The sequence below is a fragment of the Bradyrhizobium sp. BR14999 genome, assembly GCF_056106085.1.
Map to the genome: position 1 here is coordinate 112,670 of NZ_CM148536.1, position 114,061 is coordinate 226,730.

At 64.2% G+C, this 114,061-nt stretch carries 105 protein-coding genes (1 of these 105 only partly in view); 45 read left to right on the forward strand and 60 right to left on the reverse strand.

What is annotated here, in order from left to right:
• From ACR9YP_RS00515 to cysG, 10 genes are all read right to left on the reverse strand, one after another.
• Positions 1-91 carry the 5' end (the start) of a CAP domain-containing protein gene (locus ACR9YP_RS00515; RefSeq protein ID WP_128936603.1) on the reverse strand. It extends 413 nt beyond the left edge of the window, so the window shows 91 of its 504 coding nt (coding positions 1-91); its start codon is at positions 89-91; its stop codon lies off the left edge, out of view.
• A 126-nt stretch (positions 92-217) separates the two neighbouring features.
• Positions 218-1,252, reverse strand: coding sequence for a sulfate/molybdate ABC transporter ATP-binding protein (locus tag ACR9YP_RS00520; RefSeq protein ID WP_438104654.1), 1,035 nt, complete (start codon positions 1,250-1,252; stop codon positions 218-220).
• Entirely contained in the window at positions 1,242-2,153 is a 912-nt protein-coding gene (gene cysW, locus ACR9YP_RS00525) for a sulfate ABC transporter permease subunit CysW (RefSeq protein ID WP_438104652.1), read from the reverse strand. Before cysW ends, ACR9YP_RS00520 begins: the two co-directional genes overlap by 11 nt.
• Before the next feature lie 10 nt (positions 2,154-2,163).
• Entirely contained in the window at positions 2,164-3,000 is an 837-nt protein-coding gene (gene cysT, locus ACR9YP_RS00530; RefSeq protein ID WP_438104650.1) for a sulfate ABC transporter permease subunit CysT, read from the reverse strand.
• A 39-nt stretch (positions 3,001-3,039) separates the two neighbouring features.
• Positions 3,040-4,041: a sulfate ABC transporter substrate-binding protein gene (locus tag ACR9YP_RS00535; protein WP_438104648.1), complete on the reverse strand. Its 1,002-nt coding sequence runs from the start codon at positions 4,039-4,041 to the stop codon at positions 3,040-3,042.
• Between the two features lie 112 nt (positions 4,042-4,153).
• Positions 4,154-4,879 (reverse strand): phosphoadenylyl-sulfate reductase, encoded by a 726-nt coding sequence (locus ACR9YP_RS00540; RefSeq protein WP_474218802.1) that lies wholly within the window; start codon positions 4,877-4,879, stop codon positions 4,154-4,156.
• The gene (locus ACR9YP_RS00545; protein WP_438104645.1) at positions 4,876-5,391 is read right to left on the reverse strand and encodes a DUF934 domain-containing protein; all 516 of its coding nucleotides are present in this window, start codon (positions 5,389-5,391) and stop codon (positions 4,876-4,878) included. The genes ACR9YP_RS00540 and ACR9YP_RS00545 overlap by 4 nt, the downstream gene beginning before the upstream one ends.
• Complete coding sequence (locus ACR9YP_RS00550) at positions 5,378-7,033, reverse strand: nitrite/sulfite reductase (protein ID WP_438104643.1); 1,656 nt, start codon at positions 7,031-7,033, stop codon at positions 5,378-5,380. Before ACR9YP_RS00550 ends, ACR9YP_RS00545 begins: the two co-directional genes overlap by 14 nt.
• A gap of 11 nt (positions 7,034-7,044) precedes the next feature.
• On the reverse strand, positions 7,045-7,362 hold the full coding sequence (locus tag ACR9YP_RS00555) for a DUF2849 domain-containing protein (protein WP_438104641.1): 318 nt from the start codon (positions 7,360-7,362) through the stop codon (positions 7,045-7,047).
• A complete protein-coding gene (cysG, locus tag ACR9YP_RS00560) occupies positions 7,359-8,783 on the reverse strand; it encodes a siroheme synthase CysG (RefSeq protein WP_438104639.1) in 1,425 nt (474 codons plus the stop codon). The genes ACR9YP_RS00555 and cysG overlap by 4 nt, the downstream gene beginning before the upstream one ends.
• 244 nt (positions 8,784-9,027) lie before the next feature.
• Between cysG and cysD the strand changes: the two genes are divergently transcribed.
• From cysD to ACR9YP_RS00580, 4 genes are all read left to right on the forward strand, one after another.
• A complete protein-coding gene (cysD, locus tag ACR9YP_RS00565; protein WP_091882044.1) occupies positions 9,028-9,822 on the forward strand; it encodes a sulfate adenylyltransferase subunit CysD in 795 nt (264 codons plus the stop codon).
• A gap of 22 nt (positions 9,823-9,844) precedes the next feature.
• Positions 9,845-11,761, forward strand: coding sequence for an adenylyl-sulfate kinase (cysC, locus tag ACR9YP_RS00570; protein ID WP_438104637.1), 1,917 nt, complete (start codon positions 9,845-9,847; stop codon positions 11,759-11,761).
• A 415-nt stretch (positions 11,762-12,176) separates the two neighbouring features.
• The gene (locus ACR9YP_RS00575; protein ID WP_474218803.1) at positions 12,177-14,342 is read left to right on the forward strand and encodes a malate synthase G; all 2,166 of its coding nucleotides are present in this window, start codon (positions 12,177-12,179) and stop codon (positions 14,340-14,342) included.
• Between the two features lie 93 nt (positions 14,343-14,435).
• Positions 14,436-14,636, forward strand: coding sequence for a CsbD family protein (locus ACR9YP_RS00580; protein WP_474218804.1), 201 nt, complete (start codon positions 14,436-14,438; stop codon positions 14,634-14,636).
• Positions 14,637-14,698: 62 nt separating this feature from the next.
• Here the strand turns inward: ACR9YP_RS00580 and ACR9YP_RS00585 are convergent, their stop codons facing one another.
• Positions 14,699-14,854, reverse strand: coding sequence for a Thivi_2564 family membrane protein (locus ACR9YP_RS00585; protein ID WP_008546817.1), 156 nt, complete (start codon positions 14,852-14,854; stop codon positions 14,699-14,701).
• A gap of 291 nt (positions 14,855-15,145) precedes the next feature.
• Between ACR9YP_RS00585 and ACR9YP_RS00590 the strand changes: the two genes are divergently transcribed.
• A complete protein-coding gene (locus ACR9YP_RS00590) occupies positions 15,146-17,239 on the forward strand; it encodes a methyl-accepting chemotaxis protein (protein WP_474218805.1) in 2,094 nt (697 codons plus the stop codon).
• A gap of 165 nt (positions 17,240-17,404) precedes the next feature.
• On the opposite strand, the gene ACR9YP_RS00595 is transcribed toward ACR9YP_RS00590, so the two are convergent.
• A complete protein-coding gene (locus ACR9YP_RS00595) occupies positions 17,405-18,046 on the reverse strand; it encodes a DUF2865 domain-containing protein (RefSeq protein ID WP_438104633.1) in 642 nt (213 codons plus the stop codon).
• 17 nt (positions 18,047-18,063) lie between these two features.
• Complete coding sequence (locus tag ACR9YP_RS00600; protein ID WP_438104632.1) at positions 18,064-18,846, reverse strand: L,D-transpeptidase; 783 nt, start codon at positions 18,844-18,846, stop codon at positions 18,064-18,066.
• 211 nt (positions 18,847-19,057) lie between these two features.
• On the opposite strand from ACR9YP_RS00600, the gene ACR9YP_RS00605 reads away from it, so the two are divergent.
• The 5 genes from ACR9YP_RS00605 (at position 19,058) to ACR9YP_RS00625 (ending at position 23,284) form a co-directional block, all read left to right on the forward strand.
• Positions 19,058-20,170 carry an AI-2E family transporter gene (locus ACR9YP_RS00605; protein WP_474218806.1) on the forward strand — a complete coding sequence of 371 codons (1,113 nt, stop codon included), beginning with the start codon at positions 19,058-19,060 and terminating at the stop codon, positions 20,168-20,170.
• A 78-nt stretch (positions 20,171-20,248) separates the two neighbouring features.
• Positions 20,249-20,620 carry an ElaB/YgaM/YqjD family protein gene (locus ACR9YP_RS00610; protein WP_091882036.1) on the forward strand — a complete coding sequence of 124 codons (372 nt, stop codon included), beginning with the start codon at positions 20,249-20,251 and terminating at the stop codon, positions 20,618-20,620.
• Between the two features lie 83 nt (positions 20,621-20,703).
• Positions 20,704-21,159 carry a hypothetical protein gene (locus ACR9YP_RS00615; RefSeq protein WP_438104630.1) on the forward strand — a complete coding sequence of 152 codons (456 nt, stop codon included), beginning with the start codon at positions 20,704-20,706 and terminating at the stop codon, positions 21,157-21,159.
• A 187-nt stretch (positions 21,160-21,346) separates the two neighbouring features.
• Positions 21,347-22,489, forward strand: coding sequence for an OpgC domain-containing protein (locus ACR9YP_RS00620; protein ID WP_438104629.1), 1,143 nt, complete (start codon positions 21,347-21,349; stop codon positions 22,487-22,489).
• A 180-nt stretch (positions 22,490-22,669) separates the two neighbouring features.
• On the forward strand, positions 22,670-23,284 hold the full coding sequence (locus ACR9YP_RS00625) for a TetR/AcrR family transcriptional regulator (RefSeq protein WP_438104627.1): 615 nt from the start codon (positions 22,670-22,672) through the stop codon (positions 23,282-23,284).
• 7 nt (positions 23,285-23,291) lie between these two features.
• Here the strand turns inward: ACR9YP_RS00625 and ACR9YP_RS00630 are convergent, their stop codons facing one another.
• The 15 genes from ACR9YP_RS00630 to urtA form a co-directional block, all read right to left on the reverse strand.
• Positions 23,292-24,950, reverse strand: a complete 1,659-nt coding sequence (locus tag ACR9YP_RS00630) for a CHASE domain-containing protein (RefSeq protein WP_438104626.1) — start codon at positions 24,948-24,950, stop codon at positions 23,292-23,294.
• A gap of 315 nt (positions 24,951-25,265) precedes the next feature.
• Positions 25,266-25,889 carry an urease accessory protein UreG gene (gene ureG, locus ACR9YP_RS00635; RefSeq protein ID WP_091881274.1) on the reverse strand — a complete coding sequence of 208 codons (624 nt, stop codon included), beginning with the start codon at positions 25,887-25,889 and terminating at the stop codon, positions 25,266-25,268.
• A gap of 163 nt (positions 25,890-26,052) precedes the next feature.
• The gene (locus ACR9YP_RS00640; RefSeq protein WP_438110522.1) at positions 26,053-26,781 is read right to left on the reverse strand and encodes an urease accessory protein UreF; all 729 of its coding nucleotides are present in this window, start codon (positions 26,779-26,781) and stop codon (positions 26,053-26,055) included.
• On the reverse strand, positions 26,762-27,391 hold the full coding sequence (locus ACR9YP_RS00645) for an urease accessory protein UreE (RefSeq protein ID WP_438104624.1): 630 nt from the start codon (positions 27,389-27,391) through the stop codon (positions 26,762-26,764). The genes ACR9YP_RS00640 and ACR9YP_RS00645 overlap by 20 nt, the downstream gene beginning before the upstream one ends.
• Before the next feature lie 12 nt (positions 27,392-27,403).
• Complete coding sequence (locus tag ACR9YP_RS00650) at positions 27,404-27,703, reverse strand: putative quinol monooxygenase (RefSeq protein ID WP_027553941.1); 300 nt, start codon at positions 27,701-27,703, stop codon at positions 27,404-27,406.
• Positions 27,704-27,831: 128 nt separating this feature from the next.
• Positions 27,832-29,547: an urease subunit alpha gene (ureC, locus tag ACR9YP_RS00655; protein ID WP_438104622.1), complete on the reverse strand. Its 1,716-nt coding sequence runs from the start codon at positions 29,545-29,547 to the stop codon at positions 27,832-27,834.
• Between the two features lie 34 nt (positions 29,548-29,581).
• Entirely contained in the window at positions 29,582-30,121 is a 540-nt protein-coding gene (locus ACR9YP_RS00660) for an HD domain-containing protein (protein WP_438104620.1), read from the reverse strand.
• Positions 30,122-30,178: 57 nt separating this feature from the next.
• A complete protein-coding gene (locus ACR9YP_RS00665) occupies positions 30,179-30,484 on the reverse strand; it encodes an urease subunit beta (RefSeq protein WP_035708642.1) in 306 nt (101 codons plus the stop codon).
• An 11-nt stretch (positions 30,485-30,495) separates the two neighbouring features.
• Positions 30,496-30,798, reverse strand: coding sequence for an urease subunit gamma (locus tag ACR9YP_RS00670; protein ID WP_027553946.1), 303 nt, complete (start codon positions 30,796-30,798; stop codon positions 30,496-30,498).
• 24 nt (positions 30,799-30,822) lie between these two features.
• Positions 30,823-31,653: an urease accessory protein UreD gene (locus ACR9YP_RS00675; protein WP_474218807.1), complete on the reverse strand. Its 831-nt coding sequence runs from the start codon at positions 31,651-31,653 to the stop codon at positions 30,823-30,825.
• A 31-nt stretch (positions 31,654-31,684) separates the two neighbouring features.
• Positions 31,685-32,380, reverse strand: a complete 696-nt coding sequence (gene urtE, locus ACR9YP_RS00680) for an urea ABC transporter ATP-binding subunit UrtE (protein ID WP_128936628.1) — start codon at positions 32,378-32,380, stop codon at positions 31,685-31,687.
• Positions 32,381-32,383: 3 nt separating this feature from the next.
• Complete coding sequence (gene urtD / locus ACR9YP_RS00685) at positions 32,384-33,145, reverse strand: urea ABC transporter ATP-binding protein UrtD (protein ID WP_438104616.1); 762 nt, start codon at positions 33,143-33,145, stop codon at positions 32,384-32,386.
• A gap of 4 nt (positions 33,146-33,149) precedes the next feature.
• The gene (urtC, locus tag ACR9YP_RS00690; RefSeq protein ID WP_438104614.1) at positions 33,150-34,319 is read right to left on the reverse strand and encodes an urea ABC transporter permease subunit UrtC; all 1,170 of its coding nucleotides are present in this window, start codon (positions 34,317-34,319) and stop codon (positions 33,150-33,152) included.
• Entirely contained in the window at positions 34,316-35,923 is a 1,608-nt protein-coding gene (gene urtB, locus ACR9YP_RS00695; protein WP_438104613.1) for an urea ABC transporter permease subunit UrtB, read from the reverse strand. The genes urtC and urtB overlap by 4 nt, the downstream gene beginning before the upstream one ends.
• 84 nt (positions 35,924-36,007) lie before the next feature.
• Positions 36,008-37,336: an urea ABC transporter substrate-binding protein gene (urtA, locus tag ACR9YP_RS00700; RefSeq protein WP_438104611.1), complete on the reverse strand. Its 1,329-nt coding sequence runs from the start codon at positions 37,334-37,336 to the stop codon at positions 36,008-36,010.
• Positions 37,337-37,815: 479 nt separating this feature from the next.
• Between urtA and ACR9YP_RS00705 the strand changes: the two genes are divergently transcribed.
• The 3 genes from ACR9YP_RS00705 (at position 37,816) to ACR9YP_RS00715 (ending at position 40,188) form a co-directional block, all read left to right on the forward strand.
• Positions 37,816-39,399: a DEAD/DEAH box helicase gene (locus ACR9YP_RS00705; protein WP_438104610.1), complete on the forward strand. Its 1,584-nt coding sequence runs from the start codon at positions 37,816-37,818 to the stop codon at positions 39,397-39,399.
• 23 nt (positions 39,400-39,422) lie between these two features.
• On the forward strand, positions 39,423-39,710 hold the full coding sequence (gene infA, locus ACR9YP_RS00710) for a translation initiation factor IF-1 (protein WP_092292310.1): 288 nt from the start codon (positions 39,423-39,425) through the stop codon (positions 39,708-39,710).
• Between the two features lie 265 nt (positions 39,711-39,975).
• Positions 39,976-40,188: a cold-shock protein gene (locus ACR9YP_RS00715; protein ID WP_370987979.1), complete on the forward strand. Its 213-nt coding sequence runs from the start codon at positions 39,976-39,978 to the stop codon at positions 40,186-40,188.
• A 239-nt stretch (positions 40,189-40,427) separates the two neighbouring features.
• Here the strand turns inward: ACR9YP_RS00715 and ACR9YP_RS00720 are convergent, their stop codons facing one another.
• Both ACR9YP_RS00720 and ACR9YP_RS00725 read right to left on the reverse strand, forming a co-directional pair.
• Complete coding sequence (locus ACR9YP_RS00720; RefSeq protein ID WP_128936635.1) at positions 40,428-40,925, reverse strand: pilus assembly protein N-terminal domain-containing protein; 498 nt, start codon at positions 40,923-40,925, stop codon at positions 40,428-40,430.
• A 258-nt stretch (positions 40,926-41,183) separates the two neighbouring features.
• Entirely contained in the window at positions 41,184-42,011 is an 828-nt protein-coding gene (locus ACR9YP_RS00725) for a sterol desaturase family protein (RefSeq protein WP_438104607.1), read from the reverse strand.
• 267 nt (positions 42,012-42,278) lie between these two features.
• On the opposite strand from ACR9YP_RS00725, the gene ACR9YP_RS00730 reads away from it, so the two are divergent.
• From ACR9YP_RS00730 to ACR9YP_RS00775, 10 genes are all read left to right on the forward strand, one after another.
• Positions 42,279-42,443, forward strand: a complete 165-nt coding sequence (locus tag ACR9YP_RS00730; RefSeq protein ID WP_014498224.1) for a Flp family type IVb pilin — start codon at positions 42,279-42,281, stop codon at positions 42,441-42,443.
• Between the two features lie 77 nt (positions 42,444-42,520).
• Positions 42,521-42,661 carry a hypothetical protein gene (locus ACR9YP_RS00735; protein ID WP_164934713.1) on the forward strand — a complete coding sequence of 47 codons (141 nt, stop codon included), beginning with the start codon at positions 42,521-42,523 and terminating at the stop codon, positions 42,659-42,661.
• Positions 42,662-42,780: 119 nt separating this feature from the next.
• The gene (locus ACR9YP_RS00740) at positions 42,781-43,305 is read left to right on the forward strand and encodes an A24 family peptidase (RefSeq protein WP_128940034.1); all 525 of its coding nucleotides are present in this window, start codon (positions 42,781-42,783) and stop codon (positions 43,303-43,305) included.
• Between the two features lie 128 nt (positions 43,306-43,433).
• Positions 43,434-44,231: a Flp pilus assembly protein CpaB gene (gene cpaB / locus ACR9YP_RS00745; protein WP_438104604.1), complete on the forward strand. Its 798-nt coding sequence runs from the start codon at positions 43,434-43,436 to the stop codon at positions 44,229-44,231.
• 11 nt (positions 44,232-44,242) lie between these two features.
• Positions 44,243-45,718, forward strand: a complete 1,476-nt coding sequence (locus ACR9YP_RS00750; RefSeq protein WP_438110520.1) for a type II and III secretion system protein family protein — start codon at positions 44,243-44,245, stop codon at positions 45,716-45,718.
• A 20-nt stretch (positions 45,719-45,738) separates the two neighbouring features.
• The gene (locus tag ACR9YP_RS00755; protein WP_438104602.1) at positions 45,739-46,473 is read left to right on the forward strand and encodes a CpaD family pilus assembly protein; all 735 of its coding nucleotides are present in this window, start codon (positions 45,739-45,741) and stop codon (positions 46,471-46,473) included.
• Positions 46,470-47,738, forward strand: coding sequence for a CpaE/TadZ family protein (locus ACR9YP_RS00760; RefSeq protein WP_091881234.1), 1,269 nt, complete (start codon positions 46,470-46,472; stop codon positions 47,736-47,738). The genes ACR9YP_RS00755 and ACR9YP_RS00760 overlap by 4 nt, the downstream gene beginning before the upstream one ends.
• Positions 47,739-47,759: 21 nt before the next feature.
• Complete coding sequence (locus tag ACR9YP_RS00765; RefSeq protein WP_091881232.1) at positions 47,760-49,229, forward strand: TadA family conjugal transfer-associated ATPase; 1,470 nt, start codon at positions 47,760-47,762, stop codon at positions 49,227-49,229.
• Between the two features lie 13 nt (positions 49,230-49,242).
• Positions 49,243-50,220, forward strand: a complete 978-nt coding sequence (locus tag ACR9YP_RS00770; RefSeq protein WP_370987974.1) for a type II secretion system F family protein — start codon at positions 49,243-49,245, stop codon at positions 50,218-50,220.
• 9 nt (positions 50,221-50,229) lie between these two features.
• Positions 50,230-51,204 carry a type II secretion system F family protein gene (locus ACR9YP_RS00775; RefSeq protein ID WP_091881228.1) on the forward strand — a complete coding sequence of 325 codons (975 nt, stop codon included), beginning with the start codon at positions 50,230-50,232 and terminating at the stop codon, positions 51,202-51,204.
• Positions 51,205-51,252: 48 nt separating this feature from the next.
• Here ACR9YP_RS00775 and ACR9YP_RS00780 read toward each other — a convergent pair whose 3' ends face one another.
• Together ACR9YP_RS00780 and ACR9YP_RS00785 are read right to left on the reverse strand one after the other, a co-directional pair.
• Positions 51,253-52,065, reverse strand: coding sequence for a tetratricopeptide repeat protein (locus ACR9YP_RS00780; protein ID WP_091881226.1), 813 nt, complete (start codon positions 52,063-52,065; stop codon positions 51,253-51,255).
• Between the two features lie 245 nt (positions 52,066-52,310).
• Positions 52,311-52,514, reverse strand: a complete 204-nt coding sequence (locus ACR9YP_RS00785; protein ID WP_438104600.1) for a hypothetical protein — start codon at positions 52,512-52,514, stop codon at positions 52,311-52,313.
• A 195-nt stretch (positions 52,515-52,709) separates the two neighbouring features.
• Between ACR9YP_RS00785 and ACR9YP_RS00790 the strand changes: the two genes are divergently transcribed.
• Both ACR9YP_RS00790 and ACR9YP_RS00795 read left to right on the forward strand, forming a co-directional pair.
• Complete coding sequence (locus tag ACR9YP_RS00790) at positions 52,710-54,083, forward strand: leucyl aminopeptidase family protein (RefSeq protein ID WP_438104599.1); 1,374 nt, start codon at positions 52,710-52,712, stop codon at positions 54,081-54,083.
• Positions 54,076-54,918 (forward strand): C40 family peptidase, encoded by an 843-nt coding sequence (locus ACR9YP_RS00795; RefSeq protein ID WP_438104597.1) that lies wholly within the window; start codon positions 54,076-54,078, stop codon positions 54,916-54,918. Before ACR9YP_RS00790 ends, ACR9YP_RS00795 begins: the two co-directional genes overlap by 8 nt.
• Before the next feature lie 6 nt (positions 54,919-54,924).
• Here the strand turns inward: ACR9YP_RS00795 and ACR9YP_RS00800 are convergent, their stop codons facing one another.
• From ACR9YP_RS00800 to ACR9YP_RS00825, 6 genes are all read right to left on the reverse strand, one after another.
• The gene (locus ACR9YP_RS00800) at positions 54,925-56,562 is read right to left on the reverse strand and encodes an ABC transporter ATP-binding protein (RefSeq protein WP_438104595.1); all 1,638 of its coding nucleotides are present in this window, start codon (positions 56,560-56,562) and stop codon (positions 54,925-54,927) included.
• Positions 56,563-56,566: 4 nt separating this feature from the next.
• A complete protein-coding gene (locus tag ACR9YP_RS00805) occupies positions 56,567-57,745 on the reverse strand; it encodes an ABC transporter permease (RefSeq protein WP_370987967.1) in 1,179 nt (392 codons plus the stop codon).
• On the reverse strand, positions 57,745-58,854 hold the full coding sequence (locus tag ACR9YP_RS00810) for a microcin C ABC transporter permease YejB (RefSeq protein ID WP_128940026.1): 1,110 nt from the start codon (positions 58,852-58,854) through the stop codon (positions 57,745-57,747). The genes ACR9YP_RS00805 and ACR9YP_RS00810 overlap by 1 nt, the downstream gene beginning before the upstream one ends.
• 2 nt (positions 58,855-58,856) lie before the next feature.
• Positions 58,857-60,731 (reverse strand): extracellular solute-binding protein, encoded by a 1,875-nt coding sequence (locus ACR9YP_RS00815; protein WP_438104593.1) that lies wholly within the window; start codon positions 60,729-60,731, stop codon positions 58,857-58,859.
• A gap of 14 nt (positions 60,732-60,745) precedes the next feature.
• On the reverse strand, positions 60,746-62,647 hold the full coding sequence (locus ACR9YP_RS00820) for an extracellular solute-binding protein (protein ID WP_438104592.1): 1,902 nt from the start codon (positions 62,645-62,647) through the stop codon (positions 60,746-60,748).
• Positions 62,648-62,858: 211 nt separating this feature from the next.
• A complete protein-coding gene (locus ACR9YP_RS00825; protein ID WP_370987964.1) occupies positions 62,859-63,413 on the reverse strand; it encodes a c-type cytochrome in 555 nt (184 codons plus the stop codon).
• Positions 63,414-63,632: 219 nt separating this feature from the next.
• Here ACR9YP_RS00825 and ACR9YP_RS00830 point away from each other — a divergent pair, with 219 nt between their 5' ends.
• Together ACR9YP_RS00830 and ACR9YP_RS00835 are read left to right on the forward strand one after the other, a co-directional pair.
• Positions 63,633-64,373, forward strand: coding sequence for a 3-deoxy-manno-octulosonate cytidylyltransferase (locus ACR9YP_RS00830; RefSeq protein WP_438104590.1), 741 nt, complete (start codon positions 63,633-63,635; stop codon positions 64,371-64,373).
• Positions 64,374-64,394: 21 nt separating this feature from the next.
• Positions 64,395-65,252: a prephenate dehydratase gene (locus ACR9YP_RS00835; protein ID WP_474218808.1), complete on the forward strand. Its 858-nt coding sequence runs from the start codon at positions 64,395-64,397 to the stop codon at positions 65,250-65,252.
• A 143-nt stretch (positions 65,253-65,395) separates the two neighbouring features.
• Here ACR9YP_RS00835 and ACR9YP_RS00840 read toward each other — a convergent pair whose 3' ends face one another.
• The gene (locus tag ACR9YP_RS00840; RefSeq protein WP_438104588.1) at positions 65,396-66,412 is read right to left on the reverse strand and encodes an LLM class flavin-dependent oxidoreductase; all 1,017 of its coding nucleotides are present in this window, start codon (positions 66,410-66,412) and stop codon (positions 65,396-65,398) included.
• A 371-nt stretch (positions 66,413-66,783) separates the two neighbouring features.
• On the opposite strand from ACR9YP_RS00840, the gene metF reads away from it, so the two are divergent.
• The 3 genes from metF (at position 66,784) to ACR9YP_RS00855 (ending at position 73,094) form a co-directional block, all read left to right on the forward strand.
• A complete protein-coding gene (metF, locus tag ACR9YP_RS00845; RefSeq protein ID WP_438104586.1) occupies positions 66,784-67,704 on the forward strand; it encodes a methylenetetrahydrofolate reductase [NAD(P)H] in 921 nt (306 codons plus the stop codon).
• 6 nt (positions 67,705-67,710) lie between these two features.
• Positions 67,711-71,568 carry a methionine synthase gene (gene metH / locus ACR9YP_RS00850; protein WP_474218809.1) on the forward strand — a complete coding sequence of 1,286 codons (3,858 nt, stop codon included), beginning with the start codon at positions 67,711-67,713 and terminating at the stop codon, positions 71,566-71,568.
• An 833-nt stretch (positions 71,569-72,401) separates the two neighbouring features.
• Positions 72,402-73,094, forward strand: coding sequence for a hypothetical protein (locus tag ACR9YP_RS00855; protein ID WP_474218810.1), 693 nt, complete (start codon positions 72,402-72,404; stop codon positions 73,092-73,094).
• 16 nt (positions 73,095-73,110) lie between these two features.
• Here ACR9YP_RS00855 and ACR9YP_RS00860 read toward each other — a convergent pair whose 3' ends face one another.
• Together ACR9YP_RS00860 and ACR9YP_RS00865 are read right to left on the reverse strand one after the other, a co-directional pair.
• Positions 73,111-73,740 (reverse strand): glutathione S-transferase family protein, encoded by a 630-nt coding sequence (locus ACR9YP_RS00860; RefSeq protein ID WP_370987958.1) that lies wholly within the window; start codon positions 73,738-73,740, stop codon positions 73,111-73,113.
• A gap of 153 nt (positions 73,741-73,893) precedes the next feature.
• Positions 73,894-74,196 (reverse strand): ArsR/SmtB family transcription factor, encoded by a 303-nt coding sequence (locus ACR9YP_RS00865; protein ID WP_018318809.1) that lies wholly within the window; start codon positions 74,194-74,196, stop codon positions 73,894-73,896.
• Positions 74,197-74,258: 62 nt separating this feature from the next.
• On the opposite strand from ACR9YP_RS00865, the gene ACR9YP_RS00870 reads away from it, so the two are divergent.
• Positions 74,259-75,206 carry a threonine/serine dehydratase gene (locus tag ACR9YP_RS00870; protein WP_474218811.1) on the forward strand — a complete coding sequence of 316 codons (948 nt, stop codon included), beginning with the start codon at positions 74,259-74,261 and terminating at the stop codon, positions 75,204-75,206.
• A 318-nt stretch (positions 75,207-75,524) separates the two neighbouring features.
• Here ACR9YP_RS00870 and glpK read toward each other — a convergent pair whose 3' ends face one another.
• The 8 genes from glpK to ACR9YP_RS00910 form a co-directional block, all read right to left on the reverse strand.
• The gene (gene glpK / locus ACR9YP_RS00875) at positions 75,525-77,030 is read right to left on the reverse strand and encodes a glycerol kinase GlpK (RefSeq protein ID WP_474218812.1); all 1,506 of its coding nucleotides are present in this window, start codon (positions 77,028-77,030) and stop codon (positions 75,525-75,527) included.
• 314 nt (positions 77,031-77,344) lie between these two features.
• Positions 77,345-77,737, reverse strand: a complete 393-nt coding sequence (locus tag ACR9YP_RS00880) for an endonuclease domain-containing protein (protein WP_438104580.1) — start codon at positions 77,735-77,737, stop codon at positions 77,345-77,347.
• 106 nt (positions 77,738-77,843) lie between these two features.
• The gene (locus ACR9YP_RS00885; protein WP_438104578.1) at positions 77,844-78,617 is read right to left on the reverse strand and encodes an SDR family NAD(P)-dependent oxidoreductase; all 774 of its coding nucleotides are present in this window, start codon (positions 78,615-78,617) and stop codon (positions 77,844-77,846) included.
• 160 nt (positions 78,618-78,777) lie between these two features.
• On the reverse strand, positions 78,778-79,920 hold the full coding sequence (gene pimD, locus ACR9YP_RS00890) for a pimeloyl-CoA dehydrogenase small subunit (RefSeq protein ID WP_474218813.1): 1,143 nt from the start codon (positions 79,918-79,920) through the stop codon (positions 78,778-78,780).
• Positions 79,921-80,135: 215 nt separating this feature from the next.
• Positions 80,136-81,326 (reverse strand): pimeloyl-CoA dehydrogenase large subunit, encoded by a 1,191-nt coding sequence (gene pimC, locus ACR9YP_RS00895; RefSeq protein WP_370987952.1) that lies wholly within the window; start codon positions 81,324-81,326, stop codon positions 80,136-80,138.
• A 142-nt stretch (positions 81,327-81,468) separates the two neighbouring features.
• Positions 81,469-82,653, reverse strand: a complete 1,185-nt coding sequence (locus ACR9YP_RS00900) for an acetyl-CoA C-acyltransferase (RefSeq protein WP_438104576.1) — start codon at positions 82,651-82,653, stop codon at positions 81,469-81,471.
• Positions 82,650-84,332 carry a dicarboxylate--CoA ligase PimA gene (gene pimA, locus ACR9YP_RS00905; RefSeq protein ID WP_474218814.1) on the reverse strand — a complete coding sequence of 561 codons (1,683 nt, stop codon included), beginning with the start codon at positions 84,330-84,332 and terminating at the stop codon, positions 82,650-82,652. Before pimA ends, ACR9YP_RS00900 begins: the two co-directional genes overlap by 4 nt.
• Before the next feature lie 188 nt (positions 84,333-84,520).
• Positions 84,521-86,617, reverse strand: a complete 2,097-nt coding sequence (locus tag ACR9YP_RS00910; RefSeq protein WP_438104575.1) for a 3-hydroxyacyl-CoA dehydrogenase NAD-binding domain-containing protein — start codon at positions 86,615-86,617, stop codon at positions 84,521-84,523.
• Positions 86,618-86,747: 130 nt separating this feature from the next.
• On the opposite strand from ACR9YP_RS00910, the gene ACR9YP_RS00915 reads away from it, so the two are divergent.
• The 10 genes from ACR9YP_RS00915 (at position 86,748) to ACR9YP_RS00960 (ending at position 98,091) form a co-directional block, all read left to right on the forward strand.
• On the forward strand, positions 86,748-87,614 hold the full coding sequence (locus tag ACR9YP_RS00915) for an IclR family transcriptional regulator (protein ID WP_370987948.1): 867 nt from the start codon (positions 86,748-86,750) through the stop codon (positions 87,612-87,614).
• A 66-nt stretch (positions 87,615-87,680) separates the two neighbouring features.
• Entirely contained in the window at positions 87,681-88,478 is a 798-nt protein-coding gene (locus tag ACR9YP_RS00920; protein WP_091890387.1) for an ABC transporter ATP-binding protein, read from the forward strand.
• On the forward strand, positions 88,475-89,188 hold the full coding sequence (locus tag ACR9YP_RS00925) for an ABC transporter ATP-binding protein (RefSeq protein ID WP_370987947.1): 714 nt from the start codon (positions 88,475-88,477) through the stop codon (positions 89,186-89,188). Before ACR9YP_RS00920 ends, ACR9YP_RS00925 begins: the two co-directional genes overlap by 4 nt.
• A 13-nt stretch (positions 89,189-89,201) precedes the next feature.
• A complete protein-coding gene (locus ACR9YP_RS00930) occupies positions 89,202-90,080 on the forward strand; it encodes a branched-chain amino acid ABC transporter permease (RefSeq protein WP_091890393.1) in 879 nt (292 codons plus the stop codon).
• Positions 90,081-90,082: 2 nt separating this feature from the next.
• Positions 90,083-91,102, forward strand: a complete 1,020-nt coding sequence (locus ACR9YP_RS00935) for a branched-chain amino acid ABC transporter permease (protein WP_091890396.1) — start codon at positions 90,083-90,085, stop codon at positions 91,100-91,102.
• A 41-nt stretch (positions 91,103-91,143) separates the two neighbouring features.
• Positions 91,144-92,379 carry an ABC transporter substrate-binding protein gene (locus tag ACR9YP_RS00940; RefSeq protein ID WP_438104572.1) on the forward strand — a complete coding sequence of 412 codons (1,236 nt, stop codon included), beginning with the start codon at positions 91,144-91,146 and terminating at the stop codon, positions 92,377-92,379.
• Between the two features lie 119 nt (positions 92,380-92,498).
• Entirely contained in the window at positions 92,499-93,725 is a 1,227-nt protein-coding gene (locus ACR9YP_RS00945; RefSeq protein ID WP_438104570.1) for an ABC transporter substrate-binding protein, read from the forward strand.
• A gap of 256 nt (positions 93,726-93,981) precedes the next feature.
• A complete protein-coding gene (locus ACR9YP_RS00950; RefSeq protein WP_474218815.1) occupies positions 93,982-95,208 on the forward strand; it encodes an ABC transporter substrate-binding protein in 1,227 nt (408 codons plus the stop codon).
• Positions 95,209-95,386: 178 nt separating this feature from the next.
• Positions 95,387-96,616, forward strand: coding sequence for an ABC transporter substrate-binding protein (locus ACR9YP_RS00955; protein WP_438104568.1), 1,230 nt, complete (start codon positions 95,387-95,389; stop codon positions 96,614-96,616).
• Between the two features lie 191 nt (positions 96,617-96,807).
• On the forward strand, positions 96,808-98,091 hold the full coding sequence (locus ACR9YP_RS00960) for a glycerate kinase type-2 family protein (RefSeq protein ID WP_438110519.1): 1,284 nt from the start codon (positions 96,808-96,810) through the stop codon (positions 98,089-98,091).
• A gap of 70 nt (positions 98,092-98,161) precedes the next feature.
• Here the strand turns inward: ACR9YP_RS00960 and ACR9YP_RS00965 are convergent, their stop codons facing one another.
• The 8 genes from ACR9YP_RS00965 to ACR9YP_RS01000 form a co-directional block, all read right to left on the reverse strand.
• Complete coding sequence (locus tag ACR9YP_RS00965) at positions 98,162-98,686, reverse strand: NADH-quinone oxidoreductase subunit B family protein (RefSeq protein WP_438104566.1); 525 nt, start codon at positions 98,684-98,686, stop codon at positions 98,162-98,164.
• A 3-nt stretch (positions 98,687-98,689) separates the two neighbouring features.
• Positions 98,690-100,204: a hydrogenase large subunit gene (locus tag ACR9YP_RS00970; RefSeq protein ID WP_474218816.1), complete on the reverse strand. Its 1,515-nt coding sequence runs from the start codon at positions 100,202-100,204 to the stop codon at positions 98,690-98,692.
• Positions 100,205-100,207: 3 nt separating this feature from the next.
• Positions 100,208-101,647, reverse strand: coding sequence for a hydrogenase 4 subunit F (locus tag ACR9YP_RS00975; protein WP_091890421.1), 1,440 nt, complete (start codon positions 101,645-101,647; stop codon positions 100,208-100,210).
• Positions 101,644-102,306, reverse strand: a complete 663-nt coding sequence (locus ACR9YP_RS00980) for a hydrogenase-4 component E (RefSeq protein ID WP_091890424.1) — start codon at positions 102,304-102,306, stop codon at positions 101,644-101,646. Before ACR9YP_RS00980 ends, ACR9YP_RS00975 begins: the two co-directional genes overlap by 4 nt.
• A 3-nt stretch (positions 102,307-102,309) precedes the next feature.
• Complete coding sequence (locus tag ACR9YP_RS00985) at positions 102,310-103,266, reverse strand: respiratory chain complex I subunit 1 family protein (protein WP_474218817.1); 957 nt, start codon at positions 103,264-103,266, stop codon at positions 102,310-102,312.
• A complete protein-coding gene (gene hyfB / locus ACR9YP_RS00990; protein WP_474218818.1) occupies positions 103,263-105,263 on the reverse strand; it encodes a hydrogenase 4 subunit B in 2,001 nt (666 codons plus the stop codon). Before hyfB ends, ACR9YP_RS00985 begins: the two co-directional genes overlap by 4 nt.
• 40 nt (positions 105,264-105,303) lie before the next feature.
• On the reverse strand, positions 105,304-105,573 hold the full coding sequence (locus ACR9YP_RS00995; protein ID WP_091890433.1) for a helix-turn-helix domain-containing protein: 270 nt from the start codon (positions 105,571-105,573) through the stop codon (positions 105,304-105,306).
• Positions 105,574-105,890: 317 nt separating this feature from the next.
• Complete coding sequence (locus tag ACR9YP_RS01000) at positions 105,891-106,412, reverse strand: MarR family winged helix-turn-helix transcriptional regulator (RefSeq protein ID WP_091890436.1); 522 nt, start codon at positions 106,410-106,412, stop codon at positions 105,891-105,893.
• Positions 106,413-106,588: 176 nt separating this feature from the next.
• On the opposite strand from ACR9YP_RS01000, the gene ACR9YP_RS01005 reads away from it, so the two are divergent.
• Genes ACR9YP_RS01005 through ACR9YP_RS01015 form a run of 3 tightly spaced genes read left to right on the forward strand, consistent with a single transcriptional unit; the run spans position 106,589 to position 110,133 of the window.
• Complete coding sequence (locus tag ACR9YP_RS01005; protein ID WP_474218819.1) at positions 106,589-107,629, forward strand: branched-chain amino acid ABC transporter permease; 1,041 nt, start codon at positions 106,589-106,591, stop codon at positions 107,627-107,629.
• A 6-nt stretch (positions 107,630-107,635) separates the two neighbouring features.
• Entirely contained in the window at positions 107,636-109,405 is a 1,770-nt protein-coding gene (locus ACR9YP_RS01010) for a branched-chain amino acid ABC transporter ATP-binding protein/permease (protein WP_091890439.1), read from the forward strand.
• The gene (locus tag ACR9YP_RS01015) at positions 109,402-110,133 is read left to right on the forward strand and encodes an ABC transporter ATP-binding protein (protein ID WP_091890442.1); all 732 of its coding nucleotides are present in this window, start codon (positions 109,402-109,404) and stop codon (positions 110,131-110,133) included. The genes ACR9YP_RS01010 and ACR9YP_RS01015 overlap by 4 nt, the downstream gene beginning before the upstream one ends.
• 205 nt (positions 110,134-110,338) lie before the next feature.
• Here the strand turns inward: ACR9YP_RS01015 and ACR9YP_RS01020 are convergent, their stop codons facing one another.
• Positions 110,339-110,959: a pyridoxamine 5'-phosphate oxidase family protein gene (locus ACR9YP_RS01020; RefSeq protein ID WP_474218820.1), complete on the reverse strand. Its 621-nt coding sequence runs from the start codon at positions 110,957-110,959 to the stop codon at positions 110,339-110,341.
• 121 nt (positions 110,960-111,080) lie between these two features.
• Between ACR9YP_RS01020 and ACR9YP_RS01025 the strand changes: the two genes are divergently transcribed.
• Complete coding sequence (locus ACR9YP_RS01025; protein ID WP_438104558.1) at positions 111,081-111,965, forward strand: LysR family transcriptional regulator; 885 nt, start codon at positions 111,081-111,083, stop codon at positions 111,963-111,965.
• 127 nt (positions 111,966-112,092) lie between these two features.
• On the opposite strand, the gene ACR9YP_RS01030 is transcribed toward ACR9YP_RS01025, so the two are convergent.
• Together ACR9YP_RS01030 and pobA are read right to left on the reverse strand one after the other, a co-directional pair.
• Positions 112,093-112,509 (reverse strand): PaaI family thioesterase, encoded by a 417-nt coding sequence (locus ACR9YP_RS01030; RefSeq protein WP_091890450.1) that lies wholly within the window; start codon positions 112,507-112,509, stop codon positions 112,093-112,095.
• Positions 112,510-112,756: 247 nt separating this feature from the next.
• Positions 112,757-113,926, reverse strand: coding sequence for a 4-hydroxybenzoate 3-monooxygenase (gene pobA, locus ACR9YP_RS01035; RefSeq protein WP_438104556.1), 1,170 nt, complete (start codon positions 113,924-113,926; stop codon positions 112,757-112,759).
• Between the last annotated feature and the right edge of the window lie 135 nt (positions 113,927-114,061).

Sequence of the window (114,061 nt, forward strand, 5' to 3'; positions counted from 1 at the left end):
CGGTATACATGGACGGCTGCTGGACCGGGGCTTCGTTGCCGGCGCAGCCGGCCAAAAGCAAAGTGATTGATATTGCGGCCGCAGCGCGCATGAATCAGGCCCCCAAATGAGGGGCCGTTGTTGCATACCAACCGTGGCTGAAAGGTGAATTTTGAGGAAAATCTGCTCGGTGTCATTCCGGGTCTGGTCCTTCGGGCCATCCCGGAATGACGGGGATCTAGCCCGCAAATATCCGGTAGCGGCGCGGTTCGAGCCCGATCGTGTCGCCGGCGCGCAGTTCCCTGTCGCGGGGTGCGTCGATCTCGATGGTCTCGCCGCCTGACAGCGCGACCTCGGCGCGCTGCACGGGGCCGAAATTGCGGACATGCTGAACCGCGCCCTCGAAGGCGCCGGAGCCGGGCGGGCCGACCAGCATGTCATGTCGCCGCACGAACAGTTTTGACGCGCCAGGCGCAAGCCCATCCGCAGCAAGCCGCAGCGGCCGGTCGCCAAGCCTGATCACGCCGCCGCCCACTTCGACCGGGAGCTCGATGCATTCGCCGATGAAGCCGTGGACGAAGGCGGTCGCCGGGCTTTCATAGACGTCGTCGGGCGAGCCGATCTGCTCGATCCGGCCCTTGTCCATCACCACGACGCGATTGGCGACCTCAAGCGCCTCCTCTTGGTCGTGGGTGACGAAGATCGAGGTGACGTTGATCTCGTGGTGCAGCGAGCGCAGCCATCGGCGCAGCTCTTTGCGCACCTTGGCATCGAGCGCACCGAAGGGCTCATCGAGCAAGAGGATGCGCGGCTCGATCGCGAGGGCGCGGGCGAGCGCGATGCGCTGGCGCTGACCGCCGGAAAGCTGGCTCGGATAGCGGTCGGCGAGCCAGTCGAGCTGCACGAGATCGAGCAGCTCCTTCACCCGCGCACGGATCGTGGCCTCGTCTTTCCGGACAGCGCGTGGCTGCACGCGCAGGCCGAAGGCGACGTTCTCGAACACGGTCATGTGGCGGAATAGCGCGTAGTGCTGGAACACGAAGCCCACATGCCGTTCGCGCGCGCCCTGCGCCAGCGCGTCCTCGCCGTTGAAGGAGACGTCGCCAGCGTCGGGCCAGTCGAGGCCGGCGATGATCCGCAGCAGCGTGGTCTTGCCGGAGCCTGATGGCCCGAGCAGCGCGACCAGCTCGCCATTGTCGACCTTGAGATCGACGCCGTCGAGGGCTTTGAAGCTGCCGAACTTCTTGACGAGATTCCTGACTTCAATGGTCACGGGCGTCTTGTCCTTCGTCCAGATGACGTTCGAGAACAGTTTTTGCGATCAGCGTGATCAGCGCCAGCATCGCCAGCAGCGAGGCGATCGCGAAGGCGGCGACGAACTGGTACTCGTTGTAGAGGATCTCGACCAGGAGCGGCATGGTGTTGGTCTCGCCGCGGATGTGACCGGAAACGACCGAGACCGCGCCGAACTCACCCATCGCGCGCGCGTTACAGAGCAGCACGCCATAGAGCACGCCCCATTTGATGTTCGGCAGCGTGACGCGGAAGAAGGTTTGCAGGCCCGAGGCGCCGAGCGAGATCGCCGCTTCCTCCTCCTGCGTGCCCTGCTCCTGCATCAGCGGGATCAGCGCGCGCGCCACGAAGGGGAAGGTCACGAAGGTGGTGGCGAGCGCAATGCCGGGCACCGCGAACAGGATCTGGATGTCGTGCTCGCGCAGCCAGGTACCGAAATAGCCCTGCGCGCCGAACAGCAGCACGAAGACTAGGCCCGAGATCACCGGGCTCACCGAGAACGGCAGGTCGATCAGCGTGATCAGGAAGGTCTTGCCCTTGAAGTCGAACTTGGCGATGGCCCAGGCCGCGATGAGACCAAAGACAAGATTGAGGCCGACCGAGATCGCGGCGACCAGCAGCGTCAGCCTGATCGCAGCCAGCGCCTCCGGCTCGGCCAGCGCGGCGAGATAGGCGAGGATTCCTTTCGAGAACGCCTGGGCGAACACCACGACGAGCGGCAGCACGACGAAGACGGTGAGGAAGATCATCGCCAGCGCGATGATGGTGATGCGCACCGCCCTGGGTTCGGTACGCAGGCTGTCGCGCGCCGCGGCCGCATGCGCGCGTGCGCGCGCATCGGGCGAGACCAGCGAAGCGGATTCTGCGATCTGCAACGTCATCGCATCCCCCTCAACGCTCCGGGATCCGGCTCCGCGCCCAGCGCTGGAGCCGGTTGACGGCAAAGATGATGACGAAGGAGACGACGAGCATGACCACCGCGATCGCGGTCGCGTCGGCGTAGCGGAATTCGGACAGCCGGATCACAATCAGCAGCGGCGCGATCTCGGAGACATTGGGCAGATTGCCGGCGATGAAGATCACCGAGCCATATTCACCGACCGCACGCGCGAAGGCGAGCGCAAGGCCGGTGAGCAGCGCCGGTGCGAGCGACGGCAGGATCACGCGGATAATGGTCTGCCAGCGGTTGGCGCCCAGGCTGCCCGCGGCCTCCTCGATCTCGGGGTCGAGATCCTGGAGCACCGGCTGCACCGTGCGCACCACGAAGGGAATGCCGATGAAGATCATGGCGACGAAGATGCCGACCGGCGTGAACGCGACCTTGATGCCGAGCGCCGCGAGTGGCGCCCCTAACCAGCCCTTCTCGGCGAACAGCGCGGTCAACGCGACGCCGGCGACCGCGGTGGGGAGCGCGAAGGGCACGTCGACGATGGCATCGAACAGCCGCCGGCCGGGAAAGCGATAGCGCACCAGCGCCCAGACGATGATGCTGCCCATCACCAGATTGACGCAGGCCGCGGCGAAGGCGAGGCCAAAGGAGACGCGGAGCGCGTTCAGCGTGCGGCGGCTGGAAACGATGTTCCAGAACTGTTCCGGGCTCAGCTCGAGCGATCTCAGGAACAGACCGGCGAGCGGAATCAGGATGATGACGGACAGCCAGGAAAGCGTCAGTCCCATGGTGAGACCGAAGCCCGGCAATGTCCGGCGTCGTACTGCGAGTGCGCTCACCAGGCCCCCTGCTAAAAGCCCCCTAAAGACAACGCCCGATCAGTTCTTGTAGATCTGATCAAAGACGCCGCCGTCTGCAAAATGTTCCCGCTGCGCCTTGGTCCAGCCGCCAAAGACGTCGTCGATCGTGAACAGCTCGACCTTGGCGAAGGCGCTTTCGTGCTTCTTGGCGATTTCGGGATCGCGCGGGCGGTAGAAATTGCGCGCGGCGATCTCCTGCCCCTCTTTGGTGTACCAATATTGGAGATAGGCATCGGCGGCGTTGCGGGTGCCTTTTTTGTCGGCAACCTTGTCGACGATGGCGACCGGGGGTTCGGCGAGAATAGATTGCGGCGGCGCCACGATCTCGAACTTGTTCGCGCCGAACTCCTTCAGCGCGAGGAACGCCTCGTTCTCCCAGGCGAGCAACACGTCGCCGACGCCGCGCTCGACGAAGGTCACGGTGGCGCCACGTGCGCCGGTATCGAGCACCGGCACCTGCTGATAAAGCCTTCCGATGAAGTCCTTGGCCTTGTCGGCCGAGCCGAACTTCTTCTGCGCAAAACCCCACGCCGCGAGATAATTCCAGCGCGCGCCACCTGATGTCTTCGGGTTCGGCGTGATCACGGCGACGCCCGGCTTGATCAAATCGTCCCAGTCCTTGATGGCCTTGGGGTTGCCCTTGCGCACCAGGAAGACGATGGTCGAGGTATAGGGTGATGAATTCTGCGGCAGCCGCTTCTGCCAATCGGCTGTGGTGAGGCCCTTGGCGGCGATGGCGTCGATGTCATAGGCGAGCGCGAGCGTCACCACATCGGCCTGCAATCCGTCGATCACCGCGCGCGCCTGCGAACCACTGCCGCCATGCGACTGCTTGATCTCGACGCTCTTGCCGGTTTCCTTCTGATAGGCGTTCGCGAACGCCTTATTGAATTCGGCATAGAGCTCGCGCGTCGGATCGTACGACACGTTCAGCAGATTGATGTCAGCGGCGAGAGCCGAGCTTGCCCAGAGAAGTCCTGCAGCGAGCGGAACGATACGGCGCATCATGTCCATCTCCATTCACTTCGGTGACGTCGGTGTCAGCGAAGGCGTGCAGGCATAACTCGGGTCGAAACGCTCTTAAGTCAACGGAACCGGATTTTCTTGTTCGCAGCGTGGCAGCGTAACCGTGCTACGAAGCCTTCATCGTGTGAATGCCGCATTCTGTCTTGGCCCGGCCGCGCCAGCGACCGGCGCGAGAGTCCTCGCCTTCGGCCGTTCTGCTCGTGCAAGGCATACACCCAACCGACAGGAAACCGGAGGCGACAAGAGGGTGACGCGGCAATTTGGCGCGGACGAACATTGCCTCGAGTTCCTCGCGCGAGACATTGGCGAAGGGATTGAACTTCAACCGTGCGCCGTCGTCCTCGACGACCGGAATGTCGGCGCGTGCGTTGCCCTGGAAACGCTTGCGGCCGTTGAGCCAGGCAGAGAACGGCTTGAGCGCACGCGCCAGCGGCTCCACCTTGCGGATGCGGCAGCAGGCGTCGGGATCGGAGAACCAGAGGTCGCGGTCGGGATCGTCGCGCGATAGTGTTTCCTCGGCCGGCTTGATCGAACGGACGTCCTTCAGGCCCAGCGTCGCGATCAAAGTGTCGCGATAGGCGAGCGTCTCTTCGAACAACCAGCCAGTGTCGAGAAAGATCACCGGGATCGCCGGGTCGACGTCCGCCATCACCTTGAGCAGCGTCGCCGATTCCGTACCGAAGGACGACACCAGCGCGAGCTTGTCGCGGCCGACCGTCCTCAGCGCCGCGGCGATGACCTCCGCGGGCGAGGCATCGCGTAAGCTCCGATCGAGCTCGTCCGCCGGGGGCAGCGCAGAGATGGACGAAACCTGAGGCGCGATCGCGTTCACGTGCCGACACCTTCGGAATGGCGCAACTGCATGCGCCGGTGCAGCGCCGTGATGCGGCCGTCGCCGGTCGGCTGGTAGAACACCGAATAGCGCTTGGCGGTCTGCATGAAGGCTTCCGCGTCGGCCTGCTTTTTGACCTCGAAGGCATCGAAGCCGGCGCGCAGCATGAATACGAACTGGTCGCGCAGCACCTGGCCGGTGGCACGCAATTCGCCGCGGTAATTGTAGCGCTCGCGCAGCAGCCGGGCCTGGCTGTAGGCACGGCCGTCGCGGAAAGTCGGAAACACCAGCGCGACCGTGGCGACCTTGCCGAGATAGGGCACGAGCTCGGCGATGTCGCGATTGTTGGGCCAGATCACGCCGACCTTGCCGGCGCGCTTGAGCAGGCCTTCCGCCTCACCGAGGAAACGTTCGGCCGGCACCAGGATGTCGCCGCTCTCGGGCAGCGGCGTATCGACGGCAAGCTTGACGAAGCTGTCGTCGACGATCTTTCCGCCGTTAACGAGTGGCATAGACGCGCTCCTTGAAGGGTTCGACGCCGAGGCGTTTCACCGTGTCCATGAACAGCTCTTCGGGCCGCTCGCGCAGCGCCAGATAAGCTTCCACGATGTCCTCGACGACGTCGGCGACCTCGTCGAACTTCACGCCCGGGCCGATCAGGGTGCCGAGCGCTGCGTTCTCGTCGGCGCGGCCGCCGATGGTGATCTGGTAGACCTCCTCGCCATTCTTCTCGACGCCGAGAATGCCGATGTGGCCGACATGGTGATGGCCACAGGCATTGATGCAGCCGGAGATGTTGATGTGAAGACGGCCGATCAGGTTGGCGAGCTCGTGATTGGCGAACCGCCGCGTCAGCTCCTGCGCAATCGGGATCGAGCGCGCATTCGCCAGCGAGCAATAGTCGAGACCCGGGCAGGCGATGATGTCGGTGATCAGATTGACGTTGGGCGTCGCCAGCCCAAGCTTGTCGAGCGCTTTCCAGAGCGCCGGCAGGTCGCGCTTGGCAACGTGCGGCAGCGCCAGGTTCTGCTCGTGGCCGACGCGAATCTCGCCGAAGGAATATTTGTCGGCGAGGTCGGCCAGCGCGTCCATCTGCTCAGCGGTAGCATCACCCGGAGGCCCACCGGTCGGCTTCAGCGAGATCGTGACGATCGAATAGCCCTGCACCTTGTGCGGGGCCACCGAGTTCTTGCGCCACGCCTCGAAATCCGGATCGGCCGCGGCCTGCCGCAGCTCGTCCGGCATGTGCGGCAGCTTCTCGTAGGCGGGATAGGTGAAGCGCGAACGGATGTCCTCGATCACCTCGTCGTCGATCTGGAGCGAGGAACTGCGGATGTGCTGCCACTCGTCCTCGACCTCGCGGGAGAATTTTTCGATGCCGAGCTCGTGCACCAGGATTTTGATGCGCGCCTTGTAGATGTTGTCGCGGCGGCCGTACTGATTGTAGACGCGCAGGATCGCCTCGATATAGCTGAGGATGTCGCGGCCATGCACGAAGTGCTTGATGGTCTTGGCGATGAACGGCGTGCGGCCGAGGCCACCTCCGACCAGCACTTCGAAGCCGGTCTCGCCCTTCTCATTCTTGATCAGCCGGAGGCCGATGTCGTGGATCTTGATCGCGGCGCGGTCGTGATCGGACGCGGTGATCGCGATCTTGAACTTGCGCGGCAGGAACGAGAATTCCGGATGCAGCGTGGTGTGCTGGCGGATCAGCTCCGACCAGATGCGGGGATCCTCGATCTCACCGGGCGCGACGCCGGCCCACTGGTCCGAGGTGACGTTGCGCATGTTGTTGCCGGAGGTCTGCATCGCGTGGATGCCGACCTTGGCGAGATCGGCCAGCGCATCCGGCAGCTCGGCGAGCTTGATCCAGTTGAACTGGATGTTCTGCCGCGTGGTGAAATGGCCATAGCCGCGGTCATATTTGCGCGCGACATGAGCGAGCGCCCGCAGCTGGTTGGTCGCCAACGTGCCGTAGGGGATCGCGACCCGGAACATGTAGGCGTGCAGCTGCAGATAGACGCCGTTCTGGAGCCGCAGGATCTTGAACTCGTCCTCGGTGAGCTCGCCGGAGAGGCGCCGCTTCACCTGGTCGCGGAACTCCGAGACGCGCTCGTTGACGAGCGTGCGGTCGATTTCGTCGTAAGCATACATAAGAAAGCGCCTTAAACCTGGGCCGGCTGTCCGATGGTGACGCCGGTGCGGCGGATCTGTTCGCGCAGATTGCCGGGCTGGACCTTGCCGTCCGCACCGATCTGCACCGGCGCGATATAGGGACCGATCGCGCCGACGTCATCGGCGACGGACTCAGCAAGCAACGCCTTCGCCTCGTCGGAGTTGCGCACGATCGCGGCTTCCGACAGGTCCGCGGACCAGCCCTTGACGGCGGTGCGATAGACCACGATGCCGTCCCAGGTGCGGTTGGCGGTCACGACCGAGGGGCCGGCGATTTTGATCTTCTTCTGTTCAAGCGGGGAGGTCATTCGGCTGCATCCAGGAGGTCAGAGATGATTAGGTTGGGAGTTTGGCGGCGAAGCGAGCCGGCATGCCGGACCACCTCGCCGATGATGAGAATGGCAGGACCGCCATTGGTCCGCCGCACGAGCTCGGGCAGGTCGCGGAGCGTGCCGATCGCGCCTTGCGCATCGGGGCGCGTGACGCGGGCGAACACCCCGACCGGGGTTTCCGGCGAACGGCCGGCAGCGAAGAGGCCGGCGCGTATGGCGGGCGCGGCGGTCGTGCCCATGTAGACGACGACGGTCATCTTGGTGTCGGTCAGCGTCGACCAGTCCACGACTTCCGCATCGCGCGCCTTGTGCGCAGTGAGGAAGGTGATGCGGGTTGCTTCATGACGGTAGGTGAGCGGCACTTCGAAATCGGCGGCACCGCCGATACCTGCCGTGATACCGGGAATGATCGAATAGGCGATGCCGGCGGCACGCAAGGCTTCCATCTCTTCGCCGCCGCGGCCGAACACGAAGGGATCGCCGCCTTTCAGCCGCACCACGCGCTGGCCGGATTGCGCGGCCTCGATCATGCGCTTGTTGATGGCATCCTGGCCGATGCCGGGCTTGCCGACACGGCGGCCGACGGCAACGCGCGTGGTATCGCGGCGGATGCGGTCGAGAATTTCAGGCGAGACCAACTCGTCATGAAAGACGATATCGGCATCCTGCAGCGCGCGCAGCGCCTTGATGGTGAGGAGATCGGGATCGCCGGGCCCGGCGCCGACCAGCGCGACCGAGCCTTCCGGCTTGTCGGCGCGCGCGAAGGCGGAGGGATCAGCAATAGCCTTGAGCGCCGCATCCGCTTCGCTCTTGCGATCGGCGAGCACGGCAGCGCCGATCGGCCCGTCGATGACGCGCTCCCAGAAGCGGCGACGCAGCGGAAATTCGGCGATGCGCTCGTTGATGGATTTGCGGAAGCCGCCGATGAATTCGGCGAGCTCGCCGATGCGGGCCGGCAGCAGCGCCTCGATCTTCTCGCGCACGCGCCGCGCCACCACCGGCGAGGTGCCGCCGGTGCCGACCGCAACCACGACATCGCCGCGATCGACGATCGCCGGGAAGATGAAGCTGGAATGTTCGAGATCGTCCATCACGTTGACGGGCAGGCCCAACGCCTTGGCGCGAACCGACATCGCGACACCGACATCACCCGCACCCGCGCAGACGACAGCGATGACGCCGGAGAGATCGGCTGCCAGCGGATCATCAGATGCGAATTCAACGCGTGCGGCGTCCTCGGAGCTGAGGCTCAGATCATGATCGCCATCGATCGCATGCACGCGGATGCGCGCGCCGGCAGCAGCGAGCACGCGCAGCTTGGCGCGCAAAAGCTCACCCGCGCCGATGAGGACCACCGGACCGGTCTTGATATCGAGAAACACCGGCAAGAACCGCATGTGATACCCGCTTCCCCACAAACGGGGTTGACTGGAATTATTTTCTATATATGTCTCGTTTCGAGCGCGCAAAGAGAAAATTTTTTCTTCTCTTCCGCACTGCAACTATAGAATTTTCGCCTCCAAACGCAAAGTGGCAGAGATGCATCTTCTCAAGGACGATTCCGCTGCTGATCGACTGAGCAATCCGGCACTGGCTGAACGCGTGCGCGCGCAAGAATTTTCTGCCGAGCTTGCCCCAAGCATGGATCATCTCGACCAGCTCGAGGCGCAGAGCATCTACATCTTCCGCGAGGCCTTCGCACGGCTGAAGAAGATCGCCCTGCTGTGGTCGCTCGGCAAGGACTCCAACGTGATGATCTGGCTGGCGCGGAAAGCCTTCTTCGGCAAGATGCCGTTCCCGGCCCTTCATGTCGACACCGGCAAGAAGTTTTCGGAGATGTATCGCTTCCGCGATCATTACGGCAAAGAGTGGGACCTCGATTTGCGCGTCGAGCCCTGCCCGCCGATCGATGCCGTCGATCCGACATTGCCGCCGGCCGCGCGTTCCGCCGCGCGCAAGACCGAAGGTCTCAAGATGGCGCTCGCCAAGTATGGCTTTGACGGCCTGATCGCCGGCATTCGCCGCGATGAGGAGGCGACGCGCGCCAAGGAGCGCGTGTTCTCGCCGCGCGGACTGGAAGGCAATTGGGACGTGCGCGATCAGCCGCCGGAGTTCTGGGATCATTTCAATGCCTCGCCGCCGCAAGGCGCGCATTTGCGCATCCACCCGATCCTGCATTGGACCGAGGCCGACATCTGGGCCTACACCAAGCGCGAGAACATCCCGATCATTCCGCTGTACCTCGCCAAGGACGGCAAGCGCTATCGCTCGCTGGGCGATCAGGACATCACCAATCCGGTCGCTTCGACCGCCGTCAGCATCGACGAAATCCTGATCGAGCTCGAACAGACCAAAGTGCCGGAGCGCGCCGGGCGCGCGCTCGACCACGAGACCGAGGACGCTTTCGAGCGCCTGCGCGTCGCCGGCTATCTCTGACTCCCAAGGACGCGAGCGTCGCATGAACATGATCGTCACCACGGCTTCGCCGGCCACTCCGAATGGCACCACGCGTCCGCAAGTGCGCATCGTCATCGTCGGCCATGTCGACCACGGCAAGTCGACGCTGGTCGGCCGCCTCCTGCACGAGACCGGCAGCCTGCCCGACGGCAAGCTCGAAATGCTCAAGGCCGTCAGCGCACGGCGCGGCATGCCGTTCGAATGGTCGTTCCTGCTCGACGCACTCCAGACCGAGCGCGACCAGGGCATCACCATCGACACCACGCAGATCCGCTTCCGCACCAATTCGCGCGACATCGTGCTGATCGATGCACCCGGCCATGCGGAATTCCTGCGCAACATGATCACCGGCGCCTCGCAGGCCGACGGCGCGGTGCTGATCATCGACGCGCTCGAAGGCGTGCGCGACCAGACGAGGCGGCACGGCTATCTGCTGCATCTCTTGGGCGTGAAGCAGGTTGCGGTCGTCGTCAACAAGATGGACCGCGTCGATTTCTCCGCTGAGCGCTTCAAGGACATCAGCGACGAGATCTCGGCGCATCTCAACGGCCTCGGCGTGAGGCCCACGGCCGTGATCCCGATTTCCGCGCGCGACGGCGACGGCGTCGCGCAGCGCACCGACCGGATCGGCTGGTACAAGGGCCCGACGGTGGTCGAAGCGCTCGACGCCCTCGAGCCGGCGCGGCCGCTGGAGACGCTGGCGCTGCGGCTGCCGGTGCAGGCGATCTACAAGTTCGACGACCGCCGCATCGTCGCGGGCCGCATCGAATCCGGCAGCCTGATTGCGGGCGACGAGATCGTGATCATGCCGGCCGGCAAGATCGCCAAGATCAAGACGGTCGAGAGCTGGCCGGTGACACCGGTCGCGGGCCGGCAGGGCGCCGGCCGCTCGGTCGGCATCACGCTCGACCGCGAATTGTTCATCGAGCGCGGCGACATCATCGCGCATGCCGGCACCGCACCGCGCGAGACGCGCCGTCTGCGCGCGCGCATCTTCTGGCTGCACGACAAGCCGCTCGCCAAGGGCGATCAGCTCCTGGTCCGCTGCGGGCCGAAGGAAAGCCGCGCCACCGTGGTGGCGATCGAGAAGGCGGTCGATCCCGGCGAGCTCGAAAGCAGCGAGAACAAGGCGATCGGCCGCAACCATGTCGGCGAGATCGACATTTCGCTTTCGAATCCGATCGCAACGGATCCCTACACCGAGAACCCGCGCACCGGACGTCTCGTGATCGAGGTGTCCGGGCGCATCGCCGGCGGCGGCCTCGTGCTGTCGGTTGATGCCGGTCAGCGCGCCGTGCCGGTCGACATCGTGCCGGTGGAATCGGCGCTGCGCTCTGACGAGCGCTCCGCGCGCTACCGCCACAACGGTGCCGTGGTCTGGCTCACGGGTCTGCCCGCCTCCGGCAAGTCGACCTTGGCCAAGGCGCTGGAGCGACGGCTGTTCACCAATGGCGGCTCGCCGATCCTGCTCGACGGCGACACGCTGCGCGCCGGGCTCAACAGCGATCTCGGCTTCACCGCCAGTGATCGCAGCGAGAACATCCGCCGCCTTGCGGAAGTCGCGACGCACCTCGCCCGCAACGGCCACATCGCCATCGTCGCCGCGGTCTCGCCGGCGCGCGAGGACCGCGCCACTGCGCGCCGGATCGCCGACACTGCGTTCCGCGAAATCCATGTCGCGACGCCTGCGGGCGTGTGCGAGGAGCGCGACCCCAAGGGCCACTACAAGAAGGCCCGCGCCGGCGCACTCACCTCGTTCACCGGCATCGGCAACGACTACGAGGCGCCGCAGGCGGCCGAGCTCGTGATCGATACGTCGGCACGGACCGTCGCCGATGCCGCCGACGAGATCGAGCGCATGCTGAAGACCACCGGCGTGCTGTTCGACGAAGTCGTGGACCTCGCCGCGAATATTTGAGTCGCCGACCATCGCGCCACATCATCGGTGTCGTCCCGGCCTAGCGCGCAATTGCGCGCGGGGGGCCGGGACCCATACCGCGTGATCTTTCGGTGGGATGAGGTGCGAGTCCCGAACTACTAATCTTCGCCAAATTTCTCGCTGTGGTTATGGGTCCCGGCCCCCGCGCGCAATTGCGCGCTAGGCCGGGACGACGCCGGGGAGAGATCGCGCCCATTGCTTGGCATTTGACGTCTAGGTGCGGCCCCCGCCCGCCCGCCGGCCTATCTTGACATTTTGACAACCCCCTAGGGGTCTTCTCACGGCCTTGATTTTGGGGCTAATAGGCCCCCGAAAGCCGCCTCCTATGGGCGCATTTTGCTGCTGTCGGGTCAAAAGCAGCCAAAAACAGCCATTTCCAACAAGAAAGCCCATCATGAAACGCGTCGATGCCCACGGATTGAAGATCGCTCCCGTCCTGTTCGATTTCATCGCCAAGGAAGCGGCCCCGAAAACAGGGATCGCGCCGGATGCGTTCTGGGCCGGGCTTGCCGGCATCATCAAGGAGCTGGGGCCGAAGAACCGGTCGTTGCTCGCATTCCGCGACACGCTGCAGGCCAAGATCGACGATTGGCACCGCGCCAACAAGGGCAAGGCGTTCGACCTCAACGCCTATACCGCCTTCCTGAAGGAGATCGGCTATCTCGTCCCGGAGCCGGCGACGCAGAAGGTCGAGACGGCCAATGTCGACGAGGAGATCGGCAAGATCTGCGGCCCGCAGCTCGTCGTGCCGCTCACCAATGCGCGCTATGCGCTGAATGCGGCGAATGCGCGCTGGGGCTCGCTCTACGACGCCTTCTACGGCACCGACGCCATTCCGCATGATCCTTCCGAGAGCGGCAAGGGCTACAACAAGGCGCGCGGCGACAAGGTGATCGCCAAGGCCAAGGCATTCCTCGATACCGCCGTGCCGCTGGCGACCGGCAGCCACACCGACGTCACCGCCTATAGCGTCGTCGCGGGCCAGCTCGCGGTGAAGCTGAAGAGCGGCAATGCCACCGCGCTGAAGAACGCGGCGCAGTTCGCGGGCTTCCAGGGCGATGCGGCCGCTCCGTCCGCCGTGCTGCTCGTCAACAACGGCCTACATGTCGAGGTCAAGATCGACCGCAGCAGCGCGATCGGGAAGGACGATCCGGCCGGCGTCGCCGACATGATCATGGAGGCCGCGGTCTCCACCATCCTCGACATGGAGGACTCCGTCGCCGCAGTCGATGCCGAGGACAAGGTGCTGGTCTACCGCAACACGCTCGGCCTGATGAACGGCACGCTGTCGGCCGATTTCGAGAAGGGCGGCAAGACGCTGACGCGCTCGCTGAACGCCGACCGCAGCTACAAGACGCCGGATGGCAAAAGCGAGCTCAAGCTGCACGGCCGCAGCCTGCTCCTGATGCGCAATTGCGGTCACCACATGTTCACCGACGCGGTGCTGGACGAGAAGGGCGAGGAGATTCCCGAGGGCCTGTTAGACGCCGCCGTGTCGGGCCTGCTCGCCATTCACGACCTCAAGGGCAATTCCAAGGTCAAGAATAGCCGCACGGGATCTGCCTATATCGTCAAGCCGAAGATGCACGGCCCCGACGAGGTGTCGCTGACCTGCGAGATCTTCGACCGCGTGGAGAAGTTGCTGGGCTTGCCCGAGAACACGCTCAAGGTCGGTATCATGGACGAGGAGCGGCGCACCACCGTCAACCTCAAGGCCTGCATCCAGCGCGCCTCCAAGCGCATCATGTTCATCAACACCGGCTTCCTCGACCGCACCGGCGACGAGATCCACACCTCGATGGAAGCGGGCCCGATGATCCGCAAGAACGAGATGAAGGCGCAGGCCTGGATCAAGGCCTATGAGGACTGGAACGTCGACATGGGCCTGATCGACGGCCTTCCCGGGCACGCCCAGATCGGCAAGGGCATGTGGGCCGCGCCTGACAAGATGGCGGACATGCTGGCGCAGAAGCTTAGCCATCCGCAGGCCGGCGCCACCACCGCCTGGGTGCCCTCGCCGACCGCCGCGACGCTGCACGCGCTGCACTACCACCAGGTCAACGTCATCGCGCGCCAAGAGGAACTGACCAAGGGCGGACCGCGCGCAAAGCTCTCGGACATCCTCACCATCCCGGTGTCGAAGTCGAACTGGGCGCCTGACGACGTCAGGCAGGAGATCGACAACAACTGCCAGGGCATCCTCGGCTATGTCGTGCGCTGGATCGATCAGGGCGTCGGCTGCTCGAAGGTGCCCGACATCCACGATGTCGGCCTGATGGAAGACCGCGCTACTTTACGCATCTCCAGCCAGCATCTCGCCAACTGGCTGCACCAGGGCGTCATCACCGAAGCGCAGGTGATGGAGTCCCTGAAGCGCATGGCCGCCGTCGTCGACAAGCAGAACGCGGGCGATCCAATCTACAAGCCGATGGCGCCCGCCTTCGACGGCGTCGCCTTCAAGGCGGCCTGCGACCTCATCTTCAAGGGCCGCGAGCAGCCGAACGGCTACACCGAGTACATCCTCACCGCCCGCCGCCGCGAGGCGAAGGCAGCGGGTTAAATAGCCTCAGTTCGAACGGCGAAACGTCGCGGCGCGCAGCGGAACGGCTGCGCGCCGCTTGCGTTGTAGGCCATCAACGCGATGGAGATGGTCATGGACTGGAATCGCATCGAAGGAAACTGGAAGCAGTTCAAGGGCTCGGCCAAGGAGAAATGGGGCAAGCTCACTGACGACGACCTCCGATTGATCGAGGGGCGTCGCGAGCAGCTCGAGGGCCAACTCCAGGAACGTTACGGCAAGGCCAAGGACCAGGTTCGTCAGGACGTCGACGACTGGCTCAAGTCGCTGCATTGAGGCAACACGAAACAAGCCCCGGCCCAGGCCGGGGCTTGTTTGTTGGAATGGCCGTAGATCCGCTAAAACACCGCAAGATATTTCAGGAGCGACACGATGCCGATGATGATGACGATCACGCGCGCGATCTGCTTGGCGCGGCCGTCCATCGGCAACATGTTGATGAGATAAAGTACGAGAATAACGACGAGAAAGGTGACGAGTACGCCGACCAGCATCGCTAGGACCCCCCTTCAGGCAAATTGCTGCCTTGTCCCTAACGCCCGTAAGGCGCGCGGGTTCCGCCCCTGCAACCCCTTGCAATTTCTCGTATTTGCTCGAAGCAGCAAAGACCTCCGTAATTTTACGGCAGCATCACTGTCTAAGTTTTTACCCTTTTGAGGCCAAATGCGCTTCAGGCGCGTGCCACCGGCCGGCGCCTTTGCTGCGCGCATCCCTTTGGTCGTTCGAAGTTCGTAGGGGGCTGCCGTTGGGGGCCACGAACTTCGAAACGCGTACCGGGGGATCCGATGCTCAACCGCCTGACCGTATCCACGTTGCTGAAAGCGGTGATCCTGTCCACCGCACTCGTCGTCGTGATCGGCTTCTCGATCAGCGCATGGAATTCGTGGATCCGGCTTCAGCAGGCCAACCGGATCGTCGCGGTAGCAGCGGCCTGCGCCGATGTGTTCAAGGCGATGGCGAACCTCCGCTCCGACCGCTCGACCAGCAGTCGTCAGCTGACCTCCGACATCCAGATGGACAAGGAAATCGAGACATACATCCGCGGCATCCGCGGCGAGCTGATGCCCGCCCTGGCACGTGCGATCGAGATTTTACCCTTGATCGACTTGCCTCAGGGTAGGACGGTGGTTGCCGATCTCGACCGGCTGAACAAGGCGCTGCTGGCGCAGCAGGCTGAGTTCTGGACTGAGGTCGCCAAGCCCAGGGCATCGCGTCGCGCGGCGCTTGTCAAAGAGTATCTCGAGAGCGAGGACGGGCTGATGGCCATCCTCGAAAAGCTGTCGCCCGTGCTGGCCGCGAGCGTCAATCATCAGGACGCAATGATCGATCAACTGCTGATGATCAAGCAGATGGCCTGGCTGTTGCGCGTCAACGCGGGTGAATCCTCGCTGATCGTCGGCAACGCGCTCAACAGCGGCAAGATCTCGCCCGAGGTCCAGCTCGCTTTCACCAAATGGATCGGCGGCACCGAGACGGCCTGGAGCGCGACCGAGCTCGCCGCATCGGGCATGCAATTGCCGCCGGCGCTGGCTGCGGCCGTGGCGGAAACCAAATCGTTCTATTTCGACCCGCAATATCTCACCACGCGCGACGGCATCATCGCCGCAATCGCCAAGGGCGAGAAGGCGTCGATGACTGCCAATCAGTGGAGCCCCTACTCGGTCGGCCGGATGGCGAGCGCGATCAAGCTCGCCGATACCGCGCTTGGCGTCGCCAGGGACCATTCCACCAGCCAGCGCGCGCAGGCGCTGCAATCGCTGCTGACCCAGCTTGTGCTGCTGATTGCCGCGATTCTGTTCACGGGCGCGGCCATGCTGGCGGTCAGCCGCCGCGTGATCACGCCGCTGCACAGGATCCGCGACGCCATGCTCAAAGTCGCTGGCGGCGACCTCACCGTCGATCCCGGCTATCTCGACCGCCAGGACGAGATCGGCTCGCTTGCCGGCGCGCTCGAAACCTTCAAGCAGCAGGCGATCGACAAGCTCAAGATCGAGGCGCAGGAGCGCGAACGTAACGCCGGCGCCGCCGCACGTCAGCGTGCGATGGAGGCCTATGTCGGCGAGTTCGAGGGCGTGGTGCGCAAATCGCTGGGCGAGTTGAGCGAGGCGTCCGGCGAGATGCGCAAGACCTCGGGCGATCTGTCGGCGGTATCGCGCCAGACCAATGAACGCGTCGAGGTCGCCGGCAAGGCCTCGAACGATGCCTCTACGAGTGTGGAGAGCGTCGCGGCAGCGGCCGAGGAGCTCTCCGCTTCAATCAATGACATCAGCCAGCAGGCCGCGCATGCCGCAGGCATCGCCAGTCGCGCCGTCAACCAAGCGCGCGAAACCGACAGCACGGTGCAAGGGCTGGCGCAGTCGGCGGGGCGCATCGGCGAGGTGGTCGGGCTGATCAACACCATCGCGGCGCAGACCAATTTGCTCGCGCTCAATGCCACGATCGAGGCCGCCCGTGCCGGCGAAGCGGGGCGCGGATTTGCCGTGGTGGCATCGGAGGTGAAGTCACTGGCGAGCCAGACCGCGAAGGCGACCGATGAAATCTCCGAGCAGATCGCCGACATCCAGAAGGTCGCGGGCGACGCCATCAACGCGATCCAGGCCATCGGCGGCATCATCGGCGAAGTGAACGAGGTCGCCACCGCCATCGCTGCCGCCGTGCAGGAACAGGGTGCGGCGACCCAGGAGATCACCCGCAGCACGCAATATGCGGCGCAGGGCACCAAGAACGTCTCGGACAACATCACCGGCGTGAAGGCCGATGCCGACACCGCGGCCGGTGCCGCCGAAAACGTCAAGCAGGCCTCGGAGACGCTCGAGACGCAGAGCCGTCAGCTTGGTCAGCAGGTCAGCGATTTCCTGGGCAAGATCCGGGCGGCGTAGGGCACGCGGGCGCCACACATTCGGTGTCGTCCTGGCGAAGGCCAGGACCCATAAGCACCGGCCTCTGAAATGGGCAGGCTGATGGTTATCAGCGTGCCGCCCGGGCTACATTAGGGGTAATGGGTCCTGGCTTTCGCCAGGACGACGTTGGGGGAGCGCTACGCCCTACTCCTTCGCCACCACCGGCACCTGACGGAATCTGGCGCGGACGGATTCCGGCAGCGGCGAGAAATTCATCGCGACGCCGCGGCGGTCGTTGGCGTTGCGGGTGGCGACCACCAGGCCGCCCGCGCCGGCGACGATGTCACCCTTGCGCAAGGTGGGGTCGTCCTCGACCTTGACCTGGGCGAGCCCGACCGGATCCTTGCCGTTGCAGGTGCAGCCCGCGACGATCTCGTTGCGATAGCGGAACGCGTTCGGCAGATCGGAATAGGACTTTCCGTTCTCCGTCGTGGCATCGTCGATATTGCTGCCATAGACCAGCGAGGTTTCGGACGCCGGGCAGAAGCTCTTGCAGGACTGCGCCTTGCTTTCGGCATCCGTTCCTTGCGCCGGAAAATAGCGGCCGTCGCATCCGCGCACGCAATAGGCGGCGCCGCCACCATAGGCGGCTCGCTGGCGCGGCATGTCGTAGCGCGGCATGTCATCGTTCGGGAACGGCATCCGGATCTGGGGAGGCCGCACGCCGAACGCGCCGAACAGCGCCGAGAAAAAGTCCTCCGCATACGCCGAGGGCGTCAGCGCAAGGCCGAGAGAGATGATGGTGAACACGGCCGCCGCACCGCCAGCTATCGAACGTCTCTTCATGTAGCCTCACTCAACTCTCAGTTCACCGACGACGCCGAGATGTTCAGCGCCTGGTGGCCCGAGGGCAGCGTCGTCATGGCCGGGTGCTTGCGCACGGAATCGCCTGCCTTGTCGCTTCCCTTGGCCATCAGCGGCGCGTTCTTTGGCAGCACCACGACCTTCGTCCCGACATTGACGCGGCCGAACAGGTCGATGACGTCCTCATTGGTCAAGCGGATGCAGCCGGACGAGACGAACTTGCCGATGGTGCTGGGATCGTTGGTGCCGTGGATGCGGTATTCGCTCGAGCCGAGATACATCGCACGGGCACCGAGCGGGTTACCCGGACCGCCCGCCACGAAGCGCGGCAGATAGGGTTGGCGCGCGATCATTTTGGCCGGCGGATGCCAGTCCGGCCACTCGGCCTTGCGGCTGATGCTCTGAACGCCCGCCCAGGTGAAGCCCTCGCGGCCGACACCAACGCCATAGCGGATCGCGCGTCCCTGGCCGAGCACGTAGTAGAGATAGGTGTTGTTGGTATCGATGACGATGGTGCCGGCCGGCTCGCTCCTGTCGAAGCTGACGATCTGCCTGCGCAGCCGATCGGGCAGCCGGGCGTCCTCGTCTGCGGCTTGCGGTGCCTCGCTTCCATAAGCCTGTGAATAGCCCTGGTCCTGTGGATACGACTGCGACTGCATCGGCACGAAGCCGAGGGTTTGCGCACGCGCGCCGCCAAAGGGCATGATGAGCAGTGCGCTTGCGAAGGCAAACGCAGTGACGGCGCGCGGTGAGAAGCGGCGGACGAGAGAGAACCTTGTCATGAGCTGCCCCGTTGGATGTGTGCATCTGGGTGATGCTGTCGCCAACAAACGCGACCGGGCCGACTCAGGTTCCGCCGAACTCTGCGGCAGCGACGTCACAGTCAAGCGAGCGCGTCTTCACGAAGCCGCGACGGAACCCTTGCTCAGCCAGCACGTTGTCGGATCGTCGATGGGCGCGCGGATCGCGAGTTGCGCGTGCGGGAGAGATATTGTGCGCGTCCTTCCCAGCGAACGTCTGATTCCCGGCAACAGCGAAGGTGAACCGCTTCCCGACAGCCATAGTGAGCTGCCACCGGTCATCCGCCGCACCGAGTTCGTCGCTTTCGCACTCGCAGGCCTCCTGCTGATTGCAGTCGTCACCGTGCTCTATGTCGGAAAAGCGTTCTTCCTGCCCGTGGTGATGGCCTTCGTCATCGGCACCATGCTGTCGCCGGCGGCGAGCTTCCTCGAGCGATGCAAGGTGCCCCGCGCGCTCGGTGCCGTCCTGATCGTGATCGCCGGGACGGCAGTAGTCGCGTTCGCGGTCGCGCTGATAGCCTCGCCTGTGATGGAATGGAGCACGCACCTGCCGGAGCTCGGCGCGCAACTGAAGGACAAGCTGCACGTGTTCGACCGGCCACTGGCGCTGTGGCGCGAGCTGCAAGCCATGGTCGGCGGCTCGGAGGAATTCCCCAGCTTCCAGTTGCCGAAGATCGAGTGGGTGCAGCCGACGCTGGAATTCTTGTCGCCGACCTTTACTGAATTTCTGCTGTTCTTCGTCACCCTCATTCTGTTCATCGCAAGCTGGCGCGACCTGCGGCGGGCGATGATCATGAACTTCAGCAATCACGACGCGCGGCTGCGCACACTGCGTATTCTCAACGAGATCGAGGTCCATCTCGGCAGTTACCTCCTGACCGTCACCATCATCAATGTCGGTGTCGGTGTCGCCACCGGCCTCATCTGCGCGCTCACTGGCATGCCCAATCCGGCCGGCCTGGGCGCACTTGCGGCAACGCTCAACTTCATTCCGATCATCGGGCCGATCGCGATGTTCGCCGTACTGGTCATGGTGGGGCTGGTCGCCTTCCCGACCATCAGCGGCGCGCTGATGGCGGCGCTCGCCTTCGGCGGCCTCACCTTCCTGGAAGGGCACTTCATCACCCCGACCATCATCGGCCGGCGGCTGGCGCTGAATGCGCTTGCGGTCCTGCTCGCGCTGGCATTCTGGACCTGGATGTGGGGCCCGATGGGCGCGTTCCTGTCGTCGCCGCTCCTGATCGTCGGCCTGATCCTCAAGGAGCATCTGTTGCCGGCGGATTCGCCGCAGTTGCCGCAGGCCTGAGCGGTTTCCGTGAACGGAACTTCCCCGACCACGAAACGTTCTCCGGCTATCTCAGCCGTCAACAGTTTGGAGCTCCCGATGTCCACGACCAATGCCGAAGCCGGGATGAAGGACTGGACCGACAAAGCCACCAGGGAACGCCTCGAGAAGGATGTAGCAGCCGTGAAAAGCGATATCGCCGCCCTCACCGAACAGATCACCGACGCGCTCAATACCTTCGCCAATTCCACCAGCAGGCAGGCTCGCCGCGGCTATCGCCAGGCGCGCGAGAACATGGATTCCGCGATGGACGACATGTCCGACCGCGGCAGCGCGATGATGGAGGCTGCGCAAGACGCCTACGGTTCGATCGAGGAGACGCTGGAAGAGGCCATCACGCAGCGGCCGCTCGCGACCGTCGGGCTCGCCCTCGGCATCGGCTTCCTGATCGGCGCCGCCTGGCGGCGGTAGGTTTGCGGAACGGATCTCGAGACGGCGGCGCTGCCGCGCCCGATGCCGGCGTGTGGCGGTTCGGCTTGTTGAGGAGCAAGGCCATGTTTCAGCGCATCATCGACGGGATCAGTGCATCCACCGGCACCACTGTGCGACTGACCTCGCTGGCCGCAGGCACGGCATTCGCGCTCTTCATCACCACGTGCTTCCTCTGCGCCGCGGCGTTCATTTCGGTCCTGGAGAAATATGGTCCGGTTCAGGCCTGCCTCGCCGGCGCCGGCATCTTCTTCCTGCTGACGCTCACCGCTGCCGGCACCTATTGGGGCTACAAGCGCGAGGTGCAGAAGCGCGCCCAGATCGCGGCCGAGCGCGCCGCGAAGTCGATGGCACAGAGCATGCTTACGGACCCCATGCTGCTCGCTACGGGACTTCAGATCGTGCGGGCCATCGGCGTCAGGCGGCTGTTGCCGATCCTCGCGATCGGTGGGGTCGCACTCGGAATCATGGCGAGCCGGGCTGGCGTAGCAGACGAGACGTCGGCCGAACCTGCAGAATAATGGTCAGAGCGGGTTAGAAAATTTCGTCGTAAGTGCTCCGAATCCATCGATCGCAAATCGGTCCGGGCGGTCCCGCGTAATTTTGCGCCATCCGGCACGAATGCCCCCGCCATCACGCAAACGCTACTCGGATGGGCAGGCGGTTGCCGCTAAAAGCGTCGCCCCTGATTCCAAAAGTTTTTTCGTGATGAAACCGTCCGTCAAGGCGAACCTCGCCGCATTTCAACCCGACGCCAGACTGTATTTGACACTCGGCATCGCCAACTGGTCGGTTTTCGTCGATCACATCCCGAACAACGTCGTCAACCTGCTGACGCTGCGAAACTTCGGCTTCAGCGGCGCCGCGGATTTGTTCGTGTTCGTGGCCGGTTATGGCGTCGCCATCATCCACGGCCGGATGGCGCTGGAGCGCGGCTACGTCGTCGCGGCGACGCGCATCTTTCGACGCGTCTGGCGGCTCTACGCCGCCTACGTCGTCCTGTTCGTCATCTATATCGACGCCATCGCCTATGTCGCCTCGCAATCGATGGCACCGGAAATCATCCACGAATACAACATCTCTGGGATTCTCGAGCATCCGCTGCGCATCCTGATCCGCGGTCTCGTGCTCCAGGAGGAGCCGCTGAACCTCGACCTGCTGCAATTGATGGTCCCGCTGATGGCCTTCTTTCCGCTTGTGCTGTGGGGCCTGTTGCGGCGGCCGAACGTGACGCTGGCGGCATCGGTCGCGCTGTACCTTGCCGCACGCTGGTTCGACTGGAATTTCCGGGTCTATCCGGACCAGGAGTGGACCTTCAATCCGCTCTGCTGGCAGATGCTGATGGTGCTGGGCGGCTGGTTCGCCGTGACGGGCGCGCCCGGGCGGGCGCTGCGCGGCATGTCCTGGCTGCGGATCCTCGCCGGGACCTATCTCATCTTCGCGATGGCCGTCACCCTGATGCGCCATTCACCGGCGCTCTCCGCTTATCTGCCGGACGTCCTCCTCAACGGCATCGCGCCGACCGACAAGGAAAACCTCGCGCCTTATCGCGTGCTTCACTTCCTCGCGCTCGCCTTCCTCGCGACCCATCTCATTCCGGCCGATCATCCCGGCCTGCAATTGAAGCCGCTACAGGCGGTCATCAGATGCGGCGAGGAATGGCTCGCTGTGTTCTGCGTCGGCGTATTCCTGTCCTTTGCAGGTCATCTCATCCTGATCACCGGGCCCAATATGATGGTGATGCAGGTCGTGGTGAGCCTCGCCGGCTTCGCCGCGATGACCGCGGTCGCCTATTACATCGCCTGGTCGAAGTGGCAGGACCTGCCCGCCGCCTTGCGGCAGCAGGCCTAGCCGGTGCGCATCCGATTCCCCTAAAGCGCGTGAGATCAGGATGAATCGTCATCGCACTTTGGATTATTGTTTGAGCATGATCTTTTCGGAAAACCGCTACACACTTTTCCGGATCATGCTCTAGGCCGGCGGCCGCGGCTGCGCTATGCGGAGCAGAAGCGGGTTGCGAGGAGACCGGACGTGGTGACGGCGAATAGCGAGGGTGATGGGGACGACGGCGCGCCCCGGCGCGGCCGGCCGCGTTCGATCGAGACCACCAACGCCATTCTCGAAAGCGCCTATGCGCTGATGGCCACCACCGGCCTTGCCGCCACCACCATCGACGCGGTCGCGCGGCACTCCAGCGTCTCCAAGATGACGATCTACAAATGGTGGCCGTCCCGCGAGGCGCTTCTGATCGACGCCTTTCTCCACCACGCCGCGCAGATGCTGCCGCTGCCGCCGGTGAGCTCCGGAACGCCCGCGGCGCGTGCACGCCGCCATGCCGCGGCCTATGCCGAGGCGCTCCGGGGCGAGTTCGGCAAGGTGCAGCTCGCCGTGATCTCCGAATGCATTTCGAAGACCGGCTCCGCCGAGCTGTTCTACGCCCGCTATCTGCAGTTCCGCCGCGACGCGCTGGTCGAGATGATCGCGGCGGGCCAGAAGGACGGCAGCATCCTGGCCGCGGGACTGCCCGAGGATCTCTACGACGCGATCTATGGCGGCCTGTTCTACCGCTATGTCTTCGGCATCGCACCGATCACGCCGGCTTACGCGCGCAATCTGGTCGATTTGGTGCTGCGGCCGAAGGGCTGACCTCGCATCACCGCACAGGCCTGACCGGGGCCGAAATCTTGTCGGTCCGATCGCGCTCGGTCATGTCGACCACCGTCTCCATCGGCGCGATCAGCTCGTAGACATAGGAGACGTCGGTGAAGTAGCGCTTGGCGGTGCCGCCGAGCGCCTCGGGCGCGACGCGGTCGAGCAGGATCAGGCCGAAATCGGAATCGGGGCGGCGCGTCGCCTCGCTGGTGTTGAACTCCTCCCAGCGAAAACTGAAAATCTCGTCGGGCTCCTCGCCCGTCACCGTCCAATTGGCGGTGATGTGCGGATGCTTGCCGACCAGCGACAGGCCTTCGTCGGAATGCGAGGCGAGCTCGAAGAACAGCAGCGACAGGCTCTGCGCCGCGCGCGCGCTGACCGCGATGTCGGGACCGGTGACGGCGATGCGATCGGCATGCGGGATGGCGCGCGCTTCGAACAGGCCCTTCAGCTTGACACCCTGCCACTGGCTCTCGCTGAGCAGCGAGACCACGTTCGACATGGCGTGGATGCGGCCGATCAGCAGCTCGCGCGCGACGTCGATGTCCGAGCCGTGGCGCAGCGTGCGTGTCACGATCGACTGGATCACCGCCAAGATGTTCTTGACCCGGTGGTTGAGCTCGTCGATGACAGCGGTGAGCCGGCGCTCGAAGCCGATCCGCACCTGGATTTCCCGGCTGAGGCGCAGATTGTTGTAGGCGACATAGCCGAACAGGCCGCACACCATCGCGGTGATGGCGAGGCCGATCGCCGCGACGATGATGGCGGTCTGCTCGGCACGACGCGCCGAATTGGTCTTCGCGTAATAGGCGAGCTGCCAGTCACGGCCACCGAAGCTCACCGTGCGCATGGCCGACGGCGCCAGTCCGTCCGCCGCCGTCATACGCGTGGAGACCACGCCCTGGTCGTTGGCAACGAGCTCGCCGCCGTCCCTGCGCGGATCCCTGAGCGCGACCGAGAACAACGACATGTCGTCATTGGTCAGCATCAGCGAAGCAAGCTCGTAGGAAAATGTGACGAACCCGGCCGGCTCCGTTGCACCTTCGGGAATGACGGGCGCGGCCACGATGACGCCGATCGGGCCGTTGCCGCGGAGCAGCGGAATCGGGTCTGAGGCGATCGACCGCTTCTCGACCCGGGCACGCGTCAGCATGGCGCTGCGAACCGGATCCTGATCGTAGCTGCGGCCAGGCAGCGCCTTGGTCTCGTTGCTGCGCGGCTCAAGGTCCATCAGCACGTCGATCGGCTGGGTGACATCGGCGGAATTGATCGGCTTGTCGTCAAACATGCGGATCCGCGGATTGGGGAAGCCGGCGCCGGCAATGGCAGCCTGCGCCGCCGTAAGCTCGTTCGGCTTCAGCCGGGCGATCCAGCCGGCCACCACGAAGTCGGTCTTGAAGGCGTAGATGGCCGAGCGCAGCGGCTCCAGCATGTTCGGCTTGATCACGGATGGCGCACGGAACAAGCCGGAGGCGACACGCGCGAGCAGCTCCCGCTCGGTGAGGCGGTCCTGGACCAGGCTTGCGTGAACGTCGATCGCACGCGCGAGCGCGATTCGGTCCAGCGCCAGCTCCTGATCGTGAACGCGATAGGCCGCAAGCCCGGAGAGCAGGGCTCCGAGCAGAGCGATGAAGCCAATGATGAAACCCAGCCGGACCACGCGACTACTCAGGCGAAAGCAGGAGGTCGGCAATAAACATGGAGCATATGAACGCCGCTCGAACGGCCATGTGCCGAAACAGGGTGAACCCCCAGTGGCGGAGATAATGGAGGAGGAGGCATCAGTACGCAACGTAGGTCGGCTGAAAAGCTTAATCCGTCCGGCCGATGGTCCGGCCGCACGGATTTGCCCCTTGGGGGCCAAGAGGTAGTTAATCGCCCTGTCCGAAATTTGTTCCGCGGTTGCGGCCCTGCCCCGGGGTGTTAGGGCAAAAACGCCTGCGCTAAGTCGTCGCGTCCGTCGGGCCCCGCGGTTTTAAGCGTCCCGTTTTAAGCCACCCTTGGTCTCGATGAAGCCGACGATGCGATCGAGACCCTGGCTCTTCTTCAGGTTGGTCATGACGAAGGGGCGCTGGCCGCGCATGCGCTTGGCATCCGTCTCCATCTTTTCCAGGGAGGCTCCGACATGGGGTGCCAGGTCGATCTTGTTGATGACAAGAAGGTCTGACCGGGTGATGCCCGGGCCGCCCTTGGATGGGATCTTGTCGCCGGCGGCAACGTCGATGACGTAGATGGTGAGGTCGGCCAGCTCCGGGGAAAAAGTGGCAGCCAGATTGTCGCCGCCGGACTCGATCAGCACGAGATCGAGGTCCGGGAATTTCGCGCGCATGTCCGCCACCGCGGCGAGATTCATCGAGGCGTCCTCGCGAATTGCGGTGTGCGGGCAGCCGCCGGTCTCGACCCCCGCGATGCGGTCCGGCGTCAGCGAGCCCGAACGCACGAGGTATTCCGCATCCCATTTGGTGTAGATGTCGTTGGTGATCGCGGCGATGTCATAGCGCGCGCGCATGGTCTTGCAGAGCAGGTCCATCAGCGCGGTCTTGCCCGATCCGACCGGGCCGCCGACACCGACACGCAAGGGGCCGTGAGTTTTCGACATGTCGCTCGCTCTTCCTAACGTCGTCCCGGCGAAGGCCGGGACCCATAGCCACCGAACCCGGTTGATAGGACGGGCTGTGGCCGCATCCTTCCATCTCCACGAAGATTCGTGGTTATGGGTCCCGGCCTGCGCCGGGACGACGGCGGAGTGTGACGCAACGTGCTCACGACCGGAACAGCCGCGTATATTGTGTCTCGTGCCTTAGGCTGGCGAGATCGGCGCGGAAAGTCGCGCTGCCGAGATCGTCCAGTGTCGCATTCAGCGCACGATTGGCGGTCGCGGCGGCGGCGGCTTCCAGCCTCACCAGCACACGCTGGCTGTCGGTCTGGCCGAGCGGAATGAGACGGCTGGCCGCGGAAATCCAGTTCGAGACCAGCGCATGCAAGAAGGCGTGGAGTGTCGAAGCCAACGGCACGCCATGCATCGCGGCGACCACGCCGACCGCGACGGGATAGACCAGCGGCGTGCGGCATGCCGCAACCATGGCATCCAGGCCATCGGCATCCCACGCGGCGCGGGCGATGTCGATGAAGGCGCGGCCCTGCGAGGTCGTCTCCAGCTGTCGTTCGCGCGACGGCACGAAGGCGGCGGCGAGCTCGGCGATATCGTTCAAAGCGGTGGTCTCGCCCGCTTCCGCGGCGCGATAGGCATGGACCAGGAACGTCGCATCGCAAAAGCCCGAGCCGTCGCCGAGCATCGCGTCGAGCCAGTCGGCCAGCGTCGCGGTGTCGGTGATATCGCCGGCCTCGACCGCCCATTCGATGCCGCTGGAATAGGAGAACCCGCCGACAGGGAATGCCGGCGACAGCCAGGTCATCAACCGGTACAGCGCCGCCGCCTCGCGCCCGGCGAGGTCAGCGGGGCTGACCGGCTCATTTGTGGTCATGAGCATGCTTGTGGCCGTGGTGATGGTCGGAATGGTCGCAATGCTCGTCGTGGTGATGGTGATGATCGTGACCATGGTCATGCGCGGCATGGCCATGATGGTGGTGATCATGACCGTGATGATCATGGTGATCGTGATGGCCGTGATCGTGATGCGCGTGGTCGTCGTGCCCATGCGCGTGGCCGGCATCGGCATAGGCGCCGCCCTCGGGATCGAACGGCGCCTCGATCTCGATCACGCGGGCGCCGAGACCCTTCACCATGGCTTCGATGACGTGGTCGCGGCGGATGCGCAAGGCTTTGGCCATGATCTGCGTCGGCAGATGGCGGTTGCCGAGATGCCAGCCAACGCGGATGAGATGGTGCGGATCGCGACCGCGGATCTCCAGCAGCGGCTCGGGTGCCGCCACCACCTCGACCAGCCGGCCGTCCTCCAGCACCAGGGCATCGCCGCCGCGCAGCGCGACGGCATGCTCCAGGTCGAGCAGGAATTCGAGCCCCCGCGTCCCCGTCATTGCCATGCGACGGCGGTGCCGATCGTCGAAATCGAGCACGACCGTATCCACGGGTGCTTCCGTGAAGCGGTGCTGCCCCTTGACCTGCGTCGCCCGGATCATGCGTCTACTCCGTTACCGTGTCTCGACCTTCTCGGGCGTGATCACCTCGATCTTCGGCGGCGCCGTGAAGCATTTCACCGCGACGCGGCCGAACGTCTTCATGTGTTCCATGGCGCGGTGCGGCACCAGCGCCTCGGCATTCTCCCACTGCTCGACGAATACCATCTTGCTGGGATCGGTGACGCTCTCGTGCAAATCGTAGGCGATATTGCCGGGCTCCTTCCGCGTCTCCTTGATGCAGGCGGTTGCAGCTGCAATGAATTCGGCGCGCGTTTCGGGCTTGATGGTCAAGGTAGCAACGACATAGATCACGAGAAATCCTCCCGGCTTTTCTTCTAAGGGTACGATACCGGGCCGGACATTAGACCAGGCCGGATCGAACGCAACACCGGAAAAGCTGTCTCCGGACTTGATGCGGGGACATGCGTTGAGGCGCTATTTTAGTACATGAAATATCGCTGCGCCATGGGCAGCACCTCGGCGGGCGCGCAGGTCAGCAGCTCGCCGTCGGCGCGGACCTCATAGGTCTCCGGATCGACCTCGATATCGGGCGTGGCGTCGTTGTGGATCATGCTCTTCTTGGAGATCTTGCCGCGGGTGTTCTGGACCGCATAGAGCTTCTTGTCGATGCCGAGTTTTCGCGCAAGACCGCCCGCGACCGCCGCCTTCGAGGTGAACAGCACCGAGGACGCCGTCCGCGCCTTGCCGAAGGCGCCGAACATCGGCTGGTAGTGCACCGGCTGCGGCGTCGGGATCGAGGCGTTGGGATCGCCCATGGGCGCGGCGACGATGCTGCCGCCCTTGACGATGCAGTCCGGCTTGACGCCGAAGAAGGCCGGCGACCACAGCACGAGGTCGGCGAGCTTGCCCTTCTCGACCGAGCCGATCAGTTTCGACACGCCGTGGGCGATCGCGGGATTGATGGTGTATTTGGCGATGTAGCGCTTGACGCGGAAATTGTCGTTGTCCTTGCCTCTGTCCTGCGGCAGGGAACCGCGCTGCTTCTTCATCTTGTCAGCGGTCTGCCAGGTCCGGATGATGACCTCGCCGAGGCGGCCCATGGCCTGCGAGTCCGAGGACATCATCGAGAGCGCGCCGAGATCGTGCAGGATGTCCTCGGCGGCGATGGTCTCTTTGCGGATGCGACTTTCCGCGAAGGCCAGGTCTTCGGCGATCGAGGGATCGAGGTGGTGGCACACCATCAGCATGTCCAAATGCTCGTCGATGGTGTTGCGCGTGAACGGCCGCGTCGGATTGGTCGAGGACGGCAGCACGTTCTTCAGGCCCGCGACCTTGATGATGTCAGGCGCGTGACCACCGCCGGCGCCTTCGGTATGGAAGGCATGGATGGTGCGGCCCTTGAACGCCTTGATCGTGTCCTCGACGAAGCCGGATTCGTTCAGCGTGTCGGTATGGATCATCACCTGGATATCGTGATCGTCGGCGACCGACAGGCAGTTGTCGATCGCCGCCGGCGTCGTGCCCCAATCCTCGTGCAGCTTCAGTGCGCAGGCGCCGGCTCTGATCATCTCGACCAGTGCGGCCGGCCGCGAGGCATTACCCTTGCCGGAGATACCGAGATTGACCGGGAAGGCGTCGAACGACTGGATCATCCGCGCGATGTGCCACGGCCCCGGCGTGCAGGTGGTGGCGAAGGTGCCGTGCGAGGGGCCGGTGCCGCCCCCGAGCATCGAGGTGACGCCGCTCATCAGCGCGTGCTCGATCTGCTGCGGGCAGATGAAGTGGATGTGGCTGTCGAAGCCGCCGGCGGTGAGGATCTTGCCTTCGCCTGCGATAACATCTGTGCCTGGGCCGATGACGATGGTGACGCCGGGCTGGATATCGGGATTGCCGGCCTTGCCAATCGCAGAGATCATGCCGTCCTTGATGGCGACGTCGGCTTTCACGATGCCCCAATGGTCGACGATCAGCGCATTGGTGATGACGGTGTCGGCCGCGCCCTGCCGGTTGGTGACCTGCGACTGGCCCATACCGTCGCGGATCACCTTGCCGCCGCCGAACTTCACCTCCTCGCCGTACGTGGTAAAATCCTTCTCGACCTCGATGATGAGGTCGGTGTCGGCCAGCCGCACCTTGTCGCCGGTGGTCGGGCCGAACATGTCGGCATAGACGGAACGTTTGATCTTGACGGACATCACAAGCCCCGATTGCGTTTGAACATCTGGTCAGTCACAGCAAGGATCTCGCTGCTTTCACGGCATCATCGAATTTCTCGTCGAGCCACGCATTGCCGCCGCGGCAGCCTGCAACGACCTGCGTGGCCCATCCGATGTAATCGGCGAGATCGTCCCGCTCCTCGGCGCTCGGGTCGGTTTGAATGCGCGCCTCTGTATTGCTGATCTTGTCGGCGATCTTGATCAGTTTTGCGCCGGGGGATTTCTTCGGCGCTTCGAGCACCTGAAGCCGCCGCCGTTCGGCCCTTGGCAGGCTCATGTCGTCGGTGCATTCCACGATGAGGGCGGCGACACGCGCCGAAAATCTCTGCGCCAGCTCCTCGCGCGTGGTGTCGGTGTCCTCGATCATATCATGCAGCCAGCCGGCCGCGACCAGCTCGGCGTCGGCGCCGTCGGTCGCGGTCGCCAGCAGGTTCGCGACCTCGGCGAGATGATTGATATAAGGCTCGTTGCCGCGCCCCTTGCGCGCCATGCCGTTGTGGCGGTGCGCAGCGAGCTCGGCAGCTTCGGAGACAAGGCGGATCGGTGTCAGCATGGCAAAGACCTCCGTTTTCGCCTCAACCGTGCCGCACCAGGCTCGTTCCTTCGGAGATCACAGCTTCCCCATGACGTCGCCGCGGAAGCCATAAATGGTCTTCTTCCCGGCCATGGCGACGAGCTGGACGTCACGGGTCTGGCCGGGCTCGAAGCGGACGGCGGTGCCGGCGGCGATGTCGAGGCGCATGCCGCGGGACTTCTTGCGATCGAACTTCAGCGCCGGGTTGGTCTCGAAGAAATGGTAGTGCGAGCCGACCTGGATCGGGCGGTCGCCGGTGTTGGCGACCGTCAGCGTCACGGTCTTGCGGCCGGCATTGAGCTCGATCTCGCCGTCCTGAATGAAGAGTTCGCCGGGGATCATGCTTCTCGCTCCTACCTGATCGGCTCGTGCACGGTGACGAGCTTGGTGCCGTCCGGAAAGGTCGCCTCGACCTGGATGTCGTGGATCATCTCGGGGATGCCGGGCATCACCTGGTCGCGGGTCAGCACCTGCGCGCCGGATTGCATCAGCTCGGCGACGGTGCGGCCGTCGCGCGCGCCTTCGAGGATGAAGTCGGAGATGATCGCAACCGCCTCGGGATGGTTGAGCTTGACGCCGCGGTCCAGCCGACGGCGGGCCACGATCGCCGCCATCGAGATTAGAAGCTTGTCCTTTTCGCGGGGAGACAGATTCATGCGACATCTCTTCCGTTCAACCAGTCAGTTCAGCCAGAGCCGCGGCAGGGCCGCGCCGGTGCGCGCCAGCACCGCCATCATGTCGGCGCGCAAGCGCGCCGCATCTTGGGCACAGAACCGCGCCATTGCAAAGCCATTCCAGGCGGATATCCCGACCTCGCCGGCGAACGAATCCGATGCCTCGCGGATGCGCTCGACCAACGCCTCGTCGCCGGGCACGATCAGGGCCGTGCCGATCGCGGCGCCACTCTTGGCCACGGCGGATCGCGCCAATTTTTCACCGATATGACCATGTAGCCTGACAGCCTCTGCGAACACCAGCCTGCCGCCGCGAGAGAGCCGCCAGCGATCGACGAACTCGCCCTGCTCCATCCGCTCGCCCATGGCGGTGCGACCGAACACCACGATCTCGCAGAGCAGGAGCGAAGCCGCCTCATCGAGCGCGATGTCGAAGCGGCGATGGACACGGGCGCGATCAAATAGGATTGTTTCCTGCGGCAGCCAGGACAGATGCGCCCCTGCGCCGACCTTCAGCGCGATATTGAGCTCGGCCGCCTGCCCCGGCGCACGATAGACCTTTTCTGCGGCCGCCGTCGTCAGCGTCAGCCGCGCAGCATCAGCGGCTGTGATCTCAATGTCGAAGCGATCGCCGCCGGCGACACCTCCGGCCGTGTTGACGAACACGCCGGAGAGCCCCTCGCTTTCCGGCGAGGGAAAGCGCACGCGCAGCGAGCCGGACTCATGCAAGGTCCCGCGCCGCGTCACACCATCGCGCGCATGGACGTCGAAGCGCACCGCGCCGCGGGCGCGGTTGGCCTCGAAAACCGTCGATGTGACCGAAACGTCGCTGCGCATCCGCCTCCCCAGCCGGTCGCGGCAGAATGGCCTACAGCGCCATCTGGCGGCTGATTTCGCTCGCGTCGAGATTGGAGCGGTCGCAGGTGAACTTCACCGCGCCGCGATCCATCACCGCGAAACTGTCGCCGAGTTCGCAGGCAAAGTCGAGATATTGTTCGACCAGGACGATCGCGATGTTGCCGAGGTTGCGCAAGTAAGAGATGGCGCGGCCGATGTCCTTGATGATCGAGGGCTGGATGCCCTCGGTCGGCTCGTCGAGCAGCAGCAGCTTTGGTCGCATTACCAGCGCGCGCCCGATCGCGAGCTGCTGCTGCTGGCCGCCGGAGAGGTCGCCACCGCGCCGGCCGAGCATGGATTGCAGCACCGGGAAGAGCGAGAATACGTCGTCCGGAATGTGCTTGTCCTCGCGCCTGAGCGGGCCGAAGCCGGTCTTGAGGTTCTCCTCGACCGTCAGCAGCGGAAAGATCTCGCGGCCCTGCGGCACGAAGCCGATGCCTTTGCGCGCCCGCTCATAGGGCTTCAGGCCCGTGATGTCGCTGCCGTCGAGCACGATCGCGCCCGAGGAGATCGGATATTGCCCGACCATGGCGCGGAGCAGCGAGGTCTTGCCGACGCCGTTGCGCCCGAGCACGCAGGTGACCTTGCCCGGCTCGGCCGAGATCGAGACGCCGCGCAGCGCTTGAGCCGCGCCGTAGAACAAATTGATGTCCTTGACCTCAAGCATCGCTCAGCGTCCCAGATAGACTTCGATGACCCGCTCGTTGGACGAGACCTGGTCGATGGTGCCTTCCGCCAGCACGGTGCCTTCATGCAGACAGGTGACCTTGACCCCGAGCTCGCGCACGAAGGTCATGTCGTGCTCGACCACCATCACAGTGTGGGTCTTGTTGATCTCTTTCAGCAGTTCGGCGGTGAGATGCGTCTCGACGTCGGTCATCCCTGCGACCGGCTCGTCGACGAGGAGCAGCTTCGGATCCTGCGCCAGCAGCATGCCGATCTCGAGCCACTGCTTCTGGCCGTGGCTGAGGCTGCCGGCGAGGCGGTTGCGGGCATCGGTGAGGCGGATCGTCTCCAGCACCTTGTCGATGCGCTCGGACTCCGCCTTGCTGCCGCGCCAGAACAGCGTGCCGCGAACCGAATGATCGACATTCAGCGCAAGCAGGAGATTGTCCTGCACGGTCTGGCTCTCGAACACGGTCGGCTTCTGGAATTTGCGGCCGATGCCGAGCTCGGCGATGCGGGTCTCGTCGAGCCGCGTCAGATCGGTGACACCGTCGAACAGCACGGTGCCCTCGTCCGGCTTGGTCTTGCCGGTGATGATGTCCATCATCGTGGTCTTGCCGGCGCCGTTCGGGCCGATGATGGCGCGCATCTCGCCGGGCTCAAGTGTCAGCGACAGATTGTTGATGGCGTGGAAGCCGTCGAAAGAGACGTGCACGCCGTCGAGATAGAGCATCGCGGAGGTCGCGCGGCTGTCCATGACGTTCATCGCGCTACTCCGCCATCTTGGGTTCGGTGACGCCGTCTTCGGCCGCAGCGCTCGCAATGGCTGCAGCGGTGCGCTTTTCCCTCGAGGAGTCCCACCAGGCGTTGAAGGTGCCGACGATCCCCTTGGGCAGCAGCAGCGTCACCAGGATGAACAGCGCGCCCAGCATGAACAGCCAGTACGGCGCCAGCACACCGGAGGTGAAGAACGTCTTGGCGTAGTTGACGACGACGGCGCCGAGCGCAGCACCGACCAGCGTGCCGCGGCCGCCGACTGCAACCCAGATCACCGCCTCGATCGAATTGCCGGGGGCGAATTCGGATGGATTGATGATGCCGACCTGAGGCACGTAGAGCGCGCCGGCGACGCCGGCCATGCAGGCCGACACCGTGAACACGAACAGCTTGTAGGATTCGACGCGGTAGCCGAGGAAGCGCGTCCGCGATTCCGCATCGCGCACCGCGATCAGCACCTTGCCGAGCTTGGACGAGACAATGGCGCGGCAGATCAGGAAACCTGCAATCAGCGCCAGACAACTCAGCGCGAACAGCGCCGCACGCGTACCCTCCGCCTGGACGTTGAAGCCCAGGATGTCCTTGAAGTCGGTCAGGCCATTGTTGCCGCCAAAGCCAAAATCGTTGCGGAAGAACGCGAGCAGCAGTGCATAGGTCATCGCCTGCGTGATGATCGACAGGTACACGCCGGTGACGCGGGAGCGGAAGGCGAGCCAGCCGAAGCAGAAGGCGAGCAGGCCCGGCACGACCAGCACCATCAGGGCCGCAAACCAGAACATGTCGAAGCCGTACCAGTACCAGGGCAGCTTCTGCCAGTTCAGGAACACCATGAAGTCGGGCAGGATCGGGTTGCCGTAGACGCCGCGGGTGCCGATCTGCCGCATCAGATACATGCCCATGGCGTAGCCGCCGAGCGCGAAGAACGCACCGTGGCCGAGCGAGAGGATGCCGCAATAGCCCCAGATCAGATCGATCGCGAGCGCGAGGATGGCGTAGCAGACATATTTACCCCAGAGCGCGACCAGATAGGTCGGCACCTGCAGGAACGAGCCCGCGGGCAGTAGCAGGTTCGAGAGCGGGATGAGGATGCCGCAGGCTGCGACGACGGCAAGGAAGATCGTCGCGCTGCGGTCCAGCGATCGCGTCAGCATGTGAGGAGTCATGCTTCCACCGCACGGCCCTTGAGCGCGAACAGGCCGCGCGGCCGCTTTTGAATGAACAGGATGATGAGAACCAGGATGGCGATCTTGCCGAGCACGGCGCCGGCGACCGGCTCCAGGAACTTGTTGGCGATGCCGAGCGTGAAGGCGCCGACCAGGGTGCCCCAGAGATTGCCGACGCCGCCGAACACCACGACCATGAAGCTGTCGATGATGTAGCTCTGGCCGAGATTGGGGCTGACATTGTCGATCTGCGACAGCGCCACGCCGGCGATGCCGGCGATGCCCGAGCCGAGCCCGAAAGTCAGCGCATCGACGCGCGAGGTCGCGATGCCCATCGAGGCCGCCATGCGGCGGTTCTGCGTCACTGCGCGCATCTCGAGGCCGAGCGCGGTATAGCGCAGCATCGCGAGCAGGATCGCGAACACCGCCAGCGTGAAGCAGAGGATCCAGAGCCGGTTATAGGTGATGGTGATCTGGCCGAGCTCGAAGGCGCCGCTCATCCAGGAGGGGTTGCCGACCTCGCGGTTGGTCGGGCCGAACATGGTGCGCACCGCCTGTTGCAACACCAGCGACAGGCCCCAGGTCGCCAGCAGCGTCTCCAGCGGACGGCCGTAGAGGAAGCGGATGATGCTGCGCTCGATCAGGACGCCGATGGCACCGGCGACGAGGAAGGCGAGCGGCACCGCGATCAGGAGCGAATAGTCGAACAGGCCGGGATAGCGGGTGCGGATCACCTCCTGCACCACGAAGGTGGTGTAGGCCCCGATCATCACCATCTCGCCATGGGCCATGTTGATCACGCCCATCACGCCGAAGGTGATGGCGAGCCCGATCGCGGCGAGCAGCAGCACCGAGCCGAGCGAGAGGCCATACCAGGCGTTCTGCACCATGGACCAGACCGCAAGCGAGTTCTGGATCGAGCCGATCGCGCTCGCAGCAGCCTTGCTCACCGAGGCCGGCTGGTCGCCCATGCCGGTGAGCAGCGCCAGCGCCTCCTGGTCGCCGCGCGCCTTGAGGGTGGCGACGGCCTCCAGCTTCTCGACCTCGGTGGCGTCCGACTTGAACAGCAGGATGGCCGCGCGGGCTTCGCCGAGCGCGGTCTTGACGGATCTGTTGCCTTCCTTGGCCAGCGCGGCCTCGACCGCCTCGAGCGCGGCCTCCTCATGCGACTTGAACACCGACTGCGCGGCCTGGAGGCGCGTCGACAGATCCGGCGACTGAAGCGTCAGGCTGCCGAGCGCGGCGTCCACGCTGCGGCGCAGGCGGTTGTTGAGGCGGACCGCGCTCGCGCTGTCGGGAACGCTGGCCACGGGCTGGCCGGTTGCGGCGTCGATCGACTTGCCGTCGGCGCCGGTGACATAAACCTTCTTGCTATCCGGATCGGCCATGAGGCGGCCGTCCTGCAGCGCGCTGATGATCGGGAATGCCAGCGCGTTGCCGCTGCTCGCGACCGCGCCGATCGCCTCCTCCGTGTCGGAAAAATCGTCATTGGCGAACTTGGCGACCGCATCTTCGAACGGACCGGCGAAGGCCGGCAGCGCGAACGCGATCAGAAACAGCGAGAGCGCAAGCGAGCAGAGACGGGCAGACAAATGGGCTGGCACTGTGAATGACCCCGGCAGAAATGGTTGGAGAAGGCGGCGGGATCGCCGCCCTCTCCGATCGTGTCATGGAGCGTCAGGTCGGGATCAGGAGCCCGAACCGAGGCACTTGTTGGTCTTGGTGTTGAAGTTGCCGCACTTCTTGCCGACCCAGTCGCCGATCAGGTCCTTGGAGCCGTCCAGCTCCTTCGACCAGGCATCGCCAGCAACGAGGCCCGGGGTCTTCCAGACCACGTCGAACTGGCCGTTGCCTTTGATCTCGCCGATGAACACCGGCTTGGTGATGTGGTGGTTCGGCAGCATCTTCGACACGCCGCCGGTCAGGTTCGGCGCCTCGATGCCGGGAAGCGCGTCGATCACCTTGTCCGGATCGGTCGACTTCACCTTCTCCACGGCCTTCACCCACATGTTGAAGCCGATCACGTGCGCTTCCATCGGATCGTTGGTCACGCGCTTCGGATTCTTGGTGTAGGCCTGCCAGTCCTTGATGAACTTCTCGTTCGATCCGTCCTTGGTCTTGATCGATTCGAAGTAGTTCCAGGCGGCGAGATGGCCGACCAGCGGCTTGGTGTCGATGCCGGCGAGCTCTTCCTCACCCACCGAGAACGCGACCACCGGGATGTCCTTGGCCTTGACGCCCTGGTTGCCGAGCTCCTTGTAGAAGGGAACGTTGGCGTCGCCGTTGATGGTCGAGACCACTGCGGTCTTCTTGCCGGCCGAGCCGAACTTCTTGATGTCGGCCACGATCGTCTGCCAGTCGGAGTGACCGAACGGCGTGTAGTTGATCATGATGTCTTCCTGGGCGACACCCTTGGACTTCAGATAGGCTTCCAGGATCTTGTTGGTGGTGCGCGGATAGACGTAGTCGGTGCCCGCGAGCACCCAGCGCTTCACCTTCTCTTCCTTCATCAGATAGTCGACGGCGGGAATCGCCTGCTGGTTCGGCGCAGCACCCGTGTAGAACACGTTGCGCTCGCTCTCCTCGCCCTCGTACTGCACGGGGTAGAACAGGATGTTGTTCAGCTCCTTGAAGACCGGGAGCACCGACTTGCGCGACACCGAGGTCCAGCAGCCGAACACGACCGAGACCTTGTCCTTGGTGATCAGCTCGCGCGCCTTCTCGGCGAACAGCGGCCAGTTGGAAGCGGGGTCGACGACGACGGCTTCGAGCTTCTTGCCGAGCACGCCGCCCTTCTTGTTCTGCTCGTCGATCAGGAAGAGGATGGTGTCCTTCAGCGTGGTCTCGCTGATGGCCATGGTGCCGGAAAGGGAGTGAAGCACGCCGACCTTGATGGTGTCGTCCGCGGCCTTGGCGCCAGTCAATGAAGCCAGACCGAGCATCAGTCCGGCGGTCGCGGCGAGGATGCCGCGGCGGCTAAATGACGCCGCTATATCGTGAGTGGATTTGCTAAACATGAGTGTATCATCTCCCTGACGCAGACGTGAAAACGCTGCGAAACGGCCCCACGGCCGCCTGCGATTAACGGATTCGCAAGAACCATGCCATGGACTGAGCACCTCTCAAACCATTGGATCTACTTATAAAATGACCTGAATTCCAAGTTTAGCCGCAGTCTTTCCGCCTAAACCCTGGGCAACTGAAATGTATGCGAAAGCGGCAGGCAGTCTATTTTTTATGCAAATTGCCAATTCTGGCTAAATTTCCGGCATAACTATTTCTGCACCGCAACCGCCGTTTGAGGCGAGCTTGCCTTGAAAGCGCCCCTGCGATGTTCCATATGAAGGATCGAGACTGCTTGCGAATCAAGCCGTCGTTGCGAGCTGCGTGTTCTTAAGGCCCTACCGGCCTCTGGCTTGCCCCATATCTCCCAAGCCCATCCGACACCCCAAACACGCAGGTGTCTTCTCGACACCCTATGCGCGCGCCGCGCCGAATGCGCCGGGCGCCCGCTATTGACATGGAAAGTACCCCTCTTTTGACTTCGTTTCAGGATTTCGGCCTCGCCGAACCCATCGCGCGCGCTCTTCGTGAAGAGAGTTACGTCACCCCCACCCCGATCCAGGCCCAGACCATCCCGCTGGCGCTGACCGGCCGCGACGTCGTCGGCATCGCCCAGACTGGCACCGGCAAGACCGCGTCCTTCGCGCTGCCGATCCTGCATCGCCTGCTTGAGAACCGCATCAAGCCGCAGCCCAAGACGGCCCGCGTGCTGGTGCTGTCGCCCACCCGCGAACTGTCCGGCCAGATCCTCGACAGCTTCAACGCCTATGGCCGCCACATCCGCCTGTCCTCGACGCTCGCCATCGGCGGCGTGCCGATGGGCCGCCAGGTCCGCGCCCTGATGCAGGGCGTCGACGTGCTCGTCGCCACCCCCGGCCGCCTGCTCGACCTCGTGCAGAGCAACGGATTGAAGCTTTCAAGCGTTGAATACCTCGTGCTCGACGAGGCCGACCGCATGCTCGACATGGGTTTCATCAACGACATCCGCAAAATCGTCGCGAAACTCCCGATCAAGCGCCAGACGCTGTTCTTCTCGGCCACCATGCCGAAGGACATCGCCGAGCTCGCGGACGCCATGCTGCGTGATCCCGCCCGCGTCGCGGTGACCCCGGTCTCCTCCACCGCCGAGCGGATCAACCAGCGCATCCTCCAGGTCGATTTCTCGGCCAAGCCCGCCTTCCTCACCAAGCTGCTGAAGGACGAGCCGATCAACCGCGCGCTGGTCTTCACCCGCACCAAGCACGGCGCCGACAAGGTGGTGAAGACGCTGGCCAAGGCCGGCATCGCCGCCAATGCCATCCACGGCAACAAGTCGCAGAACCATCGCGAGCGCACGCTCGCCCAGTTCCGCTCGGGCGAGATCCGCACCCTGGTCGCCACCGACATCGCCGCCCGCGGCATCGACGTCGACGGCATCAGCCACGTCATCAATTTCGATCTGCCCAACGTGCCCGAGACCTATGTCCACCGCATCGGCCGCACCGCGCGCGCCGGCGCCGACGGCACCGCGATCTCGCTCGTCGCCGGCGGCGAAGAGCTCAGCTATCTCCGCGATATCGAGCGCCTGATCCGCGTGGCGCTGCCGCGGGAAGATCTCCGCACCGATGCCGGCCGCCGCGATGCGGGCCCTCCCCCATCGCAGCAACGACAGGGCCGGCCGGGCGGCCGCCCGGGCCAGCGTCCGCAAGGCGCACGGCACGGTGACGGGCGGCGTGCCGACGAAAGGCATGCCGACGGGCGCCACCATAGCGGCGGCAAGCCGAGCGACGGCCGGCCCGGCGAGGGACGGCATGGCGAGGCCAGGCATGCTGACGGACGGCCCGGCAATGGCCCGAAGGCCTCAAAGGGTTCACGTCGCCGCCGCACCGGCACTCAGATGCATTCCTCGCCTGCAGACCGCCCGGAACAGCGTTCCGCGCATAGCGCCGGGACCTCCGATGGGATACAAGGCGTTGCCTTTTTGCGCCGGGAGAGTCGGCCGAACGGCCAACCGAACCGCAAACCCTATTCGCACTAGCTGTCCACGACCTGGAGAAATTCATGGCTAAGGAAGAGCTGATCCAGTTCGAAGGACTGGTCACCGAAATCCTCCCCGACGCCCGCTACCGCGTGCAGCTCGACGCCGGACACGAGATCGTTGCCTATACCGCCGGCAAGATGAAGAAGAACCGCATCAAGACGCTCGCGGGCGACCGCGTGACGGTGGAAATGTCGCCCTATGACCTCGAGAAGGGGCGGCTGATTTTCCGCCACAAGGACGAACGTCCCAGCGCGGCGGGTGGACCGCCGCGTCCCGGCCAGCGCGGCGGCCAGTTCCGCCGCCGCTAATCGGTTCTCGCGCGCGAGCGCGGCAGTAAAATTCCGATCCGTATGCTGATCCGCCGTGACATCACGGCGGATCAAAAAATCGTGCGCGTCAGGATTGTTTTGAGGCTTTAATTCCGATAAAATGAATTAATCGATTTTCGGCCGGACGACATTAGCATCCACCGGTACAGCCGGTTCAGACACGCTGACGACCCTTCCAAAATTCGATCTAACCTGCCTGCGCGAGCGGGCTCTTACATTGTGTTATCTAGAAGGGACTACCCCAGTGAGCATGGGAACCGTGAAGTGGTTTAACGCGACCAAGGGCTTTGGCTTCATCCAGCCCGACGATGGCGGCAAGGACGTGTTCGTTCACATCAGCGCCGTCGAGCGCGCGGGCCTCGGCTCGCTGCACGAAGGTCAGAAGGTCTCCTATGAGATCGTGGCCGACCGCCGCTCCGGCAAGTCGGCAGCGGACAACCTCCGCGCCGCGGGCTGAGCCTGCCGGGCCTCTCGCCCGGATATTGACTCGGGCCGGCTCAGGCGAGCCAAGGAATAAGGCCGTGCGCAACGCACGGCCTTTTTCATGTCGGAAGGAAGTGGCTGCGCTCAGTAGCGTCGTGCAGGCCGTAGAGGTGCGTTAACCACGGACGACCCGCGGCACAGAGAAGTATTCTTGCTCGCGCGAGCTTTCCGGGTGGACCGAGATCCTCCCGGGCAAAGCGCCAATCGGTCCTGCTAGTTGGTCTTGGCGGCCCCGCCAGCAGCCCCGCTGGCATTGTTGCTCAGCGAACCTGCCTGGGTCATCGTGTGGTTGAAGTAGGCGTCGCTGTCGCCGAGCGTCAAGCGACGCTGGCAAAGCGGCATGCAGCTGTAGGACTCGCGCTCGATCCCGCGATAGACGGTGACGAGCCGGTCGCTCGGACCTTCGACCTGGATCTGGCGGTCGACCAGGATCTCGCCGCCCCGGTCGAGCGCGATGAAATTGGTGGCACCATAACCCTTCCCGGTCACGACGATCATGCCGCCGGGCTGCAGCGTGACGTCGGCGATCAGGGGATTGCCGACCACGATGGTCGCGACCTTGCCGGGGAGCCGGACCAGCTTGGCCTGGTCGACATTGACGGCAATGGTGTCGGCGGTGGGCTCGGCAAGGCCGGCACCAGGCGATGCCAGCATCGCAGCCGCGACCAGAAGGCAGACGCGCGCCTGACGGCGCAGCAACTCTTTACGCATACACTTACCCCCGGGACGTCACAAACCGGCAGAAACGATCAGATACAGCGGAGCCGGTGCCCGACCCGGCTAACCTGCCCTTAATTCGTGAACGTTCCGCAAACTCGCCGACTATTGTTTGAAGGGACCGGCGCTTTGTGGCTCTCGGAGGCGTTGACGCCGCCCTAAAGCTCGATGAGACGAATCGTCATCGCGCTTTAGGTTATTGTTTGAGCATGATCTTTTCGGAAAACCGCTGCACGCTTTTCCGGATCATGCCTAGCGGCGGAACGGATAGGCGAGCTGGCCGCCGATTTCCTTCGGTATGGTCGCTTCGTCCTTGCCGTAATCCTGCGGCAGCCTGCCCTCCGGCATACGGAAGGTGCCGAACAGCACGTCCCAGATCGGGAATGTCCCGGCAAAATTGGTGTCGCCGCCCTCTGCGAGCGAAGTGTGGTGCCAGCGGTGGAACACCGGCGTCGCCAGCACGTATCTGAACGGTCCGAAGGTCCAGTTCAAGTTGGCGTGCACGAAGGCAGAATGGAAGGTGGTGAACGGGCCGACCCAGATCATGACGTTCGGGGAGATACCGCCCATCAGCAGCACGACGTCGACGCTGATCGTCCCGAGCATGAGATTGACGGGATGGAAGCGCGCCGCAGAAATCCAGCCGATCTCCTCCGAGGAATGATGGATTGCATGGTACTTCCAGAACCCGCCGTCGTGGAAAAGCCGGTGCAGCCAGTACAGCATGAAATCGGACAGCACCAGGAACAGCACGGCCTGCACCCACAGCGGCAGCTGTGACAGCGGGCCATGGCCATTGTCGTAGAAGGCGATGAGTTCGTCGGCATCATGGATGTTGAAGACGACGCCGGCGCCGACGATCAGCAATCCGATCCGCATGGTACGGGCGAACACCGGAACGAAGAACCAGTAGCAGATGTCGGTGATGATCTCCCGCTTGCGCCACCACGGCGCGCCGGGATTGCAGGCCCAGAAATGCTCGAGCACGGTGAAGACTGCCGCGAGCACCAGGGTGACGGGGAGCACCTTCGCGATGGTCTCGCCGAGCATCAGGGCGACTTGCATGGGCAGGCTCGACATCGTCGCCTCACTTCCGAATTGCTGGTCCCGCCTAGGCCTACTCCGCTAGATTTAAGGGAGGGTGAAGCCGGCCGGCGCGTGCGCTGCATTCGAAACCGGGCCTAATTCAACGCCCGCCTTAAGACGAAATTCACTCTGGCCAAAAGCATCGCGCGACAAGCGGATTTGCGCGATTGAATTAACGCTACCGAAAGAGCTCGGCTCTCATCTTCGTCGCGTCAAAGACGGCGCCGAACGAGGCGATCCCACCCAGAAGGAGTTTTGTTCATGAAGAACCTGATTGCGCGTTTCGCGAAGGACGAATCCGGCGCCACCGCCATCGAATACGGTCTGATCGCCGCCGGCATCGCGCTGGCCATCATCACGGTCGTCAACAATCTCGGCAGCTCGCTGAACACCAAGTTCGGCTCGATCAGCTCGTCGCTGAAGTAAGTACCCGACGAGCAATTCGCAAAAGCCCCGGATCTCCGGGGCCTTTGTTTTTCTGAAGACGGCGAGTTCCAGTGGCGTTGCGCGAGTACAGAACCGATGCCGCGGTCGCGGCGAACGAGGCGGAGGCGGCGCAGACCGGCTCGCCGGCCTATTGGGTCTGCCTTGCGCTGCTGCTTGCGACGGTCGCGCTCGCCGTGCGCATTGCCAGCCTCTGGTGAGCACGCTCGCGGCGGAGCCAGCCTCGCCACCCGGCTGCCGTTGTCGGTTTGTTTAGCACTGCCGGCTAGCATCCGCGCCGCCAGCTTCGGCGACACAACCAGGCCTCAAGACGCAGCCCATGATCCTCGACCTTGCGCGCCTTCTGCTCTTCCCGGCTCTCATGGCATTCGCCGCCGCGAGCGACCTCTTCACGATGACGATCTCGAACCGCGTGTCGCTGGCATTGGTCGCCGGCTTCTTCGCCCTCGCTCTCGCCGGTGGCATGGCACCTTATGAGATGCTGAGCCATGTCGGTGCCGGCGCACTTCTGCTCGTCGTGGCCTTCACCTGCTTTGCGATGGGCTGGGTCGGCGGCGGCGATGCCAAGGTCGCGGCCTCCGTCGCACTCTGGTTCGGCTTTGCGCATCTGATGAACTTTCTGCTCTACGCCTCGCTGTTCGGCGGGGCGCTGACGCTGCTCCTGCTTCAGTTCCGGCAATGGCCGCTACCCTACGGACTGGCGGGCCAAGCCTGGCTCGCACGGCTGCACGCCAAGGAGAGCGGCATTCCCTACGGCATCGCGCTCGCACTGAGCGCGCTGATGGTTTACCCGGAGACCGAATGGGTGAAGGCGATCGATCTCGCTCACCTCGCGCTGCGCTGAACGCACCGGGTAAACCCGGCGTTAAGGCGATTTAGATACGCCTCATTAACCATGCTTTGACGAATAGCTGGTCAACTGCCGATCACGGCGGCGGCAGCGTCGCGGCGTTTTGTTGGAAAGTGAAGCGTATGAATAGGGCACGCATTGTCGTCCTGACCGTCGCCATCTGCGCCGGCGGCGTCGCCGCGTACCTGGCGAGCGGCACGGACAATTCTGCGCCGCCTCCGGCTCCGGTCGCACAGCTTCCGACCGTCGACGTCCTGGTCGCCAAGAACGACATCGGTCTCGGCCAGACCGTGAAGCCGGAAGACGTGCAATGGCAGACCTGGCCGACCGCGACCGCCAGCGCCACTTTCATCCGCCGCAACGAGCGTCCCGAGGGCGTGACCCAGGTGACCGGCTCGATCGCGCGCGCTCCCTTCATCCAGGGTGAGCCGATCCGCGACCAGAAGCTGGTCAAGGCCGAGGGCTCCGGCTTCATGGCGGCCATCCTGCCGAGCGGCATGCGGGCGATCTCGACCGAGATCTCGCCGGAGACCGGCGCAGGCGGCTTCATCCTGCCCAACGACCGCGTCGATGTGATCCTCACGCGCCGCCTCAAGAATCCGGACCAGAGCAACGGTGCTCCGGACATCGTCACCTCCGAGATCATCCTGACCAACATCCGCGTCCTGGCCATCGACCAGGCGCCGAAGGAGAAGGACGGCCAGAACACGGTGGTCGGCAAGACCGTGACCTTGGAGCTCAATCCCGCGCAGACCCAGGCGCTTTCGTCGGCCCGCCAGGCCGGAACGCTGTCGCTGGCGTTGCGCAGCATAGCCGACGTCAAGATGAGCGAGATCACGCTCGACGAATCCGCACAGAAGCGCGACGGCGTTTCGATCATTCGCTACGGCATTCCAAGTCAGACGGCGAAAGCAAGATGAAGGCAGTCGATATGAAATGCAGGGCAAATCTGGCGACGATGCGAACCTCACTGGTTCGCGCCCTGTCGTTTTCGGCCGCCCTCGCGCTGACGCTCAACCCGGCCCTCAGCCCGGTGGTCGCCGCCGACTACCGTCCCGTGGCGCCGGTCGCGGCCGACGGCCAGATGAACGCGCGTTTCCTCTCGCTCGGCATCGGCAAGTCTGTCGTGATCGACCTGCCGCGCGACATCAAGGACGTGCTGGTCGCTGACCCCAAGATCGCCAATGCCGTGGTCCGCTCGGCGCAGCGCGCCTACATCATCGGCGCCACCGTCGGTCAGACCAACATCGTGTTCTTCGATTCTGCCGGCCAGCAGATTGCGGCCTATGACATCGCGGTCAAGCGCGACCTCAACGGCGTGCGGGCCGCGCTGAAGCAGATCCTGCCCAATTCCGACATCCAGATCGACGGCCTCGGCGATGGCATCGTCCTGACCGGCACGGCGGCGAACCCGTTGGAAGCGCAGCAGGCCAACGATCTCGCCGCACGGCTCGCCGGCAGCGCTGACAAGGTGGTGAACTCGATCGTGGTCCGCGGCCGCGACCAGGTCATGCTGAAGGTGACGGTGGCGGAAGTCCAGCGCAACATCGTCAAGCAGCTCGGCATCGACCTCTCCGCGAACCTGAACTACGGCACCTCGGTGGTGAGCTTCACCAACTCGAATCCGTTCACGGCTCTCGGCAAGAACCTCGTGGACGGCAACAACCTGACCACGAAGTTCGGCGCGACGCCGACCGTGCAGGCCACCCTGCGCGCGATGGAGACCGCGGGCGTGATCCGTACGCTGGCCGAGCCGAACCTGACCGCGATCTCCGGCGAGTCGGCGACCTTCATTGCCGGCGGTGAATTCCCGGTGCCGGCAGGCTACGCCTGCGATCCCGTCACGCATGTCTGTACCACCCAGATCAGCTTCAAGAAGTTCGGCATCTCGCTCAACTTCACCCCCGTGGTTCTGAGCGAGGGCAAGATCAGCCTGCGCGTGATGACCGAGGTCTCGGAACTGTCGAACGAAAATGCGATCACACTATCCCAGGCCGTGAGCTCGACGTCGGTGAACTCGCTGACGGTGCCCTCGATCAGGACCCGCCGCGCCGAGACCTCGCTGGAAATTCCCTCGGGCGGCGCGATGGCGATGGCCGGCCTGATCCAGCAGCAGACCAAGCAGGCGGTCAGCGGACTGCCGGGGCTGATGCAGCTCCCGGTCCTCGGCACGCTGTTCCGCAGCCGCGACTTCGTCAACAACGCAACCGAACTGGTCGTGATCGTGACGCCCTATGTCGTTCGCGCGGTCGCGCAAAAGGACCTGTCGCGGCCGGATGACGGCTTCGCCGCCCCCGCCGATCCGCAGGCCGAGTTACTCGGCAACATCAACCGCATCTACGGCGTGCCCGGCCGGACCGAACCGGCCAGGAATTACCGCGGCACCTACGGCTTCATCACCGACTGAAGCGGAACGGGGACTTCACGATGATCACAAGACCACCCCAGCTTCGCAAACGCGCCATCCGCCTCGGTGGCGCGCTCGTCGGCATGGCGCTCGCGCTCGGCGGCTGCCAGCACGACGAAGCGGTCACCGCCTCCATTCCCGACGATTACAAGCAGCGCCATCCGATCGCGATCGAAGAGCAGAACCGCTCGATCGTCGTCTTCGTCGGCCACGCCCGCGGCGGCTTGACCGCCGCCCAGCGCGCCGACGTGATGGGCGTCGCCTCGGCCTGGCTGCACGAGGGCACCGGCGCCATCCGCATCGACATGCCCTCCGGCACGCCCAACGCGCGTCCGGTCGCGGACACCATGCGTGAGATCCAGGCGATGCTGGCGGCGGCAGGCGTTCCGCCGCGCGGCATCAACGTTCACCCCTACCAGCCGGAAGACAAGCGCTTCCTGCCGCCGATCCGACTCACTTACTCCAAGATCGCCGCGGTCGCGGGTCCCTGCGGCCTGTGGCCGGACGACATCGGCCCCTCGATCAAGAACAAGAGCTGGTTCGAGAACAAGGACTATTACAATTACGGCTGCGCCTATCAGCGCAACCTCGCGGCGATGGTCGACAATCCGTCGGACCTCGAGCAACCGAGGGCTGAAACACCGACTTATATAGCGCGTCGCACCACGGCCTTCGAGAAGTATCGCAAGGGAACGACGACGGCGACCCTCCATCCCGAAGCCGACAAGGCCAAACTCAGCGACACCGGCAAATGATCAGCTACGCTCGCCAGCCTCAAGAAGAGCAGCCGGAAACCCCGCCCCCGCCGGTCGAGGAGCATATTGCGCCCTCGCCGCGTGTCTCGGTGCAGGCGTTCTGCGAGACCGTGGAGACCGCTGCCGCGGTGCAGTCGGCCGGCGAGGATCGCCGTCTCGGCAAGGCCCATCTGAAGATCCAGATGGGCGGCATGGCGGCGGCGATCGAAGCCTATCGCTCGGCCCCGACACCGAACGTGATCGTGCTCGAAAGCGACGGTCGCAGCGACCTCCTGGGCGGGCTCGATCAGCTCGCCACCGTCTGCGACGCCGGCACCCGCGTGGTCGTGATCGGCCGCATCAACGACGTCATGCTCTACCGCGAGCTGGTGCGCCGCGGTGTCAGCGACTACGTGCTCGCGCCGGTCGGCGCGATCGACGTCGTGCGCTCGATCTGCAACCTTTTCTCGGCACCGGAAGCCAAGGCGGTCGGCCGCATCATCGCCGTGGTCGGCGCCAAGGGCGGCGTCGGTGCTTCCACCATCTCCCACAACGTCGCCTGGGCGATCGCCCGCGATCTTGCGATGGATGCGGTCGTCGCGGATCTCGACCTCGCCTTCGGCACCGCCGGGCTGGACTACAACCAGGACCCGCCACAGGGCATTGCCGACGCCGTGTTCTCTCCCGATCGGGTCGACACGGCCTTCATCGACCGCCTGCTGTCGAAATGCACCGATCATCTCAGCCTGCTGGCAGCGCCCGCGACGCTCGACCGGGTCTATGACTTCGGCTCCGACGCCTTCGATGCCGTGTTCGACACGCTGCGTTCCACCATGCCCTGCATCGTGCTCGACATCCCGCACCAATGGTCGGGCTGGACCAAGCGCGCCTTGATCGGAGCCGACGACATCCTGATCGTGGCCGCGCCCGATCTCGCCAATTTGCGCAATACCAAGAACCTGTTCGATCTGTTGAAGGCCTCGCGCCCCAACGACCGGCCGCCGCTCTACTGCCTGAACCAGGTCGGTGTCCCGAAACGGCCCGAAATCGCCGCCACGGAATTCGCCAAGGCGATCGAGAGCCAGCCGGTCGCGTCGATCCCGTTCGAGCCGCAGATCTTCGGCTCGGCGGCCAACAACGGCCAGATGATCGCGGAGATCTCGGCCAATCACAAGTCGATCGAGATGTTCCTTCAGATCGCCCAGCGCCTGACCGGCCGCAGCGAGACGAAGAAACAAAAATCGTCCTTGTTTTCACCCCTGATTGAGAAGTTGCGGGGAAAATAAGCCGCCGCATGGAGTTGTTAAGTGTTCGGTAAGCGTAGCGGAACAGACACCGACTTTCGGGCTCCCAAGCCCGGCGCCGTGTTGCCCGAGCCCTCCCAGGCTCCGGCGGCGACGGTGTCGCGCGCCCCGCTCCCGCCGGCCGTCGCCTCGCCATCGCTTGCCCCTGCCAAGGCGCCGCCGCCTCCCGCCATGGAGAGCCGGCGCTCGGACAATTATTACGAGGTCAAGGCGACCATCTTCGGTGCGCTGATCGAGGCCATCGACCTCGCCCAGCTCGCCAAGCTCGATTCCGAGTCCGCCCGCGAGGAAATTCGCGACATCGTCAACGAGATCATCGCGATCAAGAACATCGTGATGTCGATCGCCGAGCAGGAGGAACTGCTCGACGATATCTGCAACGACGTGCTCGGCTATGGCCCGCTGGAACCCCTGCTCGCGCGCGACGACATTGCCGACATCATGGTGAACGGCGCCGGCACCGTCTTCATCGAGGTCGGGGGCAAGATCCAGCGCACCGGAATCCGCTTTCGCGACAACCAGCAGCTCCTCAATATCTGTCAGCGCATCGTCAGCCAGGTCGGCCGGCGCGTCGACGAATCCTCGCCGATCTGCGACGCGCGCCTCGCCGACGGCTCCCGCGTCAATGCCATCGTGCCGCCGCTCGCGATCGATGGCCCCGCCCTCACCATCCGCAAATTCAAAAAGGACAAGCTGACGCTCGATCAGCTCGTCAAGTTCGGCGCGATCTCGCCGGAAGGCGCCGAGATCCTCCAGATCATCGGCCGGGTCCGCTGCAACGTGCTGATCTCCGGCGGCACCGGCTCGGGCAAGACGACGCTGCTCAACTGTCTGACCAACTACATCGAGCACGACGAACGCGTCATCACCTGCGAGGACGCGGCCGAGCTCCAGCTCCAGCAGCCTCATGTGGTCCGGCTCGAAACCCGCCCGCCCAACATCGAAGGCGAAGGCCAGGTCACCATGCGCGAGCTGGTGCGCAACTGCCTCCGTATGCGCCCCGAACGCATCATCGTCGGCGAAGTCCGCGGACCCGAGGCATTCGACCTGCTTCAGGCCATGAACACCGGCCATGACGGCTCGATGGGAACGCTGCATGCCAACAATCCGCGCGAGGCGCTGTCGCGCTGCGAATCCATGATCACCATGGGCGGGTTCTCTCTGCCCTCGCGCACCATTCGCGAGATGATCTGCGCATCCATCGACGTCATCGTCCAGGCGGCGCGCTTGCGCGACGGCTCGCGCCGCATCACCCACATCACCGAAGTGATGGGCATGGAAGGCGACACCATCATCACCCAGGACATCTTCCTCTACGATCTGATCGGCGAAGACGCCAACGGCAAGATCATCGGCCGGCACCGCTCGACCGGCATCGGCCGCCCGAAATTCTGGGAACGCGCCCGCTATTACGGCGAAGAGAAGCGCCTTGCCGCCGCGCTCGACGCCGCGGAATTGGCGCCGACAACATGAGCAGGTCAGCGTCATGAAGATGCAGGTCCTCGCCCTCGCCTTTCTCGCCACGGCCGCCGTCGGCGGCATCGCCTGGGTCTTCCTCTATCCACTCCTGTCGGGGGAGCGAAAGGCCGAAAACCGCCGCGCTTCGATCGCGCGTGCCGACACGCCCGCAGCCAAGCAGACCGAGAAGAGTCAACGATCGCGCCGTGAGCAGGTCGAGACTTCGCTCAAGGATCTCGAGGCGCGGCGCCAGCAGGAGAAGAGAGTCCCGCTCAGCGTCCGCCTCTCGCAGGCGGGGCTCGACTGGACCCCGCAGAAATTCTGGGTCGTGTCCGCCGTCGTGGCGGGCGTGCTGTTCGCGGCTGCTCTGTTCGTCGGAGGCGGCCTGCTCGGCGCCGCCGGCCTCGGCTTTGCCGGCGGCTTCGGCCTGCCGCGCTGGGCGCTGGGCTTCCTCAAGAAGCGTCGCGAGACCAAGTTCCTGGCGGCACTGCCCGATGCGGTCGACGTGATCGTCCGCGGAATCAAGGCCGGCCTGCCGCTGTTCGAGTCGATCAAGGTTGTCGCCGCCGATTCACCGGAGCCGCTGCGCAGCGAATTCCTCCAGATCATCGAAACGCAGGCGATCGGCATGCCGCTCGGCGAGGCCTGCTCGCGGCTGTATGACCGCATGCCGCTCCCAGAGGCGAATTTCTTCGGCATCGTAATCTCGATCCAGCAGAAGTCGGGCGGCAACCTATCCGAAGCGCTCGGCAACCTTTCCAAGGTGCTGCGCGACCGCAAGAAGATGAAGGAGAAGATTCAGGCGATGTCGATGGAGGCCAAGGCCTCGGCCGGCATCATCGGCTCGCTGCCGCCGATCGTGATGTTCCTCGTCTATCTCACAACGCCGCACTACATCTCGCTGCTTTGGACCCACCCGACCGGCCAGCTGATGCTGGTCGGCTGCGTCGTCTGGATGTCGATCGGCATCATGGTGATGAAGAAGATGATCAACTTCGATTTCTGACGGTGCCGTATGGTCGAGTTTCTCGTTTCGAAGCTACATGACGTCCGCTTCATGACCATGCTGCTGGCGGCCATTGCCGCCAGCGCCACCGTCTATACGCTGGTGATGCCGCTGTTTGCCGGCGAGGGACTCTCCAAGCGCATGAAGGCGGTGGCGAGCGAGCGTGAACGCCTCCGGCAGCGCGAGCGCGAGCGCCTCAACAAGAACGAGAAGGTCTCGCTGCGCCAGACGCCGAAGCAGCTCGTCTCCAAGGTGGTCGAGGACTTCAACCTCACCAAATGGCTGGCGCAGGAAGCCGCCCGCGACAAGCTCATCATGGCGGGCTACCGCGGCCAGGCGCCCTACATCACCTTCCTGTTTGCCCGCATGGTCGCTCCGATCGGGCTCTTCGTCGGTGCCGCCGTCTACGTCTTCTTGATCGCGCACATGAAGCAGGCGATGCCGATCAAGATCGGCATCTGCGTCGGCGCGGCCTATCTCGGCCTGCAGGCACCTATGCTGTTCCTCAAGAACGCGATCTCCAAGCGCCAGCTCTCGATCAAGCGCGCCTTCCCCGACGCGCTCGACCTGCTGCTGATCTGCATCGAATCCGGCATGTCGGTCGAAATGGCGTTCCGGAAGGTCTCCACCGAGATCGTCGGCCAGTCGATTGCGCTGTCGGAGGAGTTCGCACTGACCACGGCCGAGCTGTCCTACTTGCAGGACCGGAAGATGGCCTATGAGAACCTGGCGCGGCGCACCGGGCTCGAAGGCGTCAAGTCGGTCTGTCTCGCGCTTCAGCAGGCGGAGCGTTACGGTACACCGCTCGGGCATTCCCTGCGGGTCATGGCACAGGAAAACCGCGACATGCGCATGAATGAGGCCGAGAAGAAGGCCGCTGCGCTACCGCCGAAATTGACGGTGCCGATGATCCTGTTCTTCCTGCCGGTGCTGTTCGTCGTCATTCTCGGACCGACGGGCATCAAGATCACCGAGCTGCACTGACGCGAGGGAGCGGCGCGCCGTCCGCCGGCGACGTCAAGTTCAAGCCGATCAGTCGGGCTGGCTGAGCGAAGCGACCGGGGTCCGCTTCGGTGCGCCGCGCGGGGCGTCGTTGCGGTTCAGCATTTCCTTGAGATAGGCGACATTGGCTGCGGCCTGGTCCGGCGGTAGGTCCGCCTTGACGATGGTCTCGGCCTCGGCGAAGCGCCCTTGGAGGCCGACGACCAGAGCGAGATTCTGCCGCACCCGGGCGCTCGCGCGCGGCGAAGCGTAAGCCTGTCGCAGCGCCTCTTCGGCCTTGGGCAGGTTCCTCGTCAACATGTAGGACAGGCCGAGATTGGAGAGGACACCGGGATCACCCGGCGCGATCTTCAGGGCGCTCGCATAATAGGAGCGCGCCTCCTCGTGCCGGCCCATCTGATCGAGCGCAGTACCCTGCACCGAGAGCAGATGCCAGTCCGGATTGTCGGGCGAATGCGCCTTCGACAACACGTCGAAGGCCTGCTGGAAATTGCCGTTGTCGGCGAGCGCGCGGCCGTACTGGGCGAGCAGCGGCTTGTTGCCGGGATTGGCGATGGTCGCCTGCTCCAGCACGGCGACGGCTTGGGCACGCTGGCCATTGGCGCGCAAGGCCTGGCCATAGGCGAGCGCGGCGCCGGCATCCTTGGGATTGGCACGATAGCGCTCGCCATAGACTTCGACAGCGCGCGCGGGATCGGCGGGAGCGGCTTCCGCCCGCGGCCCGACCGAGCCCGTGACCTCGGAGAGCTTCGACATGCCCGTGCAGCCGCCGAGGCCCGTAGCCACTGCCGCGATCAGCGAGGTGGACGCAAGAAGCCGGGCAAGACTGAACCGTTGACGCATGACGCTTTGACTCTCGAGCCGATTGATCGAGCCGAACGCGCCAGCAATAGACTGTTAACCCTAACGGCCAGTTAACACCGGGCAAGTCGCACCGCTCACGGCGGCGTCTGCGGCGGCACCTTCCCGCCGGGCCCGAGATCGAGGCCGAGCACCTTCGCCTGTTCGTTCAGGTCCCGCAGTAATTGCACTCTCCGTAGCGCCTGAAGCTGGACTTCGACTCCTTCCGATGGCGTCTTCGCGCCCGGTCAATATTCAATGGCAAGCCGCTTGCGGATTTCATCGATGCGTTTGTCCAGCGCATCGAACCGCGCGTGGACGGAGCGGTCGTGGAGATAGAAGACGTAGCCGCCGGCGAGGAACGCGAAGATCCAATGATGGTGCTCGACATAGCCGAAGATCGCCTCGATCACCTGGCCGATGAATGTGACCACGTTCCACACGAATTCCATTGCAATTCCTCCCGGCAGGCTCGTCGGCCGCCGGCGAACTCCAACAGCTGGCGGCCGTCCTCGGAACCTAGCATGGCCCCCGCACTGCGAGTAGCGGCTCGCTGACCGGTGAAAGCAAAGCCGATTGCGGCGGCGGCGAAACTCTGCGAAGTCTCGTTCCTACGACCTGCTTGATCTGACGATCCGGACCCGCCAATGCCTTCTGTCTTCGAGACGTCGCCCACCGCCATCCCGATCACCTTCGTCACCAAATCGAGCTGGGATCAGGTCGCTGAGGTGCTGCCGCCGGCGCAACGCCAGTTCGCCACCGCAAGCGCCTTTGCCGCCAAGCCCGGCGGCTATCTCGCGCTGCCCGCGCCGGATGGCGCAATCGCACAGGTGCTGTTCGGCCTCGAGGACGAGGGCGCCAGATCGCGCGACCTGTTCCGGCCGGGCGCCCTGCCCGGCCTGCTGCCGCCGGGCGCCTATCGCTTTGCCAATGCGCCGCACGATGCACGGCTGGCGGCACTCGCCTTCGCGCTCGGCAGCTACCGCTTTGCCCGTTACCGCAAGGCTGACAGGCCCGACGTCCGGCTGGTGCCGCCGGATGGCGTCGAGGCGACCGAAATCGATCGCATGGCAGATGCGGCGATGTTGGCGCGCGATCTCATCAACACACCGGCCAACGACATGGGACCGGAGCAGCTCGCCGCAGCCGCGCAAGCGCTCGCCGCCGAATTCGGCGCAAGCTTCGCCTGCATCATCGGTGAGGATCTGAAGACGAATTTTCCGCTGATCCACGCCGTCGGCATGGCCTCCAGCCGTGCGCCACGGCTGATCGACATCGGCTGGGGCGATCCGGCTCATCCCAAGGTGACGCTGGTCGGCAAGGGCGTCTGCTTCGACACCGGCGGGCTCGACCTGAAGCCGTCGAGCGGCATGCTGATCATGAAGAAGGACATGGGCGGCGCCGCCAACGTGCTGGCGCTCGCACGCATGGTGATGGATGCGAAGCTGAAGGTGCGGCTGCGCGTGCTGATTCCAGCCGTGGAAAACGCGGTCGCCGGCAATGCCTTGCGCCCGCTCGACATCTTCACCTCGCGCAAGGGCATCACGGTCGAGATCGGCAATACCGACGCCGAAGGCCGGCTCGTGCTTGCCGACGCGCTGGCGCTGGCCGATGAGGAGAAACCGGAGCTGCTGATCGACCTGGGCACGCTGACCGGCGCGGCGCGCGTTGCGCTGGGGCCGGATTTACCGCCCTTTTACACCAATGATGAGACGCTGGCTGCCGACGTCGCGCGTTGCGCGGTGAAGGAGAACGATCCGTTGTGGCGCATGCCGCTGTGGCCGCCTTACGATGCCTGGCTGGACTCCAAGACGGCGACCATCACCAACGCGCCGTCCGGCGGCTTCGCCGGCTCGATCACCTGCGCGCTGTTCCTGCAACGCTTCGTCGAGCACGCCGAGAGCTGGCTGCATGTCGATATCTACGGCTGGACGCCGTCGGCGAAGCCGGCGCGGCCCGAAGGCGGCGAGTGCCAGGCCGCACGCGCCATCTACGCACTCTTGAGCGAACGCTATGCATGACCCGCGGCTGACGCCGGCGCGGGGCGACATCGCCGCGAAATATCTCGAAGGCAAGGTTGAGGCGGATCGCTTCGTCACCGGCGAGGAATTCGAGGTGGTCGAGGCGATCGCGCCGGTGCGCCAGCAGCCATTCCCGAACGCGATGCTGATGACGGAGGCGCTGCGCGGCGAGCGCGTCACCATCTACGACCGCAACGCCGAAGGCTGGACCTGGGGCCAGCTCAATGGCGACGGCTATGTCGGCTGGCTGCCGGATGCAGCGCTCATGAAGCCCGCGGCCGCCCCGACCCACGTGGTCAGCGCGCTGCGAACATTTGCCTTCCCCGGCCCCTCGATCAAACTGCCGCCAGCGGACACGCTGGTGCTGGGATCAAGGCTCACGATCGTGCGCGAGGATGGGGCCTTCGCGGTGACGCGCGAGGGAACGTTCTTACCGAAAACGCATCTCGCCCCGCTCGATCATCGCGAGCCCGATTTCGTCGCTGTCGCCGAACGCTTCGCCGGCACGCCCTATCTCTGGGGCGGCAAGAGCAGTCTTGGCATCGATTGCTCGGGCCTGGTGCAGGTCTCGTTGACTGCTGCCGGCATCGGCTGCCCGCGCGACAGCGACATGCAGCAGGCGGGGCTCGGCCGCGCGCTGGAGCCGCACGAGCGAGGCAGCTTGCTGCGCGGCGATCTGATCTTCTGGAAAGGCCATGTCGCCATCGTACGCGACGCCAGCTCCATGGTTCACGCCAATGCGCATCACATGGCGACCGTGATCGAGCCGATCGAGCCGGCGCTCGCGCGGATCAGGCAAGCCGGCAGCGAGGTCGCCGCGATCAAGCGGCTCTGACGAACGCTAGGTCGCGACCGCCCCATTCCCGGCCGTCTCCAGCCGGAACGCAGCGGCGAACAGCGCGCGGGTGTAATCCGTCTTCGGATTCTTGAAGAGCTCGGCCGCCTGTCCCTCCTCGACCACCTTGCCGCCGCGCATCACGATGAGATGGCTGGCGAGCGAGGCGACGACGCGCAGATCGTGCGAGATGAACATGTAGGTGAGGTCGCGCTTGCGCTGGAGCTCGCGCAACAGATCGACCATCTGCGCCTGGAACAGCATGTCGAGCGCGCTGGTCGGCTCGTCCAGCACGACGAAATCCGGCTCCAGCACGACCGCTCGCGCGATGCTGATGCGCTGGCGCTGGCCGCCGGAGAATTCATGCGGATAGCGGTGGCGGGTATCCGGCTTCAGCCCGACATCCTCGAGCGCCTTGACGACGCGCGCCTCGCGCTCCTCGCGCGAGAGATTCGGCTGATGCACGGAGAGGCCTTCGGCGATGATGTCGGCGACCGACATGCGCGGTGAGAGCGAGCCGAACGGATCCTGGAACACGATCTGCATGTCGCGTCGGAAGGGCCGCATCTCCTTGAAGCGCAGGCCCTGGATGTCCTTGCCCAGGAACACGATGCGTCCGTTCGAGGAGATCAGCCGCAGCAGCGCGAGTCCAAGCGTGGTCTTGCCCGAGCCGGATTCGCCGACGACGCCGAGGGTCTCGCCCTTGCGCACGGCGACGCTGACGCCGTCGACCGCTTTGATGTGGCCCACCGTCTTGCGCATCAAGCCGCGCTTGATCGGAAACCACACCTTCAGCTCATTGGCTGACATCACCACCGGCGCACCCGGCTGCGGCGGCGCCGGATCGGGCTTCGGTTCCGCCGCGAGCAGGTCGCGCGTATAGGGATGTTTCGGGCTCCTGAAGACCTGCTCGACCGGCCCCTGCTCGACGATCACGCCGCCCTTCATAACGCAGACAGTGTCGGCGATGCGGCGCACGATGCCGAGGTCATGGGTGATGAAGAGCAGGCTCATGCCGAGCCGCGAACGGATCTCGGCGAGCAGCGCCAGGATCTGCGCCTGCACGGTGACGTCGAGCGCCGTGGTCGGCTCGTCCGCGATCAAGAGGTCCGGCTCGTTGGCGAGCGCCATTGCGATCATCACGCGCTGGCGCTGGCCGCCAGAGAGCTGGTGCGGATAGCTCTTCAGCCGCGTCTCGGGCTCGGGAATGCCGACCTGGGTCAATAGCTCCAGCGTCCGCCTGCGCGCCTCGGCATTGCTGGTCGGGTTGTGCAGCTGGATAATCTCGCCGATCTGCGCCTCGATCGTATGCAGCGGATTGAGCGAGGTCATCGGCTCCTGGAAGATGATGGAAATGTCGCTGCCGCGGACCTCCCGCATCTGCTGCTCGGATTGATCGATCAGCTCCTGGCCCTTGAAGCGGATGCTGCCCGAGGGATGCGAGGCGTTCGGATAGGGCAGCAGCTTCAGGATCGAGAGCGCGCTGACCGATTTTCCGGAACCGGATTCGCCGACCAGCGCGACGCATTCGCCGCGCTTGATCTGGAACGAGATCTTGTCGACCGCGAGCGTGGTGGCGCCGCCCTGGTGGAAGGCCACCGAGAGATCGCGCACGCTGAGCAGGGGCTGGTTGATCGCGTCCATAGGTTTACCTGAACGTCTTGCGCGGATCGAAGGCGTCGCGCACGGCTTCGCCGATGAAGATCAAGAGCGACAGCATGATTGCGACCGAGAAGAAACCGGAGAAGCCGAGCCAAGGTGCTTGCACATTGGCCTTCGCCTGGGACAGCAATTCGCCCAGCGAAGGCGACCCCGGCGGCAGGCCGAAGCCCAGGAAATCGAGCGCCGTCAGCGTCATCACCGAACTCGACACGATGAAAGGCAGGAACGTCATGGTCGCGACCATGGCGTTCGGCAGCAGATGGCGGAACATGATGACCGGATTGGAGACACCGAGCGCCCGCGCCGCCTGAATGTATTCGAAATTGCGCCCGCGCAGGAACTCGGCCCGCACGAGACCGACCAGCGAGACCCAGGAGAACAGCAACAGGATACCCAGCAGCACGAAGAAGCCGGGCACGAGGACCGAGGACAGGATCAGGAGAAGGTACAGCGAGGGAATCGCTGTCCAGATCTCGATGAAACGCTGGAAGATGAGATCGACCCGACCGCCGAAATAGCCTTGCACCGCCCCCGCCGCGATGCCGATGACGGATGAGACGATGGTGAGGCACAGGCCGAACAGCACCGAAATGCGGAAGCCATAGATCAGCCGCGCGACCACGTCGCGCCCCTGATCGTCGGTGCCGAGCCAGTTATATTCGAGGTCGCGGCAGCTCTTCAGCCCCTTCTTCTCCACCACCGGCTTGCATTGCTTCTCGGTCAGCATCCAGGTCGGCGGCGACGGCGCCGGCGTCGGCAGATCGAGATTGTGGGTGTCGTAGGAATAGCGGATCAGCGGCCAGACGATGCTGCCGCCCTTGTCCTTGATCAGCTTCTGCAAATAGGGGTCGCGGTAGTCGGCCGCCGTCTCGAAATCGCCGCCAAAGGTGGTCTCCGAGTAAGTCACGAAGGCGGGCCAATAGAGCCGGCCGTCGAACTTGATCAGGAAAGGCCGGTCGTTGGCGATCAGCTCGGCGAACAGCGAGACCACGAACAGAATAATGAAGATCCAGAACGACCAGTAGCCGCGGCGGTTCGCCCTGAAGTTCTGCCAGCGCCGCTTGTTGAGCGGCGAAGGGGCGAACGACTTGCGCGTGATCGGAACGACCTCCCCCATTGGGGATTGAGTCGTGGTCTCGATGGGCGTCGGCGCGGTAATCGTCATCAGACCTCCCGCGCCTCGAAATCGATCCGGGGGTCGATCCACATATAGGTCAAGTCGGAGATCAGGTTGATCACGAGGCCGACCAACGAAAAGATGTAGAGCGTGCCGAACACCACGGGATAGTCGCGGTTGAGCACGCTCTCGAAACTGAGCAGCCCGAGCCCGTCCAGCGAGAAGATGGTCTCGATCAGCAGCGAGCCCGAGAAGAAGGCGTGGATGAAGGTCCCGGGAAAACCGGCGATCACGATCAGCATCGCATTGCGGAAGACATGGCCGTAAAGCACCCGGCCCTCGCCGCACCCCTTGGCACGCGCGGTCATGACGTATTGCTTGCGAATCTCGTCCAGGAACGAGTTCTTGGTCAGGAACGTCATGGTGGTGAACGCGCCGAGCCCCATGGCGATCAGCGGCAGCGTCAGATGCCAGAAATAATCGATGATCTTCCAATACCAGGGAAACTGCGACCAGCCGTCCGAGGTCAGTCCGCGCAGCGGGAACCAGTTGAAGAAGGAGCCGCCGGCAAACAGGATGATGAGAAGGACGGCGAACAGGAAGCCGGGAATGGCATAGCCAAGCACGAGAACGGTCGACGTCCAGGTGTCGAAGCGCGTGCCGTCCTTAACCGCCTTGCGGATGCCGAGCGGGATCGAGATCAAATAGGTGATCAACGTCAGCCAGATTCCGAGCGAGATCGAGACCGGCAGCTTCTCCCTGATCAGCTGGATCACGCTGACGTCGCGGAAATAGCTCTTGCCGAAATCGAAGCGCGCGAAGTTCCACACCATCAGGAGAAAGCGTTCCGGCGCCGGCTTGTCGAAGCCGAACTGCGCCTCCAGCTTCTTGATGAAATCAGGATCGAGGCCCTGCGCACCGCGATATTTCGAGTTGATGGCATCGCCGCCGGCCCCCAACTGCCCCGGCGCGCGTTGCGCGAAATCGCCGCCGCCCGAAATGCGCGAGCTACCGCCGGTGTCGGCGCCCGAGAGCTGCGCGATCACGCGCTCGACCGGGCCGCCCGGCGCGAACTGCACGACGATGAAGGACACGAAGAGGATCCCCAGCAGCGTCGGGATCATCAAGAGGATGCGGCGGGCAATATAGGCGCTCATGATTATTTCGCCTGCTCGAGCTTGGCCGCCTTGGCGCCATCATGCCACCAGATGTCGGGAGCACCGACGCCGTTGGCGTAACGCGGCAGCTTCTGGGGGTGGCTGAACTGATCCCAATACGCCAGCCGGTGCGTCTTGTTATACCATTGCGGCACCCAATAGCGGCCGGCGCGGAACAGGCGATCGAAGGCCCGACAGGCGATCGTCAATTCCTCGCGGCTGTCGGCCGCCATGATCTTCTCGATCATGGCATCGATCGCCGGGCTGGCGACGCCCGCGAGATTGTACGAGCCCTTGGTGTTGGCAACCTGCGACGAGAAGAACGCGCGCATGGCATCTCCCGGCGTCGCCGACATGCTGAAACGCTGGATCGTCATGTCGAAGTCGAAATCTTCCTGGCGCGCCTTGTGCTGCACGGCATCGACGACGCGCACGCTCGCCTCAATGCCGAGCGTCCCCAGGTTCTTGATGTAGGGCGCATGGTGCGGCTGGAAGGAGGGCTCGTCCAGCAGGAACTCGATCCTGAAGATCTCGCCATTCGGCAGCACCCGCTTGCCGTCCTTGATCGGTACGCCGGCCTCGTTCAACAATTGCTGCGCCTTGCGCAGCAGGCTGCGGTCCTGCCCGGAGCCATCCGAGACCGGCGGCGTGAAGGGCGCCGCGAACACGTCGTCGGGAACCTGGCCGCGGAACGGCTCCAGCAGCTTCAGCTCTTCCGGCGACGGAGGCCCGTTGCCGGCCATGAGGTCCGAGTTCTGGAATGGCGAAACCGTACGGGCATAGGCGCCGTACATGATGGTCTTGTTGGTCCACTCGAAATCGAAGGCGTTGATCAACGCCTCGCGCACGCGCGGATCTTTGAATTTATCGCGCCGTGTGTTGATGAACCATCCTTGCGCACCGGACGGGGTATCGTCGGGCACGACCTCCATCTTGACCCGACCGTCCTTGGCGGCCGGAAAGTCGTAGCGCGTCGCCCAGATGCGCGAGGTGAACTCCTCGCGGTAGAGATAGTTCTTGCCGGTAAACCCCTCGAAGGCGACGTCGCGGTCGCGATAGAACTCGTAGCGCACAACGTCGAAATTGTAGCTGCCGCGGCAAACCGGCAGATCGGCGGCCCACCAGTCCTTCACCCGCTCGAACTCGATGTAACGATTGACCTCGAACCTGCCGACCTTGTACGGACCTGAGCCGAGCGGAACCTCCAGCGACAACTCGTCGAACGGGCGGGACGCATAATACGTCTTCGAGAAGATCGGCAGGCCCGCGACATAGAGCGGGACGTCGCGTGCGCGCCCCTTGGCGAAGGTGACGACGAGCGTCGCATCGTCGATCGCTTCCGCACTGACCATGTCGCGCATCTGCACGATGATCAGCGGATGCCCCTTGGTCTTCAGCGCCGTCAGCGAAAACGCTGCGTCGTGCGCGGTGAGCTTGCTGCCGTCATGGAATTTCGCCTCGGGCCGCATGGTGAAGCGATAGACAAGCTTGTCGGGCGATATCTGCACGGATTTGGCGGCGAGCCCGTACATTGCGTCCGGCTCGTCATTTGCCCGCACCATCAGCGGCGCAAACGTCATGTCCATGCCTTGCGCGCCGTCACCCTTGAGGATGAAGGCGTTGAGCGAGTTGAAGGTCTGGTAGGACTGATTATACGATTTCACCGACGGGATGAGCGAGAACGTGCCGCCCTTCGGCGCACCTGGATTGACATAATCGAAATGGTGGAAATCGGCGGGATATTTGAGATCGCCGAACGCCGAGATCCCGTGGGCCTCGGTCGGCCTTTCCGACGCCGTTGCGCCGCGCTGCCAGGCGGCGCCGAGCGCGCCGGCGACACCCAGAGCAAGCACATGCCGGCGTGAAAGGTGCGCCATGCGCAAAGGCTCCCTCAAGAGCGTTTTCCGTTCCGCGCCGCTTTCTCGGCGTCATACCACCACAGCGTCGGCAGGCCGGACCGCCCATATTTCGGCATTGGCTCGGCGTGGCTGAAGCGATCCCACCGTGCATAGCGCGCGAACGGATAGGTGAACTGAGGCACCACGTAGAAATTCCAGAGCAGCACGCGATCGAGCGCATGGGTAGCGGCAACGAGACCGGCGCGATCCTTGGCGAAGATCACCTTCTCGATCAACGCATCCACGGCAGGGTTCTTGATGCCGACGGTGTTGCGCGCGCCAGGCATGTCGGCGGCCTGCGAGCCCCAGAACTCGCGCTGCTCGTTGCCCGGCGAGAGCGACTCGCCCCACTGATCGATGATCATGTCGAAGTCGAAGCTGCGCAACCGGTTCTGGTACTGCGCATCATCGACCGTACGAACCGACGCATTGACGCCGATCCGCTCCAGTGAAGGCTTGTAGAACAATGCGATCCGCTCGGATGAGGGATCCTGCACCAGGATTTCGACCGTCAGAACCTTGCCCGAGGCATCCACCAGCTTGTGGTCGCGCACTTCGAAACCGGCCTCTTTCAGCAGCTTTGCCGCTTCGCGCAGATTGGCGCGCACGGCCTCCGAGGTGCCGCCGACTGGATTCTGGTAAGGCGTGGTGAAAACTTCCGGCGGCACCTTGTCCTTTACGGTTTCGAGGATCTGCAATTCCTCTCCCTGGGGCAGACCGGTCGCGGCAAGTTCCGTGCCTTCGAAATAGCTGTTGATCCGCTTGTACTGACCGAAGAAGAGCTGCTTGTTCATCTCCTCGAAATCGAAGGCATAGTTGAAGGCGCGCCGCACCCGCGCGTCCTTGAACTGGGGGCGCCTGATGTTGACGACGAAGGCCTGCATGCGGCCGGAATCGTTGATCGGAAATTCTTCCTTGATCACCCGCTTCTCCGCGACCGCGGGGAAGTCATAGGCCGTCGCCCACTGCTTGGCGGAGTTTTCCGCGATCCAGTCGGCCTGGTCGGCCTTGAAAGCTTCCAGCGCCACGATGTTGTCGCGGAAGAACTCGAAGCGCAGCTCGTCGAAATTGTTGGTGCCGATCTGGCTGGGGAGATTGGCACCCCAATGATCTTTCACCCGCTCCAGCTTGATCGAGCGTCCCGCCACGAATTCCTTGATCCGGTACGGCCCGGAGCCCAGCGGAATCTCCAGCGTGGTCGCGCTGACGTCGCGCTTGCGGCCCTGCGCGTCGGTGCCTTCCCACCAATGCTTCGGCAGCACGATCAATTCGCCGACGATGGTCGGCAATTCGCGGTTGCCCGGCCCGTCGAAGCTGAACTTGACGTCGCGCTCGCCGACCTTCTCCGCCTTGGTCACATGGCGATAATAGGACGCGTACATCGGGCTCTGCTGCTTGAACGTCTCCAGCGAGAAAATGACGTCCTCCGGCGTCACCGGCTTGCCGTCATGCCAGCGGGCTTCCTTGCGCAAACGATAGATCACCCAGGAAAAATCGTCCGGATGTTGTGCGGCCTCGGCAAGTTCGCCGTACTCGGTCGCAACCTCGTCCTGCGCCCGGGTCATCAGCGTTTCGTATATCATCGCCGCGGCTGGAGCGAGGGAGCCCTTGATGCCGGCGACCGCGAGGTTGAAATTGTCGAAGGTGCCGATCGAGATCAGGCGGGCGACGCCGCCCTTGGGCGCATCCGGATTGACGTAATCGAAGCGCTTGAAGTCGGCGGGATACTTGATGTCGCCGAACAGCGACAGCGCATGGCGCCAGGGAAGCCCAGGCAGCTCACCCGATTGCGCCTGTGCCGTGCCGATGACGGAAACGCTGCCCACGGAACCAAGGGCGGGGAGCGCTGCGGCCGCAGTACCGGTGAGCAGGAGATCGCGTCGGGTGATGGCCAAATCAACATTCCTGTCTTGAAGGAGGCTACTCCTTTAAGTTCCCAATATAGGCGAGGTTTCGACCGAATATGTTGCTTTTTCCTCATCTTGGAAGCCCGGACTGCCTCTCAGATGCGGCCAAAAGCCCCGATAACGTCGCCGCGAGGCCCGGATACGGAAACGGCCAGGCTTTTCAGCCTGGCCGCGTATTCCACGATAGGTTTTCGACGCCTTACTTCGATGCCGTCGGCAGCGGCTGCGGATGCTCCGACAGCGAATTCAGATAGGCAATGACGTCGGCGCGTTCGGAATCCTTCGGGATACCGGCGAAGCCCATCGCGGTGCCAGGGACGAAGCCCTTCGGATTGGCGATGAACTTGTTGAGGTCGTCGAACGTCCAGGTCCCGCCCTTGGCCTTCATGGCAGCCGAGAAGTTGAAGCCGCGGCCTTCGCCCTTCGGCTCGCCAATGACGCCATAGAGGTTCGGACCGACGCGATTCGGGCCGCCCTTCTCGAAGGTGTGGCAGGCGCCGCACTTCTTGGCAGCCGCCGCGCCCTTTTCGACGGAGGCGGTCTGGAGCAGCTTTTCGATCGGCTCGGAAGAGGCTGCAGCGGCGGCGCCGCCTTCCTTGCCGTGGCTGGCATCTTCCTTGACCGCGATCTCGAAGCCCGGCTTTTCCGGCATCTTGGGGGAGAATAGCGCCTGGGCGGTGAAGCTCGTCACCAGCAGAACGAGACAGGTGCCGAGCACGGCACCGAGAATCTTATTGAGTTCGAAAGAGTCCATTTCCGGCCAGGCCCCACCGCAAGAAGGAAACAGCGGCCCAAGCGGCCGCCAGGACGAGCCTCGGGAGAATCAAAACGTTCCTTATTGTTTCCCCGAGTTTTGCCATTGAGATATCGGTTTGCCCGGGGTCTGGCAACCCGTATAAGCGACCCGGCTTTCAGCCCGTCCCCACTCCATTTCTCGGCGCGGAAAACGCACCGTTTCCAGGCCCTTGACCCAATGATCGATCCCCGCATCCTGGTGCTGATCCCGGCCCGCATGGCCGCCACCCGCCTGCCCGGCAAGCCGCTCGCCGATATCGCTGGATTGCCGATGATCGTACATGTGCTGCGCCGCGCAGAAGCCGCTGCAATCGGCCGGGTCGCGGTCGCAACCGACACGCCGGAGATCGCGTCCGTGGTGACCGCCCATGGCGGTGAGGCGGTGATGACCCGCCCGGACCACCCCTCGGGCTCGGACCGCATCCACGAGGCCATGCAAAAGCTCGATCCGGACGGCAAGGCCGAGATCGTGATCAATCTCCAGGGCGATTTCCCGACCATCACGCCTCAGACTATCCGCGAGGTGCTGCCACCCTTTGCCGAGCCTGCGGTCGATATCGTGACCTTGGCCTCGCAGATCCACACCGAGGAGGAGGATCGCGCCCCGAGCGTCGTGAAGGCCGTGGGCTCGCCGATCGGGCCGAGGCGGCTACGGGCACTTTATTTCACCCGCGCCACAGCCCCATACGGCAACGGACCGCGTTACCACCACATCGGCCTTTACGCCTACCGTCGCGCCGCGCTGGAAAGGTTCGTGTCGCTGCCGCCATCGCCTCTGGAGCGCCAGGAGAGCCTGGAACAGCTCCGGGCGGTGGAAGCCGGCATGCGCATCGACATCATGATTGTCGACAGCGTGCCGCGTGGCGTGGACACACCGCCCGATCTCGAAACCGCGCGTAGCATCCTTTCCAAATCCTGAGCCGCTGTTACAAGGCCGATCATGAGCAAGCTGAAAATCGCATTCCAGGGCGAGCCTGGGGCCAATTCCCACATCGCCATCGTCGAGGCGTATCCCGACGCGGAGCCGATGCCCTGCGCCACCTTCGAGGACGCGCTGTCGGCGATCTCGTCGGGCGATGCCGATCTCGGCATGATCCCGATCGAGAATTCGGTCGCCGGCCGCGTCGCCGACATCCATCACCTTCTGCCGGCCTCCGGCCTCTTCATCATCGGCGAATGGTTCCTGCCGGTCCGGCATCAGCTGATGGCGGTGAAGGGCACCAAGCTCGAAGACATCAAGAGCGTGGAGAGCCATGTCCATGCGCTCGGCCAGTGCCGGCGCATCATCCGCAAGCTCGGCATCAAGCCGATTGTGCACGCCGACACCGCCGGCAGCGCCCGCGACATTTCCGAGCGCAAGGACAAGACCGTCGCGGCGATCGCCTCGCGCCTCGCCGCGAAGATCTATGGGCTCGACATCCTCGCCGAGGACGTCGAGGACGAGGCCCACAACACCACGCGCTTTGTGGTACTGGCGCGCGAGCCGAAATGGGCCGCGCAAGGCTCGGGCCCGCTGGTCACGACGTTCGTCTTCCGGGTGCGCAATTTGCCGGCCGCGCTCTACAAGGCGCTCGGCGGCTTTGCCACCAACGGCGTCAACATTACCAAGCTCGAAAGCTACATGGTCGACGGCAATTTCTTCGCCACGCAGTTCTACGCCGACGTCGACGGCCATCCCGATGACAAGGGCCTCGCCTTCGCGATCGAGGAGCTGAAATTCTTCTCGCGCGAATTCCGCATCGTCGGGGTGTATCCGGGACACCCGTTCCGTGCGACGTTCAGCGAGGCGCAGGATTAGAGGTCGCCCCGGCGAAGGCCGGGGCCCATAACCACGGCTGCGCGTTGTTGCGGAAGGTCTCTGAAATCGAGTTTCCGCGGAAAGATTCTGCGGTATGGGTCCCGGCCCCCGTGCGCAATTGCGCACTAGGCCGGGACGACGCCTTAAGCCGCGCTTTTCGCCAGCCCGAACGCCTCCGCCAGCAGCGAATACGACTTCTTCCGCGCCTCGTGGTCATACACGGCGGTGATCACCATCAGCTCGTCCGGCTTGCTCGCATAGATCAGCGGCTGAAGCTTCTTCTGCACGTTTGCCGGGCTGCCGACGAACAGGCGCGAGCGGTTGCGGAGGATCGAGATGCGCTCGGCATCCGTATAGGGATAGGCCAGCGCCTCCTCGACGCTCGGCAGCGGAAGATATTGGCCGCGGTCGCGGCGAAGGCGGTTGAGGTCGAAGGAGCTGGCGAGCCTTTCGGCCTCCTCATCGGTGTCGGCCGTGATGGCCGCGACCGCGAGGATTGCGTGCGGGCGGGCGCGCCAGGCCGAGGGCTGGAAGCGGTTGCGGTAATGCACCATCGCATCGATCGCATCGTGTGAGGCGAAGTGATGGGCGAAGGCGAAGCCCATGCCGACCTGTGCGGCGAGCTCGGAGGAATAATCGCTCGAGCCGAGCAGCCAGATCGGCGGCAGCCTGGTGTCGTCGGGCATGGCGACGACATTGTTGTAGGGGTGGCCCGAGGGGAATTCGCGGGTCTCCCACAAGATCAGCTCGTGCAGCCGCTCCAGGAAATCGTCGCCCTCGCGGCGGTCAAGCCGGCTGCGCAGTGCGTAGGCGGTGGCGCCGTCGGTGCCGGGGGCGCGGCCGAGACCGAGGTCGATACGACCAGGAAACAGCGCCTCCAGCATCTTGAATCGCTCGGCCACCACCAGCGGCGCGTGGTTGGGCAGCATCACGCCGCCGGAGCCGACGCGGATATGTTTCGTCACCGCCGCGATCTGCCCGATCATCACGTCGGGCGCGGGGCTCGCGACGGACGCGAGGTTGTGATGCTCGGCGAGCCAGTAGCGGACATAGCCGAGCCCGTCGACATGGCGCGCCAGATCGATGCTGTTGCGCAGCGCCGCGGCAGGCTTGGTGCCGGTGGTGACGACCGAGAGGTCGAGGACTGAGAGCGGGATCATGGCGCGTTAACGTAATGGAGTGCCGTGCGGCGACAATGGGCACGCCGCGCAGGCCTGACGTGTACGGACCGGCGGGCACGCTGAGACTCCAGTTGGGACAAATGTTACTTCTGTATAATTAATTTCGATTTGCCCATCGCAAAAATCGGATCGGTGAAGTGTCAATTATCAAAAATATTTGTTTTATATCAGTATATTATGATCTCCCGACCTCTTTCCCACCAAGATCGCAAATAGCAACAAAATTCCTTCTGTTCACCCCGTAGTGGGCAATTTCCCATCATCGATGGGCTGTCGATCAAACGGCCTTTGCCGTATTTTAGGTTTCCCAAGTAGACGGATCGCCGCCTGAAATTGGAGTGAGTGGTGCCATGACTGACGTGACGACGCCTGGTAAGGCCAACGGGCAAGACGGGCACCTGAAGCGGCCTGCGATCTCGTTCGAGTTCTTTCCACCCAAGACCGAGGAGATGGAGCGGAATCTCTGGGACACCATCAACCGGCTGGCCCCGCTCGACCCGAAATTCGTCTCGGTGACCTACGGTGCCGGCGGCTCGACCCGCGAGCGCACCCATTCCACCATCGCCCGCATCCTGAAAGAGACCGCGCTGCTGCCGGCGGCGCATCTGACCTGCGTTGGCGCCTCGCGCGGCGAGATCGACGAGATCGTCGACCGCTATCACGAGGTCGGCGTGCGCCACATCGTGGCCTTGCGCGGTGATCCCGTTGGCGGCATCGGCACGCCCTACTTCAGCCATCCCGACGGCTACCAGAGCTCGGCCGAGCTCGTCGCGGGGATCAAGAAGCGGCACGGCGATATCGAAGTGAGCGTGTCGGCCTATCCCGAGAAGCACCCCGAGGCGCGCGACTTCGACGCCGACATCGACACGCTGCAGGCCAAGGTCGATGCGGGTGCGACGCGCGCGATCACCCAGGTGTTCTTCGATAACGACCTCTACTTCCGCTACCTCGACCGCGTCCGCGCCCGCGGCATCAACATCCCGGTCGTGCCGGGCATCATGCCCATGCACAATTTCAAGCAGGCGAGAGCCTTCGTCACCCGCGCTGGCACCACCGTGCCGGACTGGTTCGCCGCGAAATTCGAAGGCCTCGACGACGACGCCGAGACCCGCAAGCTGGTGGCCGCAACCGTTGCGGCCGGCCAGGTGCAGAAGCTGGCCAAGCACGGCGTCGACACCTTCCACTTCTACACCATGAACCGCGCCGATCTCGTGTTCGCGATCAGCCATTTGCTCGGCATTCGCGCCAAGAGCGCGCAGAAAGCTGCGTAAGATCAGATGACCGTAGCCACCTCTCCCAAGCGAACTGCCCTGCTGAATGCCGCGCGCGAACGCATCCTCGTGCTCGACGGCGCCATGGGCACGATGATCCAGAATCTCCAGCTCGACGAGGCCGCTTTCCGCGGCGAGCGCTTCAAGACTTTTCATCGCGACCTGCGCGGCAACAACGATTTGTTGATCCTGACCCAGCCGCAGGCGATCGAGGACATCCACGCAGCCTATTTGCGTGCCGGCGCCGACATCGTCGCGACCAACACTTTCTCGACGACTTCGATTGCGCAGGCCGACTACGATCTCACCGATATCGTTTACGAGATGGCGCGTGAAGGCGCCCGCCTTGCAGGCAATGCGGCACGCCGTGTCGAGACCGAGGACGGCAAGCCGCGCTTCGTCGCCGGTGCCATCGGACCGACCAACCGCACCGCCTCGATCTCACCCGACGTTTCCAATCCGGGCTACCGCGCCGTCACCTTCGACGATTTGCGCAAATCCTATGGCGAGCAGATAAGTGGCCTGATCGACGGCGGCGTCGATCTGCTGCTGGTCGAGACCATCTTCGATACGCTCAACGCCAAGGCGGCGCTCTATGCGATCGCCGAGATCACCGAAGAGCGCGGCATCGACATGCCGGTGATGGTGTCAGGCACCATCACCGACAAATCCGGCCGCCTGCTCTCGGGTCAGATGCCGGAAGCGTTCTGGAATTCGGTGCGACACGCCAAGCCTGTTACCATCGGCTTCAACTGCGCGCTCGGCGCCGAAGACCTGCGCGCGCATATCGCCGATATCGGCCGCGTCGCCGACACGCTCGTGTGTGCCTATCCCAATGCCGGCCTGCCGAACGAGTTTGGCCAGTATGACGAGAGCCCGGAATACATGGCGCGCCTGATCGGCGAGTTCGCGCGCGACGGCCTCGTCAACATTGTCGGCGGCTGCTGCGGTACCACGCCGGATCACATCGCGGCGATTGCCGCCGCGGTGGCCCCGCACAAGCCGCGCATCGTGCCGGAGATCGCGCCGCGCTTGCGGCTCTCCGGCCTCGAGCCGTTCGTGCTGACGGATGCGATTCCCTTCGTCAATGTCGGCGAGCGCACCAACGTCACGGGATCGGCCCGCTTCCGCAAGCTGATCACCGCCGGCGACTACACCGCCGCGCTGCAGGTCGCGCGCGACCAGGTCGAGAACGGCGCGCAAATCATCGACGTCAACATGGACGAGGGCCTGCTCGATTCCGAAGCGGCGATGGTGACCTTCCTCAACCTCGTCGCCGCCGAGCCCGACATCGCTCGCGTTCCCGTGATGGTCGATTCCTCGAAATTCTCGGTGATCGAGGCCGGCCTGAAATGCGTGCAGGGCAAGCCGGTGGTCAATTCGATCTCGATGAAGGAAGGTGAGGACAAGTTCATTCACGAGGCCAAGATCGCGCGCCGCCATGGCGCGGCCGTCGTGGTGATGGCGTTCGACGAGGTCGGCCAAGCCGATACGTTCGCGCGCAAGACCGAGATCTGCAAGCGCGCCTACGACATCCTGGTCAACCGCGTCGGCTTCCCGCCTGAGGACATCATCTTCGATCCCAACATTTTTGCGATCGCGACCGGCATCGAGGAGCACAACAATTACGGCGTCGACTTCATCGAGGCGACGCGCTGGATCCGCCAGAACCTGCCGGGCGCGCATGTTTCGGGCGGCGTCTCCAACCTGTCGTTCTCGTTCCGCGGCAACGAGCCGGTGCGCGAGGCCATGCACTCGGTGTTCCTGTATCACGCCATCAAGGCGGGCATGGACATGGGCATCGTCAATGCCGGGCAGATGATCGTCTATGACGACATCGACCCCGAGCTGCGCCAGACCTGCGAGGACGTCGTCCTCAATCGCGATGCCGGCGCATCCGAGCGCCTGCTGGCGCTCGCGGAAAAATTCCGCGGCAAGAAGACGGAAGCTAAGGAAGCCGATCTCGCCTGGCGCGAATGGCCGGTGGAGAAGCGGCTGAGCCACGCGCTCGTCCATGGCATCACCGAATTCATCGAACAGGACACCGAAGAGGCCCGCAAACTGTCCTCGCGGCCGCTCGACGTCATCGAGGGCCCGCTGATGGCCGGCATGAACGTCGTCGGCGATCTCTTCGGTGACGGCAAGATGTTCTTGCCGCAGGTGGTGAAGTCCGCGCGCGTGATGAAGCAGGCGGTGGCTTACCTCATGCCGTTCATGGAGGAAGAGAAGGCGCGCAACCTTGCGAGCGGCATCGGCACCGAAGGCTCATCGTCCGCCGGCAAGATCGTGCTCGCGACCGTGAAGGGCGACGTCCACGACATCGGCAAGAACATCGTCGGCATCGTGCTCCAGTGCAACAATTTCGAGGTCATCGATCTCGGCGTGATGGTGCCGGCGGCAAAGATCGTCGAGACCGTGAAGGCGGAGAAGGCCGACATCGTCGGGCTATCCGGCCTGATCACGCCTTCGCTGGACGAGATGGCATTCTTCGCCGGCGAATTGCAGCGCGAAGGCCTGAAGCTGCCGCTCTTGATCGGCGGCGCCACGACCAGCCGCGTGCATACCGCGGTGAAGATCGACCCGAGCTATCGCGCCGGTCCGGTGGTGCATGTCAACGACGCCAGCCGCGCCGTCGGCGTCGCCTCGGCGCTGCTCTCGCCGGAGAAGCGCGAGGCCTATGCCGCCGAGGTGCGCGCCGAATACGCGAAGATTTCGGAGGCGCATCTGCGCGCGCAGGCCGACAAGAAACGGCTGAAGCTGGCGGACGCGCGCGCCAACCGGGTGCCGGTGGACTTTGCTGCGAACCAGCCGGTGAAGCCGACCTTCCTCGGCATCCGCAGCTTCGACGACTACGACATCGCCGAGCTCGTGCCTTACATCGACTGGACGCCGTTCTTCCAGACCTGGGAGCTCGCCGGACGCTTCCCCGCCATCCTCGACGACGCCAAGGTCGGCGAGGTCGCGCGCTCGCTCTATGACGATGCGCGCAAGATGCTCGACACCATCGTGAAGGAGAAGTGGTTTCGAGCGCGTGCGACCATCGGATTCTGGCCGGCGAATACTGAAGGTGACGACATCGTGCTCTATGCCGATGAAAGCCGGACCAAGGGCATCGCGACATTGCACACGCTGCGCCAGCAGCTCGAGAAGCGCGAGGGCCGCTTCAATGCCGCGCTCGCCGACTTCGTCGCGCCAGTCGGCACGGGCGTCGCCGACTATGTCGGCGGCTTCGTCGTCACCGCCGGCATCGGCGAAGACGCCGTCGCCGACCGCTTCAGAAAAGCCAATGACGACTACTCCTCGATCCTGTGCAAGGCGCTGGCCGACCGCCTCGCCGAAGCTTTCGCCGAGCGCATGCATGCCCGCGTCCGCCGCGAGTTCTGGGCTTATGCACCTAGCGAGGCGCTCACCAACGAGGAGCTGATCCTCGAGAAGTATCAGGGCATCCGCCCCGCGCCCGGCTATCCCGCGCAGCCCGATCACACCGAGAAGGCGACGCTGTTCGCGCTGCTCGATGCAGAAGCGACCGCCGGCGTGAAGCTGACCGAGAGCTTTGCGATGTGGCCGGGCTCCTCCGTGTCCGGGCTCTATTTCGCGAATCCCCAGAGCTATTATTTCGGCGTCGGCAAGATCGAGCGCGACCAGGTCGAGGATTACGCCGCGCGCAAGGGGATGAGCGTGGCGGAGACCGAGCGCTGGCTCGCGCCGGTGCTGAACTACATTCCCTCCCAGCAGGGCACCGACAAGGCCTTCGCGGCAACACCGGCGAATGACGAGATGCCGAAAGACCTCGCCTCGCATCCGCCGGGCTGCACCTGCGCGGTGCACCTGGTCTGGCAGAAGAAGCGCGCAGGGGCGGGGTAGGCGCACGGTGTCGTCCCGGCGAAGGCCGGGACCCATACCGCGTGATCTCGCGATCGCGGACGGTCGTAGACCGAACAACCAATCTTCGTCACACAACATCCTGTGGTTATGGGTCCCGGCCCCCCGCGCGCAATTGCGCGCTAGGCCGGGACGACGTCAGGGTGAGTAGCGCGCCCGACCATCACCAAAAAAATGAAAAAACAACCCCATGCACAGTAGGGATGGGGTTGAAAGGCCTGAACAATTTTATCGGAACTGCAGGGCCGAGCGAAATCGTCGACGACGGGACCACGACCGCCAGCATGCTTGACCCGTCGGGCAAAACACCTGTAACAATTCACCATCGCCTGCCGGGCCAGTTTCGCACTTCGCGATGCGAGTCACGTCGTTGTCGTACCAGCGGCGGCACGATCTCAAACGCATCCAGCTTCTGGCAACGCTCGCGCTACGGTGCGAGTGGTCCTAGCGTGCGCGCATTGAGCGCACTCGTACACGATCAAGACGGATTGCAGTCCCACAGCTCGCATCACCGGCTTGTGTTCGCGCGGGAACCGGAGGTGTGAACTGGATCACTTGCCGCTCAACCTAGATTCGATACTCTCTCGGCGTACTACCTTCAAACCGGTGGTTTGCTCGGGATCGAACATGAAACACGTCATTGCACTGTTCGTCGCTGCGATCACTCTTGTCGTGCTGCCCACGATTGCCGCGGCGGACTGTCCGAAAGGCTACGTGCCATGCGGCGAACGAAATCAGCTGTGCTGTCCGGGAAAGTAGCCGGCCGCAAATCGTTTTGGCTTGCTAGCGGAGTTTTTGTCGCGGTGGGACTGGTGATGATCGCAGCCTGGGCGGGATTCCCGCGAAAGAAGCAGACGATCACGGCCATCCTCTCCGAGACCGGATATTTTGAGGTGGTGCCGCCGAGCACGTTCGGCGGCCCTGGCACCATCAACACGATTGAGTATCTGAGCAACGGCCGGCTGGAGCTGCATCCGACTTGCGATGTCGATCCCGCGCTCCTGACCGGCAAGATCCAGAAATCGCCGACTGTGGACCGGGAGTTGAAGCAATCGCTGGAGAAGAATCTCGACGTGTCGGCACAGGTTAGGGACAAGCTATCCGCCGTCGCCGGCATGCAGCAGGTCGATTCGATCCACCTCAAGCTCGAGAACGCCAACATTCTGCTTGTTTCCGACGAGTCGCTGATGTCGACGCGCAATGCGTTGCTGAAGGCCGAATGCGCGGACGCGGTCACTCAGAACATTTCGAGCGGCGGCGTCGTGTGCCAGACCCGGTCCGTCCTCGAGGCCGACGTCGTCTACGAGATCAAATATCACAACAAGGTTTCGATGGAGGAACGGGCCAAGCTGACATCCGAGATCGCAGCCAAGCTTGACCTCGATGCACACCAGGGAGCGGACGACAAGGTGGCCGGCTCGCAACTGTTCTTCGGCATAAGGCTGTTGCCATATCCTATCCTTCTGGATTCTCCCAGCGGCAAGCCTAAGCCCTGTACGCGGGAGTAGGATCGACGCCGCGCGTTCACCCCTTCGGCGGCGCAAGCGGCTGCACGATCTCCTTGAACGGCGCCAGTGCCTCGCAGCGCTCGGCATGCGCGCTCAGCGCAGGATAGCGTGACGCGTCGAACAGCTGCGGATGCGCCTCGCGGGTGAAGCGGACGACGCAGGCGACTGCAACGTCGGCATGGCCGATGCGCGTCGCGAGCCAGTACGGCGTCGTCACCTTGGCGCGCTCGGCCTCCAGCACGGCGAGCACGTCCGCGATCTGCGCCTGGCAGCGCTCGACCCACAGCGCAAGCTGCTCCTTCCGCAGCACGCGCTCATAGAGCAGGCTCACCGCCTTGTCGCCGAGGCCGGAGGCGAGCGCGCAGATGCGCAAATGCTTGCGCCGCTCGGCGCCGCTGCGCGGCAGCATCGCCTTGTCGGGACCAACGAGCTCGTCGAGATAATCGAGGATGATCGTGCTCTCGATCAGCGCCTCGCCGTCATCGAGCACCAGCGTCGGCACGCGGCGCAGCGGATTATACGGCGCGATTCTGTCGGCATCGCCGAAGGTCGACCACGGCTTGTGCTCGAAGCCGAGGCCATAAAGCTTCAGCGCGATGGCGACGCGGCGGACGAAGGGGGAATCATATTGGCCGATCAGGAACATCGTTCTCGCTCTTCCCAATGGTTGGACACGGCAGGGCCGATCAGTGTCGACGACAAGACCGCTGCCGCGCAAGGAAGATCTTGGAAATGGAGCATTGCGCCGGTTGCAACAGCGCCCGCGGCAGCATCACTCGAAAGGGCACGTGCCGCGCGCTCAAAGGCCGTCCTGGATCGAGCGCTTGATGGCGGCGATCGCGGTCTCGTTGCGCTTGTACATCGTCCACTGCTTGATGCGCTTGGCGCGCACCAGCTTTGCGGCGGTCAGCACCCGCATGTGCTCGCTCACCGTCGGCGCGCTGACGCCGAGTTTCTCGGCGATCAGCAATCCGCAGACGCCGTCCTCGACCAGGTCGCCATCGGCCTGCTCGCGAAAATGCTTCCTGGGGTCGCGCAGCCATTCCAGGATCTGCAGGCGACGCTCGTTGGCGAGCGCGCGCAAGGCGACGGCAAATTTCATTTAGCCATTTTGCTAATTACCTAATTGATGTCAATACTCCGATACGCTATCAAGGACGGCTCATGACAGCGACAACGAACATCACACGGGAGCGGATTGCGGCGACCGAGGCCGTCATCCGCCCGCATATCAGGCGCACGCCGCTCGTTCAGGCCGATCTCGCCGATTTCGGTTTGCCGACCGCGCCCATCACGCTCAAGCTCGAGATGCTGCAGCATTCCGGATCGTTCAAGGCGCGGGGCGCCTTCGCCAACCTGCTGCTGCGGCAGGTGCCCGAGACGGGCGTCGTCGCCGCATCCGGCGGCAATCACGGCGCGGCGGTGGCTTATGCGGCGCAGCGGCTCGGCATTCCCGCCACGATCTTCGTGCCCGACATCACCTCGCCGGCCAAGGCCGAGCGGATCAGAGGCTATGGCGCCAAGCTCGTGATCGCGGGCAGCCGCTATGCCGATGCGCTCGCCGCAAGCGAAGCCCATGTCGCGCAGACCGGCGCGCTGGCCGTCCACGCCTACGACCAGGCCGAGACCCTGCTCGGCCAGGGCAGCGTCGGCCTGGAGCTGGAACAGGACGCGCCCGGCATCGACACGCTGCTGGTGGCGGTCGGCGGCGGCGGACTGATCGGTGGCATTGCCGCGTGGTTCGCCGGCCGGACGCGCATCGTCGCGGTCGAACCGGAGCAATCGCCGACCCTGCACGCCGCGTTCGAAGCGGGAGCCCCGGTCGATGCACCGGCGGGCGGTCTCGCCGCCGACAGCCTTGCGCCGCGGCGCGTCGGCGAATTGATGTTTCCGATCGCGCGCGCTCATGTCGAGCGCGTCATCCTCGTCAGCGATGATGCGATCCGGCAAGCACAGGCCGCCCTGTGGTCGCACCTGCGCCTGGTGGCCGAACCCGGCGGCGCAGCCGCCTTTGCCGCGCTGCTCTCCGGCCGCTACCGTCCCTCGCCCGGTGAGCGCGTCGCGGTCCTGGTCTGCGGCGCCAACACCACGGCGGTGAATTTCGACGGCTAGCTTCAGGGTGACATCATCGGGCTTCACGATAACCGCTCCATCCGGCGTACGTACGACGCCATCGCGCGTGATCAGCCAATTGAAAAAACGACGGCGACGCCTATACTCCGTCATTGCGAGCGCAGCGAAGCAATCCAGGATCTTTCTGCGGAGACAGTCTGGATTGCTTCGTCGCATCAGCGCAAAATTGCTTCGCAATTTTGTCGCGAGCTCCTCGCAATGACGGTGTCAAGGCGGTCATGCGCAGCGAAATCCGGGGTCAGCGCGTGAGAAAAACCCGGATTGCGCTCCGCTCCATCCGGGCTACGAAGTCTACCGCTACCCCTCCCCCTCATCGCTCGCCAGCACGCCCTTCACCGCGCGCGCCCAGCCGGCGAGCTTCCGCTCCCGCGTCGCCTGGCTCATGTTTGGCTTGAAGCGGTGCTCGAGGCGCCAATTGTCGGCGAATTTTGTCGGCTCGGGATAGACGCCCGCGTTGAGGCCGGCGAGATAGGCGGCACCGAGCGCCGTGGTCTCCTGGATCACGGGGCGGTCGACCGGCGCGTCGAGCAGATCGGCGAGGCGCTGCATGGTCCAGTCCGACGCCGTCATGCCGCCGTCGACGCGGAGCACGACGCTCGCGGTTTCCGAGCTCGGCCAGTCCGCGCGCATCGCCGCCCAGAGGTCAAAAGTCTGGTAGCAGACGCTTTCCAGCGCGGCGTGGGCGAGCTCGGCGGGGCCCGTGTTGCGGGTGAGGCCGAACAGCGCGCCGCGCACGCGCGGATTCCAATAGGGCGCGCCCATGCCGACGAAAGCGGGGACGAGATAGACGCTCTGCATGGAATCGGATTGATCCGCGAGCGGACCGGTCTCGGCGGCGTGCTTGATGATGCCAAGGCCGTCGCGCAGCCATTGCACCGCGCTGCCGGCGACGAAGATCGAGCCTTCGAGCGCGTAGGTGCGTTTTCCCCCGAGCTGATAGGCGACGGTCGTGAGCAGCTTGTTCTTCGACACCACCGGCGTGGTGCCGGTGTTGAGCAGCGCGAAGCAGCCGGTGCCGTAGGTCGACTTCATCATGCCCGGGCGGAAGCAGGCCTGGCCGATGGTCGCGGCCTGCTGGTCGCCGGCGATGCCGGAGATTGCGATGGCACCGCCGAACAGGTCCGGCGTGCTCTCGCCAAAGCGGGCGGAGGAATCCTTCACCTCGGGCAGCATCGAGCGCGGCACGCCGATGATCTCCAAGAGCTCGTCGTCCCACTGGCCGGTGTGAATGTTGAACAGCAGCGTGCGCGAGGCATTGGTGGCGTCGGTGGCGTGCACCTTGCCGCCGGTGAGGCGCCAGAGCAGATAGCAATCGACGGTGCCGAACATCAATTCGCCGCGGGCGGCGCGCGCTCGCGCGCCGGGGACGTGGTCGAGGATCCAGGCCACCTTGGTGCCGGAAAAATAGGGATCGATGATCAGGCCGGTCTTCTGCGAGATCACGGGCTCGCGGCCATCGGCCTTCAGCTTGGCGCAGATGTCGGCGGTGCGGCGGTCCTGCCAGACGATGGCGCGGTGCACGGCCTGCCCGGTGGCGCGGTCCCACACCACGGTGGTCTCGCGCTGGTTGGTGATGCCGATCGCAGCGATGTCCTTTGCGGTGATGCCGGCCTGCTCGATCGCCTCGCGGCACACCATCAGGGTCGAGGTCCAGATGTCCTCGGGCTCGTGCTCGACCCAGCCCGAAGCCGGAAAATGCTGCGGGAATTCGGCTTGCGCCTTCGCCGCGATGGAAATGTCGCTGCGAAACACGATCGCGCGCGAAGAGGTGGTGCCCTGGTCGATGGCGAGGACGAAAGACATGGCGGCTTACCCTGGCGTTCTGGCTTTTTCCCTGGAGGGATCATTGTGTCGCGCCAAAGGGAGCGGATTGGAGGCGGAAGGTCAAGGCTCGCTCTCGCTTACCCTCCCCTGGAGAGGGAGGGTCGACCGCGCAGAGCGCGGGCGGGGTGGGGTGAAGCCACAAAGGTGGTCTCGCTTAGGTCGACAGAACGAACGCCGCTGTTCATACAGGAGCACCGCATCTGCGGATGGTCTGTCACCCCACCCCGCCACGCATTTCGCTTCGCTGCATGCGTAGCGACCCTCCCCCTCCAGGGGAGGGTAAACAAGGGTGGCTACCGGCGGCGATGTTTCAAGGGTTCTGTCTCTGCCTCGCGCGACCCGTACAACTCGACATAGATGCGTTCGAGCACGGCGGTCAGATCGCTCGTAATCTCCGAATTCCAAAAGCGGATGACGCTGTAACCCTCATTCTCAAGCCAGCGTTGGCGCACGAGGTCACGCTTGGTCTCATCGTCTCCGTTGTGGTGACCGCCGTCGAGTTCGATGATGAGGCGCCTGGCTGGCAAGAAGAAGTCGACGACGTAAGGTCCGATTGGAGCTTGCCGGCGGAAGTGCGAGCCTTCGAGTGGGACTTCCTTGAGGGCGCGCCACAGGATCCGCTCATTCGGCGTGGTGTTGGCTCTCAGCTTCTTCGCGGCGGCGCGTCGGATCGATGTTGAGACCATTTGTGTGGCTTCACCCCACCCCGCTCGCGCTTTGCGCGAGCGACCCTCCCCCTCCAGGGGAGGGTAAGGGAAGCGCGCTCGCGGCACACTTGCAAGTAGTAAAAGCCTACACCGCCGCGGTCGTCACGCCGCCGTCGATGACGATGGTCTGGCCGGTCATGAAGCTCGATGCGTCCGAGGCGAGGTAGGCGACGGCGCCGGCGATTTCGTCGGGTTCGCCGATGCGGCGGAGCGGCGTGGTGGCGGTGCGGCGCTTCAGCATGGCTTCGTCTTCCCACAGCGCGCGGGCGAAATCGGTCTTGACGAGGCCGGGGGCGATGCAGTTGACGCGGACGCCTTTCGGGCCCCATTCGCCGGCGAGCGAGCGGCACAGCGCGAAGTCGGCAGCTTTCGAGATGCCGTAGGCGCCGATCACGGTGGAGCCGCGCAAGCCGCCGATCGAGGAGATGATGATGACGGAGCCGCCTCCGCACTCGGCCATTTGCGGGATCGCGAGCGCGGAGAGCCAGATGTTGCTCTTGACGTTGCTGCCCATAATCTTGTCGAAGGCTTCATCCGTAATGTCGAGCAACGGGCCGTAATACGGGTTCACCGCGGCGTTGCAGACGAGGATGTCGATCTTGCCGTAATGCTTGGTCGCACCTGCGATCAACGCCTCGACCTCGGTCTTGCGCGCGATGTTGCAGGGAATGACGATGGCATCGCCGCCGGCCGCAATGATGCCGTCGGCGACCTCCTTGCACGCGTCGGCCTTTCGCGAGGACACCACGACTTTTGCCCCGAGCTTTGCCAGCAGTTCAGCGGAGGAGCGGCCGATGCCGCGGCTGGAGCCGGTGACGACGGCGACCTTGCCGGTGAGATCGAACGGGGTGTTTTTCATTGTTGGGCTCCGCTATGGCCGCACACTCGGTGTCATCGCCCGACTTGATCGGGCGATCCAGTACTCTGCGGCTGAAGTTGCGTAAACGAATTGCCGCCGCGAAGTACTGGATGCCCCGGTCAAGCCGGGGCATGACAGTCTTCGTGTGGTCTAGATCAGCTCAGATCAACCCGCCCGCATCGGCGACGCGGCGCTGATGGTAGTCGGTGTCGCCAAAGCTGTTCTCGATCATGGTGAGGCGCTTGAAGTAGTGGCCGATCTTCGCCTCCATGGTCATGCCGATGCCGCCGTGGAGCTGGATCGACTGCTGGCCGACGAATTTCAGCGACTTGCCGATCTGCACCTTGGCGGCGGCGATCGCGTTGCTGCGCTCCCTAGCGTTCTCGAAATCGCTCGCCATGGTCGCAAACATCGACATCGATCTCGCCTGCTCAGCCGCGACGAACATGTCGGAGGCGCGGTGCTGCAGCGATTGGAACGAGCCGATCGCGACGCCGAACTGTTTTCGCGTTTTGATGTACTCGACGGTGGTCTTGAGCGTCTCGTCCATCAGCCCGACCGCCTCGGCGCAAAGCGCGACGCGGGCCTCGTCGACGACGCGCTCGATCAGCGCGAGCGAATCCTCGGGATTGCCGAGCACGGCCTCGGGGCCGACCTCGACGCCGGTGAAGGTGATGTCGGCAGCATGCAGGCCGTCCTGGGTCGGATAGCCCTTCTTAGCTACGCCCTTTGCATTGGCGGGAACCAGGAACACGCCGATGCCGCCATGATCGCGGCGCTCGCCCTTGGTGCGCGCGGTGACGATGAGGGTGTCGGCATTCTCGCCGTTGAGCACGACGAATTTCTCGCCGTCGATCACGTAGCCGTCGCCCTTCTTCTTCGCGGTCGTGGTGACATCGAACAGATCGTAGCGCGAGTTCTTCTCGAGCTGGGCAAACGCCAGCGTCTTGCTGCCGTCGATAAGCGAAGGCACGTGCGCTGCCTTCTGCGCGTCGGTGCCGGCATGGCGCAGGAAGCCGCCGCCGATCACCACCGTTGCGAGATAAGGCTCGAGCACCAGCGCCTTGCCGAGCGCCTCCATCACGATCATGGTCTCGACGCCGCCACCGCCGAAGCCGCCATCGGCCTCGCTGAAGGGGAGGCCGAGCAGGCCCTGCTCGGCGAGCTTGAGCCAGACGGCTTTGCTCCAGCCGCCCTTCTCGTTCATGTACTTCTTGCGGCTCTCGAAATCGTAGGAATCGGTCAAGAGGCCGTCGATGCTTTCCTTGAGAAGCCGCTGCTCCTCGGACAGATCAAAATCCATTTCTGTTTCCTCAAGTAACGAGTGTGTGCGTTGCGTGGGGCCCTTCTTCACCTCTCCCCCGTTTGCGGGGAGAGGTCGGATCGCCTCGGCGATGCGAAGCATCGTCCGGTGCGATCCGGGTGAGGGGGTACCGCTCTCTCGACGATCTCAAGCTCGGAGAGAGGCCCCTCACCCCGACCCTCTCCCCGCAAGAGCGGGGCGAGGGAGAAGGGAGATCACAGCCCCAGCACCGCCTTGGCGATGATGTTGCGCTGGATCTCGTTGGAGCCGCCGTAGATCGAGACCTTGCGGTTGTTGAAGTAGCTCGGCGCGATCTGGGCGGTCCAGTCCATGGCTTCGTTCGAGCCGTCGTCGCCGTGCACGTCGTAGGGCGCGGCGAACGGGCCGATCACTTCCATCAAGAGCTCGGTGGTGGTCTGCTGGATCTCGGAGCCCTTGATCTTCAGCACGGACGAAGCCGGATTGGGCTTGCCCTTGCCATGCTTGCCCTCGTCGGCGACGACGCGGAGTTGGGTGAGCTCGAGCGCCTTCAGCTCGATCTCACAGGCGGCGAGCTTCTCGCGGAAGGCGGGGTCCTGGATGATCGGCTTGCCAGCGGATTCCACCTTGGAGGCGAGATCCCTGATGCGGCGGATGCGCTCCTTGGAGACGCCGACGCGGGCGATGCCGGTGCGCTCATTGCCGAGCAGGAATTTTGCGTAGTCCCAGCCCTTGTTCTCCTCGCCGATCAAATTCTCGACGGGCACCTCGACGTCGTCGAAGAAGACCTCGTTGACCTCATGGCCGCCGTCGATGGTCTGGATCGGGCGCACGGTGACACCTTTCGACTTCATCGAGAAGACGATGAAGGAGATGCCCATCTGCTTCTTGGCGTTGTTGTCGGTGCGGCACAGGCAGAAGATCATGTCGGCGTGCTGGGCCAGCGTGGTCCAGGTCTTCTGGCCGTTGATGATCCATTTGTCGCCCTTGCGCTCGGCCTTGGTCTTGAGCGAGGCGAGGTCGGAGCCGGAGCCGGGCTCGGAGAAGCCCTGGCACCACCAATCGTCGACATTGGCGATGCGCGGCAAATACTTCTTCTTCTGCTCCTCGTTGCCGAAGGTGTAGATGACCGGGCCGACCATGCTGACGCCGAAGGCGAGAGGCTGCGGCGCCGGATAGGACTGCAGCTCCTCGTTGAAGATGTAGTGCTGCACGGATGTCCAGCCGGTGCCGCCATATTGCTTGGGCCAGTGACTGACGCCCCACCCCTTCTTGTTGAGGATGCGCCACCACGTCACCATCTCGTCCTTGCTGAGGTGACGGCCCTCGACCAGCTTGCGCCGCGTATCCGGCGGCACGTTGTCGCGGAAGAACTGCCGCACTTCCTCGCGAAACGCCTGCTCTTCTTTCGTGAATGCGAGATCCATCGGATCCTCCTACCCTTGTCGTCCCGGAAGGCCGGGACCCATAACCACCGGCCTTCGTTGTTTTGTGAAGGCCACTACCATCTGCGTTCCACACTCCTGCTGCGGAGTATGGGTCCCGGCCTCCGCCGGGACGACGTAACTACTACAACACCTCAAGAAGTCCGGCCGCGCCCATGCCACCGCCGACGCACATGGTGACGACGGCGTACTTCGCCTTGCGGCGGCGGCCTTCGATCAGGGCGTGGCCGGTGAGGCGCGCGCCCGACATGCCGTAGGGATGGCCGACCGCGATCGCGCCGCCGTCGACGTTGATTTTGTCGGGGTCGATGCCGAGCTTGTCGCGGCAATACAGCACCTGCACCGCGAAGGCTTCGTTGAGCTCCCAGAGGCCGATGTCGTCGACGGTAAGGCCGTGACGCTTGAGCAGGCGCGGCACAGCGAAGACCGGGCCGATGCCCATCTCGTCCGGCTCGCAGCCGGCGGAGACGAAGCCGCGGAAGATGCCAAGCGGCTTGAGGCCGCGCTTGGCGGCTTCCTTGTCGCTCATGATGACGGAGGCGCTGGCGCCGTCGGAGAGCTGGCTGGCATTGCCGGCGGTGATGGTGAAACCTTCGCCGCGCACGGGCTTGAGGCCGGCAAGGCCTTCGGCCGTGGTTTCGGGACGCGGACCTTCGTCTTGCGACAGCGTGACCTCTTTCATCGACACCGCACCGGTGGCCTTGTCGGTCACCGCCATCTGCGTGGTGATCGGCGCGAGCTCGTCCTTGAACTTGCCGCCCTGCTGCGCGGCGACGGTGCGGCGCTGGCTCTCCAGCGAATACTCGTCCTGCTTCTCGCGCGAGATGCCGTAGCGCTTGGCGACGATCTCGGCCGTGTCGATCATGGGCATGTAGACCTCGCCCTTGATCTTGAGCAGCGCCGGATCTTGCGCGTGGAAGCCGTTCATCTTGTCGTTCTGCACGAGGCTGATCGACTCGCCGCCGCCGCCGACCGCAATCTCAACGCCGTCGAAGATCACCGAGCGTGCGGCGAGCGCGATCGCCTGCAGGCCTGAGGCGCATTGCCGATCGATCGTGGTGCCGGCGACGGTGACGGGCAGGCCGGCGCGCAGCAGCGCCTTGCGCGCGATGTTGCCGCCGGTCGCGCCCTGCTGGAGGGCTGCGCCCATCACGACGTCCTCGATCTCCTTGGGATCGACCTTGGCGCGGGCGACGGCCTCGCCGATGGCGTGACCGAGCAGGGTCGCACCCTCGGTGGCGTTGAGCGCGCCGCGATAGGCCTTGCCGATCGGGGTGCGGGCGGTGGAAACGATGACGGCGTCGGTCAAGAGCGACCTCCTGATGCGGTTTTGGTGGATTGTGACGATTTCTGCTGCTGACGCAATTCGTGGCGCGACAGCTTTCCGACCGGCGTGCGCGGCAGATCGTCGACAAAGGCGACCTCGGCCGGCAATTCGTGCTTGCCGAGCTTCCCAGTGAGCTGGGTGCGCAGCTCGTCGAGCGAGAACGGTTTTGCGTCGGGCCTCAGCTTGATGAAGGCTTTTGCGGCCTCGCCGCGATACTGGTCGGGAATGCCGAGCACGATCACCTCGTGCACGCCGGGGATGGTGTAGATCGCCTGCTCGATCATCTGCGGATAGACGTTGAAGCCGCCGGAGATGATCATGTCCTTCTTGCGATCGACCAGGAAGAAATAGCCGTCCGCATCCATGTAGCCGATGTCGCCGGTGAGGAAGCGGCCGTCGACGAAGGCATCAGTCGATCCCTCCGGCTTGTTCCAGTAGCCCTTGGTGACGTTCGGGCCCTTGATGCGGATCTCGCCGACCTCGCCCGGCGGCAGCACGCGTCTCGGATCGTCCAGCGCGACGACGTCGAGCTCGATGCCCGGCAGCATCAGGCCGATCGAGCCGGGCTTGTCGGGGCCAACAGGCGGATGGCCGGTGCCGGGCGAGCAGGTCTCCGTCATGCCCCAGCCGCTGCGCAGCTTCTTGCCGACCTTGCGCTCGAAGAAGCTCGCGATCTCCACCGGCAGCGGCGCGCCGCCGGAGCCGATGCTGGCGAGCGAGGAGAAATCGCGCTTGTCGAGATCGGGCAGCGCGGCGATCGCGATCCACATCGTCGGTACGCCCGGAAAATATGTCGCGCGCTTGACCTCGATGTCGCGCATCACGGCCTCGACGTCGAAGCGCTGATGCAGCGAGATCAGATTGCCGCGGCGGAGCGAGGACAAGAGCACGACGGTGAGCGCGTAGATGTGGAACAGCGGCAGCACGCAGATCACGCGCTCGACGACATCGCCGCGCGCGGCGCGCGCCGGCTTGCCCCAGACGTCGTAGATCGACACCGCGGAGGTGAGATTGCCATGGGTGAGCATGGCACCCTTGGGCAGGCCGGTGGTGCCGCCGGTATATTGCAGCAGCGCAACGTCGTCGGCCGTGACGGATGGCCACTCTGCCGGTGCGGCCGCGCCCTCGACGAAGGCTTTGAACGTGACGATGCGGGGATCCCTGGGGATCGCCGCCTGCGGCGTGCCGACCTTGCCCCAATCATCGTCCTCGCAGACGACGAGGCGATCGATCAGCCCCTTCTCCAAAAATTTCAGCGCCGTCGGCAGCAGCGCTGCGAGGTTGGAGGTGACCAGCAGGCGCGAGCCTGAGTCTGACACCTTGTGCGTCAACGCGATCTCGCCGTCGAGCGGCGACAGATGCGCGACGCGGGCGCCGGCCTTGAGCGCGCCGAAGAAATTGACGGGATGATCCGGCGTGTTGCCGAGGAACAGCGCGACGGAGCTGTTCTTGCCACAGCCGGCGCGCAGGAACGCCGCGGCGGCGCGCTCGGCCATCGCGGCGAGCTCGGTATAACTGATCGGACGGTCCCGGAATTCCAGCGCGGTGCGCGGACCGTAATCGGCGGCGGCCTTTGCCAGCAGGTCCGGAAGCGTGCCCTGGACGATGGTATCGTCCCACCGCACGCCCTCGGGATAAAACTGTTCGCCGGGATGGGTCATTCTCTGCACCACAATCAGTCGTCATTCCGGGGCGCGACAAAGTCGCGAGCTACGATGCGCAATTGTGCATCGGAGAATCCATCAGGCAGCACCCTCAAAGGCGGAATGGATTCCGGGCCTGGCCCTTCGGGCCATTCTCCGTTGCGCAATTGCGCAACGGAGAATGACGCCCAGAGAGGCAGCGGCCATCACGCCGCTTTCGACGCCGCCGCCAGTGACGCGAACGTCTTGCCCTCCGCCGCGAGCTTCTTCAGCAGCGGTGCGGGCTCGAGGCTTGGGTCATTGGTCTCCTTGGCATAGAACGACAGGCGATCGGCGATGTGCTTGAGGCCGACGCTGTCGGCCCAGAACATCGGGCCGCCGCGGTAGATCGGCCAGCCATAGCCGTAGAGCCAGACCACGTCGATGTCGGAGGGACGCGCCGCGATGCCCTCTTCGAGGATCTTCGCGCCCTCGTTGATCATCGGATACATCATGCGCTCGAGGATCTCCTCGTCGCTGACGACGCGCTTCTTGCGACCGAGACGCAGCAGCGTCTCGTCGATCAGCTTCTCGACCTCGGGATCCGGCAGCGGCGCGCGCGAGCCTGCCTCGTACTTGTAGTAGCCCTTGCCGGTCTTCTGGCCGAAGCGGCCGGCTTCGCACAACGCGTCCGCGATCTCCGACTTGATGCCGCGATCTTTCCGCGACCGCCAGCCGATGTCGAGGCCGGCGAGATCGCCCATCGCGAACGGCCCCATCGGCATGCCGAACTTGGTCACGACAGCATCGACCTGCTGCGGCAGCGCACCTTCGAACAGCAGCTTCTCGGACTGCTTGCCGCGCTGGGCGAGCATGCGGTTACCCACAAAACCGTCGCAGACGCCGACCACGGCCGGCACCTTGGCGATCTTGCGCGCGATGGTGACGGCGGTCACCAGTGCGTCCGGCGCGGTCTTGTCGGCGCGCACGATCTCGCAGAGCTTCATGACGTTGGCCGGCGAGAAGAAGTGCATGCCCAAAACGTCCTGCGGACGCTTGGTCGACTTCGCGATCTCGTCGATGTTGAGATACGAGGTGTTGGAGGCGAGCACCGCGCCGGGCTTGGCGTACTGGTCGAGCTTGCCGAACACTTCCTTCTTCACCGCCATGGTCTCGAACACGGCCTCGATGACGAGGTCGGCATCGCCGACATTCTCGATGCCAACGACGCCGTTGATCAAAGCCATGCGCTTGGCGGGCGCATCGGCCGGGATGCCGCCGCGCGCCGCGGTGGCTTCCCAGTTCTTCTGCATGACGCCCATGCCACGCTTGAGCTGCTCCTCGCCGGTCTCGATCAGGGTAACGGGGATGCCCGCATTGGCAAACGACATCGCAATGCCGCCGCCCATGGTGCCGGCGCCGAGAATGGCAACACGGTTGACCGAGCGCGACTTGGTCCCATCAGGGACACCCGCGATCTTGGCAGCCTCGCGCTCGGCGAAGAAGGCATAACGCTGCGCCTTGGACTGGTCACTGGCGACGAGCTTGAGGAAGCCCTCGCGCTCCTTCTTCAGACCTTCGTCGAACGGTAGGTCAATGGCGTAGCCGACGGCGTCGGCCGCCGCGAACGGCGCTTCCAGGCCGCGCGACTTCTTGGTCATGGCCGCAACGGCATTGGTGAAGATCGAACGGTCGGCCTTGGCCGCAGCGAGCTTGGAATCGTCGTCGCGCAGGCGCCGCAGCGGGCGCTTCTCGGCCAGCAGCTTGCGCACGAAGGCCTCGCCGCCCGAGGCCGGACCTTCGATGATCTCCTCGATCAGGCCGTTCTTCAGCGCTTCCGCAGCACCAATGGGATCACCGCCGACGATCATCTTGACCGCGAGCTCGGGTCCGACCGCGCGCGGCAGGCGCTGGGTGCCGCCGGCGCCCGGCAACAGGCCGAGCTTCACCTCGGGCAGGCCGAGCTTGGCTTCTTTCACCGCAACGCGGTAATGACAGGCGAGCGCGACCTCGAGGCCGCCGCCGAGCGCGGTGCCGTGGATCGCGGCGACCACCGGCTTCGGCGAATTCTCGATCTCGGACAGCACGTCGTTGAGGGCGGGCGGCTTCGGCGGCTTGCCGAATTCGGTGATGTCGGCGCCCGCAATGAAGGTGCGGCCGGCGCAGGTCAGAACGATGCCCTTGATCGCGGGATCCGCGACCGCGGCCTTGATGCGCTCCAAGATGCCGCCGCGGACCGCGGCACTCAGCGCATTGACCGGAGGGCTGTCGACCGTAACGATCCCGACTTCATCATGACGCTCAAGCTTGACCACTTCGCTCACGGTGTCCCTCCTTGGTGGGGATTTAATTTTGTTCGATTTCGCGGTGCGGAATTTAATTCCGCATCTTGACGGCAGGGTTATTTTGAAGCACGGACGTTGTCAACGACTCCGCGCAAGAAGCAGATCAGGGATGAAGCGTACAGGCAAGAAGACCGCGACCGACCGGAATTTCGTCGTCGCGCTTTCCCGCGGACTGGACGTATTGCGCGCATTCCAACCCAATGACGGCCTTCTCGGCAATCAGGAGATCGCGGCGCGGACAAATCTGCCCAAGCCGACCGTGTCGCGGCTGACTTATACGCTGACGAAGCTCGGCTATCTGACGCCGGTTCCCCGTTTCGAGAAGTACCAGCTCGCACCCGCGGCGATGTCGCTCGGTTACGCCGCGCTCGCCAATCTCGGCGTTCGGCATTTGTCCGAGCCGTTCCGCGAGGACGTGATGCGCGCGACCGGCGGAGCGGTTGCCGTCGGCGGCCGCGACCGTCACAGCATGATCTATTTCGGGCAGAGCCGCGGCAGCGAGACGGTCGGGGTTCAACTTGACGTCGGCTCGCGCGTGCCGATTGCAACCAGTGCGATGGGTCGCGCCTATTTCTGGGCGCTCGACGCCGATGATCGCGCAGAGCTCTCGCGTCTCTTGCGCGAGCATTACGGCAGCCGCTGGCCAAAGATGCGCGATGGATTGGAACGCTCCGGCGAGACCGTGGCGAAATACGGCTTTGCGATTTCCGTCGGCGACTGGCACGACGACATCGGCGCCGCCGGCGTCGCGCTCAAGCTCAACGACGGAACCGGACCCTACGCATTCAATTGCGGCGCGCCCGCATTCCGTTTCACGGAAGAGCGTTTGATCAACGACATTGGACCGCGTCTGCTTGCGATGGTAAGGAACATCGAAGCGGCACTCGGGGGTCTGATGCCGCATTCAAAAAAAGACGTCAGCAAAAAGCTGAAATCAGGAGGAAAAGTTGCGCGTGTGGCCGAGGGATTCAGATAGCCTTTGTCATCATCGGGAGCGGTCCGCATCGCCCCTTCGCCCACTGCTCAGTGTGGGCGAGACGAGATGACGCAGGCACAGCTCGCGCGGGGGACATCGCCCCTGCTCGCGGTTCGCGACGTCAGCGTCGTGTTCGGCGGCATCATCGCGCTCAACGGCGTGTCCTTCGACATGCACAAGGGACAGATCCTCGGATTGATCGGCCCCAACGGCGCCGGCAAGACCACGCTCTTCAACTGCCTGTCCCGGCTCTACCAGCCGTCGTCCGGCGACATCCTGATGGAAGGCGTGAGCATCCTGTCGCGGCCGCCGCACCGGATCGCCGAGATCGGCATCGGCCGCACCTTCCAGAACGTGGCGCTATTTCCGAATCTCTCGGTGATGGACAATGTCCGTGTCGGCGCCCATTCGAAGACCTCCAGCGACATCGTCAGCGACTCTCTGAAATTGGCCTGGGTCCGGCGCAGCGAAACCAGCGTCAACAAGAAGGTGCACGAGATCCTCGCCTATCTAGACCTCGAGAATGTCGCCCACACTGTCGTCTCCGGCCTGCCCTTCGGCACACAGAAGCGCGTCGAGCTGGCCCGTGCGCTGGCGGCCGACCCGAAGATCCTGCTGCTCGACGAGCCGGCCGGCGGCCTCAACCACGAAGAGGTCTATGTGCTCGGCGACCTCATTCGCCGCATCCGCGACGATCGCCACATGACCGTGCTGCTGGTCGAGCACCACATGGGCCTCGTGATGTCGATCGCCGACCACGTCGTCGCGCTCAATTTCGGCAAGAAGCTCGCGGAAGGCACGCCTGCCCAGGTGCAGGCGGACCCGGACGTCATCAAGGCCTATCTCGGGAGCAAGGACCAATGACGACGCTGCTCAACGTCAAGGACCTGCGCGCCTATTACGGCCAGGTCCAGGCGCTCCATGGCCTGTCCTTCTCGCTCAACGAGGGCTCGCTGACGACGCTGCTGGGTGCCAACGGCGCCGGCAAGACCACGACGCTGCGCGCGATCTGCAACATGGTGCGCTCGACCGGCGGCATCGAGTTCGACGGCAAGCCGCTGAACAACCGCTCGACCGAGAACATCGTGCGGTTCGGCATCGCCCATGTGCCGCAGGGTCGCGGCACCTTCACCACCATGACGGTGGAGGAGAACCTCCAGCTCGGGGCCATTACCCGCAAGGACAGCGCCGGCATCGTCTCCGACATCGAGCGCATGTATGCGCATTTCCCTGTGCTGAAGCAGCGGCACACCCAGCAGGCCGGCACGCTGTCCGGCGGCGAGCAGCAGATGCTTGCGGTGGCCCGCGCGCTGATGCTGAGGCCACGGCTGATGCTGCTCGATGAGCCATCCTTCGGCCTTGCGCCGCTGGTGGTCCGCGACCTGTTCGGCATCCTCGGCAAGATCAACCGCGAGGACAAGGTCACGATCCTGGTGGTCGAGCAGAACGCCCAGCTCGCGCTCGAACTCGCCGACCATGCCTATGTGATCGAGACCGGCCGCATCGTGATGTCGGGCAAAGCCAAGGACATCGCGAACAACGAAGAAATCCGCAAATCCTATCTGGGTTACTGAGGGAGCCGGGACAATGGAGCTGTTCACCAACCAGGTCCTGGCCGGGATTGCCACCGGCGCGATCTATGCCTGCATGGCGCTCGCCGTGGTCATGATCTACCAGGCGATCGACCATCTCAACTTCGCGCAAGGCGAGATGGCGATGTTCTCGACCTTCATCTCCTGGCAGTTGATGCAATGGGGCGTGCCCTATTGGGTCGCTTTCGTCCTTACGTTGGCTTTCGCGTTCGCAGGAGGCATCGCCATCGAGCGCATCCTGTTCAAGCCGCTCGCCAAGGCGCCGATCCTGACCAATGTTGCCGGCTTCATCGCGCTGTTCGCCATCATCAACTCCTCGGCCGGCCTGATCTGGGATTTTACCATCAAGCAATATCCGACCCCGTTCGGCTCCTCGCCGTTCCTGGGTAGTCAGCTGATCTCGACCCACCAGGCCGGCATGATCGGTGTCACCCTGCTGCTCCTGGTCGCGCTCTACTTCTTCTTTCAGTACACGCGGATCGGGCTCGCAATGCGGGCGGCCGCCTCGTTACCTGAATCGGCGCGGCTCGTCGGCATCAACACGAGCTGGATGATCGCGCTCGGCTGGGGCATGGCTTCTGCCATCGGCGCGATTGCCGGCATGCTGATCGCGCCGGTCGTGTTCCTGGAGCCCAACATGATGGTCGGCGTCCTGCTTTATGGCTTTGCTGCGGCGGTGCTGGGCGGTCTGTCGAGCCCGTTCGGCGCTGTGGTCGGCGGCTTCCTGATGGGCATCTTCGAAAACCTCGTCGGCACCTACATTCCCGGCGTCGGCAACGAGCTGAAACTTCCGATCGCGCTTGCGCTGATCATTTCCGTCCTGGTCGTCAAACCCGCTGGCCTGTTCGGCCGGCACATCGTCAAGCGAGTTTGATCATGAGCGCAGCAGAAGAAGTCGTCGCGGAAGGCCACGAGACGGTCGAAGCCGTTCCGAAGCGGGCCATGACGCTGAGCACGACCACCTCGCTGGTCGTGCTGGCTGCACTGCTAATCGCGCCCGTCTTCGTCAAGAACTTCATCATCTTCCAGATGACGATGCTGCTGATCTACGGGCTTGCGGTGCTGGCGCTGAACATCCTGACCGGCGGCTCCGGCCAGTTCTCGCTCGGCCAGAGCGCCTTCTATGCCGTCGGCGCCTATACGACCGCGGTGTTGATGGAGTACTTCAACGTCAACTACGCGCTGACGCTGCCGATCGCCGGAGTCGTCTGCTTCGGCTTCGGCTTCCTGTTCGGGCAGCCGGCGCTGCGGCTTTCCGGCGTTTACCTCGCGCTCGCGACCTTCGCGCTCGCCACAGCTATGCCGCAACTGCTCAAGCTTAACTTCCTCGAGCACTGGACCGGCGGCGTGCAGGGTCTCGTCGTCACCAAGCCGGACGCGCCGTTCGGGCTGCCGATGTCGCAGGACATGTGGCTCTATTACTTCACGCTTGCGGTCACGCTCGCGATCTACGTCTTCTCGGTGAACCTGCTGCGCTCCCGCTCGGGACGCGCCTTCATGGCGATCCGCGACAACGAGATCGCGGCGTCCTCGATGGGCGTCAATGTCGCGCTCTACAAGACGCTGGCGTTTGGCGTGTCCGCCGGCATCACCGGCATCGCCGGCGCTTTGGGTGCGATCGCGGTGCAGTTTGTGGCGCCGGACAGCTTCACGATCAACCTCGCGATCTCGCTGTTCCTCGGCATGGTCGTCGGCGGCGTGGGCTGGCTGCCCGGCTCGTTCGTCGGCGCGGCCTTCATCATCTTCGTGCCGAACATCGCGGAGGGCATCTCCAAGGGCCTCTCCGGCGCAGTGTTCGGCGTGCTCCTGTTCCTCGTCATCTACCTCGTGCCGCATGGCGCAAGGCAGCTCGCGATCCTGGGCCAGCAACTTTCCGGCAAGCTCAGAAAGACCTGAATACCTCTCATCACGACAGTCGTTTAACGAAGGAGACCGAATTGCTTTTTGGAAGAACACTGCGAGCCGCCGCGCTGGTCACGGCAACGGCGGCCATTGCCCTCACCTCCGGCGCTGCACTCGCCCAAAAGAAATACGACACCGGCGCGTCCGATACCGAGATCAAGATCGGCAACATCATGCCGTACAGCGGTCCGGCGTCGGCCTATGGCATCATCGGCAAGACCGAAGAAGCCTATTTCAAGATGATCAACGACAAGGGCGGCATCAACGGCCGCAAGATCAACTTCGTCACCTATGACGACGCCTATTCGCCGCCGAAGGCGGTCGAGCAGGTCCGCAAGCTCGTCGAGAGCGACGAGGTGCTGGCCGTGTTCAACCCGCTCGGTACGCCGTCGAACAGCGCGATCCAGAAATACCTGAACGCCAAGAAGATCCCGCAGCTCTTCGTCGCCACCGGCGCCACCAAGTGGAACGACCCGAAGAACTTCCCCTGGACCATGGGCTGGCAGCCCTCCTACCAGAGCGAAGCGCAGATCTACGCGAAATGGCTAATGAAGGAAAAGCCGGACGCCAAGGTCGCGATCCTCTACCAGAACGACGATTTCGGCAAAGACTACCTCAAAGGCACCAAGGACGGCCTCGGCGCCAAGGCCTCGTCCATGATCATCATGGAAGAGAGCTACGAGGTGTCCGAGCCGTCGATCGACGGACATATCGTCAAGATCAAGGCCGCCAATCCCGACGTGCTGCTGATCTATGCGACGCCGAAGTTCGCGGCCCAGACCATCAAGAAGACCGCCGAGCTCAGCTGGAAACCGCTCCAGATCCTCACCAACGTGTCGATCTCGGTCGGCAGCGTGATGAAGCCGGCCGGCTTCGAGAACGCTCAGGGCGTGCTGTCGGCGGCCTATGCCAAGGACTCGACGGATCCGCAGTGGAACAACGACCCCGGCATGAAGAAGTGGAACGAGTTCGTCGACAAGTACATGCCGGGTGCCGACAAGACCGACACCGCCATGGTCTACGGCTATGGCGCAGCGTCGACCCTGGCCAAGGTCCTGGAGCTGTGCGGTGGCGATCTGACCCGCGCCAACCTCATGAAGCAGGCAGCGTCGTTGAAGGACTTTGCTCCGGACACGTTGCTGCCGGGCGTCAAGATCAACACCAGCGCCACCGACTTTGCCCCGATTGCGCAGCTCCAGATGCAGCGCTTCAAGGGCGAGAAGTGGGAACTTTTCGGCGAGATCATCAGCGGCGACGTCGCCTCCGAATGACACGCTGACGCAACAATTCAAGTCGATAAGCCCCCGCGGGCGACCGCGGGGGCTTTTTGTTGACGCCGAGCGCCAATCTTGTTCAATGCGGCGCCGATCCAGCTCGGGGTAGGAGAACAATGACTGCCGTTCGTTTTCAGGTTGCGGCCTTCTTTGCCGCACTCGCGTTGTGCACTGCAATGAGCAGCGAGGCGCTGGCGCAAAGGAAATACGACACCGGCGCGTCCGATACCGAGATCAAGATCGGCAACATCATGCCCTATAGCGGCCCCGCCTCCGCCTATGCCGCGATCGGCAAGACCGAGGAGGCCTATTTCAACAAGATCAATGCCGAGGGCGGCATCAACGGCCGCAAGATCAAGTTCATCTCCTATGACGACGCCTATTCGCCGCTGAAGACAGTGGAGCAGGCACGCAAGCTGGTCGAGAACGACGGGGTGCTGCTGATCTTCGGCTCGCTCGGCACCTCCACCAACAGCGCCATCCGCAAGTACATGAACGAGAAGAAGGTGCCGCAATTGTTCGTGGCGAGCGGCGCCTCCAAGTGGAACGATCCCAAGCAATATCCCTGGACCATGGGCTGGCAGCCGAGCTACGTCAGCGAGGCGCGGATCTACGCCAAATACATCATGAAGGAGAAGCCGGACGGAAAGATCGGCGTGCTCTATCAGAACGACGATTTCGGCAAGGACTATCTGAACGGATTGAGGGACGGCTTGGGGTCCAAGGCCTCGATGATCGTGCTGGAAGAAGCCTACGACACCTCCGAGCCGGCGATCGACGAGCACGTCGTAAAGCTGAAGGCGGCCGGCGCCGACATCTTCATCAGCATCACCAGCCCGAAATTTGCCGCGCAGGGCATCAAGAAGGCGGCGGAGATCAATTGGCATCCGATGCACATCATCTCCAACGTCTCGGCCTCGGTCGGCGGCGTGATCGAGCCGGCGGGCCTCGAGATCTCGCAAGGCATCCTGTCGGCGAGCTATACCAAGGACGGCTCCGACCCGCAGTGGAACGCCGATGACGGCATGAAGAAGTTTTATAACTTCCTCGCCCAATACGCGCCCAAGGCGAACAAGCTCGATGCCGGTGTGGTGTTCGGCTATGCCGCCGCGCAGACCATGGTGAAGGTGCTGCAAATGTGCGGCGACGACCTCACCCGCGAGAACGTCATGAAGCAGGCCGCAAGCCTGAAGGATTTCGAACCGGATACGCTGCTGCCCGGGATCAAGATCAACACCGCGCCGGACAATTTCGCCCCGATCGAGCAGCTCCAGATGATGCGCTTCAAGGGCAAGAAGTGGGAGCTGTTCGGCGACATCATCTCCAGCGAGATCGGACACTGAGCGTCGCAAACGCACAATTCAAAATAGCTCACATTTAACAAGACAACTTCCGCGCAGCTGATTAACGGCGCATCCCATCTCAAGCGCCGGAATATTCCACATCATCTCAAAAAAGATCGCCTCGCGGCGGCAGCCCCGGCGGGGCGTTCTCCTTGCTGGCCGCCCGGGAAGGGTATTGAATGCTTACCAGAGCGACGCGCAACGATCGCTTCCGATCAAGAACACGGCACATTCAAACCTACCTAGGGAGATCAAGATGCCTGCAATGCATGTGCGATTGGGGGCCTTCTCGGCTGCCCTCGTGCTGGCTGCCACCCTGTCCACGACAGCCCTGGCGCAGAAGAAATACGACACCGGCGCATCCGACACCGAAATCAAGATCGGCAACATCATGCCCTATAGCGGGCCAGCCTCCGCTTACGGCGTGATCGGCAAGACCGAGGAGGCCTATTTCCGCAAGATCAACGCCGAGGGCGGCATCAACGGCCGCAAGATCAATTTCGTCACCTATGACGACGCCTACTCGCCGCCGAAGACGGTGGAGCAGGCACGCAAGCTCGTCGAGAGCGACGAGGTGCTGCTGATCTTCAACTCGCTCGGCACACCGCCGAACACCGCGATCCAGAAATACATGAACCAGAAGAAGGTGCCGCAGCTGTTCGTCGCAACCGGCGCCACCAAATGGAACGATCCGAAGGACTTCCCCTGGACCATGGGCTGGCAGCCCAACTACCAGAGCGAGTCGATCATCTACGCCAAGTACATCCTGAAGAACCATCCGAACGCCAAGATCGCCGTGCTCTACCAGAACGACGATTACGGCAAGGACTATCTGAAGGGCTTCAAGGACGGGCTCGGCGCCAAGGCCTCGATGATCGTGATGGAGGAAAGCTACGAGGTATCGGAGCCGACCATCGACTCCCACATCGTCAAGATGAAGGCGACCGGCGCCGACGTGTTTTTCAACATCACGACGCCGAAATTCGCGGCACAGGCGATCAAGAAGAATGCCGAGATCGGCTGGAAGCCGCTGCACTTCCTCAACAACGTATCGGGTTCGATCGGCAGCGTGATCAAGCCGGCCGGCTTCGAGAACGCCCAGGACATCGTCTCCTCGCAATATTTCAAGGACCCGACCGACGCACAATGGAAGAGCGATCCGGCGATGATCGCCTGGAACGAATTCCTGGATAAGTACTATCCGGAAGCCAACCGCGCCGACGCCTCCGTGATGTACGGCTACATTGTCGCGCAAGGCCTGGTGCACGTGTTGAAATCCTGCGGCGACAATCTGACCCGCGAAAACATCATGAAGCAGGCCGCCAATATCAAGGACTACGAGCCGGCCGGCCTGTTGCCGGGCATCAAGGTCAACACCTCGGCCACCGATTTCGCGCCCCTCTCGCAGCTGCAACTGATCCGCTTCAAGGGCGAGCATTGGGAGCGATTTGGTGACATCTTGAGCGGCGACGTCGGCGGCTGACCTTAACCAATCGCTAAAGACGTAACCCCGATCGACTAAAGACGAAGCCCCTGCGGCCTTGCCGCAGGGGCTTTTCCTTGAAGCTCTTGGGCAAATCGTATTGAATTGCGGGCTGCGTCACCAAAAACGATCAAGCCAAGAAGAAGGACGCACACATCAAGAAAATAGGGAGATTGGAATGCCCACTGTCACCGGCAAACTTGCGGCCGCGTCACTGGCGCTCGCGCTCATTGCGGCCTCGGCCTCCACTGCATCGGCCCAGAAAAAGTACGATACCGGCGCGACCGACACCGAGATCAAGATCGGCAACATCATGCCCTACAGCGGACCGGCCTCCGCCTACGGCATCATCGGGCGGACCGAAGCCGCCTATTTCAAGAAGATCAACGACGAGGGCGGCATCAACGGCCGCAAGATCAATTTCATCAGCTACGACGACGCCTATTCGCCGCCGAAGACGGTGGAGCAGGCGCGCAAGCTGGTCGAGAGCGACGAGGTGCTGCTCATCTTCAACTCGCTCGGCACGCCGCCGAACACGGCGATCCAGAAATACATGAACTCGAAGAAGGTGCCGCAGCTGTTCGTCGCCACCGGCGCCACCAAATGGAACGATCCGAAGGACTTCCCCTGGACCATGGGCTGGCAGCCTAATTACCAGAGCGAGACGCAGATCTACGCGAAATACATCCTGAAGGAGATGCCGAACGCGAAGATTGCCGTTCTGTTTCAGAACGACGATTACGGCAAGGACTATCTCAAAGGCCTGAAGGACGGCCTTGGTTCGAAGGCCGCGAGCATGATCGTGGCCGAGGAAAGCTATGAAACGTCGGAGCCGACCATTGACAATCACATCGTCAAGCTGAAGGCGACGGGCGCTGATATCTTCGTCAACATCACCACGCCGAAATTTGCGGCGCAGGCCATCAAGAAGAATGCCGAGATCGGCTGGAAACCGACCCACTTTCTGAACAACGTTTCGGCCTCAGTCGGAAGCGTGATCAAACCGGCAGGCTTCGAAAACGCGCAGGGTATAATCTCGGCGGCCTATCTGAAGGACACCACCGACACGCAATGGGCCAACGACGCCGGCATGAAGGCATTCCTCGATTTCATGGCGAAATACTTCCCCGAAGGCGACAAGACCGACGGCGGCACCATCGTCGGCTACGGCGTCGCGCAGACGTTGGTCCAGGTGCTGAAGAGCTGCGGCGACGACCTTACGCGCGCGAACGTCATGAAACAGGCGGCCAGCCTGAAGGACTTCCGCACCGAGGTGCTGCTGCCCGGGATCAAGATCAACACGTCGCCGACCGATTTCGCGCCGATCAGTTCGCTGCAACTGCAGCGCTTCAAGGGCGAGCGCTGGGAGCTGTTCGGCGACGTGATCAACGCGGAAGCCGGCGGTTAGCCGTCTGAAACAGGTGTCGAGAAACCCCCTGCGCTGATCGCGCAGGGGGTTTTTGCTTGAGCGCCGATTATGATTACGCGATTGCATAATCGAATGGTGGCAAAGCCCGCTTACGCTTTGGCGCGTGATGCGGTAGGCATGTGGCGGGCGCGTTTGCCGCCAGTCTCTCCTGTCTGCCGAAGGCCTTCGTCATGATCGACCGACGTCCCCTGCTCCGCGCGCTCTACGACGCCGCCGTTGCCGCCGCCCATCCGAGCACAATTCTGGCGCCGCACTTAAGGCCCGCGCCCAAAGGACGCGTGATCTGCCTCGCCGCCGGCAAGGGCGCAGGCGCGATGGCCGCGGCCGCCGAGCGGCATTATCTCGACACGCTCGAGCTCGCGCCGGAGCGGCTGCTCGGCATCGCCACCACGCGCCACGGCTACGGCGTGCCGACGCGCCGCATCCGCGTGGTCGAGGCCGGCCATCCCGTGCCTGACGAGGCCGGCCTGAAGGGCGCGGCCGACACGCTCGCGCTCGCAGGCGAGGCCGGCCCTGACGATCTCCTCCTGGTGCTGCTCACCGGCGGCGGTTCGGCGAACTGGATCGCGCCGGTCGACGGCATCAGCTTCGCGCAGAAGCAGGCGGTCAATAAGGCGCTGCTGCGTTCGGGCGCGCCGATCGGCGAGATGAACACGGTCAGAAAGCATCTGTCGCGGATCAAGGGCGGCCGGCTGGCGCGCGCCGGCAAAAATGCCGCCGAGATCGTGACGCTGGCGATCTCCGACGTGCCGCATGACGACCCTTCCGCGATTGCCTCCGGCCCCACCGTGCCGGATCCGACCACGCTGGCCGATGCGCGCGCGATCGTGGCGAAATACAAGCTCGCCATCGACGAGGCCGTGCGCCGCGCGCTCGACGATCCCGCCAACGAAAGCTGCAAGCCCGCCGACGCCGCCTTCGCGCGCGCGCATTTCGAGCTGATCGCGCGGCCCAAGCAATCGCTCGACGCGGCGGTGAAGCTCGCGCGCGAGTCCGGTTACGAGACCATCGACCTCGGCGCCGATCTCGAAGGCGAGGCCCGCGAGGTCGCTGCCGATCATGCCAAGCTCGCGCTGCAAGCGCGCGCGCAAGGCAAGCGCGTCGCGATCCTCTCCGGCGGCGAGCTCACGGTCACGGTGCGCGGCAATGGGCGCGGCGGACCGAACCAGGAATACGCACTGGCGCTCGCCAGCCTCTTGAAGGACACGGCTGGCATCTCGGCGCTGGCCGGCGACACCGACGGCGCCGATGGCGGCGCCGGCCATCCCACCGACCCTGCCGGCGCGCTGATCGACGCGGCGACCTTTGCCAGGATGAAGGCGCAGCGGCTTAAGCCCCAGGCCTATCTCGACAACAACGACGCGACCACCTTCTTCGAGGCGACCGGCGATCTGCTCATGCCGGGACCGACGCTGACCAACGTGAACGATATCAGGGTGATCCTGGTGGATTAGGGCTCGCCCTGTTCGACACCATCGCGGCTTGGCCTGACCATGACGGCCTTGAGGAGTGTGTGGGTGCGGCTTAGCGCTTGCGGTTGACGTGCTCCAGCAGCGCGAGCAGGCCCTTCAACAAGTCCGTCGGCGACGGCGGGCAGCCCTTGATGTGCAAATCCACCGGAATGGTCTCGGACACGCCGCCAACGCAGGCGTAGCTGCCTCTGAAAATGCCGCCATCGATCGCGCAGCCGCCGACCGCGACGACCCATTTCGGATCGGGCGTCGCGTTGTAGGTCCGCTCCAGCGCCTGTCGCATGTTCTTCGTCACCGGACCCGTGACCAGCAGCACGTCGGCGTGGCGCGGCGAGGCGACGAAGCGCAGGCCGAAACGTTCGATGTCGTAGAAGGCGTTGGACAGCGCGTGGATCTCCAGTTCGCAGCCGTTGCAGGATCCGGCATCGACCTCGCGAATGGCAAGAGAACGCCCAAGCCTGGCCTGGGCGGCGCGGTTGACTTTCGTTGCAAGCTCCGCCAGCACCGACTCGTCCGGCGCCGGCGCGGGCTCCGTCAGCGAACCGTGAGTGAGGCTTTCGAGCAGGGTCTTGCGCATGGCTTAGAGGTCCGCGCCCGAATAGGAACAGTTGAACGACTTATTGCAGAGCGGAAAGTCGGCAATGATGTTGCCCTCGATCGCGGTTTCCAGCAGCGGCCACTGGAACCACGACGCGTCGCGCAGGTGGCAGCGTTCGACGCGCAACTCGTCATCGAGCCGCAGCCACACCAGAACGTCGCCGCGGAAGGCCTCGGCGAGCGCCATGCCTTCACAGGCACCGTGGCCGATCCTGGGAGGCAGCACGGTTGCGAGCTCTCCCGGCCCAAGTTGGTCGAGGATCTGCTCGATCAACTCGACGCTCTGCTCGACCTCGCGGATTCGGATCCAGACCCGCGCGTTCACGTCACCGGCCTGTAGTACCGGCACCTCGAACGATAACGCGTCGTAAGGCGTGTAGGCAATCGCCCGCCGCGCATCGAAATCGCGGCCCGAGGCGCGGCCGACATAACCGCCGGCGCCAAACTGGCGCGCATATTCCGCCTTCACGATGCCCGTGGTGACGGTGCGATCCTGCAAGGACGCCGTGTTGTCATAGAGTTCGATCAAGCGCGGAAAGACCTTTCGTAGCTCGGCGAGCAGCGCGCGCAGCGCGGCAACGCCGTCCGGCGCGATGTCACGCGTCACACCACCGGGCACGATGACGTCCATCATCAGGCGATGGCCGAACGCGACATTCGCAGCGCGCAAGCAGCGCTCACGCAAAATGCCGGTCTGGGCATGCATCAGCGCGAACGAAGCGTCGTTGCAGATGGCCCCGATGTCGCCCAAATGATTGGCGAGGCGCTCCAGTTCCGCCATCAGCGCCCGCAAGAGCGTCGCTTGCCGAGGCGCCTCGATCTGCAGCGCCGCTTCCACGGCACACGCAAAGGCGAAGGCATAGGCGACGGCGCTGTCGCCGGAGGTGCGGTTGGCGAGCTTTGCCGCGGCCTCGAGGCTCGCGCCCTGCATCAGCGACTCGATACCCTTGTGGGTGTAGCCGAGCCACTGCTCCAGCCGCACCACATGCTCGCCATTGGCGGTGAAGCGGAAATGGCCGGGCTCGATGGTCCCGGCGTGGACGGGGCCGACCGCCACCTGGTGCAACGCCTCGCCCTCGGCCGGTAGGAACTGGTATGGCCGCACGTCTCGCGATGCGTTGCGGCCCGAGAGCGGATAGGATTTTCCCCAGACATAGTGATCGAGCCATGGCCGCAGATCGTCAGCGACGGTTGGAATAAGCCCGAACAGATCATGAATGCTACGCTCCAGCCGAAGCGCCGGCGGATGACGACTGGCGACGCTTGGAAATGTGCTGGCCGTACACTCGTAGGTCACGACCGCGATCTCGGCCGAGCCGCCATCGAGCATCGCCATATGCACCGCGGTCGGCTCGCCCCAGAAGCCAAGCAGTGTGAGGCTTCCCTCGACCAGTCGATCGATCGCCGCCTGCCAGCCCGCCTCCGTCACGACCGCGCGCGGCCAGGGCCGATGCGACGACACCGCATGGATATGGGAGATGCTGTCGAGGATGCCCATGGCTTACCCCAGGAGCTTCGCGACGTTCTGGAAGCCGGTGACCAGCACCGGCGGCAGATAGATGCCGGCCATCAGCACCAATCCGAGGTGCGTGAACATCGGTACGTAGGAGGCTTCAGCCGGCGCGGTCTTGCCTTTGGGCTCGCCGAACATCACCGCGCCGATCCGCAACCAAAGCCCGCCGAGCGCAATGATGATGCCGAGCACCAAGATTACCGTCAGCCAGGGCGCGCGGGCGAAAGTCGAGCTCACCACTAGAAACTCGCTCATGAAGATGCCGAGCGGCGGCAGCCCGACGATGGCGATGACACCGAGCATCAGGCCCCAGCCGAGCGCGGGGTTGGTCACCGTGAGCCCGCCGATATCGGCGATCTTCTGTGTGCCCTTGACCTGTGCGATATGGCCGACCGCGAAGAAGATCGCCGACTTGGTCAGCGAATGCATGGTCATATGCAACAGCCCTGCGAAATTCGCGAGCGGCCCGCCCATGCCGAAGGCAAAGACGATGATGCCCATATGCTCGATCGAGGAATAGGCGAACATCCGCTTGATGTCGCGGCGCCGGTACAGCATCAGCGCGGCGAAAATCACCGAGATCAGACCCATGGTCACCATCAACGGACCCGGCGCGATCGCCGCGGAGTTTACCGCGAGCATCATCTTGAAGCGCAGGAGCGCATAGAGCGCGACATTGAGCAACAGGCCGGACAGCACCGCCGAGATCGGCGTCGGGCCCTCGGCATGCGCATCCGGCAGCCAAGCATGCAGCGGTGCGAGACCGACCTTGGTGCCGTAGCCGAGCAGGAGGAAGGCGAAGGCGACGTTGAGCAACGCCGGGTCGAACTGTGCGGCGTGCTTCACCAGCACCGTCCACACCATGCCGTCCAGCCCCTCGCCCACCACGGGGCGCGCCGCCATATAGACCAGGATCGTGCCGAACAGCGCGAGCGCGATGCCGACGCTACCGAGGATGAAATATTTCCAAGCCGCTTCCAGCGCCTCATGGGTACGGTAGATGCCGACCATCAGGACGGTCGTCAGCGTCGCCACCTCAACCGCGACCCACATCAGGCCGATATTGTTGGCGACGAGCGCGAGGTTCATCGCGAACATCAGCGTCTGATACATCGCGTGATAGAAGCGCAGGAACGCCGGCGCCAGGCGCCCGATCTCGATCTCGTGCTGGATGTAGCTTGCGCTGAACACCGATGTGGTGAGGCTGACGAAGGTGGTCAACACGATGAAGACCTTGTTGAGGTCGTCCATCAGCAGATACTGCCCCGATACTGGCTCGACCACGAACAGCGAGAGCGAGGTAAGGAAGGTCGCGAGCGCTGCCACTACGTTCAGCTTCGCCGTCAGTCGGTAGCCGGGCAAAATTGCCAGCACCGCCGCCGAAAGGGCCGGGATCAAGAGGATGGCGCTGAGGGCGTCGATGCTCATCGCCGCTCTCCGCGAAAACGATCAAGTTCCTGCACGTCCACGCTGTCAAAGCGCTCGCGGATGCGGAACAGGAAGACGCCGATCACGATGAAGGCGATCAGCACCGAGAAGGCGACACTGATCTCGACCACCAACGGCATGCCCTTGGCGCCGGTTGCCGCCAGCACCAGCCCGTTCTCCAGCGACATGAATCCGACGACCTGGCTCACGGCGTTGCGTCGCGTAACCATGATCAGGAGCCCCAACAGCACCACCGACAGCGCGAAGGCAAGGTCCTCGCGCGCGAGCGCATCGGCGCTCGGCGTCACCCGCAGCATCACCACCATCGACAGCGCGACGAGGCCGATGCCAGCCATCATGGTCAGCCCGATGCCGATCACATTCTCGATCTCGCGGTGGATACCGAGCCGTTTGATGATCCGGTGCAGCGCCACCGGGATGATGATGGCCTTAAAGACCAGCGCGATCAGCGCCGTGACATAGAGATGCGGCGCTTGCTGCACATAGGCCTGCCAGGCTACCGATAGCGCCAGCACGCTGGCATGCAGCGCATAGACATTGAGCAGCGCATAGAGCCGGTCCTGATAGAGCATCATGAAGCTCGCCAGCACGAGGCAGCCGGCGAGCAGATGGGCGATGTCGAATTGCAGGCTGCTCATCTCTTAGAGGCTCCCCGACACGAAGCGCAACAGGGTGGCAAGCAATGCCAGCATCAGCGCCGCGCCCAAGAACTCCGGAATCCGGAACACGCGCATCTTGGCGATCGACGTCTCGAACACGGCGAGCAAGAAGCCAAGTACCGCCAGCTTGCCGAAATAGAGTAGCGCGCCAAAGACGAGCCTCCCAGCGCCCGCGTCCACAGTCGCCGTGCCCCATGGCAGGAACACGCAGGCGATCAGCGAGACATAGAGCAGGAGCTTGAGATGCGACGACAGATCGATCAGCGCGAGATGCCGCCCCGAATATTCCAGCACCATGGCCTCGTGCACCATGGTCAGCTCGAGATGGGTGGCGGGGTTATCGACGGGGATACGGGCATTCTCCGCCAGCGCTACGATGGTCAGTGCCACAAACGCCATGCCCAGGGACACACGCAGACCGACCGCGTCGGAGCCCATGAACTCGGCCACGTTGGGGAGCTGCGTCGAGCCAGCGATCATCGCGACCGAGAACACTGTGATCAGCATCGCGGGCTCGGCGAGGGAGGCGATCATGACCTCGCGGCTGGAGCCGATGCCGCCGAAGGCGGTGCCGACGTCCATGCCGGCGAGCGCCTGGAAGAAACGGGCGCTGCCGAGCAGCGCAATGATGGCGATGAGATCGGCGGTCCAGGAGAACAACAGGCCATTGCCGAAAGTCGGCACCAGCGAGGCGGCGACCCAGGTGCCCGCGAAGATCAAATAAGGAATGACGCGGAACAGCCAGGATGCGTTGTCCGCGAGCACGACGTCCTTGCGCATCAGGCGAATGAGGTCGCGATAGGGTTGTAGCAGCGGCGGCCCGCGCCGGCGTAGCAGCCGAGCCTTCACCTTCCGCACGAAACCCGTCAGTAGCGGCGCGCCCCCCAGCACCAGCGACATCTGGGCGCCCTGGGAGAGGATGTCGCTCAGCGCGTTCATAGTGCCACCACCAGCAGCAGCACGATTAGCGCCACGAAGACCAGCGTCAGGTAGCGGCGGATGGTGAGGAACTGCAAGATATTGATGCGGTCCGTCGCAAAGCCGATGAGCTTCGCAATCGGCGCGTACAGCACATCCCAGATCAGATCGTGCAGTTCGACCCGGAGCCGCGCAGGAACCGGCGAGGACGGCGGCGGCATCTCGCCGATCTCGCTTGCGGCAAAGATGACGCTGCCGAACACGCGGCGGATCGGCTGCGAGAAGCTGGAGGCTGAGTACTGGATCGCTGGGTTCGGATCGGGATAGCCGCAATCCCAAGCAGGCGCGCGGCGTAAGCGGTCGGAGGCGAAACGGTGAATGGCTGTCGCCGCCGTCGTGCCGCAGAGTGCCGCGAACAGGAACACCAGAAGGCCGTTATAGGAGCTGCGGCTTTCCGCGATCGGCACGATGGTGAGCCACTGCAATCCGACCTGATGCGGCATAATGTTGCCGACCATTTTCTTGCTCACCGGCGCCAGCGCATCGATGAACAACCCGGGCAGGATGCCGGCAACGAGGCAGAAAGCGGCAAGCACGAGCATCGCGGTCAGCGAGAAGCGGTCGGTCTCATGTGCCGACGCCGCGACATCCGAACGTGGCCGGCCGAGGAAGCTGATGCCATAGAGCTTGACGAAGCAGGCCGCGGCAAAGGCGGCCGCGAGCGCCAGCAAACCGCCGACCGCCGGAATGATCAGCTTGAGGCCCCAAGAGGGCAGCTGGGGTGAGAGCAGGATCGCCTGGAAGGTCAGCCATTCCGAAACGAAGCCGTTGAATGGCGGCAATGCCGAGATCGCGACGCAGCCGACCAGCACCGCGAACGCCGTCTTCGGCATGCGATGGATCAGCCCGCCGAGTTTCTCCATGTCGCGTTCGCCGGTTGCTCCCAGCACCGCGCCGGCGCCGAAGAACAACAGGCTCTTGAACAGCGCATGATTGAATACATGCAGCATCGCCGCGGTGAAAGCGAGCGCCGCCACCCAGTCGAGCCCTTCCGCCTTGAAAGCCAGCGCCAGCCCGAGGCCGGTGAAGATGATGCCGATATTCTCAATCGTTGAATAGGCGAGCACGCGCTTGATATCGCGCTGCATCAGCGCATAGAGCACGCCCAGCGTCGCCGACGGACCGCCGACCAGCAGCACCACCATGCTCCACCACCACACCGGTTCGGGCAGAAGATCAAAGACGATGCGCACGAAGCCGTAGACGGCGACCTTGGTCATGACGCCGCTCATGAGGCCAGAGACGTGGCTGGGTGCGGCGGGATGGGCGAGCGGCAGCCAAGCGTGTAGCGGCACCAGGCCAGCCTTGGAGCCGGCGCCCAGCAGCATGAGGATCACCACCACGCCGCTCAGCGCAGCGGAAGGATGTGAGGCTCGGATCGCATCGAAATCGTAACCAGCACCGCTCGCGAGCAGGCCGAAAGCGAGCAGCAGCGCCAGCGTGCCGAAACTTGCCATCAAAAGATAGACATAGCCAGCGCGGACATTTTCGGCCTCCCGGTGATGCGACACCACCATCGCCCAGGAGGTCAGCGACATGAATTCCCAGGCGACCAGGAAGCTGAAGGCATCGTTTGCCAGCACTACGACGTTCATCCCTGCGAGATAGGCAGGATAGAACGGCAGCACGCGGCCGGGGGAGTCCTCGTGCCGGCCGTAGCCCAGCGCGAACAGGCTCGCGGCGGCGCCGCCGAGATTGACGACGACGAGGAAGAACGCGGACAGCGCATCGAGCCGGAAATGGGCACCGAGCCAGGGCAGGCCGATCGGCAGTGTCGCGCTCGGCGTCAGATGAGGGAAATAGAGCAGATCTGACAGCGCCGTGACACATAGCGTCGACGTGGCGATCAGACATCCGCCGTAGAGGATGATCGAGCCGCGCGGGCGCGTCGACAGCACGACTCCCGCAGGCGCCAGCGCCAGCAGGGCCGCCACAGACCATAGCGCCACGGCGATCATAGCCGCTCCTGGATCATGATTTGCGCGCGCGTCATCATCGCTATTGGCCACCTGCGCTCGGGGGTGGAGACTTCAGCCGCACACCGCGCCCCCCGGCGCTCGACGTTGCCCCCTCGGCGATCAGCTCGATGCCGGCAACCGACAGCGCGTCGACCAGCTTCACCAGGGAATCGACATTGCCGCGGATCACCCCTTCGGAGGCTTCCATGCGCTGGATCGTCGGCAGCGACAGCGAACAGCGCTGCGCGAGTTCACGCTGGTCGATCCTGAGCAAGGCGCGGGCGGCTCGAAGCTGCGCGGCGGTGATCACGGGGCAGAATGTCCGTGGCGGTTACAGCGCTTGATTTACCAAGCTTAAGACGCGCAAAATGACGTTTCAAGCATCATTTTCTGGGTGCAACGCATCATTCCCGTTCGATGTCCTCCGAGCTCATGCCCCCGCACTCCGCCATCATAGCCGGGCTCGTCCCGCCCCACCGTCATTCTGGGGCGCGTGTGGCACGAACCCCAATGCGCAATTGCGCATTATGTCATCGCGCTTTAGTCAAGCCCGGGCATGATGACCGCATAAATGCGGCGCGAGATTCCGGGGGCGCGCTCGCGCGCATCCGGGAATGACTGTCCGCCTCAAAACTCGTTGGCGATCTTCGCGAGCATCCCGATCAGGGCCTCGCGGTTGCTCTGCCCGAGCAGGTCGTTCAGCCGGGCCTCGTGCTTGGTGGCGACGAGCTTCTTGGCGCGGGTCAGCACGGCCTTGCCCTTGTCGGTCAGCACCAGGATGTGCGAGCGGCGGTCGTTGGTGGAGCGGATCCGCGCGCATAGGTCGCGGCTTTCGAGATTGTCGAGCATCGCCACAAAGTTCGGCCGGAGGATGCCGAGCGTGGAGGCGATCTCGGTCTGGTTCCGGCCCGGATTCTTCTCGACCAGCAGCAGCACCGAGAATTGCGCCGGCGTGAGCTGGAGCGAGGCCATGCAGCGCAAAAAGTTCTCGAACACCTTGAGCTGGGCCCGCTTCAGCACATAGCCGAGCTGCTCGGAGAGCTCGCCGAGCTGGAGCGCTTCGGCCTGCGGCTCGGACGCATCCTTGCGACCCTTGGCCGTATCGGCAGGCTTTTCGGAGGACTTCTCAGCGGTTTTGGAAACGGTCATCGCCTCGTGCTCGTAATCCCGCTAAGTTCGGGACGGGTCGTTCCCCACCCTTGATGTTATATTTGATAATTGTTATGAACCATATCAAATATCGCCAACGTTTTTCAATGGCTGTGAGCGGACCGTCCACCACAATCGGGAGGACCGGTCCTTATCTTTAGGGGGAGCGTCCGGTCTTGAATACCACCATCATGCTGTTCCTGGTGCAGGACGGCATCACCAATGGCGCGATCTATGCGCTGCTCGGCCTGGCGCTGGTGCTGGTGTTCGCCGTCACCCGCGTCATCCTCATTCCCCAGGGCGAATTCGTCACCTATGGCGCGCTGACCTATGCCTCGCTGGCGGCGGGCCAGATGCCGGGCACGGCAAAGCTCGCACTGGCGCTAGGCATCGGCGCCTTCGCCTTCGATCTCTTCGTCGCGCGCAAGGCGCTGCACGGGCGGCTGGTCCTGCGCAGCATCCTCACCAACATCGTGCTGCCGGCCATCGTGCTGGCGCTGACCCTGTACTTCGCCGCCCAGAAGCCGCCGGTCGCGATCTGCATCGCGCTGTCGCTGGTGATCGTCGCGATGATCGGCCTGTACCTCTACCGGATCGCATTCCAGCCGCTGGCGCACACCTCCGTGCTGGTGCTGCTGATCGCATCAGTCGGCGTGCATCTCGCGATGCAGGGGCTGGGCTTGCTGTTCTTCGGCGCCGAAGGCCAGCGCGGGCCGGCCGTGCTGTCCGGCGCCTTCACCGCTGGCGCGCTGCGCTTCACCGGCCAGAGCATCACCGTCTACGCCATCACCGTTGCCTTCATCGTCGGGCTCTGGCTTTTCTTCGGGCTGACACTCTACGGCAAGGCGCTGCGCGCGACCGCGGTGAACCGGTTAGGGGCGCGGCTCGCCGGCATCCGCACCACGCTGTCGGGGCAGATCGCCTTCCTACTGGCCTCCGTGATCGGCGCGCTATCGGGCATCCTGATCGTGCCGATCACGACGCTCTATTATGACTCCGGCTTCCTGATCGGCCTGAAGGGCTTTGTCGCCGCGATCATCGGCGGCCTGGTCAGTTACCCCCTCACCGCCGTCGCGGCGCTGGTCGTCGGCATCGTCGAGGCGTTCTCGTCCTTCTATGCCTCCAACTACAAGGAGGTGATCGTTTTCATGCTGCTGATCCCCGTGCTGCTGCTGCGCTCGCTCGCCGCGCCCGCGGTCGAGGAAGAGAAGGACTGACGCGCGATGCAGAGCCGGCTTCCCATCCTCGTCTTCGCGCTTGTCATGGCGGCGATCCCGTTCGTTCCCGGGATGCCGCCGTTCTGGATCGTGCTGCTCGACAATATCGGCCTTGCCGCGCTCGTCGCGATGGGCCTCGTGCTGCTCACCGGCGTCGGCGGCCTGACTTCTTTCGGTCAGGCAGCTTTCGTCGGCTTCGGCGCCTACACCACCGCGGTGCTGTCGACGGCCTACGGCCTGTCGCCGTGGCTGACCCTGCCGCTGTCGCTCGTCGTCAGCGGATCGCTGGCAGTGCTGCTCGGGCTGATCACCGTCCGCCTCTCCGGCCATTATCTGCCGCTCGGCACGCTCGCCTGGGGACTGGGCCTGTTCTATCTGTTCAGCAAGCTGGAGTTTCTGGGCCGCAACGACGGCATCTCGGCGATCCCGCCGCTGTCGATCGGCGCGTTCAAGATGCTCTCGCCCGGCTCGATCTATTACGCGATCTGGGTCGCGGTCATCGTCTCGGCCCTGCTGACGATAAACCTGCTGGACTCCCGCACCGGCCGCGCCATCCGCGCACTCAGGCGCGGCCATGTCGCGGCGGAAGCCTTCGGCGTGCACACGCCGCGCGCCAAGCTGCTGGTGTTCATCCATGCCGCGGTGCTCGCCGGCCTCTCCGGCTGGCTCTACGCGCATCTCCAGCGCGCGGTGAACCCGACGCCGTTCGGCGCGCAGGCCGGCATCGAATATCTCTTCATCGCGGTGGTCGGCGGCGCCGGCTATGTCTGGGGCGGCGTGCTGGGCGCGGCGATCGTGGTGGTGCTGAAAGAGGTGCTGCAAAGCTATCTGCCGCTGATCCTGCCCGGCTCCGGCCAGGTCGAGACCATCGTTTTCGGCATCATGCTGGTGGCGCTGCTGCAACTCGCGCCCGGCGGCCTCTGGCCCTGGCTGATGTCGTTCCTGCCCGAGCGCACCAGTGGCAGAAAGCCCGATACCTCGCTGAAGCTGGAGCATCGCCCCCGCGCGCCCGGCGAGTCCAGCATCCTGCTCCAGGTCGACAAGGCGCGAAAGCAGTTCGGCGGCGTGGTCGCGGTCAACAACGTCTCCTTCGACGTCCAGGCCCGCGAAATCGTCGCGCTGATCGGACCGAACGGCGCCGGCAAGAGCACGACGTTCAACCTGATCACCGGCGTGCTGTCGGCGACCGCAGGCTCGATCTCGGTGCTCGGCAAGAAGGTCGACAAGGCGCCGCCGCAAGAGATCGTCAAGCTCGGCATCTCCCGCACCTTCCAGCACGTCAAGCTGGTGCCTGACATGACCGTGCTGGAGAACGTCGCGATCGGCGCCCATCTGCGCGGCCATTCCGGGCCGATCTCCTCGATGCTGCGGCTCGACCGCGCCGATGAGGCCAAGCTGCTCGCGGAAGCCGCGCGCCAGATCGAGCGCGTCGGCCTTGCCGAGCAGATGCATCAGCTCGCAGGCTCGTTGTCGCTCGGCCAGCAGCGCATCGTCGAGATCGCGCGCGCGCTCTGCGTGGACCCGATGCTGCTGCTGCTCGACGAGCCGGCCGCCGGCCTGCGCCACATGGAGAAGCAGCGGCTCGCGACGCTGCTGCGCGAGCTGCGCGACGGCGGCATGAGCGTGCTCCTGGTCGAGCACGACATGGGCTTCGTGATGAACCTCGCCGACCGCATCGTGGTGCTCGATTTCGGCACCAAGATCGCGGAAGGCACCCCCGCCACGATCAAGACCAATCCCGAAGTGATCAAGGCCTATCTCGGAGTGGCGGCATGAGCACGCTGTTGTCCGTCACCGACGCGCACGTTGCTTACGGCAAGGTCGAGGCCGTCCGTTCAGTCTCGCTCGAGGTCGGCACCAATGAGATCGTCACCATCGTCGGCGCCAACGGTGCCGGCAAGACCACGCTGCTCTCGGCCATCATGGGCATTTTGCCGCTGAAGGGCCGCGTCGCCTTTGCCGGCCAGGATCTCGCCCGCCTCGACATCGAGGATCGCGTCGCGATGGGGCTCGGGCTCGTCCCCGAGCACCGCGAATTGTTCGTGACCATGAATGTCGAGGACAATCTCGAGCTCGGTGCCTTCCGCATCGAGCGAAGCCGGGCGAAGTCCTCGATCGAGCGCGTCTACACCCTGTTTCCGCGGTTGAAGGAGCGGCGCAAGCAGCTCGCCGGCACGCTCTCCGGCGGCGAGCAGCAGATGCTCGCGATGGGCCGTGCGCTGATGGGCGAGCCGAAACTGCTGATGCTGGACGAGCCGAGCCTCGGCCTCGCCCCGATCATCGTCGCCGACATCTTCCGCATCGTCACCGAGCTGCGCGCCAGCGGCGTCTCCGTCCTGCTGGTCGAGCAGAACGCGCAGGCCGCACTGAAAATCGCGGACCACGCCTATGTCATGGAGCTCGGCGAGTTCATGCTCAGCGGCAAGGCCAGCGACATCGCCGCGAACGAGCGGGTGGCGGCCAGCTATCTCGGCTTCCAGCATGAAGGTGAGAGTGCGATCTAATTTTGTAGTGAGCCCCTCTTCCCTTCTCCCCTTGTGGGAGAAGGTGGCGCGAAGCGCCGGATGAGGGGTCCTCTCGAATCGTGAAACCGCCCGTTAGGAGAGAGACCCCTCACCCGTCTCGCCGCTTTGCGGCGGGCCACCCTCTCCCACAAGGGGAGAGGGTGCACTGTGCTCGTGGCTAACGCTTTTACTTGAAGATCAAAGGTTAGCCCGCCTTCTCCTTCAACTCCGCGACCTCCGCTTCCAGCTCCGCGATCCTCGCATCCCTTGCCGCCAGTGCCGCGGCAACATCGCCCGCATCGAACTTCTGCGGGATGTGCTGCGGGCAGTTGGTGTCCCACGCCGCGATCTTGAACAGGATCACCTGCTCCGGCCGCGCGCGGTAGCCCTTCGGCATCAGCGACGTGGTCAGCGCCTCGTCGTCCTCGACGACGCGCGCCTCGCCCCAGATCTTCACCCGGCGGCGATGGGCGTAGTCCATCACGAAGATGTAGGCCTTGGGATTCTCCGAGAGATTGCCCTGGGTGATGAACTGCTGGTTGCCGGCATAGTCGGTGAAGGCGAGCGTCTGCTTGTCAAGCACCTTGAGAAATCCCTTCGGGCCGCCGCGGTGCTGAATGTAGGGCTGGCCGTCCACTGATGCAGTGGCGAAATAGAAGCTGTTGGCATCAGCCAGGAAGGCCGCGAGGTTGTCGTCGACCTCGGTGCGCCAGCCGCGCTGCTCGCTACGCGCATAGGCCTCGCGCGAGCCCTTGCGCGCCTGGATCGCCTTCACCGCCCGCGAGAAGGCGACGTCGCTGACATAGGGCTGGGCTGCTGTCGTCATCGGAACGTCTCCTGGAATTCCGGCGCATGCTTGCGTCTTTCGCCAGTTAACATGGACTTGCCTGCCGCCAGAACAATCTGGCCGCTTGACACTTCATCATTGCAATATATGCAATAATGCCATGGACCGGCTCGAAGCCATGCACGTCTTCGTCACCGTCGCCGATTTGCGCGGCTTTGCGCCGGCGGCGCGCAGGCTGCGCCTGTCGCCCTCGGCGGTGACGCGCCTGATCGCGGCGCTGGAAGAGCATCTCGGCGCGCGACTGTTGCAGCGCACCACGCGACAGGTGACGCTGACCGATGTCGGCACGCGCTATCTCGAACGCGCCCGCCGCATCCTCGCCGACGTCGAGGAGGCCGACGGCTCGGCGCGGCAGGAGCGCAACCGGCCGAGCGGTCGCCTCGTGGTGTCGGCTCCGGTCGGCTTCGGCCGGCTCCATGTCGGGCCGGTCATGACCGCTTACCTCAAACGCTATCCCGAAGTCGCCGCCGAATTACGGCTGTCCGACCATCTCGTCAATCTCGTGGAAGACGCGGTCGACGCCGCCGTCCGCATCGGCCATCTCGCCGATTCCTCACTGGTCGCGCGCCAGGTCGGCGAGATGCGGCGGATCGTGGTGGCCGCGCCGGACTATTTGAAGCGCCGTGGCGAGCCGAAGACGCCGGAAGCGCTCGCCGCACACCAGACCATCCAGTTCGGTCCCTGGTCCGCATGGCGCTTCCTGCGCGACGGCCGCGACTTCGAGGTGACGCCAGCGCCACGCTTCATCAGCAATAGCGCCGACGCGGCGCTGCAATATGCCGAGGCCGGCGGCGGCGTGACGCGGGTGCTGGCCTATCAGGCCGCCGAAGGGCTGAAGCGCGGGCGACTGAAGATCGTGCTCGCGGCATACGAGCAGCCGGCGCTGCCGATCCACATCGTCTACCCGACCTCGCGCCTGCTCTCGGCCAAGGTGCGCGCGTTCGTCGATCTCGTGGTGGAGACGGCGGAGTGGAGGTTTGGGTAAGTGCGTGTCCCGGATGCGCCGCGGAGCAGAGCCGGGACACGGAAGGCCAAGAGGGAGCCGCGGATGGATGGGCGCCGGCTCAGCAGCGCATCGCCGAAGAGGGCGCTGCGTCCGGGGCACGCGAGAACTACTTCTTCGGCACGACGCGAAACGTGCCGCTGGCGCGCGCGATCACGGCATCATCGGCCTTCACCAGGCATTGCGCGAAACAGATCGTAGAGCCGGTCTTGATCGCCTCGCCCTCGACCGCGAGCCATTGGCCGATCTCGGCGGCGCCGACATAGTCGACCGACAGCGAGATCGTGACGAACGAAGTCGTCCAGCCCGTCGCCTGGGCGCAGCTATAGCCCATGGCGGCATCGGCCAGCGCCGCGATCAGCCCGCCGTGGATCAGCCCGCGCGCGTTGGTGTGCGGCTGCGCCAGGCGCAGTCCCACGGTGACGCCCTTCTCGGTCTTCTTCGAATAGAGCGGCTCCCAGGGATCGGTGAGCGGGGCTTTGCGGAAATGCGGCTCGAAGCCGGCGGGGATGTCGGTGGCGGTCATTGCTGTCTCGCGTTGCTGATCGTTGCCATTGAACGCGATAGACATGACGAACGCATCACCTACAAAGTTTTAAACGGGATTTGCGGGAGCGTTTGAATGGGCACTCCCGTCATTGCGAGGAGCTCGCGACAAAATTGCAAGGCAATTTTGCGCTGATGCGACGAAGCGATCCAGACTGCCTCCGCGGAGGGATTCCTGGATTGCTTCGCTACGCTCGCAATGACGGAGTATGTGGCGCCGGCACGGCCTAAAACGGCAGCCCGACGTAATTCTCCGACAGCGAGGTCATCGCGGCCTGCGACTGGGTGACGTAATCGAGCTCGGCGAGCTGGATGCGGGCGCCGATGGTGCCGGTGTCGGGGAATTTGTGCAGCATCGAGGTCATCCACCAGGAGAAGCGCACGGCTTTCCAGACCCGTGCCAGCGCCTTGGCGGAATAGGCGTCGATCCCGGCGCTGGATTTCTCGTCGTAGAACTCGCGCAGCGCGCTCGACAGATAATGCGCGTCGGACGCGGCGAGGTTCAGCCCCTTGGCGCCGGTCGGCGGAACGATGTGCGCGGCATCGCCGCACAAAAACATCCGGCCGAAGCGCATCGGCTCGGCGACGAAGCTGCGTAAGGGTGCGATGCTCTTCTCGATCGACGGTCCCGTGACGAGGCTGGCGGCCGCCTCCTGGTCGAGCCGGCGCTTCAATTCGTCCCAGAAGCGGTCGTCCGGCCATTGGTCGACATGGTCGTCGAGCGCGCACTGCACATAGTATCGGCTTCGTTTGGTCGAGCGCATGGTGCAGAGCGCAAAGCCGCGGGCATGGTTGGAATAGATCAGCTCGTGGCTGACTGGCGGCGTATCCGAGAGGATGCCGAGCCAGCCGAACGGATAGACCCGCTCGAACTCCTCGATCGCCGAGGCCGGGACGCTGGCGCGGCTGACGCCGTGGAAACCGTCGCAACCGGCGATGAAGTCGCAATCGATCGTGTGGGTGACGCCGTCCTTGACGTAAGTTACGCGCGGGTGACTGCCGTCGAAATCATGCGGCTGCACGTCCTTGGCCTCGTAGACCGAAACGAGACCTGCGGCCTTGCGCGCATTCATCAGGTCGAGCGTGACCTCGGTCTGGCCGTAGATCATCACCGTCTTGCCGGTCGCGCCCTTCATGTCGATGCGGTGACGCTGGCCGGAGAAGGCGAGCTCGATGCCTTCATGCACCAAGCCTTCGGCATGGGCCCGCGCGCCAGCGCCGATCTGGTCGAGCAGCGCGACGGTCCCCTCCTCCAGCAAGCCGGCGCGGATGCGGCCGAGCACATAGTCCGGGCTCTGCCGCTCCAGAATGACATTGTCGATGCCATAAGTGCGCAGAAGTTGCCCAAGCAACAATCCGGCCGGCCCGGCCCCGATGATTGCGACTTTTGTCCGCAATACTTGCTCCTTCCGATGCTATAAGCTTTCGTCGCGGCCTGCTTGTCGCGCCGGCCCGCAGGCGATAATTATATCATATAATTGTTGGGCAAAAGGGAGTCGCCCAAGCAGCGACAAATCCATGCAACATGGCTG

Coding starts and splice junctions, on each gene's coding strand:
- cysW (WP_438104652.1), bottom strand. CDS start 2,153: ATGACGTTGCAGATCGCAGAATCCGCTTCGCTGGTCTCGCCCGATGCG.
- ACR9YP_RS00535 (WP_438104648.1), bottom strand. CDS start 4,041: ATGGAGATGGACATGATGCGCCGTATCGTTCCGCTCGCTGCAGGACTT.
- ACR9YP_RS00545 (WP_438104645.1), bottom strand. CDS start 5,391: ATGCCACTCGTTAACGGCGGAAAGATCGTCGACGACAGCTTCGTCAAG.
- ACR9YP_RS00550 (WP_438104643.1), bottom strand. CDS start 7,033: ATGTATGCTTACGACGAAATCGACCGCACGCTCGTCAACGAGCGCGTC.
- ACR9YP_RS00555 (WP_438104641.1), bottom strand. CDS start 7,362: ATGACCTCCCCGCTTGAACAGAAGAAGATCAAAATCGCCGGCCCCTCG.
- cysG (WP_438104639.1), bottom strand. CDS start 8,783: ATGCGGTTCTTGCCGGTGTTTCTCGATATCAAGACCGGTCCGGTGGTC.
- cysD (WP_091882044.1), top strand. CDS start 9,028: ATGGATCATCTCGACCAGCTCGAGGCGCAGAGCATCTACATCTTCCGC.
- cysC (WP_438104637.1), top strand. CDS start 9,845: ATGAACATGATCGTCACCACGGCTTCGCCGGCCACTCCGAATGGCACC.
- ACR9YP_RS00575 (WP_474218803.1), top strand. CDS start 12,177: ATGAAACGCGTCGATGCCCACGGATTGAAGATCGCTCCCGTCCTGTTC.
- ACR9YP_RS00580 (WP_474218804.1), top strand. CDS start 14,436: ATGGACTGGAATCGCATCGAAGGAAACTGGAAGCAGTTCAAGGGCTCG.
- ACR9YP_RS00585 (WP_008546817.1), bottom strand. CDS start 14,854: ATGCTGGTCGGCGTACTCGTCACCTTTCTCGTCGTTATTCTCGTACTT.
- ACR9YP_RS00590 (WP_474218805.1), top strand. CDS start 15,146: ATGCTCAACCGCCTGACCGTATCCACGTTGCTGAAAGCGGTGATCCTG.
- ACR9YP_RS00595 (WP_438104633.1), bottom strand. CDS start 18,046: ATGAAGAGACGTTCGATAGCTGGCGGTGCGGCGGCCGTGTTCACCATC.
- ACR9YP_RS00600 (WP_438104632.1), bottom strand. CDS start 18,846: ATGACAAGGTTCTCTCTCGTCCGCCGCTTCTCACCGCGCGCCGTCACT.
- ACR9YP_RS00610 (WP_091882036.1), top strand. CDS start 20,249: ATGTCCACGACCAATGCCGAAGCCGGGATGAAGGACTGGACCGACAAA.
- ACR9YP_RS00615 (WP_438104630.1), top strand. CDS start 20,704: ATGTTTCAGCGCATCATCGACGGGATCAGTGCATCCACCGGCACCACT.
- ACR9YP_RS00620 (WP_438104629.1), top strand. CDS start 21,347: ATGAAACCGTCCGTCAAGGCGAACCTCGCCGCATTTCAACCCGACGCC.
- ureG (WP_091881274.1), bottom strand. CDS start 25,889: ATGTCGAAAACTCACGGCCCCTTGCGTGTCGGTGTCGGCGGCCCGGTC.
- ACR9YP_RS00640 (WP_438110522.1), bottom strand. CDS start 26,781: ATGCTCATGACCACAAATGAGCCGGTCAGCCCCGCTGACCTCGCCGGG.
- ACR9YP_RS00645 (WP_438104624.1), bottom strand. CDS start 27,391: ATGATCCGGGCGACGCAGGTCAAGGGGCAGCACCGCTTCACGGAAGCA.
- ureC (WP_438104622.1), bottom strand. CDS start 29,547: ATGTCCGTCAAGATCAAACGTTCCGTCTATGCCGACATGTTCGGCCCG.
- ACR9YP_RS00660 (WP_438104620.1), bottom strand. CDS start 30,121: ATGCTGACACCGATCCGCCTTGTCTCCGAAGCTGCCGAGCTCGCTGCG.
- ACR9YP_RS00665 (WP_035708642.1), bottom strand. CDS start 30,484: ATGATCCCCGGCGAACTCTTCATTCAGGACGGCGAGATCGAGCTCAAT.
- ACR9YP_RS00670 (WP_027553946.1), bottom strand. CDS start 30,798: ATGAATCTGTCTCCCCGCGAAAAGGACAAGCTTCTAATCTCGATGGCG.
- ACR9YP_RS00675 (WP_474218807.1), bottom strand. CDS start 31,653: ATGCGCAGCGACGTTTCGGTCACATCGACGGTTTTCGAGGCCAACCGC.
- urtE (WP_128936628.1), bottom strand. CDS start 32,380: ATGCTTGAGGTCAAGGACATCAATTTGTTCTACGGCGCGGCTCAAGCG.
- urtD (WP_438104616.1), bottom strand. CDS start 33,145: ATGAACGTCATGGACAGCCGCGCGACCTCCGCGATGCTCTATCTCGAC.
- urtC (WP_438104614.1), bottom strand. CDS start 34,319: ATGACTCCTCACATGCTGACGCGATCGCTGGACCGCAGCGCGACGATC.
- urtA (WP_438104611.1), bottom strand. CDS start 37,336: ATGTTTAGCAAATCCACTCACGATATAGCGGCGTCATTTAGCCGCCGC.
- ACR9YP_RS00705 (WP_438104610.1), top strand. CDS start 37,816: ATGCGCCGGGCGCCCGCTATTGACATGGAAAGTACCCCTCTTTTGACT.
- infA (WP_092292310.1), top strand. CDS start 39,423: ATGGCTAAGGAAGAGCTGATCCAGTTCGAAGGACTGGTCACCGAAATC.
- ACR9YP_RS00720 (WP_128936635.1), bottom strand. CDS start 40,925: ATGCGTAAAGAGTTGCTGCGCCGTCAGGCGCGCGTCTGCCTTCTGGTC.
- ACR9YP_RS00725 (WP_438104607.1), bottom strand. CDS start 42,011: ATGTCGAGCCTGCCCATGCAAGTCGCCCTGATGCTCGGCGAGACCATC.
- ACR9YP_RS00730 (WP_014498224.1), top strand. CDS start 42,279: ATGAAGAACCTGATTGCGCGTTTCGCGAAGGACGAATCCGGCGCCACC.
- ACR9YP_RS00740 (WP_128940034.1), top strand. CDS start 42,781: ATGATCCTCGACCTTGCGCGCCTTCTGCTCTTCCCGGCTCTCATGGCA.
- cpaB (WP_438104604.1), top strand. CDS start 43,434: ATGAATAGGGCACGCATTGTCGTCCTGACCGTCGCCATCTGCGCCGGC.
- ACR9YP_RS00750 (WP_438110520.1), top strand. CDS start 44,243: ATGAAATGCAGGGCAAATCTGGCGACGATGCGAACCTCACTGGTTCGC.
- ACR9YP_RS00755 (WP_438104602.1), top strand. CDS start 45,739: ATGATCACAAGACCACCCCAGCTTCGCAAACGCGCCATCCGCCTCGGT.
- ACR9YP_RS00760 (WP_091881234.1), top strand. CDS start 46,470: ATGATCAGCTACGCTCGCCAGCCTCAAGAAGAGCAGCCGGAAACCCCG.
- ACR9YP_RS00770 (WP_370987974.1), top strand. CDS start 49,243: ATGAAGATGCAGGTCCTCGCCCTCGCCTTTCTCGCCACGGCCGCCGTC.
- ACR9YP_RS00775 (WP_091881228.1), top strand. CDS start 50,230: ATGGTCGAGTTTCTCGTTTCGAAGCTACATGACGTCCGCTTCATGACC.
- ACR9YP_RS00780 (WP_091881226.1), bottom strand. CDS start 52,065: ATGCGTCAACGGTTCAGTCTTGCCCGGCTTCTTGCGTCCACCTCGCTG.
- ACR9YP_RS00785 (WP_438104600.1), bottom strand. CDS start 52,514: ATGGAATTCGTGTGGAACGTGGTCACATTCATCGGCCAGGTGATCGAG.
- ACR9YP_RS00790 (WP_438104599.1), top strand. CDS start 52,710: ATGCCTTCTGTCTTCGAGACGTCGCCCACCGCCATCCCGATCACCTTC.
- ACR9YP_RS00795 (WP_438104597.1), top strand. CDS start 54,076: ATGCATGACCCGCGGCTGACGCCGGCGCGGGGCGACATCGCCGCGAAA.
- ACR9YP_RS00800 (WP_438104595.1), bottom strand. CDS start 56,562: ATGGACGCGATCAACCAGCCCCTGCTCAGCGTGCGCGATCTCTCGGTG.
- ACR9YP_RS00805 (WP_370987967.1), bottom strand. CDS start 57,745: ATGACGATTACCGCGCCGACGCCCATCGAGACCACGACTCAATCCCCA.
- ACR9YP_RS00810 (WP_128940026.1), bottom strand. CDS start 58,854: ATGAGCGCCTATATTGCCCGCCGCATCCTCTTGATGATCCCGACGCTG.
- ACR9YP_RS00815 (WP_438104593.1), bottom strand. CDS start 60,731: ATGGCGCACCTTTCACGCCGGCATGTGCTTGCTCTGGGTGTCGCCGGC.
- ACR9YP_RS00825 (WP_370987964.1), bottom strand. CDS start 63,413: ATGGACTCTTTCGAACTCAATAAGATTCTCGGTGCCGTGCTCGGCACC.
- ACR9YP_RS00830 (WP_438104590.1), top strand. CDS start 63,633: ATGATCGATCCCCGCATCCTGGTGCTGATCCCGGCCCGCATGGCCGCC.
- ACR9YP_RS00835 (WP_474218808.1), top strand. CDS start 64,395: ATGAGCAAGCTGAAAATCGCATTCCAGGGCGAGCCTGGGGCCAATTCC.
- ACR9YP_RS00840 (WP_438104588.1), bottom strand. CDS start 66,412: ATGATCCCGCTCTCAGTCCTCGACCTCTCGGTCGTCACCACCGGCACC.
- metF (WP_438104586.1), top strand. CDS start 66,784: ATGACTGACGTGACGACGCCTGGTAAGGCCAACGGGCAAGACGGGCAC.
- metH (WP_474218809.1), top strand. CDS start 67,711: ATGACCGTAGCCACCTCTCCCAAGCGAACTGCCCTGCTGAATGCCGCG.
- ACR9YP_RS00855 (WP_474218810.1), top strand. CDS start 72,402: ATGATCGCAGCCTGGGCGGGATTCCCGCGAAAGAAGCAGACGATCACG.
- ACR9YP_RS00860 (WP_370987958.1), bottom strand. CDS start 73,740: ATGTTCCTGATCGGCCAATATGATTCCCCCTTCGTCCGCCGCGTCGCC.
- ACR9YP_RS00865 (WP_018318809.1), bottom strand. CDS start 74,196: ATGAAATTTGCCGTCGCCTTGCGCGCGCTCGCCAACGAGCGTCGCCTG.
- ACR9YP_RS00870 (WP_474218811.1), top strand. CDS start 74,259: ATGACAGCGACAACGAACATCACACGGGAGCGGATTGCGGCGACCGAG.
- glpK (WP_474218812.1), bottom strand. CDS start 77,030: ATGTCTTTCGTCCTCGCCATCGACCAGGGCACCACCTCTTCGCGCGCG.
- ACR9YP_RS00880 (WP_438104580.1), bottom strand. CDS start 77,737: ATGGTCTCAACATCGATCCGACGCGCCGCCGCGAAGAAGCTGAGAGCC.
- ACR9YP_RS00885 (WP_438104578.1), bottom strand. CDS start 78,617: ATGAAAAACACCCCGTTCGATCTCACCGGCAAGGTCGCCGTCGTCACC.
- pimD (WP_474218813.1), bottom strand. CDS start 79,920: ATGGATTTTGATCTGTCCGAGGAGCAGCGGCTTCTCAAGGAAAGCATC.
- pimC (WP_370987952.1), bottom strand. CDS start 81,326: ATGGATCTCGCATTCACGAAAGAAGAGCAGGCGTTTCGCGAGGAAGTG.
- pimA (WP_474218814.1), bottom strand. CDS start 84,332: ATGACCCATCCCGGCGAACAGTTTTATCCCGAGGGCGTGCGGTGGGAC.
- ACR9YP_RS00915 (WP_370987948.1), top strand. CDS start 86,748: ATGAAGCGTACAGGCAAGAAGACCGCGACCGACCGGAATTTCGTCGTC.
- ACR9YP_RS00920 (WP_091890387.1), top strand. CDS start 87,681: ATGACGCAGGCACAGCTCGCGCGGGGGACATCGCCCCTGCTCGCGGTT.
- ACR9YP_RS00925 (WP_370987947.1), top strand. CDS start 88,475: ATGACGACGCTGCTCAACGTCAAGGACCTGCGCGCCTATTACGGCCAG.
- ACR9YP_RS00930 (WP_091890393.1), top strand. CDS start 89,202: ATGGAGCTGTTCACCAACCAGGTCCTGGCCGGGATTGCCACCGGCGCG.
- ACR9YP_RS00935 (WP_091890396.1), top strand. CDS start 90,083: ATGAGCGCAGCAGAAGAAGTCGTCGCGGAAGGCCACGAGACGGTCGAA.
- ACR9YP_RS00945 (WP_438104570.1), top strand. CDS start 92,499: ATGACTGCCGTTCGTTTTCAGGTTGCGGCCTTCTTTGCCGCACTCGCG.
- ACR9YP_RS00950 (WP_474218815.1), top strand. CDS start 93,982: ATGCCTGCAATGCATGTGCGATTGGGGGCCTTCTCGGCTGCCCTCGTG.
- ACR9YP_RS00955 (WP_438104568.1), top strand. CDS start 95,387: ATGCCCACTGTCACCGGCAAACTTGCGGCCGCGTCACTGGCGCTCGCG.
- ACR9YP_RS00960 (WP_438110519.1), top strand. CDS start 96,808: ATGATCGACCGACGTCCCCTGCTCCGCGCGCTCTACGACGCCGCCGTT.
- ACR9YP_RS00965 (WP_438104566.1), bottom strand. CDS start 98,686: ATGCGCAAGACCCTGCTCGAAAGCCTCACTCACGGTTCGCTGACGGAG.
- ACR9YP_RS00970 (WP_474218816.1), bottom strand. CDS start 100,204: ATGGGCATCCTCGACAGCATCTCCCATATCCATGCGGTGTCGTCGCAT.
- ACR9YP_RS00975 (WP_091890421.1), bottom strand. CDS start 101,647: ATGAGCATCGACGCCCTCAGCGCCATCCTCTTGATCCCGGCCCTTTCG.
- ACR9YP_RS00980 (WP_091890424.1), bottom strand. CDS start 102,306: ATGAGCAGCCTGCAATTCGACATCGCCCATCTGCTCGCCGGCTGCCTC.
- ACR9YP_RS00985 (WP_474218817.1), bottom strand. CDS start 103,266: ATGAACGCGCTGAGCGACATCCTCTCCCAGGGCGCCCAGATGTCGCTG.
- hyfB (WP_474218818.1), bottom strand. CDS start 105,263: ATGATCGCCGTGGCGCTATGGTCTGTGGCGGCCCTGCTGGCGCTGGCG.
- ACR9YP_RS01000 (WP_091890436.1), bottom strand. CDS start 106,412: ATGACCGTTTCCAAAACCGCTGAGAAGTCCTCCGAAAAGCCTGCCGAT.
- ACR9YP_RS01010 (WP_091890439.1), top strand. CDS start 107,636: ATGCAGAGCCGGCTTCCCATCCTCGTCTTCGCGCTTGTCATGGCGGCG.
- ACR9YP_RS01015 (WP_091890442.1), top strand. CDS start 109,402: ATGAGCACGCTGTTGTCCGTCACCGACGCGCACGTTGCTTACGGCAAG.
- ACR9YP_RS01020 (WP_474218820.1), bottom strand. CDS start 110,959: ATGACGACAGCAGCCCAGCCCTATGTCAGCGACGTCGCCTTCTCGCGG.
- ACR9YP_RS01025 (WP_438104558.1), top strand. CDS start 111,081: ATGGACCGGCTCGAAGCCATGCACGTCTTCGTCACCGTCGCCGATTTG.
- ACR9YP_RS01030 (WP_091890450.1), bottom strand. CDS start 112,509: ATGACCGCCACCGACATCCCCGCCGGCTTCGAGCCGCATTTCCGCAAA.